Raw genomic sequence first — 114,584 nt, forward strand, 5'->3', positions numbered from 1 at the left:
CTCGCCCCGGCCTACAGGAAACGCCTCAGCGATTTACAGCCGGACCGAGGCATCGCTGAAAGCCCTCAGTTATTCTGAGGCAACGTTATCGCTTTTGCTTTCAAATTGCAGGGGATCCCTCAGCCCACAGGGAGAGGGAACTGTCCCGAGCTCGCCCACGGGGGAGAGGGAATAAGGATTACGGTTGCAGGGCGTTTCCGACGCGTTTGTCCTTCAGGAACACCACCATCAGACCTACCCACAGCACGCCGTTTGCGAGATTGAACAGGCTGAAGAGCCCGTTTCCGCCAAACGCATAAGCATGCTTGCTCACCTCAATTCCGACGGTGAAAATCAGCATTTGCAGCATCCCCATCGCGGCAGAGACCGTGCCTTTACTCATTTCACTGGCGAACAGCGTCAGGCGTACCAGACCGGCATTCGCCACGCCGATACCAAACGCGTAAATGCTCAGCCCCGCCGTCATCCACAGGTACGCATGAGACGAGGCTACGGTCGCCACCGCCGCGATAATCAGCCCTGCCGCTATGGGCCAACCGCCCATAATAATCAGCGAACGCACGGTACGGCGTGACGTCAGACGCGCCAGCACCAGGTTACCGATAATCAGCGCGCCAAAAATCGGCACCTGTAACAGGCCATACTCATAGCTGCTAAGCTGTTCGCCGCTGATGATAATGACCGGCGACTGGGCAATCCACGCCAGCAGCGGCAGGCTGACAAAGCCCGTCGCCAGTGCGCCCGCGACGAAACGGCCATTTTGCAGCACCGCCTTATAGTCACGCCCCAGCTCTTTAAGCGAGAGCTTTTCGCCCAGGCGGGTGGCGGTCTCCGGCATCGCACGGTGCAGACCAAAGAAAGAGATGGCCGCAAGCGCGGCAAAGAGCACGAACATCCCTTCCCACGGCGCGACGTGGACCCATGCGGCTCCCACCAGCGGCCCCAGAAGCGGTGCAATCAGCGCCACGTTCGCCATCAGCGCGGTAATTTTGATACATACCGCCTCCTCAAACGACTCCTGAATAGCGGCGTAGCCCACGGCACCAATAAAGCACAGGCTCACGCCCTGAAGAAAACGCAGCAACGTAAACTGCTCAATGTTCTGCGCCAGCAGCGTGGCGAGACAGGTGACGATAAACCATACCACGCCCGTCAGCATCACCGGGCGGCGGCCAATACGATCCGACAGCGGCCCTAAAAGCCACTGTAAAAACATGCCGCCCGCGAGATAGGCGGTCATCGATGTAGGTACCCACTCAATACCTGCGTTGTACTGCTCAACCACAGCCAGCATGCCTGGCTGGATCATGTCGTTGCCGATGTAGGTAGAGAATTCGTAAAGCACCAGACACAGAGGAAAAAGTAACGCCTGACGACCCAGACGATTACCGGAAGAAGAACGGTTTATCATGCAATCTCTTTAATATGAAAAAATCGCGATGAGTGTAATGAATTGCCGCTGTCTGAGATAGCAAATTAACGTGAAAAAACAGAAATAACGCACTTATCGTTGTTGTTTAAGGTTTCCTTAAGTTGCCCTCCTTATGATAGTGCTATTTCACGTTATTGACCGAAACTATGACACACGCCGTCAGCCCTTCAGAATTATCTAAGTTACCGACAAATAAGACAAAACGCCTTTACCGTTTGCCTGCCCGCTTTTATGGTTATCAGCTTTTCGTGCTGATCGTCCTTGCGCTGCTTTTTACCTGGCTTTCGCGCGATGAATCGCTTGACCGATGGATCACCGGCTTCTGGTATGACGCGGCGACGCATCATTTCCCGCTACAGCAAAATCCGCTGCTGGATCTGCTCAACCATCGGCTGGCGAAATATGTGGCCATTGCCCTGGCCGTCATCGCGCTGGTTTACGGGACTTACAGACGCAATGCCCGGCTGGTGACAGCCGCGCTTCTGATGGGTCTGGGCGCGCTCGTTGTAGGAGCCCTGAAAAGCATGAGCCACCACAGCTGTCCGTGGGATCTGGTGGAGTATGGCGGCAAAGCCGTCTCGTATCCCCTGTTCAGCGCGATTCCGGCAGACAGCGGACCGGGACGCTGCTTTCCCGGCGGCCACGCCTCAAGCGGGTTTATGGTGATGGGGCTGTTTTTTGCCTTCTGGCGTGAACGTCCACGCCTGGCCTGGACCTTTGTCGCGTTGGGCGTTGTTATGGGGCTGCTGATGGGATTCGGGCAGGTCATGCGCGGCGCGCATTTTTTCTCTCACAACCTGTGGGCCGGGTGGTGGGTCTGGTTTTCCCAGGTGCTGGTTTACGGGCTGGTTTCCGCCTGGTTTGCTAAAGAGTAACGAGATTATGTTAGAAAATCTGAACTACGAACTGTTTTACCTGCTCAACGCCACGCCGTCGTCACCGGAATGGATGATCGATCTCGCCACCTTCATTGCGAAAGATGTGATCAGCATTGTACCGGCGCTGGCGGTGATCCTCTGGTTATGGGGACCTCGTACACAGGTCACCGCCCAGCGCCATCTGGTGATCAAAATGGCGATGGCGATCGGCGTCAGCGTGCTGGCAAGCTACGTGCTGGGCCACGCCTTCCCACACGATCGTCCGTTTGTCGATCGCGTCGGCTACAACTTCCTGCACCATGCGCCGGACGACTCGTTCCCGAGCGATCACGGCACGGTGATCTTCACCTTTGCGCTGGCCTTCCTGTTCTGGCATCGCCTGTGGTCCGGCGTAGTGCTGATGGGCGTGGCGGTCGCCATCGCCTGGTCCCGCGTCTACCTGGGCGTGCACTGGCCGCTGGATATGGTCGGCGGTTTCCTGGTGGGACTGATGGGCTGCGTCAGCGCAGCCATCCTGTGGAGCCTCTTTGGTCCGGCGCTTTATCGTGGATTATCACAGGCCTATCGCGTTCTGTTTGCCCTTCCGATCCGCAAAGGCTGGATACGTGACTAACCCCGGTCCGTCAGGTTACACTTGAGCCCCCGCCCTGCGGGGGCTCACTTTTTTAGCCCGAGGATCTATGGAAACACGTCGCGATGACCGCATTGCTCAGCTGCTCCAGGCGCTGAAGCGCAGCGATAAGCTGCATCTTAAGGAAGCCGCTACCCTGCTTGGCGTGTCTGAAATGACCATTCGTCGCGATCTGAACAGCGACAGCGCCCCCGTTGTGCTGCTTGGCGGGTATATTGTTCTGGAGCCGCGTAGCGCCAGCCATTATCTGTTAAGCGATCAAAAAACACGCCTGGTGGAGGAGAAGCGCAAAGCCGCGCGGCTCGCCGCCTCGCTGGTGCAGCCGCATCAAACGCTGTTTTTTGACTGCGGTACGACAACCCCGTGGATCATCGAGGCCATCGACAGCACCGTTCCGTTTACCGCCGTCTGTTATTCGCTAAACACCTTCCTTGCCTTGCAGGAGAAACCGGCGTGCCGGGTGATTTTGTGTGGCGGCGAATTTCATGCCAGCAACGCCATTTTCAAACCGCTGAATATTCAGGACACGCTGAGCAATGTATGCCCGGATATCGCCTTTTACTCTGCGGCGGGCGTGAATGTGAAACAGGGGGCAACCTGTTTTAATCTTGAAGAGTTACCGGTGAAACAGTGGGCGCTCAACGCCGCACAGCAGCATGTGCTGGTGGTTGATCACAGTAAATTTGGCAAGGTCCGTCCGGCAAGGATGGGTGAACTGTCGCGCTTTGACGCCATCGTCAGTGATTGCCGCCCGGATGACGAGCTGGTGGCATACGCGAAAGCGCAGCAGGTGAAGTTGATGTATTGAGGTTATGCCGGGTGGCGGCTTCGCCTTACCCGGCCTACAACGGCTCGAACGTAGGCCGGGTAAGCGCAGCGCCACCCGGCAAAAACTTAGCTGAACCAGCTGCCAAACCAGCCGTGGAATTTCATTAACACAAAGTCCCATATCCGGCTGAAGAAGCCGCCCTCTTCCACCGCTTCCATTACCACCAGCGGACGCTGCTCAATGGATTTGCCGTTAAGCTGGAAATCTATCGTCCCGACCACCTGGCCTTTTTTTAACGGCGCGGTCAGCTGTGGCTCGGTCAGGGTATAGCTGGCTTTCAGGTTTTTCAGCTGGCCGCGTGGAATGGTGACGGACCCCGCTTCACCTGCCCCCAGGTTTACTTCACTTTTATCACCAAACCAGACGCGCTGGCTGACGAAGGTGGCGTCCGGCTTAATCGGCGTGACGGTTTCAAAGAAGCGGAAACCCCAGGTCAGCAGTTTTTCTGACTCGTTAAAACGAATGCGGTCGGTTTTCGTGCCCAGCACCACCGAGATCAGGCGCATATCGCCCTGCGTCGCAGAAGCCACCAGGTTGTATCCGGCCCCGGCAGTTGTACCGGTTTTCATGCCGTCCACGTTAACGTTACTGCTCCAGAGCAGGCGGTTACGGTTAGGCTGGCGAATATTATTGAAGGTAAACTCTTTCTCTTTATGGATGGCGTACTCATCCGGAACGTCATGGATCAGCGCTTTGCCCAGCAGCGCCATATCGCGCGCGGTACTGAACTGACCCGGCGCATCCAGGCCGTGAACGGTTTTAAAGGTGGTATTGGTCAGACCCAGTTTTTTCGCGTAGCCATTCATCAGCCCAATAAACGAGTCCTGACTGCCCGCGACGTAATCGGCCAGCGCAATACAGGCATCATTTCCCGACTGAATAATGACCCCTTTATTCAGATCGGAAACGGAGACCTGATCACCGGGCTTCAGGAACATCACGGACGAGCCGCGCAGCGCCGGGTTACCGGTCGCCCAGGCATCTTTCCCGACGGTGACCATGTCATTCAGCTTGATCTTGCCTGCTTTTAACGCCTGGCCGACCACATAGCTGGTCATAATTTTCGTCAGGCTCGCCGGGTCGAGTTTTTCGTCGGCGTTACCTTCCGCCAGCACTTTCCCGCTGGCGTAATCCATCAGGATCCAGGCGCGCGCATCAACAGGCGGCGCTTCGGGCGCTGTCTGTTCCGCCGCATGAAGCGTTGGGGCAAAAAGGAAAAGCAGCGCCGAGCCTGCCGCCAGGCTGCGCAGAGAAGAAGTTTTTTGCGTCATAAATGCCACCCGAGTGTCCATTCTAAAAATCACGTCACAATCACCGTGTCGCAAGAAGCGATGAGTAATAGCGCACTACAGCCTTCAAAGAAACCTGTTCCAGGTAAAGTTTTTAAAGTTTATGCAATAACATTCAGATACGCTTTGATTGCGGCGTTTTTTTTAGCATCTGTTGCGTAATTGTTAGGTTTATCTCACCATGGCGAAAAGCTGACTCGGATTCACATCTCATCGGGAGTAAATATGATTACGCTGTGGGGCAGGAACAATTCGACTAACGTGAAGAAAGTGCTCTGGACGCTGGAGGAGCTGGATTTACCGTTCAACCAAATTATGGCTGGCATGGCGTTCGGGGTGAATAAAGACGCCGACTATCTGGCGATGAACCCAAACGGGCTGGTGCCGTTGCTGCGCGATGACGAGACAGACGCCACGCTGTGGGAGTCCAATACCATTGTGCGTTATCTCGCCGCGCAGTACGGCCAGGGTCGCCTGTGGGTTGAAAATCCGGCCCAGCGCGCGCAGGGCGAAAAATGGATGGACTGGGCAAACCAGACGCTTTCCCCAACGCACCGCGTGATCCTGATGGGGCTTATCCGTACGCCGGAAGCCGATCGTGATTATCCCGCCATTCATGCCGCCCAGGACGCGTGCGAGTCGCTGTTTGCGATGATGGACGACGAACTGGCGAAGCATACCTGGTTCTCCGGCGACACGTTCGGCGTGGGCGATATCGCCGTCGCCCCCTTCGTCTGGAACCTCACTAACATGGGTCTCAGCTGGACCCCGCGCCCTCACCTTGAGCGCTGGATCCAGCAGCTCAGCGAGCGCCCGGCGTATCGCAACGTGGTGATGATCCCGGTGACCTGATTACGACCCGGACGGGCTGACTTTCCAAAGCTGCCCGTCCGTCTCGTCGGTCAGCACGTACAGATAACCATCCGGCCCGACGCGCACATCGCGGATACGCTGATCTTTATCCCCAAGAATTCGCCCATCCTCCGTCACGGTATTACCCTTCACGCTCAGCACGATGACGTCTTTCTCCTTCAGCGCGCCGATAAACAGCTTGTTTTTCCACTGCGGGAAGACGTCGCTGTTGTAGAACGCCATGCCGCTGACGGCGGGCGACACTTTCCAGACAAACAGTGGTTTTTCGGTGCCTTCAACGTGCTCGCCTTTTGCTTCCGGGATTTTCAGGCCGCTGTAATTGATCCCGTGCGTCGCCAGGGGCCAGCCGTAGTTTTTGCCCTTCTCAGGAATGTTAACCTCATCCCCACCGCGTGGTCCGTGTTCGTTGAGCCACAGCGTGTCACTCCACGGGTTCATCGCCATTCCCTGCGGGTTGCGAATGCCATAGGACCAGATTTCCGGGCGCGCACCGGCGGTGTTCACAAACGGATTATCCGGTGGCACTTTTCCGTCCTCCGTCAGGCGCACCACCTTGCCCTGAAGCTTGTCCAGATCCTGCGCCGTCGGGCGCTGGTTGTTTTCACCCAGGCCAATAAAAAGATGGCCTTTGCCGTCGAACACCAGCCGTCCGCCAAAGTGGTTGCCGGTAGAGAGCTTCGGCATCTGTCGGAACACCACCTGGAAGCCCTCAATGCGCGACAGGTCATCGCTCAACCGCCCGTAGCCCACCGCGGTACCCGCTTTGCCATCATTACCTGCCTCGGCGAAGCTGAGCCAGACCCGCCGTGATTGTGCAAAATCCGGGGCCAGCGCGACGTCCAGCAGTCCGCCCTGGCCGCTCGCCCACACTTTCGGCACGCCGACAATCGGATCGGAGAGCCCTTTCCCTGCCTGCCAGTGCTTAAGCTGCCCGTCTTTGAGCGTGATGAGCAGCCCCTTGTTATCTGGCAGAAACGCCAGCGACCAGGGGTGATCCAGTTTTGTCTGTAGCACGTCGACCTTAACCGTCTCAGGCGCTGCAAGCAGTGAAAGCGGGAATAACAAGACTGGAAGGAAAATCAGCGAGGATCGAGGCATAACGCACTCCTTTATCGACATATGGCTTAAAGATTAGCCACTGTTCCCGGGTGCGTTACCACTTTTACAAAAGCTTAAACAGAAGGGGGAGTTGCCTCCCCCGGGTTCAGTGCCGGGCAAGCGTTTCCGGCTTGTTCAGACACATGATGCAAAGCGCGAGCGTGGTCAGGCAGTTTTCAAGCTTCTCCGCGTTAACGGCAATAAAATTCGGGCAGTCGTGACGTCCGTTCATCAAAGAGACCCCGGCGATGGAGAGCACCTCGGCGGCGCGGCGCAGCGCCACTAATTCGCTTTCAGCGTAGTGCGCTTTCAGGATGGGTGCTTTTTCACGCATGAAATTGCAAAGTTCAAAGAAGTTATCACGCAGATTTTCGCTTTCGCTGACTGACATATACCCTTTCGCCTTGCGGAGTTGCAGATATGCAGCCAGGTCGATTCGGGCGTTGATCAGCTTGTTAAGCAGATCGCGTTTCAGTCTGTCAACGGACATGCTATTTCCTCCCCTGTCAGCCATGTTACCTCATTAAGAATAAGGTCATTTTTTGTACAATGTAATGCCTGGGATCAATAAACGATAACTGATTAACATTCTTTACAATGTTACAACGATTGCCGGCCTCAACTGCGCCATCAAGAGTGTATAAATCCCCTGCGATACGCTGTAAAATCCCGCCCTGATAACTCCATAATTGATGAATTTTTAACCTATGAGCAATGTTACGCACCCGCCGAAAATCGGCTTTGTCTCCCTGGGCTGCCCGAAGAACCTGGTGGACTCCGAACGCATCCTGACTGAACTTCGCACTGAAGGCTATGACGTGGTGCCAAGCTACGACAACGCCGACATGGTGATCGTCAACACCTGCGGGTTCATCGACAGCGCGGTCCAGGAGTCACTGGAAGCTATTGGTGAAGCCCTGACGGAAAACGGCAAAGTGATTGTCACCGGCTGCCTGGGCGCGAAGGTGGATCAGATCCGCGAAGTTCACCCGAAAGTGCTGGAGATCACCGGCCCGCACAGCTACGAGCAGGTGCTGGAACATGTTCATCACTACGTCCCCAAACCAAAGCACAACCCGTTCCTGAGCCTGGTGCCGGAACAGGGCGTGAAGCTGACGCCGCGCCACTACGCCTACCTGAAAATTTCCGAAGGCTGCAACCATCGCTGCACCTTCTGCATCATCCCGTCGATGCGTGGCGATCTGGTGAGCCGTCCGATTGGCGAGGTGCTGGCAGAAGCCAAACGCCTGGCCGACGCGGGCGTGAAGGAGCTGCTGGTCATCTCCCAGGACACCTCCGCCTACGGCGTGGACGTTAAACACCGTTCCGGTTTCCACAACGGCGAGCCAGTGAAAACCAGCATGGTCGGCCTGTGCGAGCAGCTGGCTAAGCTCGGGATCTGGACGCGCCTGCACTACGTCTATCCTTACCCGCACGTTGACGATGTGATCCCGCTGATGGCGGAAGGCAAAATCCTGCCGTATCTGGATATCCCGCTACAGCATGCCAGCCCGCGCATTCTGAAGCTGATGAAACGTCCTGGCTCCGTTGACCGCCAGCTGGCGCGCATCAAGCAGTGGCGTGAGATCTGCCCGGATCTTACCCTGCGCTCCACCTTTATTGTCGGCTTCCCGGGTGAAACCGAAGAAGATTTCCAGATGCTGCTCGACTTCCTGAAAGAGGCGCGTCTGGATCGCGTCGGCTGCTTCAAGTACAGCCCGGTTGAAGGCGCAACGGCCAACGAGCTGGCGGACCAGGTACCGGAAGAGGTAAAAGAGGAGCGCTGGAACCGCTTTATGCAGCTGCAACAGCAGATCTCTGCTGAACGCTTGCAGGAGAAAGTGGGCCGCGAAATTCTGGTGATTATCGACGAAGTGGACGAAGAAGGCGCGATTGGCCGCAGCATGGCGGATGCGCCTGAAATCGACGGCGCGGTGTACCTGAACGGCGAAACCAACGTCAAGCCGGGCGATATTATTCGCGTGAAGGTCGAAAACGCCGACGAGTATGATTTATGGGGCAGCCGGGTTTAATCTCCCCACGCCTCTGTTCCAGGCCGGGTAAGGCGTCGCCGCCACCCGGCACATTCCACAGCACTACCCTTTTATCCGCGGATCCAGCGCGTCGCGCAGCCCATCCCCCAGTAAATTAAACGCCAGCACGGTCAGGAAAATCGCCAGGCTCGGGAAGATCGCCACGTGTGGCGCAATCACCATATCCGCCCGCGCCTCGTTCAGCATCGCGCCCCACTCCGGCGTCGGCGGCTGTGCGCCTAACCCCAGAAACGACAGGCTGGCCGCCGAGATAATCGACACGCCTATGCGCATGGTGAAATAGACCACGATAGACGAGACCGTTCCCGGCAGAATATGGCTGAACAGGATGGTGGCATCGCTGGCTCCCATGCTGCGCGCCGACTCGATAAAGGTCTGCTGCTTCAGCACCAGCGTGTTGCCACGTACCAGACGCGCGAAAGCGGGAATCGAGAATACCGCCACGGCGATGATGACGTTCGCCATGCCGCTGCCCATCACCGCCACCACGGCAATCGCCAGCAGAATACCGGGAAAGGCAAACAGCACATCGCAGATACGCATGATGATGCGGTCCCACCAGCCTTCGTAGTACCCGGCCACCAGCCCCAACACGGTGCCAATTGCTGCGCCCATCAGCACCGCAAAGACCCCGGCCGCCAGCGAGATCTGCGCCCCTACCAGCACGCGGCTGAAAATATCGCGCCCGAGCGAGTCCACGCCAAACCAGTGCATCATCGACGGTCCATCGTTCAGCCGGTCGTAATCGAAGTAGTTTTCCGCATCAAACGGGGCTAACCAGGGGGCGATAATCGCCACCAGGATCAGCAGTAACACAAACAACCCGGCGACCATAGCGACGGGCTGACGACGGAATCGACGCCAGAACTCAATCCACGGGGTGCGAATATGGTCCGGCCTGATCCCCGGCATAGCGTTTAAAATGGCCTGGCGACGCCAGTTCAGTAATCGCATCTTACTTATACCTGATGGCCGGGTTAATGGCGGCGTACAGCACATCCACCACTAAGTTGATAAGAATAAACTCCAGCGAGAAAAGCAGGACTTCAGCCTGAATGACCGGATAGTCACGCATATCGACCGAGTCGACCAGCAGGCGCCCCAGCCCCGGCCAGTTAAAGACCTTCTCAACCACAATAGAGCCGCCCAGCAGGAAGCCGAACTGTAGCCCCATCATCGTGACCACCGGTATCATCGCATTACGAAAACCATGCTTCAGAATGACCCATTTCTCACTCACCCCTTTTGCCCGCGCGGTGCGAATGTAATCTTCGCTCAGCACGTCGACAAACGAGGCGCGGGTAAACCGAGCCATCACCGCCGCAACGGCCGCGCCAAGCGTCATAGAGGGAAGAATGTAGTGCTTCCAGGTGTCGGCCCCGACGGTCGGCAACCAGCCCAGCTCAACGGAGAAAATCTGCATCAGTAGCATGCCCAGCGCAAACGCCGGGAAAGAGATGCCGGTGACCGCCAGCGCCATACCGAGCTTATCCGGCCAGCGGTTGCGCCAGACGGCGGCGACAATCCCCGCTCCCAGGCCAAACACTACCGCCCAGCTCATACTGGCAATCGTTAACCAGAAGGTAGGCATAAAGCGGCTGGCAATCTCCTCCGACACCGGACGACGCGACACCATTGAGATGCCGAAATCGCCCTGAAGGACATTGCCAATGTAACGCAGAAATTGCCTGTACAGCGGCTGGTCAAGACCGAGCTGTTTACGCACCAGTTCAATAACCGTCGCATCCGCTTCCGGTCCGGCAATCAAACGCGCTGGATCGCCGGGCAGCATATGGACAAACAAAAACACCAGCACGGCCACAATCAGCAGCGTCGGGATAAGCCCCAGCAGGCGTTTACACACATAATTCAGCATGAGTTTTATTTTAAATCCGCGTCATCAAAGCTAAAGCCCGTATCCGGCATGATGTAAAAACCGGTCAGCGCTTTGTTGTGGGCTGAGACCAGTTTTTCCACCACCAGCGGCACCCACGGCGACTCTTTCCAGATAATGTCCTGCGCCTCTTTGTACAGGCGCGCTTTCTCTTCCGGTTTGGTGGTTTTCAGGGCATCGGCCAGATCTTTATCCACCTGCGGATTACTGTAGAACGCGGTATTGAACAGCGTTGGCGGCCAGTTCTGGGAAGCGAACAGCGGCGACAGGGACCAGTCCGCTTCGCCGGTTGAAGCCGTCCAGCCGGTGTAGAACATCCGCACGCCGCTCTCTTTCTGCCCTTTGCCTTCTACTTCCGCCGCTCGCTGTCCGGCATCCATCGCCGTGACCCTGGCTTTAATGCCCACCTGCGCCAGCTGCTGCTGGGTAAATTGCAGCACCTTCTGCGCGGTACTGTGGTTATGAGACGACCACAGCGTGGTGCTAAAGCCGTTCGGATAGCCCGCCTCTTTCAGCAGCTCCCGCGCTTTCGCCGGATCGTACGGCCATGGCTGGTAGCTCTGCGCATACTCGATGGCTGGCGGCATCACGCCCGTCGCGGGAGTGGCGTAACCGGCAAAGGCCACCTTCACCAGCGCCTGACGGTTAATGGCGTAGTTGATGGCTTCGCGCACCTTCGGGTTATCGAACGGTTTCTGCGTGACGTTCATGCTGATGTAGCGCTGCATAATCGACGGGCTGGCCACCAGCTCCAGCTTGCTGTTTTTCGCCAGCAGCGCCGCCTGTTCGTAAGGGATCGGGAAGGCAAACTGCGCTTCGCCGGTTTGCAACATCGCGGCACGGGTATTGTTGTCCACGACCGGACGCCAGGTGATTGTATCCAGCTTCGGCAGCCCCTGCTGCCAGTATCCGGCGAATTTTTTCACCTTCACATAATCGGTCTGGTTCCAGGTAAGCAGTTCGTACGGTCCGGTCCCCACCGGGTGGAAGCCAATCTCTTTGCCGTATTTTTTCAGGGCAGCGGGTGAAATCATCGCCGTCGCGGGATGCGCCAGGATATTGATAAACGCCGAGAACGGCTCTTTCAGGACGATCTTCACCGTCGCCGGGTCAACCACCTCGGTGCTGGCGATATTTTTATACAGGTTGTAGCGCTTAAGACCGTTCTCCGGATTGCTGGCACGGTCCAGGTTGATCTTAACCGCCTCGGCGTTGAAGTCGGTGCCGTCCTGGAACTTCACGCCGGTACGGAGCTTAACGGTATAGACCAGCCCATCGTCCGACACGGTATAGCCTTCCGCCAGCACGTTTTTCAGCTTCATCTCGCGGTCCAGGCCGAACAGCCCCTGGTAGAAAGATTTTGCCACCGCCTGAGAAAGGGTGTCGTTAGCATCATACGGATCCAGCGTCGTGAAGTTAGACCCCACAGCCACCACCACATCTTTCGCCGCGAACGCGGGGGCGGCGGCCAGCGCAGCCGTCACGCTCGCGGCAAGCAGCCATTGACGAGCAACAAAAGGAACCATTGTGTTCTCCTGCCTGTTGTAAGTTATAACCGCGAGAATGCATTGCCCTGACGCGGTGGTGCGACAAAATGACCGGGACCCACCTCACGCAGCGCCACGCGCTCAAGGGTTTCGCCCCGTTTACGAATATTGCTCGGCATTTCGTCCTGCAACAGCACGCGCTGGGCGTGACGATGCTCAGGATCGGCAACCGGTACGGCGGCCATCAGCTTGCGGGTGTACGGGTGCTGCGGGTTTTCAAACACCGCCCGACGGGGGCCGATTTCAACTATTTGCCCCATGTACATCACCGCCACGCGATGGCTGATCCGCTCCACCACCGCCATATCGTGGGAGATAAACAGAAACGCAATGCCTAAATCCCGCTGTAAATCGAGCAGGAGATTGATGATTTGCGCGCGGATGGAGACATCCAGCGCTGACACGGACTCATCCGCAATAACCACCTTCGGATTCAGGGCTAATGCCCGGGCTATGCAGATACGCTGTCGCTGACCGCCAGAAAATTCGTGCGGATAACGCCAGGCATGCTCCGGCTTCAGGCCCACGCGCTCCAGCAGCCACGCGACGCGGCGCTGCGCGGCTTCACCGTCGAGCAGGTTATGCACCCGCAGCGGCTCCATAATCGAGTACCCCACCGTATGGCGCGGATCGAGCGACGCATAAGGATCCTGGAATATAAACTGAATATCCCGGCGCACCGCCTGCAATTTACTATTAGGTAGCGTGTCGATGCGCTCACCGTTGAAGGTGATGCTCCCCTCCTGCGACGCCACCAGCCTGAGCAGCGCCCGTCCGGTGGTGGATTTACCGCAGCCGGACTCCCCCACCAGCGCCAGCGTTTCGCCCGGCCAGAGATCAAAACTGACGTTTTCAACCGCATGCACTTCGCGCTTCACGCGATTGAGGATCCCGCTACGCAGCGGGAAACGGGTCACCAGGTCACGCACTTCGAGGATTGGCCTGCCGGGAACCACCGTATCCTGCTCGGTTTCGTCTTCCTGCTTGCCCTGTTCGGTCTGTGAGATCAGCGGAAAACGGCGCGGAAAATCACTGCCATTCATGGCCCCCAGACGCGGGACCGCCGCCAGCAGCGCTTTGGTATAAGAATGCACCGGCGCATGAAAGACCTGCTCCACCGTGCCGGTTTCCACGGCATTGCCCTGATGCATAACCAGCACCCGATCGGCAATGTCCGCCACCACCCCCATATCGTGGGTGATGAAAATCACCCCCATCTCCATCTCCTGCTGCAACACCTTAATCAGTTGCAGGATCTGGGCCTGAATAGTGACATCCAGCGCCGTGGTGGGTTCGTCCGCAATGAGTACCGCCGGACGGCACGACAGCGCCATCGCAATCATCACCCGCTGGCGCATGCCGCCGGAAAGCTGATGCGGGTAGCGGGACAAAATCGCGTGCGCCTCAGGGATACGCACCAGCTCCAGCATCCGTTTTGCTTCGTTGAGCGCCTCATCACCGCTCAGTCCCTGATGCAGGCGGATAGATTCGGCAATCTGCTCGCCCACCGGGAAAACCGGGTTCAGGGAGGTCATCGGCTCCTGAAAAATCATCGCAATATCTGCCCCGCGCACACCCTGCATCCGGGACGCGCTCAGCTCGTTGAGATCGATAACCTGACGGTTGCGACGGAGCAACAGCATCCGCTCGCTGGTGACCTGCCCGCCCGTCTGCTCAAGCAGACGCATCAGCGCCAGCGCGGTAACGGATTTACCGGAACCTGATTCGCCAACAATCGCCAGCGTCTCGCCGCGTCTGAGCGAAAACGATAAATTCTGTACTGCGGGGATGAACTGCCGCTCTTCCTGAAACGCAATATTCAGTTGGTGGACAGCCAGCACTTCGCAGTTGTCCAGCTCTTCACGGTGCGGCACGCAATGCCCCCTTATTCACGATAAATGCCTGTGCTGGGCGCATCGCCGGCATACCCCCACGCCCGGTACATCCCTTCACTGTTAAACGGCAGAGCCACGTTGCCCTCCCGATCCACCGCAATTAAGCCGCCAATCCCGCCCAGCGCCGGCAGTTTCTCCATCACTACCCGCTCGCAGGCTTCACTCAGGCTTAATCCGCCGTAATCCATTAGTGCGGTAATGTCATAGGCCGCCAGCGCGCGGATAAACACTTCGCCGGTGCCGGTGCATGACACCGCCGCGGTGGCGTTATTGGCGTAACACCCGGCCCCCGGCAGCGGGCTGTCGCCGACGCGACCGGGAAGTTTGTTAGTCATGCCGCCTGTCGACGTCGCGGCGGCGAGGTTACCGGCTTTATCCAGCGCCACCGCGCCTACCGTGCCCATTTTGCTGCGTTCATCGAGCGGCGCGGTATGGTCCAGCTGCGTCATCCCCGCTGTACGGGCCTCCAGCAGTTGCCGGTAACGCTCCTCGGTGGAAAAAAGCTCGGGCGAGACCGTGTCCATACCGTGCTCGACGGCAAATTTTTCCGCCCCCGCCCCGGCCAGCAGCACATGCGGGCTTTGTTCCATCACCAGACGCGCGGCCAGCACCGGATTACGCAGACGGCTGACGCCCGCTACCGCGCCCGCTTTCAGGGTGACGCCGTCCATCACGCAGGCATCCAGCTCGTGCGTTTCATCGCGCGTAAAGACCGAGCCAATACCGGCATTAAACAGCGGACACTCCTCCAGCAGGCGCACCGCTTCGGTCACCACGTCCAGCGCGCTGTCGCCCGCTTCCAGCATCCGCTGGCCTGTTTCCACAATGGCGTTCAGCGCATCAATATAACGCTTCTCCTGCTCGGGACTGAGCTGTGCACGGGTGATTGCCCCGGCACCGCCATGAATTGCGATAACCGCTTTACTCATTTCGCATCACCCATCAGCCTGGCTGGCTGCTTTTTCTATAAATATCATTATCGTCGACGAATCTTCAGATGATTTTTGAATATAGAAAGACGCAACTGTGATGTAAAGCGTACACCCATCGGGTCATACAGTTAGCCGCACTTTTCTGCCATAATGAGCGCTTTCGTTGTTACTCCGCAGGAGCCCACCATGGATTTTACCGCCGGACTGATGCCGCTTGAGACGGCACTCTCGCAGATGCTTGATCGTATTACTCCCCTGCACGACGTTGAGACGCTGCCGCTTGTGCGCTGTTTTGGCCGTATTGCCGCGCGCGATATCGTCTCGCCGCTGAACGTGCCGGGGTTCGATAACGCGGCGATGGACGGCTATGCCGTACGTCTGGCGGATCTGCAAACGGGTCAGCCGCTGCCGGTGGCAGGGAAAGCGTTTGCCGGGCAGCCGTTCAACGGTGAGTGGCCAGCGGGCACCTGCGTGCGCATTATGACCGGCGCGCCGGTGCCAACGGGCTGTGAAGCCGTGGTGATGCAGGAAGAGACCGAACAAACGGACGACGGCGTGCGTTTTACCGCCAGCGTCAAAGCGGGACAGAATATCCGCCATATCGGGGAAGACATTACCCTGGGCGCAACGGTCTTTGCCGCCGGGCAAAAACTGACGGTCGCCGAACTGCCGGTGCTGGCATCGCTTGGCATCGCGGAGATTGACGTGGTCCGCAAAGTGCGCGTAGCGGTGTTCTCCACGGGAGACGAGCTACAGCTTCCGGGTCAGCCGCTGAACGAGGGGCAGATTTACGACACCAACCGTCTGGCGGTGCACCTGATGCTTGAGCAGCTGGGCTGCGAGGTGATTAACCTCGGTATCATTCCTGACGATCCGCAAAAACTGCGCGCGGCGTTTATCGACGCTGACGCCTCTGCCGACGTGGTGATCAGCTCCGGCGGCGTTTCGGTTGGCGAAGCGGATTACACCAAAACCTTGCTTGAAGAGCTGGGTGAAATCGCCTTCTGGAAGCTGGCGATTAAGCCGGGCAAACCGTTCGCGTTTGGTAAACTTCCGCACAGCTGGTTCTGTGGCCTGCCGGGTAACCCGGTCTCTGCCGCGCTGACCTTCTACCAGCTGGTGATCCCGCTGCTGGCGAAGCTTTCAGGCAACAATGCCAGCCCGCTGCCGGAACGTCTGCGCGTGTGGGCGGCAACGCGCCTCAAAAAATCACCGGGCCGTCTCGATTTCCAGCGCGGCATTCTGGCGCGCAACGCCGACGGCGAGCTGGAGGTGAGCACCACCGGGCATCAGGGTTCGCACATCTTTAGCTCCTTCAGCCAGGGTAACTGCTTTATCGTGCTGGAGCGCGATCGCGGCCACGTTGAGGCGGGCGAATGGGTTGAAGTGGAACGCTTTAACCACCTGTTCGGAGGCTGACATGACGATGGAACTGAGCGACCCGGAGATGATGCGCTATAACCGCCAGATCGTGCTGCGCGGATTTGATTTCGAGGGTCAGGAGGCGCTCAAGGCGGCCAGCGTGCTGGTTGTGGGTCTTGGCGGGCTGGGCTGCGCGGCAGCGCAATACCTGGCTGCGGCGGGCGTCGGCAGCATGACGCTGCTGGATTTCGACACCGTGTCGGTGTCCAACCTGCAACGCCAGACGCTGCACAGCGACGCGACGGTCGGTCAGCCTAAAGTGGAATCAGCACGCACGGCGCTGGCGCGCATTAACCCCAACGTTCAGTTCACCCTGATTGACGCGATGCTGGATGACGACGCGCTGTTTGCGCAGATTGCACGGCATGACCTGGTGCTGGACTGCACCGATAACGTCGCCATTCGCAACCAGCTCAATGCGGGTTGCTTTGCCCATAAAACGCCGCTGATTTCCGGCGCTGCCATCCGCATGGAGGGGCAAATCACCGTATTCACCTACGCTGAAGGAGAGCCCTGCTACCGCTGCCTGAGCCGTCTGTTTGGCGAGAATGCGCTGACCTGCGTCGAGGCGGGCGTAATGGCGCCGCTGGTTGGCGTTATCGGTTCCTTGCAGGCCATGGAGGCGATCAAAGTGCTGGCGCACTATGGCACGCCCGCCGCGGGTAAAATCGTGATGTATGACGCGATGACCTGCCAGTTTCGCGAGATGAAGCTAATGCGTAATCCCGGGTGTGAGGTGTGCGAAGGTTAAAGCAAACGGCAACCTTCAGGTTGCCGTTTTAGTGTTTGCTCCCTCTCCCTGTGGGAGAGGGTTGGGGTGAGGGCATCAGGCCACACCCATCAAATAGACGTCCGCCCAAACGCCCCCTGCCAGTCCTGCTCAAACTTCACAATTGCCGCATCCACCGCCGGAGAGGTAATAAACTGCTGCGCCACGTCCAGCGGCAGCGTGATGGACTCGCACCCTGCCAGCAGGCAGTCCAGCGCCTGGCGCGGGGTTTTAAAGCTCGCCGCCAGCACTTTTGACTGCGGCGCGTGCAGGGTCAGCAACTGTTGCAGCTCAATTACGGTCTGAATCCCGTCCCCGCCCTGCGCGTCCACGCGGTTAACGTAAGGGGCCACATACTCCGCCCCCGCCAGCGCGGACAACATCCCCTGCGCGGCACCGTAGACCGCCGTGCCCAGGGTCGGGATCCCTTCCGCCTTCAGCATCTTGATCGCCGCCAGCCCTTCTGCGGTCACCGGCACTTTCACCACCAGATCGTTAATGATGGCGCGCAGCTTACGCGCGTCTTCCACCATCCCCTCGGCGGTCTTCGCCATCACCTGAGCGAACAGCTGGCCCTTGCCGCCCAGCGCGTCGTGCAGCGCGGGCAGCAGCTCTTCCAGGGGGGTTTTACCCGCCGCCACAATGCTTGGGTTAGTGGTCACGCCCGCCAGCGGGAAGATACGTGCCAGCTTTTTGACTGCCGCAACGTCAGATGTGTCGAGATAAAGTTCCATGATGTCACCCTCAAATTTAGCCTGCACTTACCCTATCACAGCAAAACCTGCTCAGGAATTGACCCATATCAAGCTAACTTTCATTCGAAAGTAATTTAATCTTCATGTGTAATACGAGGGCAAAAAAATGATCTTCAATATACAGCGTTACTCCACCCACGACGGCCCAGGTATTCGAACCGTGGTATTCCTGAAAGGCTGCTCGCTGGGCTGTCGCTGGTGTCAGAACCCGGAAAGCCGCTCCCGCAGCCGGGACGTGCTGTTTGATGCGCGTCTGTGCCTGGACGGCTGCGACCTGTGCCAGCAGGCGGCACCGGGCTGCATCGAACGCGCGCTGAATGGCCTGGTCATCCACCGCGAAAAGCTGAGTGAAGAGACGCTTGATGCCCTCACCGACTGCTGCCCGACGCAGGCGCTGACCGTTTGCGGCGAAGAACAGCAGGTCGAAGAGATCATGGCGACCGTATTGCGCGATAAACCCTTCTACGACCGCAGCGGCGGCGGGATCACCCTTTCCGGCGGCGAGCCGTTTATGAATCCTGACCTGGCGCACGCCCTGTTTAAAGCCAGCCATGAACAAGGCATTCATACCGCCGTTGAAACCTGCCTTCACGTGCCCTGGCACTATATCGAGCCGTCATTACCGTACGTCGATCTGTTCCTCGCCGACCTGAAGCATGTCGACGGAGATGTTTTCAAGCAGTGGACGGACGGTTCGGCTAAGCGCATCCTGGACAACCTGAAACGCCTGGCCGCCGCCGGGAAAACGATCACCATCCGCGTGCCGCTGATCCAGGGCTTTAACGCCGATGAAGCGTCCGTTACCGCCATTACCAATTTCGCCGCCGATGAACTCGGCGTCGATGATATTCATTTTCTGCCGTATCACACGCTGGGCATGAACAAATACACCCTGCTCGGCCAACCCTACTCTGCCCCTGACAAACCGCTGGATAACCCTGCCCTGCTGGACTTCGCGCAGCAGTACGCCTGCCAGAAAGGGTTAACCGCGACCTTACGAGGATAAACTTATGACCACCCTGAATCTCAACACCCTCAGCGAGCGCATTAAGGCGCACAAAACGGCCCTGGTGCATATCGTGAAGCCGCCGGTCTGTACCGAGCGCGCCCAGCATTACACCGAAATGTACCAGCAGCACATGGACAAGCCGATCCCGGTGCGCCGCGCCCTGGCGCTGGCGCATCACCTGGCCAAGCGTACCATCTGGATCAAGCACGACGAGCTGATCATCGGGAACCAGGCCAGCGAAGTGCGCGCCGCGCCGATCTTCCCGGAATATACCGTCTCCTGGATTGAGAAAGAGATTGACGACCTGGCGGACCGTCCGGGCGCGGGCTTTGCGGTGAGCGAAGAGAACAAGCGCGTGCTGCATGAGATCTGCCCATGGTGGCGCGGCCAGACGGTGCAGGATCGCTGCTACGGCATGTTCACCGACGAGCAGAAAGGCCTGCTGGAAACCGGCATCATCAAAGCCGAAGGCAACATGACCTCCGGCGACGCGCACCTGGCGGTGAACTTCCCGCTGGTGCTGGAGAAAGGGCTGGACGGCCTGCGCGCCAAAGTGGCCGAGCGCCGCTCACGCATCAACCTGACGGTGCTGGAAGACCTGCACGGCGATCAGTTCCTGAAAGCCATTGATATCGTGCTGGAAGCCGTCAGCCTGCACATCAAACGCTTCGCCGATCTGGCGCGCGAGATGGCCTCCAGCGAAACCCGCGAAAGCCGCCGCGACGAGCTGCTGGCGATGGCAGAAAACTGCGACGTGATTGCTCACGAGCCGCCAAAAACCTTCTGGCAGGCGCTACAGCTGTGCTACTTCATTCAGCTAATCCTGCAAATTGAGTCCAACGGTCACTCCGTCTCCTTTGCCCGTATGGACCAGTACCTTTACCCGTACTATCGCCGCGACGTGGAGCTGGACCAGAGCCTGGACCGCGAGCACGCCATCGAGCTGCTGCACAGCTGCTGGCTGAAGCTGCTGGAGGTGAACAAAATCCGCTCCGGCTCGCACTCCAAAGCCTCGGCGGGCAGCCCGCTGTATCAGAACGTCACCATCGGCGGCCAGAAGCTGGTCAACGGCGAGCCAATGGACGCGGTCAACCCGCTCTCCTACGCGATCCTCGAATCCTGCGGCCGCCTGCGCTCCACCCAGCCAAACCTGAGCGTGCGCTATCACGCGGGCATGAGCAACGACTTCCTCGACGCCTGCGTGCAGGTGATCCGCTGCGGTTTCGGCATGCCGGCGTTCAACAACGACGAAATCGTCATTCCGGAATTCATCAAGCTCGGCGTTGAACGCGACGATGCCTACGACTACGCGGCCATTGGCTGTATCGAAACCGCGGTGGGCGGCAAATGGGGCTACCGCTGCACCGGCATGAGCTTTATCAACTTCGCCCGCGTGATGCTGGCCGCGCTGGAAGGCGGCCGCGACGCCACCAGCGGCAAGGTGTTCCTGCCGCAGGAGAAAGCCCTCTCTGCCGGTAACTTCGATAACTTCGAGGAGGTGATGGCGGCGTGGGACACCCAGATCCGCTACTACACCCGCAAATCCATCGAAATTGAATACGTGGTGGACACTATGCTGGAACAGAACGTCCACGATATTCTCTGCTCGGCGCTGGTGGACGACTGCATCGAGCGCGCGAAAAGCATCAAGCAGGGCGGCGCGAAGTATGACTGGGTTTCCGGCCTACAGGTCGGTATCGCCAATCTCGGCAACAGCCTGGCGGCGGTGAAGAAGCTGGTGTTTGACCAGGGTGTTATCGGCCAGCAGCAGCTGGCGGCGGCGCTGGCGGATGACTTCGAGGGGCTAACCCACGAGCAGCTGCGCCAGCGCCTGATCAACGGCGCGCCGAAGTACGGCAACGACGACGACAGCGTGGATATGCTGCTGACCCGCGCCTATCAGACCTACATTGAAGAGCTGAAGCAGTACCATAACCCGCGCTACGGCCGCGGCCCGATTGGCGGTAACTATTACGCGGGTACTTCTTCTATCTCCGCGAACGTGCCGTTTGGCGCGGCGACGATGGCGACACCGGACGGACGTAAGGCGCATACCCCGCTGGCGGAAGGGGCCAGCCCGGCTTCCGGTACCGACCACCTCGGCCCGACGGCGGTGATTGGCTCGGTGGGCAAACTGCCGACGGAAGCGATTCTCGGCGGCGTGCTGCTGAACCAGAAGCTGAACCCGTCAACGCTGGAAAACGACAGCGATCGCCAGAAGCTGATGGTGCTGCTGCGCACCTTCTTCGAGGTGCATAAGGGCTGGCATATCCAGTACAACATCGTCTCGCGCGAAACGCTGCTGGAGGCGAAGAAACACCCGGATCAGTATCGTGACCTGGTGGTGCGCGTGGCGGGCTACTCGGCGTTCTTCACCGCCCTGTCGCCGGATGCGCAGGACGATATTATCGCTCGTACTGAGCATACGCTGTAATAGTGTATCCCCTCTCCCTTGAGGGAGAGGGAGAAAACACTAAAAACGGCAACCTCGGTTGCCGTTTTGCTTTTACTTTCGAATGAAATTAAATTTGTGCTCCCCGTCACCTTGTTATTAGAATGTTTCAAAACGCAGTGACCCAGGAGCATAGTATGACCGTAAAAGTTATCGTCACCGATATGGACGGAACTTTCCTTGATGATGCCAAGCAGTACGATCGTGACCGCTTCCAGGCACAGTTTAAACAGCTTAAAGCCCGCAACATTGAATTTGTTGTCGCCAGCGGCAACCAGTATTACCAGCTCATCTCGTTTTTCCCGGAACTGAAGGATCAAATCTCCTTCGTGGCGGAAAACGGCGCACTGGTCTTCGATCACGGCGAACAGATTTTCCACGGCGAACTGACCCGCCATGAGTCGCAGATCGTGATTGGCGAACTGCTGAAAGACAAAGGGCTGAACTTCGTGGCCTGCGGGCTGGAGAGCGCCTACGTCAGCGACCAGGCCCCTGACGCGTTCGTGGCGCTGATGTCAAAGCACTATCACCGCTTAAAGCGCATCAGCGATTACCGCGAAATTGACGACGTGCTGTTTAAGTTCTCCCTGAACCTGCCGGACAGCGATATTCCTAATCTGGTGGATAAACTCCACGTCTCCCTGGACGGCATCATGAAGCCGGTCACCAGCGGCTTTGGCTTTGTCGATTTAATTATCCCCGGCCTGCACAAAGCCAACGGCATCAGCCGCCTGCTGAAGCGCTGGAAAATCTCTCCGCAAGAGTGCGTGGCCATTGGCGACAGCGGCAACGATGCCGAGATGCTGAAGCTGGTGAAATATTCCTTTGCGATGGGCAACGCGGCGGAAAGCATCAAAGAAATCAGCCGCTACAGCACTGACGACAACAACCATCAGGGCGCGCTGAACGTCATTCAGGCCGTGCTCGACAACCACTCTCCTTTCGACGTCTGATCCTTTCCTCGCCGGAGTCCTGCTCCGGCACCCTCACTCATTTTCCCGTCCTGTGGCGCAGGTCAAGTTTTTAAACTTGCATTAACTTATTTTTAACTTAAAGTATCGCTTGTAGATATTTTTACTTTCGAATGAAAGATGCGAGGCAGTTATGACCTTTACCAGTGAAACCTTGCCGGCGGATCACAAAGCGGCAATCCGTCAGTTGAAACGTGAGTTACGCGCGCAGATCGGCGACGTGCAGGCGGTGTTCGACAAGCTCAGCGACAGCATTGCCACCCGCGTGGCGGAAATTAACGCCCTCAAAAATAAAGGTGAATCCGTCTGGCCGGTAATTCCGTTTAACGATGTGAAAAACGGCACGATTACCGACGCGCAGCGCGAGGCCGTTAAGCGCCGCGGCTGCGCGGTGATTAAAGGTCACTTCCCGCGCGAGCAGGCGCTGGCGTGGGATCAGTCGATGCTCGACTACCTCGAGCTGAACAAGTTTGACGAGGTGTACAAAGGGCCAGGCGATAACTTCTTCGGCACCCTGACCGCCTCCCGTCCGGAGATTTACCCGATCTACTGGTCGCAGGCGCAAATGCAGGCGCGCCAGAGCGAAGAAATGGCGCAGGTGCAGTCGTTCCTGAACCGCTTATGGACGTTCGAGAGCAACGGCAAGCAGTGGTTCGACCCGGACGTGAGCGTGATTTACCCGGATCGTATCCGCCGCCGTCCGCCGGGAACCACCTCGAAGGGACTCGGCGCGCATACCGACTCCGGCGCGCTGGAGCGCTGGCTGCTGCCCGCTTATCAGCAGGTCTTTGCCCGCGTGTTTGACGGCAACGTTGAGAAATACGATCCGTGGAACGCCGCGCATCGTACCGAAGTGGAAGAGTATACCGTCGATAACACCACCAAATGCTCGGTGTTCCGCACCTTCCAGGGCTGGACGGCGCTATCGGACATGATCCCCGGCCAGGGGCTGCTGCACGTGGTGCCGATCCCGGAAGCAATGGCCTATATTCTGCTGCGTCCGCTGCTGGACGACGTGCCGGAGGACGAGCTGTGCGGCGTGGCGCCGGGGCGCGTGCTGCCGGTTTCCGAGAAGTGGCACCCGCTGCTTATCGAGGCGCTGACCAGCATTCCGGCGCTGGAGGCGGGTGATTCGGTGTGGTGGCACTGCGATGTGATCCACTCCGTCGCGCCGGTGGATAATCAGCAGGGCTGGGGCAACGTGATGTATATCCCCGCCGCACCGATGTGCGAGAAGAACCTCGCCTATGCGAAGAAGGTCAAGGAAGCGCTGGAGACCGGCGCGTCGCCGGGAGACTTTCCGCGCGAGGATTATGAAAAAACCTGGCAGGACCGCTTTACCGTGAACGATCTCAACATCCACGGCAAACGCGCGCTGGGCATGGTCTAGCTGTCATACAGCCCTTCCCGCTCCACGGCGGTGCGTCGTTTCCCCTGACGTATCCGCCGTACCGACTCCCGCACGGTCAGCGTGCCGTTCAGCAGCAATGTGCCTACCGGCGCGTCCAGGCGCATGAGCCGCTGCTGGAGCATGTGTACCGCTTCCGTTCCCAGCTCATCGCGGGGAACATGCACGGCTGTTAATGGAACATCCTGAATCGCCGCCAGGTTAAAGCCGTCGATGCTCATCACCGAGACGTCCTGCGGCACGCGCAGGCCGTGGTTTTTTAAGGCGCTGATGGTGCCCGCCGCCATAAAGTCGCCGCCAACCAGGAATGCCGTCGGCAGGTCTTTTCCCTGCTGCTGATTTAGCCAATCGCTCACCAGCTGCTCCGTCTCTCTGGCGCTGAAGCTTGGCACCACCAGCAGATCGCGCTTGTCGTTGAACGCCAGGTTGTGGGACTGCCACGCGTCGCGGATCCCCGACAGGCGCAGCTCCATGGTGTAGCGACGCAGGCACAGCACGTTCATCACCTCGCGGTGCCCCATCTCGAACAGGTACTCCGCCGCCCGCTCGCCGATGGCGCGGTGATCCGGCGCAACGGCAGGCAGACGCATGTGCCGGTCGCGGCAGTTAATCAGCATGCAGGGTTTGCCCACGTCCACCGCCAGATCGTGGATATGCGGATCGTCAATACCAAGAAGAATGGCCGCCTGCGTGTCCGGCTCGTTCATCCGCGCCAGAAACAGCTGGGCGTCGCTGTCGTTCTCCTCCAGCGCGCAGTAGCGCAACCGGACCTCGTGGGAGGCAAGTGCTTTGCTCACGCTCTGGATCACGCGGTAGTAAAAGATGTCGGACCGCTCGTCGAAAGCGCGCTGCGGGGCAAAAACCACCAGGCTGTTAAGCAGCAGACGCCCTGCCGCCATGCCGTCCATTACCCCCAGCTCGCGCGCGCACGCCAGCACCTTTGCACGCGCTTTTTCGCTGGTATTCGCTTTCCCCGCCAGCACCCGCGAAACGGTGCTGATGGAGAGCTGCGTACGGGCCGCGATTTCGGTGATTTTTAGCCTTTTGTCCATTTTGTGATCTGGCTCCATTTGCGAAATGAAAAAATTTTCATAGCGTGTGTGTCAGGCAATAACTGACGTGAATGCCATCATGCCAGAGTGTTTTCGTCGGTTATGAGAAATTTTGCACAAAATCCACTTTTGCCCACTCATTTTCTTCCTTAAGGTGAACTTGTCACACAGCTTCCATACTAGTTGTATAGCAACTTAAGCATTATAAGCGGATTGAAATCAAAGGCATAACAATCTGTGTGACACCTGAACCTCCGTCCCCTTACCGTCCGTCTTGTGGAGAGTAAAATGAGTCAGGACATCAATAACACCATTGCGACAAGCAAAACCCGTCGCGTCATCAAGAACCTGCGCTGGTACGTGCTGGTGCTATTCTTGCTGGGCGTCACCGTTAACTACATCACCCGAAATTCCTTAGGTATTCTCGCTCCGGAACTGAAAGAGAGCCTCGGGATCACCACCGAGCAATACTCCTGGATCGTCGGCGCGTTCCAGATCGCCTATACCATTTTCCAGCCCCTGTGCGGCTGGCTGATTGACGTCATTGGCCTGAAGATTGGCTTTATGGTCTGCGCCGGGATCTGGGCGCTGATGTGTATTTTCCACGCGGGTGCCGGAAGCTGGCTGCACCTGGCCATACTGCGCTTCTTTATGGGGGCTTCAGAGGCCGCTGCCACCCCGGCGAACGCCAAAACCATCGGCGAATGGTTCCCGAAATCAGAGCGTCCCGTTGCTGCTGGCTGGGCAGGCGTGGGCTTCTCCATCGGCGCGATGCTGGCTCCGCCTATCATCTACTTTGCTCACGCCTCGTTCGGCTGGCAGGGGGCGTTTATGTTTACCGGCGTGCTGGCGCTGCTGTGGGTGATCCTCTGGTGGGCGTTCTACCACAACCCCGAGCAGCACCCGAACCTGAGCAAGGACGAGCTGGCGTTTATCAAGCAGGATAACGAACCAGCGCCGGTCAAATTGCCCTTCCTGACCGCGCTGAAAACCGTTTCAAAAAACAAACGTTTCTACGGTATCGCCATTCCGGCCTTTATGGCAGAACCCGCCTGGGCGGTGCTGAGCTTCTGGGTGCCGCTGTACCTCGCCAAAGAGCACGGCATGGATTTGAAACAGATCGCGATGTTCGCCTGGCTGCCGTTCCTCGCCGCCGACCTCGGCAGCGTGGCGAGCGGCTACCTGACGCGTCTGTATACCCGCCTGTTCGGCTGCTCCCGCGTGAACTCGGTGGTGGCCAGCTCCGTCACAGGCGCGTTTCTGATGATTTCACTGGCGGTCGTCGCCGTAACCCGCGACCCGTATATCACCATCGTGCTGATCTCCATCGGCGGCTTCGGGCACCAGATTATCTCCTGCATGCTGAGCGCGCTGGTGGTGGAGTCCTTCGATAAGGGCCAAATGGCGACCGTCAACGGCATGCGCGGCTCGGCGGCGTGGATCGCCAGCTTCCTGTTCTCGCTGTTAATCGGGGTGACCGCCGACAAAATCGGCTTCAACCCGCTCTTTATCGCCATGGGGTTCTTTGACCTGATTGGCGCTCTCTTCCTGGTAGCATTTATTGCTGAACGTCGCGCCAAGCGCGCCTGATTGTGGATGTATTGCATATGAAAACCCTGAAAAACTGGACCCTGGATACGCAGTCGGCAAACCATCTGGAACTGCTGGTCGATAGCCAGCACCGCCTGTGCCTGTATGTGCTGGAAGAGAACCTGTTCCGCGTGCTGATCAAGCGCAAGGGCGAGCTGGCGCTGGACCGCACCTGGAGCATCGCACCGGAAAAAGACGTGCCGTGGGAAGGTCGCCGTCGTGACGATATCAGCGGCTTCTCCTGCCCCGCCTGGACGCTGACGCAGCAGGACGATACGTTAACCGTGGCAACCGAGCAGCTGCGCGTCACCGTCCACCAGCCGCTGTGGCTGGAGTGGCACTACCGCAATGACGCGGGCGAGTGGCAGCCGCTGGTCAATGACCGCCCGACCAGCGCCTACCTGCTGAACGCCCACGGTGACGGCGTGGCGCACTATCTCAGCCGCCGTAAGGATGAACGTTTTTACGGTCTGGGTGAGAAAGCGGGCGATTTACAGCGCAACGGCAAACGCTACGAGATGCGTAACCTGGACGCGATGGGCTATAACGCGGCCAGCACCGATCCGCTGTACAAGCACATCCCGTTCACCCTCACCCGTCGCGACGACGTGAGCTACGGTCTGTTCTACGATAACCTGAGCAGCTGCTGGCTGGATCTGGGTAACGAGATCGACAACTATCACACCGCCTACCGCCGCTGGCAGGCGGAAGCGGGCGATATCGATTACTACATCTTTACCGGCAAGCGCGTGCTGGACGTCACTAAAGCCTTTGTTCGCCTGACCGGAAAAACGCTGTTCGGACCGAAATGGAGCCTGGGCTACAGCGGCTCAACCATGCACTACACCGACGCGCCGGACGCGCAGAATCAGCTGATGAACTTTATTCGCCTGTGCGAAGAGCATGCCATTCCGTGCGACTCGTTCCAGCTCTCCTCCGGCTATACCTCGATTAACGGCAAGCGCTACGTCTTTAACTGGAACTACGACAAAGTGCCGCAGCCGAAGGTGATGAGCCAGGCGTTCCACGACGCGGGGCTGCGGCTTGCGGCCAACATCAAGCCTTGTCTGTTGCAGGATCATCCCCGCTACAGCGAAGTGGCGGAACGCGGCCTGTTCATTCGCGATTCAGAAACCGATGCGCCTGAACGTTCCAGCTTCTGGGATGACGAAGGATCGCACCTCGACTTCACCAACCCGCAGACGGTGCAGTGGTGGCAGAACGGCGTGACCACGCAGCTGCTGGAGATGGGCATCGACTCCACCTGGAACGACAACAACGAGTATGAAGTGTGGGACGGGGAAGCGCGCTGCTATGGCTTCGGCAAGGAGATAGCCATCAAGCATATTCGCCCGGTGATGCCGCTGCTGCTGATGCGCGCCTCGCTGGAAGCGCAGCAGCGCTTTGCGCCGGAAAAGCGTCCGTATCTGATCTCCCGCTCCGGCTGCGCCGGGATGCAGCGCTACGTCCAGACCTGGAGCGGCGACAACCGCACCAACTGGGACACCCTGCGCTATAACATCCGCATGGGGCTGGGCATGAGCCTGTCCGGGCTGTTCAACGTCGGGCACGACGTCGGCGGTTTCTCCGGCGACAAGCCGGACGCCGAGCTGTTCGTGCGCTGGGTGCAGAACGGCGTGATGCACCCGCGCTTTACCATTCACTCGTGGAACGATGACCACACGGTGAACGAGCCGTGGATGTATCCGGGCGTCACGCCTGCCATCCGCGGCGCGATTGAGCTGCGCTACCGCCTGCTGCCGTATCTTTACACCCTGCTCTGGCAGGCGCACGCCGACGACGAACCGATGCTGCGCCCGACCTTCCTCGACCACGAGCACGATGCGCAAACCTTCAAAGAGTGCGACGACTTCCTGCTGGGCCGCGACCTGCTGGTCGCCAGCGTCGTCGAAGCCGGGCAGCGCGAGCGCCGCGTCTGGCTGCCGGATAACGAAACCGGCTGGTACGATTTTTACACCCACGCGTGGTATGCGGGCGGGCAAGCGATCGTCCTTGATGCGCCGCTGGAAAAACTGCCGCTGCTGGTGCGCGCCGGGGCCGGTCTGCCGCTCAGCGAGCGCATCCGTCACGTGAGCGCCGATAAAGACGATACCCGTGAGCTGAAGCTGTTCCCGGTGAAAGGCGTCGGCACAACCTCGGGGCTGCTGTTTGAAGACGACGGTGAAAGCTGGGGCTACCTGAACGGCAATGCGCTGTGGGTGGAATGGGAAATGGTGTGTGATGGCGCAAGTATCAACCTGAAGGTGAACGCTCGCGGCGACTATCGTCCGGCATGGAAGGCGCTGAAGGTATCATTACCGGCGGAGGAAAAACGTACGCTGCGGGTGAATGGAGTTGAAGGGGGCGAGTGGGTGGTGTAGTGCGGCCTGTAGCCCTCACCCTAACCCTCTCCCACAGGGAGAGGGGATAAAATGTAGGCCGGGTAAGGCGAAGCCGCCACCCGGCTATTTTTTAACTCTCGATACCTTTACTGCGCAGGTAATCTTCGTAGTTACCGGTGAAGTCCACCACGCGCTCTGGCGTAATTTCGATCACGCGGGTCGCCAGCGAGCTGACGAACTCACGGTCGTGAGAGACGAAGATCAGGGTGCCCTGATACATCTCCAGCGCCATGTTCAGGGATTCGATCGATTCCATATCCAGGTGGTTAGTCGGTTCGTCCATCACCAGAATATTCGGTTTTTCCATCATCAGCTTGCCGAACAACATACGGCCCTTTTCACCACCGGAGAGCACTTTGGCGGGCTTTTTGATGTCGTCCTGGCTGAACAGCAGACGCCCCAGAATGCTGCGTACCGCCTGCTCATCGTCGCCTTCCTGCTTCCACTGGCTCATCCAGTCGAAGACAGTCAGATCGTTTTCGAATTCATATTCATGGTCCTGCGCGTAGTAACCAATCTGCGCGTTTTCAGACCATTTCACGGTTCCGTTGTCCGGTTGCAGTTCACCCACCAGGGTTTTCAGCATAGTGGATTTACCCACGCCGTTGGCGCCGAGGATGGCAATCTTCTCGCCCACTTCCAGCAGCAGGTTGAAGTTTTTGAACAGCGGGCCTTCATCGAAGCCTTTGGTGAGAGCTTCCACTTCCAGCGCGTTACGGAACAGCTTCTTGTCCTGCTCGAAGCGGATGAACGGGTTCTGACGGCTGGAGGCTTTAACCTCTTCCAGCTTGATTTTGTCGATCTGACGCGCACGCGAGGTCGCCTGACGCGACTTAGAGGCGTTGGCGCTGAAGCGGCTGACGAAGGATTGCAGGTCCGCAATCTGCGCTTTCTTCTTGGCGTTGTCGGCCAGCAGACGTTCACGTGCCTGGGTTGCCGCAGTCATGTACTCATCGTAGTTGCCCGGATAAACGCGCAGCTCGCCGTAGTCCAGATCCGCCATGTGGGTACACACCATGTTCAGGAAATGACGGTCGTGCGAAATGATGATCATGGTGCTGTCGCGATCGTTCAGCGTCTGCTCCAGCCAGCGGATGGTGTCGATGTCCAGGTTGTTCGTTGGTTCGTCGAGCAGCAGGATGTCCGGGTTAGAGAACAGCGCCTGCGCCAGCAGCACACGTAGCTTCCAGCCTGGCGCAACTTCGCTCATCGGACCATAATGCTGTTCAACAGGAATGCCGACGCCCAGCAGCAGTTCGCCCGCACGCGCTTCCGCAGAGTAGCCGTCCATTTCGCCGTATTGCGTTTCCAGGTCGGCCACTTTGTAACCGTCTTCTTCGCTCATCTCAGCGAGACCGTATATACGATCGCGCTCCTGCTTCACTTCCCACAGCTCCGCATGCCCCATGATCACGGTGTCGAGCACGGTGAACTCTTCGAAGGCGAACTGATCCTGACGCAGCTTACCGATGCGCTCGTTAGGGTCGAGCGACACGTTACCGAGCGTTGGCTCCAGGTCACCGCCGAGGATCTTCATAAAGGTGGATTTTCCGCTACCGTTGGCACCAATCAGGCCGTAACGGTTGCCGCCGCCAAATTTGACGGAAATATTTTCGAACAGCGGCTTACTGCCAAACTGCATAGTGACGTTGCTGGTAACTAACACGGAGAGATTCCTGCGAAAAGTGTGATAAACGCGGCATTATGCCACAATTCCGAATTGAGATCCCGTGTTGCAGTAATCCACTAAACTTTAACAAAATCGAAAAAAATGTGATTTCGTACACATCTGAATTCCCAGTTAACGGGAATGCACATATAATGCGCTCCCATTACTGATTCAGACTTATCAACTCATCGCCAGAATGGCTTAGATACCTCGCATAACATGAACATGAAATTAACAACGCTTTTTGCGGCGGCGTTAGCCGTAGTAGGTTTTTGTAAGACCGCGTCTGCGGTGACGTATCCCCTGCCGACAGACGGAAGCCGTCTGGTGGGTGAAAACCAGGTGGTGACGGTGCCGGAAGGTAACACTCAGCCGCTGGAATACTTCGCGGCGCAGTATCAGCTCGGCCTGTCTAACATGCTGGAAGCGAACCCGGGCGTTGACCCGTATCTGCCGAAAGCGGGTACCGTACTCAACATTCCACAGCAGCTGATCCTGCCGGATACCGTGCACGAAGGTATCGTAATTAACAGCGCCGAAATGCGTCTGTATTACTACCCGAAAGGCACCAACACCGTGATCGTTCTGCCTATCGGTATCGGTCAGCTGGGTAAAGACACCCCGCTGAACTGGACCACCAAAGTGGAGCGTAAGAAAGCGGGCCCAACCTGGACGCCGACCGCCAAAATGCACGCTGAGTACATTGCTGCCGGTGAACCGCTGCCAGCCGTTGTGCCTGCCGGCCCGGATAACCCGATGGGTCTGTACGCGCTGTACATTGGTCGTCTGTATGCCATCCACGGTACAAACGCCAACTTCGGTATCGGCCTGCGCGTAAGCCACGGCTGCGTGCGTCTGCGTAATGAAGACATCAAATTCCTGTTCGATAACGTGCCGGTTGGTACGCGCGTGCAGTTCATTAACGAACCGGTGAAAGCGACGTCAGAGCCGGACGGCAGCCGTTACATTGAAGTGCATAACCCGCTGTCCACCAGCGAAGATCAGATCAACAACAACGAAATCGTACCGATTAAGCTGACCAGCGCGGTGCAATCCGTTACCTCTCAGGCGGATGTTGACACGACCATCGTTGACCAGGCGATTCAGAACCGTTCCGGTATGCCGGTGCGTTTAAACTAATCGTGATAATTAAAAAAGCGGACCTTGAAGTCCGCTTTTTTTTATCCGTTATTCACGATAACGATACCGCCATGGTCATAGCGATAGTGACAATGGGCGTACTCCAGCGGCGTACCATCTTCCAGATAGATCACCTGCTCTACCTCCAGCACCGGGTCGGTTGGCTCGCAGACAAGGTGCTGCATATCCAGCGCACTGGGCTTCAGCGCCCGCACCACCCGATACGATCCCATGATCTTCAGCCCCAGCGTCTCCTGCACATACCGGAATACCGAACTTTCAAGATGGGTTTTGTTCAGACCGGGGACCAGATTGAGCGGCATTACCGTGGCGTCCAGAGACATCGGCTCACCGTTTAGTAAACGCAGACGGATAAAGTCATAGATCGGCGTATCCGGATTTATCATCAGCGATGCCTGCTCTTTCTCGTTCGGGAAGCGCAGTTCGAAGTGCACCACCTGGCTCGTCACCGTGCCTAAATGTTCCCAGGTTTTGGTCGCCCCGAAGTAGTCGCTGCCGGAGAGATCCCACTGGGAAAGCTGGAGGAAATTTTTGCGGATGAACGTGCCCTGCCCCTGTCGGGTATAGACCAGCCCTTCAACGATCAGCTGGCGCATCGCCTGCTGAATGGTCATCCGGCTGGTGCTGAACTCCGCCGCCAGCGCGAACTGGTCCGGCAGCGGTTCATTGGCGGCGTACTGCTGGGTAATAATGCGTTTCTTAATTTCCCGCGCTATGGTGATGTACTTCGCCGCCATCTTCCTTCCTTTCAGTTAGTTTTCTATCCCGCTGTTTTTCAAGGCCACTCGCTCGGCCACCTTTAGGAAAGGCAGGTAGAAGAATACACCAAATACGATGATTGCCAACTGCACCACCACCGCCCGCCAGTCCCCCGCCGTCGCCAGCCAGGCGCTAAGGATCGGCGGGGTCGTCCACGGGATCATCACCACGCAGCGCGACATGAACCCCAGCGTGGTACAGAGCCACGCAAAGTAAATCCCGATAGCAGGCAGCAGCACAAACGGGATCATCAGCGGTAGGTTAAAGACTATCGGCAGGCCGAAAATCACCGGCTCGTTGATGTTAAACAGACCCGGCGCCAGCGACAGACGCGCCACCTGCTTCGCTGATTTCTGTCTTGAGAAGATGAAGATAGCGATCAGCAATGAGATTGTGCTGCCCGTCCCGCCCACCATGCCAAAGGTCGGCACAAAGATGTTGTTGATGATGTGCGGGATCGGCTGGCCGTTGGCGAAGGCCAGCATATTCTCATTGGTATTGATCAGCAGGAACGGCTCCAGCACCACGCTGTTGACCACCGACTGATGAATACCGAGCGTGAACAGGAAGTTACCGAAGCTGTAGATGAAAATCGTCCCGGGCAGACTGGTGTTGATCAACCGCAGCGGCTGCTGAATAAATGTCGTAATGAGATGGATCAGATCCGTGTGCAGCACGTTCGCCAGTATGGCCGCCAGCACCGCAAACAGGGAGAGCGTGAGGATCGTCGGGATCAGCGCGGTAAAGGATTTGCTCACCGCTGGCGGTACGTTCTCCCCGAGCGAAATGTGCAGCGCCTTCAGCCGTGAAATGGCGATAAACAGCTCGGTTGAGAGCAGCCCAATCAGCACCCCGGCGAAAATCCCGGTGGAGCCAATATTGGCGAACGTCAGAACCTGGGTGACGTTCACCGTGGCGTCGCTGCCGACGGGGGTAATCTGTAAGCGCATCGGCATCATGATAATGAAACTGCTGACGGCGATAACCACTGCCGAGACCGGATTGTCGAAATCTTTGTTGCGCGCCAGCGACCAGGCGATCATCGGGGCCAGCAGCAGCGCGGCGATGTTCAGCGTGCCGTTGATAATCGCCTCGCCCCACACCTTAAACTGCGTAAGCGTGTCGCCCGCAAAAATCCACGGGAACACCACGTTATTCACCAGCACCGCCAGACCGGCAAGGATGAAAATCGGCATTACCGTGGCGAAGGCATCGCGAAGGGAGCGAAGATGCACCTGGTTTGCCAGGCGCGCCGAGAACTCTACAAATTTATCGACAAAAGACTGCATGTGCGGTGTTATTTTTGTTTCAGACATAGCGGAGTGTTCCCATTAATCAGTCACAAAAACGGCCCGGCAGCGTACGGCTTACATCTCGCGTCCGTTAGTATGGATAACCTGTTTTAACCACGCGTAGCTCTTCTTCGGCACGCGCTTCAGGTCTTTCAGGTCGTGATTTTCACGGTTGACGTAGACCACGCCGTAGCGCTTGCGCATGTCACCCTGCGAGCTGAGAATGTCAATCAACCCCCAGCCGAGATAGCCCATCACCTCTGCCCCATCCTCGAATATTGCCGCTTTCATCGCCTCGATGTGCGCCCGGTGGTAGTCGATGCGGTAGGTGTCCTCAACCGGATCCACGCCATCCCAGGACTCAATCACCCCAATACCGTTCTCAATCGGGAATACCGGCATCCGCCAGTCGTTGGCGTAGCGGGTGATGATGGTGCGAAAGCCCAGCGGATCGATCTGCCAGTTCCACTCGGTGGCCTTCAGGTACGGATTGTTTTTCTCGCCGTGCAGCAGGTAATAGTTAACCGGCGTGCCTTCCGGGATGGCATCGCTGTCCAGCGTTTTGCTGGCGTAGTAGCTGAAGGCCATAAAGTCGTTCTTCGTGCGCGCAAACAGCGCGAGATCGTCTGCGCGGTAGATATCGCCGAAGCCCTCCTGCTCCACGACCGCCATTACCGCCGGGCTGTAGCCCTGGCCCGCGAAGACGCGCAGCAGGTTCTGGTTGAGGAATTCGTCGTACTGCTGGGCGCAGAAGATATCGCGCGGTTTGCAGGTGGCCGGATAAATCAGCTGGTGCGCCAGCATGCCGCCCATCAGCTTGCCCGGCTTAGTCTGGTGCAGGTATTCGGTCAGAGTCATGTGCGCCACCATCGCATGGTGCTGAAGCTCATACAGCTCGCGCAGGGTTTGCTCACCTTTCATGTAACCGGAAATGCGAAAAGCTTCCGGCATATGGAAAATGTTCTGCTCGTTGAAGGTCAGCCAGTACTTCACCCGGTCAGCGAAGCAGTCGATCATCTTTTTGCCGTAGCGGATAAAGGCGTCCACCACGCGGCGATCGTTGAAGCCGTTGTACTCCTGCGCCAGCGCCAGCGGCATATCGAAGTGGTAGAGACAGACCATCGGCTCGATACCGCGGGCGAGCAAATCGTCAATAAAGCGGTCGTAAAAGGCGATGCCCTCGTCGTTGAACTCGCCGTCACCCTGCGGGCAGATGCGGCTCCAGGAGATCTGGAAGCGGTAGCAGTTCATGCCCAGATCCTGCATCAGGTCGAAATCTTCCCGGTAGCGGTGGTAGGAGTCGGTCGCCACTTTCCAGTCAGAGATGTTTTCACCGGCTTCCCGAATGTCATACACCGACATCCCCTTCCCGCCCTCATTCCAGGCCCCTTCCGTCTGCATGCTGGATACCGAGTTGCCCCATAAAAAGTTGGCTGGCAGTGATTTGTTCATGGTTGCTCCCTTTATGCCTAGTCATTTAAATTTCATGACTAGTCATATAGGCGAAAATGAAATGTCGATCAAAGGTGTGGATCGTTTTTTGTGAGGTTGATGGAAATAAAAAGCCCCGGCAGTTGCCGAGGCTAAGTTCCTGTTTAACGTTTAAAGCCCGCTTTCGGCTGCAACTTTTGCCTGGGCAATTGCTCCGGCATTGAATATGGGATGCTCATAGTTGTCGGTGACATCACGAACCCTGTATATCTTCCATGCGCCAGCCTCACGACGAACGAATACCTGCAACTCTACTTTTCCGCCGTTTTCTCTCCCGATCCAGACTGGCATAACCTCACCTCCCATAAACGATTTGGCTGGCCCGACATTTAACGCCGACACCCAGGCGGGATCATAGTCCTGCGCATAAGCGAAGTAATCAGATCCAAGCAGGTCTTGTTCGGGTATCGACTCTATATCATCCAGTCTCTTAATCGTGTCAGCAGAGACATATACGCGCAGATCAGACGGCGAATATTCATTGTCGCTACTTGTAAGTGACATCAGATACGTGGCGTAAAAAGAATGTACTCGCGTCGGCGCGCTCTGTTCCGGCTTAACTGAGCAAGCTGAGAGCAAGCATACGCCTAACACTATTGCGGCTCGCATCAATTCATCCTGTATATTTTGAAAGTCGGTTGAGCTGCGCGATACCCTGGACCAGGGTACATGCTGCGCTGTCGGAAATCGGAGATCCATTGTGTCCCATCATACATTGTCATATGCCCACTGGAGTTTCCTCCCGGATAAGGTTGGATCACTGCGACATCACCGCTCAATAATGTTGAACCCGGCGGGACTTCACGAAATCCCGCCCGCAATAATGATGGCCCATAATCTTTTGCGTTTAGCGTTCTCTCCAGACGAATGCCGCCTGCCGCTATAGCCTCTCTGGTAAAAGTCGCACATTCGTTATGCGAACGACCAAGAGCGTGTGACCGGAGGTGTGAAATAGCAACATCTTTATTCCAACTCATTCTTAGTTCCCTTAAGTAAGTAAGTAAGTAAGTAAGAACGGAATTATTGTGCCAGTCATTAACCTGATGTTGGCTAAATAATGCTTAAATTTGTCCGGTCAAAATATTTATTTCGCGCCCAATAAAAAGGCCGGATTCGCTGCGCGGATCCGGCCAGAGTCATCGCTGTTAACAGATTATCCGCGCGGGGCGTCGCCAAAGACGCTGTAGTCTGGCAGCCGCACCTGTTGATACGGCTCCCAACCGCCGCCGAGGGCTTTGTAGAGCGCCACCAGATCAAGCGCGCTCTGCACCTGCGCCTGCGCCCGCTGCTGTTCGGCCTGAGCGAGCTGACGCTGGGCGTCCAGCACGTCAATAAAGCTGGCGATCCCCTGCCGGTAGCTGTCGCTGGCGAGATCAAAGGCGTTTTGCAGCGCGTCGATGGTTTTCGCCAGGCCCGCTTCACGCTGCTGGTCGGTGCGATAGCTCACCAGCGCGTTTTCAACGTCGCCGAGCGCCGTCAGCACCGTCTGACGATAGTCCAGCACCGCCGCCCCCTGCTGCGCGCGCGCCACCTTAACGCTGGAGACCAGCCGACCGCCCTGGAAAATCGGTATGGAAACCTGCGGGCCAAAGCTGTAGAAGTGGCTGCTCCAGTCGGTTAGCCAGTTGGATTCGCTGTTGCGCAAGCCAAACTGCCCGGAGAGGGTAAAGCTCGGGAACAGCTCTGCCACCGAGACGCCAATCTGCGCCGTGGCGGCATGGAGATTCGCCTCCGCTTCGCGCACGTCCGGGCGACGGCGCGCCAGGGTGGACGGAATACCGGTCTGCACAATATCCGGCAGGGCAGGCATCGACTGCACGGATTGCAGTTCGGCATCCAGCGCCCCCGGCGGTTTGCCAAGGAGGATCGCCAGCCCGTTCATCGCCTGGCGTTCCTGCGCCTGATACTGCGGCAGCTGCGCTTCAAGGTTGCCCAGCTGCGCCCGGGCGTTCTCCACGTCCATCTGCGGCGACAGCCCGCCCCGCTGGCGGCTTTCGGTCAGATCCAGCGTCTGCTGTGCGCTTTCAATTTGCGTATTAAGCGTGGCAATGATGCTCTGCGCCCCACGCAGCTGTAGCCACGCCCGCGCCACTTCGGCTTCCAGCGAGACCAGCACATCGTTACGCTGCTCGATCGCTGCCCGCTGCTGCGCCTCGGCCGCTTCTACCTGACGGCGCACCTTGCCCCACAGGTCGATTTCCCACTGGGCGTCGAAGCTGCCCTGATAGAGGTTAATCGGCTGCGTCAGCGGGCCTAACGCGCCCCGCAGTTCAGGATCGACATTATTCAACTGGTCGTACACACCGTGGGATTTTAGCTCCCCTTCCAGCCCAAGCTGCTGGCGCGTCGCCTGCACATTGCCATTCACCGACGGGAAAAACGCCCCGCCGGCCTGGTTAATCTGTTCGCGCGCCCCGGCAATGCGTAATACGGTTTGCTGTAGCGTCAGATTTCCGGCGATGGCGCGTTCAATCAGGCTGTCGAGCTGCGGCGAGCCGAAGGTTTTCCACCAGCGCGGGTTAGTGGCGGCGGAGGAAGTTTGCGATTTCACCGCGCTGTCGCCCTTATCGTTCCAGTGCGTGGTGGCGAGCGGTGCAGGCTGTTGGTAGTCCGGCCCGACGGCGCAACCCACCAGCAGCATCATTATCATCAGGGGGTGTAAACGTCTGTGTATCATCAGTGTGCTCCTGCACTCCCCTCGCTCTTAACCGGCGAGAGCAACAAACAAAACGGAATCAGTAATAAGGCCACCGCGCTCAGAATGGTGAAGACGTCAATGTAGGCCAGAAAGCGCGACTGCTCGATCATCGTCTGGTACATCCGTCCGGTGGCAATGCCGGTCGGATCGCCCACCTGAGTGGTGAAGTTCTGGATCGCCTGGGCGCTTTCGCGAATCGCCAGCTGGAATTGCTCGTTAAACGGCGAAGCGTGGTAAGCCAGATGCGCGCTGTGCGCCTGCGAGCGCTCGGTGATCGCCGCCGTCGAGAGCGAAATCCCAATCGAGCCGGCCACGTTGCGGAACATGGTAAACAGCGCCGCCGCGTCGGCGTTAAGCCGCCTCGGGATCGAGATAAAAGCAATTGTGGTGAGGGGCACAAACAGGAACCCCAGTCCAATCGACTGAGCGCTGCGGAACAGCACCAGCGTTTCGAAATCGATATCCGGCGTCAGCGTGCGGGACCAGAAGAACGACACCGCCAGGCAGGTAAAGCCGAAGGCGATGATCCAGCGCGTCTGCACCACCGGCATTAGCTTCAGCACCAGCGGGATGGTCAGCACAATCAGCACCGCGCCGGGCGAGAGCACCAGCCCGGACCAGGTGGCGGTATAGCCCAAATCCTGCTGCGCCAGCTGAGGAATAACCACCGAACTGCCGTACAGGATCATCGCCATCCCCGCCATCAGCAGGCTGGAGATCGCAAAGTTGCGATCCTTCATGCAATGCAGATCCACCACCGGCTTTCTGGCATACATCAGCCAGTAGATGGCGCCGATAATACCGACCAGCGTCAGTACCGCGAAGGTGCGGATAAAGTTCGAATAGAACCAGTCATCATCTTCGCCCCGGTCGAGCATCACCTGCAAACAGCCAAGACCGAGGGCGATCAGGCCGATCCCAGTCCAGTCGACGGTGAGCTTCTCTTCCGACTTTTTCTCCCACGGCGGATCTTCCAGCAGCTGATAGATGGCCAGCACCGTCACAATCCCTACCGGGATATTGATAAAGAACACCCAGCGCCAGGAGTAGTTATCGGTGATCCAGCCCCCCAGCGTGGGGCCGAGTACCGGCGCGACGATAATGGCAATGGATGAAAGGCCAAAGGCTTTGCCCCTGTCCTCCGGCTTAAAGTAGTCGAGTAGCACCGACTGCTGGGTAGGCTGCAACCCGCCGCCAAAGAACCCCTGCATCACGCGGAACAGGATGATTTGCCATAGCTCGGTGGCGATGCCGCACAGGAACGAGCAGATGGTGAACATCACAATGCAGATCAGGAAGAACTGTTTGCGGCCAAACAGGCGGCTGAGAAAGGCCGAAATCGGCAGCACGATGCCGTTCGCCACCAGGTAGCTGGTGAGCACCCAGGTGGATTCGTCATAGCTGGCCGAGAGCGACCCCGCGACGTGGGGCAGCGCCACGTTGACGATGGTGGTGTCCAGAATTTCCATAAACACCGCCAGGGTGACCACAATCGCCACCGCCCACGGGTTACTGGCGGGCTTCCAGTTATCGTGGCTGTGATCCGTCATTCCACGGTGACCTTCGGTTCAACCGACAGCCCCAGCGGCAGCGGCTTGTTCGGATCCAGCCCTTTGTCAATCACGATTTTCACCGGTACGCGCTGAACGATCTTCACAAAGTTACCGGTGGCGTTTTCCGACGGGAAGGCGGAGAAGCGCGAGCCGCTGCCCTGCTGGATGCTGTCGATATGGCCTTCCAGCTCCATATCCGGCCAGGCATCGACGGACACGGTCACTTTGTCGCCCGGCTTCATGCGCTCAAGCTGCGACTCCTTGAAATTCGCCACCACCCACACGTTCGGGGAAACCAGCGAGAACAGCGCCGTGCCGGCCTGCACCAGCGTACCGGGCTGGACGTTGCGTTTAGTGACGAAACCGTCGAACGGGGCGCGGACTTCGGTATAAGAGAGGTTCAGGTTGGCGGTTTCCAGCTGCGCTCTGGCCTGATCGACCTGGCGTTCGCGGGCTTCGACGTTGGTCTCCTGCTGGCGGATTTGCAGCTGGACCTGCTCCGCCACCTCCAGCTGCGCCTGGGCGCTGGCCAGCCCCGCCTGCGCACTGCGCAGCTGAGCGTTCGCGGCATCGATACTTTGTTGCGTGGTCGCGCGCGGGTCAACGCCGCGCTGACGGCGGTACTCCGCCTGCGCGTTGGCCATATCCGCCTGGGCTTTAAGTACCTGGGCTTTGGCTTCATCACGCTGGGCGGGATATTGCACCTTCGAGAGCGCCAGCTGCGCCTGGGCCTGATGCAACTGCGCAACCGCCAGCCCAAGCTGGGCCTGAGCCTGATCGCGCTGAGCGGTGGTATCACGCGGATCGATCACCACCAGCACATCCCCTTTTTTCACGCGCTGGTTATCCCGTACGCGAAGTTCTGTGACGTAGCCTGCCGTTTTTGGGGCAATGGTCACTACGTCGCCATCGGTGAAGGCGTCGTCGGTGGTCTCTTCGTTACGGGTTAAAAACCACCAGACCAGCGCCACAATCACCATCACGATGACCACGATACCAAGGATAATTAACGGTTTTTTCCCCGGGCGCTTGCGCTCGTTATTGTTTTGATCCTGCTCGTCAGCAGGTGGGTTTTGATCTTCTGCCATAGTTCAGCAACGGTCCTGTCAGTGAGCGGCATCACACTATGCCGTTCACTAAAGCTAGGACGTTGCTATACATTTGCCAGGAAAAACTGACAAATTGCGCACTATATGAGAAGGAATAGTCCGAAACCGACCGCCGCTGACCAGAGCAGCATCGGGATTGACCATAAATGGAAGCGCCACCAGATGCGGCGATCGTTGGCCATCCGCAGGGCGATGAGGTTAGCCAGCGAGCCGGGCAGCAGCCCAAAGCCGCCGACGTTGACCGCCCACGCCAGCAGTACCGTAGGGGGAACATAGTTAAGCAGCAAAATGGTGGACGGCACGTTACTGATCACCTGCGAGAGACCAATCGCCGTCAGCCATAATCCCGGCTGCGACAGACCGCTGACGCTATGGAGAACGTTCTGCAATACCGGGAGCTGGATCAGCAGATGGACGTCAATAAACATCGCCATAAACACCAGCAGCAGCGTCCAGTCAACGCTCACCAGCACCCGCCGGGCGAGGAACAGGAAGCCGCACGCCACCAGCAGCGCGCCAGCCAGCGCCTGGTTTAACTCCAGCGCGATAAGAAAAACGATATACAGCCCCAGGCAGCTCCAGACGAGACGCGGCTGCCACTGGGGGCCGGTTGTACCGCTGTGGTACTGCAACGATTTATTCGGGAAAGCAAACCAGCCCACCGCCAGCAGCGACGCCACGATCGCCAGCGCCAGCGGCGCCATCTGCCCGGTAAATGCGGTAAACGACAGGCCGGAGCGTCCCCACAGCAGAATGTTCTGCGGGTTACCGATCGGCGTGAGCAGCGAGCCCGCATTGACGGCCAGCGCTTCAAAGATAATCAGACGGGTAACCGGTATTTCGCACAGTTTACGCAGCGTGAGCGTAAGCGGCACCACGATAAACAACGCCACGTCATTAGTGAGAAACGTCGACAGCAGCGCCGCCGAAAAGACCATGAACAGGGCCAGCTTGCGCTCGGTGGCGAAGCGGCGCACCATTTTGCGCCCCAGCACGTCAAAATAGCCGCTCAGCTCCACGCCTTTGGTGAGCATCATCAAACCGCTCAGGGTAATAATGGTGCGCCAGTCTATGGCCGCCGGCCAGGTGTGCGGCGTGAAGGGCACAAAGACGCTGAGCCCAACGCCAGTGATAAGTAAAAGATGGAAAAAGCGATCGCGTTTCAGGGCCTGCAAGCCGGGGATGTTCATTCAGCGGAGGGACCGTATTTGAGCGTAAATTCGCGGAACTTCACCAGCGTCTCTTCGCTGACGTGGTGTTCCATACCTTCGGCATCCCGACGGGCAATTTCCGGGCTGACGCCCAGCACCAGTAAAAAATTCTCGACGATCTGATGGCGCTCGCGGCTCTCCTGCGCCAGTTTTTCGCCTTCAGCGGTGAGAAACACCCCGCGCCAGGGGATCATCTCGATCAGCCCGACCGACGCCAGACGTTTTAACATTTTGGCAACGGTTGGCTGCGACACCCCAAGGCGTGCGGCCATATCCACCTGGCGCGCTTCTCCAACCTCACGAATCAGATCAGAGATCAGTTCGACATAATCATCAATCAGCTCCCGGCGATGCGCCTCGCGCACCTGGCGGAAGCCTTCCACATGCTCTTCAACGTTCACCAGTTGCGTCGTTTTTTTTGTTGTTGGCTTACCTGCGCGACGGTTCATTGTGCTTCCTCAATGGGGTTGACGCTTCCAGCGCCCTGTAACGGAGCGCACATTGTAAACCATAGCTCTACAAGCACAAAAAATTAACGAATTAGCCATAGCTATACAATATAGCCTGTGCTATATCTGTATGTAATGCAGTCACCCTTCACGGATCGAAGGGATCATGAATCAGGAGGTCTTATGAACGAATTCAAGAGGTGTATGAACGTGTTTACCCACTCTCCTTTTAAAGTGCGCCTGATGCTGTTGAACATGCTGTGCGATATGTTTAACGCCAAACCCCAGCAGGACGACAACTCTTCCCACTAAGCGGCGTCGCGGTACGCCGCTTCATTTTCCTGTCACACTTTCGCGGTAAGCTGGCCTGTTCCCGATTATTTTTGCGTATTTGCAGCCCCCTTCGCAAAACATCTGTTTAGCAACTGTTGACCTTAATTCACGCTCGCACTATCTTCTTGCAGCCCTGCACAATTTGCGGCTCGCTGAAGCGGACCTCTCATTCCCTTTCCACGCACTGTCCGGCAGGCTTTGACCCTTGACGCCAGGGTGAGCACATGGCGTTTTCGTGATAGTGATCTATGAACGTAACCCTGATTGATACACTTGTTACCCGCAGCCGGGGCTTAAGCCCGTGGACGGGATTCTATTTTTTGCAATCGCTGTTGATTAACTTTGCTCTTGGCTACCCCTTTAGCCTGCTTTATGCCGTCGGGTTCACCTGTATTCTTCACCTTCTCTGGCGAAGCGCACCGCGCATGCAGAAGGTGCTTATCGGGATTTGTTCTCTGGTTGCTGCCGCCTATTTCCCGTTTGGCCAGGCCTATGGCGCGCCAAACTTTAATACCCTGCTGGCGCTCCACTCCACCAATATGGAAGAGTCCACAGAGATCCTGACGATCTTTCCGTGGTACAACTACGTGGTTGGCCTTTTCATTTTTGCCCTCGGCGTGATTGCGGTTCGCCGTAAGCCCGTCGGGAAAAAAGCATGGGGTAAAATTGAAAGCCTGTGCCTGGCCTTTAGCGTGGTGACGTTTTTTGTTGCGCCGGTACAAAATCTGGCCTGGGGCGGCGTGTTTAAGCTTAAAGATACCGGCTATCCGGTGTTTCGCTTCGTCAAAGACGTGGTGGTGAATAACGAGGAAGTGCTCGACGAGCAGGCACGTATGGCCGAGCTTTCCACCATGAAAGACACCTGGAACGTGCTGGCGGTGAAACCAAAGTATCACACCTACGTGGTGGTGATCGGAGAAAGCGCGCGTCGCGATGCGCTCGGCGCGTTTGGCGGTCACTGGGATAACACGCCGTTTGCCAGCGTCGTTAACGGTACGCTGTTTACCGACTACGTGGCGGCCAGCGGCTCGACGCAGAAATCACTCGGTCTGACGCTCAACCGCGTGGTGGATGGAAAACCGCAGTTTCAGGATAATTTTGTCACCCTGGCCAACCGGGCAGGTTTTCAGACATGGTGGTTCTCTAATCAGGGACAGATCGGCGAATATGATACCGCCATCGCCAGCATCGCGAAGCGTGCCGACGAGGTACAGTTCCTGAAAAGCGGTGATTTCGAAGCCGATAAAAACACAAAAGATGAAGCGTTGCTAAAAATGACGGCGCAGGTCTTTGCTACTCAGCGCACCCAGCCGCAGCTGATTGTCCTGCACCTGATGGGGTCACACCCGCAGGCATGCGATCGTACCGGGGGAAAATATGCGGAGTTTGTGCAATCCAAAGAGACGTCCTGCTACCTCTACACCATGACGCAAACCGACGATCTCCTCAGCAAGCTGTACGGGCAGTTGCGCAACAGCGGCGACAGCTTCTCGATGGTCTATTTCTCTGACCATGGTCTGGCGTTTAAGGAGCGCGGTAAAGAGGTGCAGTATCTGGCCCACGATGACAAGTTCCAGCAGAACTTCCAGGTACCGTTTATGGTGCTGTCGAGTGATGACAAAACGCATCGCATTATAAAAGCGCGCCGTTCCGCGAACGATTTCCTGAAATTCTTCTCACAGTGGACGGGGATTAAGGCGAAAGAGATAAAAAATGATTACCCGTTTATCTCCGGGAAGAAGGGCCCGCCAGTTTACATTACCAACTTTAAGTTACAGAAAGTCGACTATAACCATCTTGGGACGGATATTTTCGATATTAAGAGTAAGTAATTTCTGCCGTTTCGTGCGGGCTAATGCCCTCACCCTGGCCCTCTCCCACGGGGAGAGGGTACAAACAAAAAAATCCGCCTCAAAGGGCGGATTTTTTACTGGCTCACCGAAGTGATTAGAAGCGGTAACCTACGCCCGCGATCCAGGTGCCAACGTCAACGTTGCGGATACGGCTCTGCTCATAGGAGAAGTCCAGAGCAACGTTTTCGATTGGGTTGAACTGCATACCTGCGCCATAGGAGAAACCATAGTCGCTGTTGCTTGCAGTACGGTTCAGACCCTGGTTTTCGGTCTGCTGGAATTTACCGTAGCCAACACCTACAACACCGTAGATGCTTGCCCAGTCATTCAGGCGGTAAGCAGGACCCGCGGTGATGCCGTAGTACTGACCTTTATTGTAAGAGCCATTTTCAGTACGATCTTTCTCGGTGTAAGTGAAAGAACCGATCACACCCAGCGGGTTGTTGTCTTGCTCGTAACGGTACTTCAGGTTGAAACCGTTGGTTTTGTTCATCACGCCCTGCATATCGCTCTGAGCGTAACCACCAGTTACAGTAGAAGTTGCCGCTACAGCGGTACCTGCGGAAACAGCCAGAACAGCTGCCAGTGCTGAAAGACATGCAATTTTTTTCATAACCACCTCAAATGTGCTTCAAGTAAGTCCGTAAGTTTTAAATATATCAAAAAAATCTGTGAAACTCTTTGTCATTCACGATGTCTAATGCGACCTTTCCTGTAACAGAACATTTCCAGCACCAGCTATCTTGTTAAAATAACTCCAGATTTTCACCTTCAAACGCTAATAGTGCGCGTCATCGCCAGAAAGTTCATCCAGATTATTCCTAATCTTTCAGGCGATAAAAGCATCAACCTTTCCTCATTTTACGGATTTTCCCTGGATTTTTTTCAACAGTAGCTCAACCGTCGCAGCTTATTTCCATTACACTGCGACTTTTACCTCTTTTGACAAAAATTGACAGGAGAAAGGATGCCAGGTTTACCCCGTAAATCGTCGGTCTGGATGCCGGTGGCAGTCATACTTATCGCGATGATGTCCATACAAAGCGGCGCGTCGCTGGCAAAATCGCTGTTTCCGCTGGTTGGTGCGCCCGGCGTCACGGCGCTGCGTATCGCATTAGGCACCCTGATCCTCGTGGTTATCTTTAAACCCTGGCGGCTACGGTTTAAAAAGGAGCAGCGACTACCACTGCTTTTTTATGGGCTGGCACTGGGAGGGATGAACTACATGTTCTATCTCTCTATTCAGACTATCCCGCTGGGGATCGCGGTCGCGCTTGAATTTACCGGCCCGCTGGCGGTTGCCCTCTTCTCTTCTCGTCGTCCGGTAGATTTTATCTGGGTCATACTGGCCGTGCTGGGGCTATGGTTCCTGCTGCCGCTCGGGCAAAGCGTTTCACAAATCGATTTGACAGGGGCAGCTCTGGCGCTGGGCGCGGGGGCATGCTGGGCGGTGTATATTCTCACTGGCCAGCGTGCGGGCGAAGAGCACGGCCCCGCGACGGTCGCCTTAGGCTCACTAATTGCCGCCGTAATCTTTGTCCCAATCGGAATGGCACAAGCGACAGACTCAATATGGCAGTGGTCAATCCTGCCGGTTGGTCTGGCGGTTGCCATTCTCTCTACGGCCCTGCCCTACTCTCTGGAGATGATCGCCCTGACGCGCCTGCCCACGCGCATTTTTGGTACGCTCATGAGCATGGAGCCCGCGCTGGCCGCCATCTCAGGAATGATTTTCCTCGGTGAAACCCTGACCCTGGTACAAACGCTGGCGCTCTGTTCCATTATCGCGGCGTCAATGGGCTCCACCCTGACCATGCGCCCGGAACCTAAAGTGCAAAAAATCGATCTCAACTAGGCCTTAAATTCTGCATGGCTAACCCGCCATGCAGAATATACGCCTCGTCAGTACTTCAAATAATTTCTTACAAACTATCTTGTATTGCCAAAATATTTCACCTGCCCGGCTTCCCGAAGAATGAATTAAGATTGATCTGTATCAACTTTAATAAACTACTTATTTTTCAATCAGTTGATAATACAATCTTACTTTCACTATTAAACCAATAGGCAGAGCCAAACCGCAGAGAAAAAATCCGGTGCTATACTTAGTCCCGTAATTACCTGGGACACAAACATCAAGAGGATATGAGATTATGAGTACCGCTAAACTGGTGAAAACGAAAGCGTCTAATCTGCTTTATACCCGTAACGATGTATCGGATAGCGATAAAAAAGCGACCATTGAGCTGCTGAATCGCCAGGTGGTCCAGTTCATCGATCTTTCGCTGATCACCAAACAGGCTCACTGGAATATGCGCGGTGCAAACTTTATTGCCGTTCATGAAATGCTGGATGGCTTCCGCACAGCACTGGTGACTCACCTGGATACCATGGCCGAACGTGCCGTACAGCTGGGTGGCGTGGCACTGGGTACCACACAGGTGATCAACAGCAAAACGCCATTGAAAAGCTATCCGCTGGATATCCATACCGTTCAGGATCACCTGAAAGAGCTGGCGGACCGCTACGCGATTGTGGCGAATGATGTTCGTAAAGCGATTGGCGAAGCCAAAGATGAAGATACTGCTGATATCTTCACTGCCGCATCACGCGACCTGGATCAGTTCCTGTGGTTCATTGAGTCCAACATCGAATAATCCCTGCGGATTTTCCGAATAACCCTCGCCCCTGGCGGGGGTTTTGCACATTTATGGTGCGCACTTTTGCCCGCAACGGCCGCAAAAGTGAATAAAATGTAATAATCACCTCACACAACCGTTAACGGAAGATTGTTTTTTCGTCAGATTCTGCGCTAAATATCCCCCTGTCAGAAGACCTTAACGAAGCGCACCAAAACGGTGCTCCATTCTGGTGCAACCTGGCAGGATTGCCACGCTTTTCGTGCAATGCGTGACATCATCCCCTTTGCAAAACAACAGCTTGTAAAACTGGCATGATTTTTTCATTGTGCCTGAGGTTCTCGCAGGGGATCGCCCCGTGGATATAAAAGGAAATGCTATGAAGTCTGTATTAAAAGTTTCACTGGCTGCACTTACCCTGGCGTTTGCGGTGTCCTCGCAGGCTGCCGACAAACTGGTTGTGGCGACGGACACGGCGTTCGTACCGTTTGAATTTAAACAGGGTGATAAATACGTTGGTTTTGACGTGGATCTGTGGGCCGCTGTCGCAAAAGAACTCAAACTGGATTACACCCTGAAGCCAATGGACTTCAGCGGCATTATCCCGGCACTGCAAACCAAAAACGTTGACCTGGCGCTGGCAGGCATCACCATTACCGAAGAGCGTAAAAAGGCCATCGATTTCTCTGACGGCTACTACAAAAGCGGCCTGCTGGTGATGGTGAAAGCGGATAACAACGATGTGAAAAGCGTGAAAGATCTCGACGGTAAAGTGGTCGCCGTGAAGAGCGGCACTGGCTCAGTTGATTACGCGAAAGCCAACATCAAAACCAAAGACCTGCGTCAGTTCCCGAACATCGACAACGCTTACATGGAACTGGGCACCAACCGCGCGGATGCGGTGCTGCACGATACGCCTAACATCCTTTACTTCATCAAAACTGCCGGTAACGGCAAGTTCAAAGCGGTAGGTGATTCTCTGGAAGCTCAGCAGTACGGTATTGCATTCCCGAAAGGCAGCGACGACCTGCGTAATAAAGTGAACGGCGCGCTGAAAACCCTGAAAGAGAACGGCACCTATAACGAAATCTACAAAAAATGGTTCGGTACCGAGCCTAAATAATTTCACCTGACTTCAGGTTTGTAACGCCCGGTGGCGCTTACGCTTACCGGGCCTACGTTTTTCGTTTTTCACCACGGTATACAGGAATACATCATGCAGTTTGACTGGAGCGCCATCTGGCCTGCCATTCCACTCTTGCTTGAAGGCGCTAAAATGACCCTGTGGATTTCGGTCCTCGGTCTGGTTGGCGGGTTGATTATCGGTCTTGTCGCCGGTTTCGCCCGCACCTACGGTGGCTGGATTGCAAATCACATCGCACTGGTTTTCATCGAAGTGATCCGCGGCACACCCATTGTGGTGCAGGTCATGTTCATCTACTTCGCCCTGCCGATGGCCTTCACCGACCTGCGCATCGACCCGTTCAGCGCCGCCGTTGTCACCATCATGATCAACTCCGGCGCCTACATTGCGGAAATTACCCGCGGTGCGGTGCTGTCGATTCATAAAGGATTCAGTGAAGCTGGCCTGGCGTTAGGTCTTTCCCGTCGCGAAACCATCCGTCACGTGATCCTGCCGCTGGCGCTGCGCCGCATGCTGCCGCCGCTGGGTAACCAGTGGATCATCAGCATCAAAGACACCTCGCTGTTTATTGTTATCGGCGTGGCCGAGCTGACCCGTCAGGGCCAGGAGATCATCGCGGGTAACTTCCGCGCCCTGGAAATCTGGAGTGCGGTCGCCGTTGTCTACCTGATTATCACGCTTGTCCTGAGCTTTGTTCTGCGTCGTCTTGAAAGAAGGATGAAAATCCTGTGATTGAATTTAAAAACGTTTCCAAGCACTTTGGCCCAACCCAGGTGTTGCACAATATCGATTTGAACATCAGGCAGGGCGAAGTGGTGGTGATCATCGGGCCGTCCGGTTCCGGTAAATCCACCCTGCTGCGCTGCATTAACAAGCTTGAGGAGATCACCAGCGGCGATTTGATCGTCGATGGTCTGAAGGTTAACGATCCGAAAGTGGACGAGCGCCTGATCCGCCAGGAAGCGGGCATGGTGTTCCAGCAGTTCTACCTGTTCCCGCACCTCACGGCGCTGGAAAACGTGATGTTTGGTCCTCTGCGCGTGCGCGGGGCCAGCAAAGCGGCAGCGGAAGCGCTGGCAAAAGATCTGCTGGCGAAGGTTGGTCTGGCGGAGCGTGCCCACCACTATCCTTCCGAGCTGTCCGGCGGCCAGCAGCAGCGCGTGGCCATTGCCCGTGCGCTGGCGGTGAAGCCAAAGATGATGCTGTTCGATGAGCCAACGTCGGCACTCGACCCGGAGCTGCGTCACGAAGTGCTGAAAGTTATGCAGGATCTGGCGGAAGAAGGCATGACGATGGTCATCGTTACCCACGAAATCGGCTTTGCCGAAAAAGTAGCGTCCCGTCTGATCTTCATTGATAAGGGCCGCATCGCGGAAGACGGTAATCCGCAGACGCTGATTGCGAACCCACCAAGCCAGCGCCTTCAGGAGTTCCTGCAACACGTCTCCTGATAACCACACACAGAGCCGGGCATGCCCGGCTTTTTTATGCCGGATTGTTCCCAAAAACTCCCCTCCGCTCCGCGCGCTCTATACTTATCATTTTGCACGATATTTTTGTCGGAGGACGCCGTGCCGTGGATCCTGTTGCTACTGTTTAGCCTGTTTAGCGCGCCATCACTTGCTGTAACCCTTCCCGGCGTCACCACCGGAGCCACCGCCACCCAGCAAAATGCGCCGCCAGAGCCAGACGCTGAAAAGAAAAAAGCCGCTTACGGCGCGCTTGCCGACGTGCTTGAGAACGACACGTCCCGGCAGGAGCTGATCGATCAGCTGAGGAAGGTGGCCGCCACGCCGCCTCAGGATCCGGTTCCTGCTATTGCGCCGCCGGAAGCCGAAGAAGAAAAAACGGTGCTGGAAAACGTCACCGACATCAGTCGCCGCTACGGGGAAGCCCTGTCGTCGCGTTTTGCCCAGCTCTATCGCAACCTGGTTGGCACCTCACATAAGCCTTTTAATCCTCACACCTTTTCCGCCGCCGCCACCCAGTTTGCTATTCTGGCTGGTGCCGTCTTCATTTTTTACTGGCTGTTGCGCCTGTCTGTCTGGCCGCTTTACCGGAAAATGGGACAGTGGGGACGCAAAAAGAATCAGCATAAAAGCAGCTGGCTGCATCTTCCGGCAATGATTACCGGGGCGTTTGTCATCGATTTGCTGCTGCTGGCCCTGACGCTTTTTGTCGGTCAGCTGCTGGCTGACCGCCTTAATACCGGAAACAAAACCATCGCGTTTCAGCAGGGACTGTTCCTCAATGCGTTTGCCCTGATTGAGTTCTTTAAAGCCCTCCTGCGGTTGATCTTCTGCCCACGCGTGCCTGACCTTCGCCCCTTCGCCATTTCGGATCAGAGCGCCAAATACTGGGCGGTGCGGCTTAGCGTGCTGAGCGGGTTGATTGGTTATGGCTTGTTGGTTGCCGTGCCGATTATTTCCAACCAGGTTAACGTGCAGTTCGGGGCGCTGGCGAACGTGCTGATCATGCTGTGCATTACCGTCTGGGCGCTGTACCTCATCTTCCACAATAAAAAAGCGATCACCGACAGCCTGCTGCACCTGGCCGATCGCTCCCTCTCCTTTTTCAGCCTCTTTATTCGCGCCTTTGCGCTGGTGTGGCACTGGCTGGCCAGCGCCTATTTTATTGTGCTCTGTTTCTTCTCCCTGTTCGACCCGGGCAATAGCCTGAAATTTATGATGGGGGCGACGTTCAAAAGCCTGGCCATTATCGGCATCGCGGCATTTGTCTCGGGGCTGCTGTCGCGCTGGATCTCGAAAACCATCACCCTGTCGCCGCAGGTACAGCGTAATTACCCGGAACTGCAAAAACGGGTGAACAGCTGGATGTCGGTATCCCTCAAGGTGGCGCGCATTCTCACCGTCTGCGTGGCGATCATGCTGCTCCTTAACGCGTGGAGCCTGTTTGATTTCTGGAACTGGCTGCATAACGGCGCAGGTGAAAAAACGGTCGACATTCTGATTCGCATCGCGCTGATTTTGTTCTTCTCTGCCGTCGGCTGGACGCTGCTGGCGAGCCTCATCGAGAACCGTCTGGTGTCGGATATTCACGGCAGGCCCCTGCCCAGCGCGCGGGCCCGCACATTGCTGACGCTGTTCCGCAACGCGCTGGCGGTCATCATCAGTACCATCACCATCATGATTGTGCTGTCAGAAATCGGCGTGAATATCGCCCCGCTGCTGGCGGGTGCCGGTGCGCTGGGGCTGGCGATCTCCTTCGGTTCTCAGACGCTGGTGAAGGATATTATCACCGGCATTTTTATCCAGTTTGAGAACGGGATGAATACCGGGGATCTGGTGACCATCGGTCCGCTCACCGGCACGGTCGAGAGGATGTCCATTCGCTCCGTCGGCGTGCGTCAGGATACCGGCGCGTACCACATTATTCCGTGGTCATCGATCACCACCTTTGCCAACTTTGTGCGCGGCATTGGTTCGGTGGTGGCGAATTATGATGTCGATCGTCACGAAGATGCAGATAAGGCGAAGCAGGCGCTGCGGGATGCGGTGAACGAACTGATGGAGATGGAGGATATTCGCGGGCTGGTGATTGGTGAACCATCGTTCGCGGGCATCGTCGGGCTGACGAACACTGCCTTTACCCTGCGCGTGTCGTTCACCACCCAGCCGCTGAAGCAGTGGACGGTGCGCTTCGCCCTCGACAGCATAGTGAAAAAACACTTCGATCTGGCGAACGTGAGAGCGCCGGTGCAGACGTATCAGGTATTGTCGCCGCCCGCTTCGCCGCTCCCTCCGCAGGAGCCGACGCTGTAAACGAGCCGGGTGGCGGCTTCGCCTTACCCGGCCAGAGAAACGATTATTTGCGGCGTTTGTTATCGTCCATAAAGGACCAGGCAATAAAGCGGCTCTGCTTCTGGCCCTGCGCCATCTCTTTTTTAACCACTTTCACCGCGCCGACGTCGGTCAGCGCGCGGTAAAGCGGCGGCAGGTTATCGCCACGGGAGACCAGCGTGGTAAACCATTTCACCTGACGACCGAAGCCCTTACTCTCGGCAATCATGCGCAGAATAAATGCCACTTCCCCGCCCTCGCACCACAGCTCCTGCTGCTGGCCGCCAAAGTTCAGCGCGCCATCTTCAGCCTGGCCCAGGTTACGCCGCTTGCGTTCACTTCCCGCACGAGCAGAGGCGGCGGAGTCGTGGAATGGCGGGTTGCACAGGGTGGCATCATATTGTTCGTTCTTATGAATAATGCCGTTGAAAATAGCAGCGGCATCCTTCTGACGACGCAGACGAACGGCCCGGCTTAACCCCGGGTTAGCGTTGATAATGGCCTGCGCGCTGGCGAAGGCCTCAGCACCGATCTCGCTGCCGGTAAACCGCCACTGATATTCATGTGCGCCTATCAGGGGGTAGATCAGGTTCGCGCCCGTACCGATATCAAGCACGGTGGCCTGTTTTGGCACCACGCCGCCATTGTCATCCGCCAGCAGATCGGCAAGATGATGGACGTAATCCGCACGTCCTGGCACCGGTGGGCAGAGAAAGCCATCCGGGATGTCCCAGTGCGCAACGCCATAAAAATGGGCCAGCAGCGCTTTGTTCAGCGTCTTAACCGCCAGCGGATCGGCAAAGTTTACCGACGGTTCACCGGCTGGTGTCTGAACAATAAAATCCTGCAATTCGGGGCAGCTCAGGCACAGGGCTTTCATGTCGTAGCGGCTACGGTGGCGGTTACGCGGGTGCAATCCCGGCTTTTGGGAAGTCATGGCATTCTCCTTTAAACAGCCGCGTAAGATACCCTGTGACGGCGCGGGGGTAAATAACTGTCTGAGACGCACAAAAAAACGACAAAAATCAGCGACCTGTATGTCTATGATCTGTCAACAAATTGTCAGAATTTATCGTTCAAAAAATAAGCAGATCATCATCAAATTTTTGCGCTAAATCACACGCGTCAGGCTTCTAAACTTAAGAGGAATCACCTGTTGTTTCCCCTGAGGATGTGATTATGAAAAAATATCTGACCTTTATTATTGCGGGTGCGCTGGCAGGCGCATCGTTCTCAGCCTGGTCCGTTCAACCTCTGACAGACAGCAACGATACCAGCCAGCTACGTGCGGCGGGGACGGTCTCTGTCAGCCGGGCAAGCAACCTTGATGACCTTCAGAACAAGCTGGCCGAAAAAGCGCGTCAGGAAGGGGCTAAAGGCTTCGTGGTGAACGCTGCCGGTGGCGATAACCATATGTACGGCACCGCGACCATCTATAAATAATCGATTTCCTTCCCACACTGCATCTGCCAGGCAGATGCAGTTCTCATTCCCTTCCTTCGCCTTGACTGTGCGTTTTTTAACCCCATATTAAGATGAATGGCTTAAACAGATCAGGAGAACATGATGGCTTCCGGCTGGGCGAATGACGACGCCGTTAACGAACAGATCAACAGTACTATTGAAGATGCGGTCGCGCGTGCTCGCGGTGAAATTCCACGCGGCGAAAGTTTGACGGAATGCGAAGAGTGCGGAGATCCGATTCCTGAGGCACGGCGTAAAGCCATTCCTGGCGTACGGCTATGTATTGCCTGTCAGCAGGAGAAAGATTCGAAAAATACGACACATTCAGGATATAATCGCAGAGGATCGAAAGACAGCCAGTTACGTTGACTTTCCTTTACCGAAGTTAACCGCGCCAGCCGTTTACTTTATGCTCACGACTTTTAGCGATACGCGTAGCAAATCGTGCCCTTCCGATGGCTTCTGTAAAGCGCATCCACAAGAAGTGTCAATTCCGCTTCTGAATTTATTAATAATCAATAAGTTATTTGTCATTCAATTTTTTTGAGCAACCACGTCAATTCTCTTCGATTTTATCTTCCGCTAAAAACCGTGATACTTATCACATCGACGGAACATCGTCCCTTTAACAGAATAACCTGCGAGAATTCACCTATGAAAACCATCAAATATGCTGTTGCCGCTGTTGCCCTGTCCGCTCTCTCTTTCGGCGCTTTCGCCGTAGAGCCAGTCTCCTCTACTCAGGCACAGGATCTGAACAAAATCGGGGTGGTGAGTGCTGAAGGCGCGACCACGCTGGACGGTCTGGAAGCCAAACTGGCGGAAAAAGCAGCCGCTGCCGGCGCAAGTGGATACACCATCACGTCCACTAACGGTAATAACAAACTGAGCGGTACTGCGGTTATCTACAAGTAATCGAACGAATTATGCTCCACCCTCACCATACCCTCTGGTGAGATGCTCCAACCCTCATTGACCCTGTTGTTGTTACCCTTGTTTGCCCGTCCGCCACTGGACGGGCTTTTTTTTGCTTAAAACGACTGTGCCACGCGCTGCAATCCGGCTTCCACGGATGCCACTTCCCCTGCCGCCAGCAGGCAGCAGGCCATTTGCAGCTTGATCGACTGAGGAACCGGCACCTTTCCGGCCAGACACTGTACGATCCAGTGCGCGGTGACCTGCGGATCTTTTGACTCGGGCAAGATCACATCGCAGTTCTCTTCCCCACGTTCCAGTACGACCCGCGTCCCGGCAGGCTCAATCAGCATCAGCTGTGGACAACGCTGCGGGTTGGCATAAACCTCCCCTTCCGTCCCGTGCATCAGCAGCGCCCGCCCGCCGATTTCGGCAAAAAATTGTCCGACCCGCGTCACGTACTCCGGATGGGAGACGCTGGAAAGACGTAGCGCGGCGTCTTCGGCAAACGGCGTCGCCAGCTTCGCCAGGGTGTGGGCGCTGTTACGTACTCCCATTCGCCATCGCATGTCCAGCTGCTTTTCCAGCGGCGGGCAGAGCGCGCGCACGGGAATATAGACCGGCTGGTTCCCCTCCAGTTTGGCCTGCGCCTGGCCAGCATGGAGAGTAGGTTCGATGCCTAATAATTCCAGAATGGTTTCTGTCAGCACGCGCGTTGGATCTTCGCTCACGCCATGCACCACCACCGGGAAACCGAGTTTCTGCAACAGAATAGCCAGCAGCGGCGTGAGGTTTGCCTGCTTACGCGCGCCATTGTAGGTCGGGATCACTATCGGCATCGGCTTCGTGACGGGCGGGGTTAAACGCATCGTCTGCGACTGCATGGCCTCATAAAAACCCCGCATCTCCGCCTCACCTTCCCCTTTGATGCGCAGCGCAATCAGAATGCCGCCCATTTCCAGCTCCGGCACGTCGCCATTCAGCATATGCGTGTACAACGCACGGGCCGTGTCCTGGTCCAGATCGCGAGCATGGTTTTTCCCACGCCCTACCTCTTTGATAATTTTGCGGTAATCCACGACATTTCTCCTGACAGCATCATCTTGTTAACAATATAGCCCGATGGACACGCACCCGATAGTGTTTTGTGATCATTATCAACCTGCTGTTTTCAGATAAAAAAATAAACTCAAGCATTATTTGCAATATTTGTGATTGGGACAAAAGATTCGTCTCTGTCCTTTTTTTGATTAAATAAACATCGAAAAGTCATTAAAGGTCAACGGTGAAAACGTCCAGGCAACGTTTTTGCCAGAAACACATCGGGATTTACTATGAACAAGGTTGCATTAGGGTTGTTTATCGCCGCAACGGTGGGATGTTCTGCATCTGCATTTGCGGCAACCAACGGTGAAGGGCAGATTAATTTCACCGGAGAAATTATCGATTCTGCTTGCCAGGTCGTGAATGGATTAAGTAATCCATTAGATGTTCAGTTGGGAAAAGTATCTAAAACGGTATTTACCGGCGCAGGCTCTACCAGCACATTAACGAAGTTTGATATTAAGTTAACCAATTGTCCGGAAACCGTAACCTCGGCAGCGATTAACTTCGGTGGTACCCCGGATGCGGATAATAATGCCGCGCTGGCGTTAACGCCCGATACCGATGCGGCTACCGGTGTGGCTATTCAGCTGGTTGACACGTCCGGGCAGCCTGTCAGCCTGTATACCCCTTCGAAGCAATATCCTTTAGCCTCCGGCACGGCGGTTAACGATCTGGAGTTCGGGGCGCGTTATATTCAAACCCAGGCGGCAGTCACCGCAGGCCCTGCTAACTCTGTATCAACCTTCACCGTTATTTATAACTGATCTTATCAATCCTGAGATATTAATGCTTTTGCGAGCATTAATATCTCATCTTTTTATTGAGAAATCTTTATGCGCCACGGTTATTTACTGAGCATTCTTTTACTGGTAGCAGCCTCGGCACAGGCGGGGGTCGTGATTAATGGCACCCGGCTGGTCTATCAGGGAGATAAAAAGGAATCATCTCTCGGTCTTTCAAACCCGGATACCACGGATTATCTGGTGCAGTCCTGGGTCGATTCTGGCGGTAAAAACCAGGCCAAAGCCCCGTTCCTGATCACCCCGCCGCTTTTTCGACTGGATGCGAAAGAGGATAACGTCCTGCGCGTAGTCCGTACGGGAGGAAATTTACCGGAAGACAGGGAATCTCTGTACTGGCTGAATATTAAAGCGATCCCGTCCTCGAAGCATGTCGAAGGGGTAAATACGCTGCAAATTGCCATTAATACCCGCATTAAATTGCTCTATCGCCCGTCAGCGGTAAAAGGCAGACCAGAAGATGTGGCCGATAAACTTGAATGGCATCGCGAAGGGAATGATTTAGTGGTGAATAATCCCACACCTTTCTTTATGAATTTTCAGACCGTCACCCTGAATGGACAGAAAGTCAAAAAAGCCACCTGGGCTGTGCCGAAAACTGAAACGCATTTTGCTTTACCTGGCAACGTCGGAGGTTCTACCGTCGCGTATTCCATTATTACCGATTACGGCAGCATCAGTCAGACATGGTCTAAACCCGTTCATTAATCGTATTACCCGGTAATAAAATCATCATGTACAGCCATAAAAAGCCGTTCACCTGCCGATTTTCGTCATTGCTGATGGCTATTTGTTGCCTGGCAATGGCGATCTTTGCGCAGCAGGTTTTGGCTGATGATTATTTTAACCCTGCCCTGCTGGACATTGATAACCCGCAGCAGGGAAAGACCGATCTGTCTGTCTATGAAAAAGGTCCCGGCCAGGCACCAGGTAAATATCAGGTCGCGATCTTTATCAATAACAATAAAATTGATACCCGCGACGTGACCTTCAACTTAGTTAAAGATCCACAGGGCACCAGCACGCTCCAGCCTTGTTTTACACTGGACGAATTAAAGAGCCTCGGGATCAAAACGCAAAAATATCCGCAGCTGAGAGCAGAAGGTCAGTGCGCCGATCTACACGCCATCCCTTCGGCATCCGCGACCTTTCGCGTGCGCATTCAGCAGCTGCTGCTGAGCATTCCGCAAAAGGCGCTCGGTCAGGTACCTCGCGGTTACATCGACCCGAAAGAGTTTGACGAAGGGATCAACGCGGGCCTGCTTAATTACAGCGTCAACGCCAGCCAGAGCCATGCGCGCCAGCAGGGTGAAGAGAATAGCAGCAGCCAGTACGTTAACCTGCGTCCCGGCTTCAACATCGGGGCATGGCGCGTTCGTAACTACTCCACCTGGAATCGCAGCACCACGGGTCATGAGGAGGAACAGAAATTCACCTCCGTTTATACCTATGCGCAACGCGATATTGTGGCGATGAAAAGTGACGTGACGGTGGGCCAAAGCACCTCACCTTCCGACGTTTTTGACAGCGTCCCCTATACCGGCGTGGAGCTAAAATCCGACAGCGACATGCTGCCGGACAGCGAGAAAGGCTATGCCCCTATTATTCGCGGCAGCGCCCACAGCAATGCGCTGGTGATGGTCCGCCAGAACGGGTACGTAATTTATCAGAATACGGTCGCGCCGGGTGCGTTCGAGATTAACGACCTCTACCCCACCGGCAGCAGCGGCGACCTCCAGGTCACGGTGAAAGAAACAGACGGCAGCGAAAGCCACTTCGTGGTGCCGTTTGCCTCCGTGCCGGTATTGCAGCGTGAAAAAAACCTGCGCTACAGCGTAACCGCCGGGCGTTATCGCTCTTATGACAAAGACGTTGAAAAGACCCCGTTTGCCCAGGGAAGCGCCATCTACGGTTTACCCTTCGGCTTCACGGTCTACGGCGGCGTGCAGCAGAGTAACCATTATCAGTCACAGGCGATTGGCGCCGGGAAAAACATGGGCGATCTGGGGGCGTTCTCCATTGACGTAACCCGCGCCAGAGCTCTGTTGAAAAAACAGCAGTCCAGCAAGGGCCAGTCATGGCGCATCCGTTACAGCAAAGATTTCGCCGGTTCGGGCACCAACTTTACCCTTGCGGGCTATCGCTATAACAGCAAAGGGTTTTACACCCTGGACAACACCATGGAGTCATATACCCGCTCCGACAACTGGTCTGCACCGCAGCAGCGCCGCGCCCGAACCGAAGCCACCATCGACCAGACGCTGCCGGAAGGCTGGGGATCCGTCACCATGAGCATGGTGAAAGAGACGTACTGGAGTCAGAGCCAGAACATGACCTCGATGAGCGTCAGCTACAACAATAGCTGGCACGGGGTGAGCTACAGCCTCAGCTACAGCATGAACAAAAACACCCAGGACAGCGATGAAGACGGTAACGAGGTGACAAACGACAACCAGTTCTCGCTGAGCGTCTCGGTGCCGCTGGACCGCTGGATGCATAACACCTGGGCCACCTACAACCTGAACAACACCAAAGACGGCACGACGCAGAACATCGGCCTGAACGGCACGGCGCTGAAAGAGGACAACCTGAACTGGAACATCCAGGAAGGGCTGAGCAGCACCGGCAGCGGTAACTCCACCAGCATCAACGCCGATTACAAAGCGACCTATGGCGAAGTGAGCGCAGGCGTCAGTCAGGATAAGTATCAGCAGACCCTGAACGTCGGTTTGCAGGGCGGCGTGGTTGCCCATGCGAACGGAATAACCCTGAGCCAGCCGCTCGGTGACACCATCGCGCTGGTGAAAGCGCCGGGCACGCACGGAACCCATATCACGAACCAGACGGGCGTCGAGACCGACTTCCGCGGCTACACCGTCGTGCCGTTTGTTACCGCGTATCGCCGCAACACCATCGCGCTGGATACCGAAACGCTACCGGACAACGCCGACGTCACCCACGCGGCGCAGATCGTGACGCCAACCCGCGGGGCCGTGGTGCGCGCCAGCTTTAACACCCGCGTGGGTAACCGCGTCCTGATGATGCTTACGCAAAAGGGTAAACCGCTGCCCTTCGGCGCAACGGTCACCACCGAAGATAAGGACAGCGAATTTATTGTCGGGAATGACGGCCAGACCTACCTCTCTGGTCTGCCGCAGCAAGGGCATCTCTACGTTTCCTGGGGACAGGGGGCGAACGAGCACTGCGTCGCTGACTATGCGCTAACGGATGAGAAAGAGCAAACCAGCATCATTAACGCTGCCGCGCAGTGTCACTGATCCACCGTTCAGGCTAACGATTATGCAAATGATTAAACAGTGCTTTTTCTTACTGGTTCTGGGAACCGCCGCGTTATTTATGCCGCATGCGAAGGCGACCTGCACCACGCCGGATCTGCCCAAAATGATTAACATGGCCTCCATTTCTGTCCCGACGACGCTGGCGGTTGGTGCAACCATTCCGGGTACAGAGTAGAGCGTTCATGTTGCCGGGCACTGCGATCAGAGTATCGACAGCGGACTGGAAATTGTCTCGTGTTACTACGGTACCGGAGCGGAAATTCCGGGGCTGAAGGGAGTATACGAATCCGGCGTACCGGGTGTCGGGGTCGCATTGATGAACGATCAAGGTCAGCGAATCAGCGGAGCAGGCGGAGTACAGTGCGATTCACGCGGAACGCCTGTTGGCTATGTTTCTGGCGATGGCACACAGTCGTTTAACTTTGACGTCACGCTTGAACTGGTCAAAACAAGCGACGCCGTGACCTCCGGCACGCTGGTGCAGTCTCAGACCGAATTCGGCATTGGCGTTTTCGGTCACGAAGGGATCGGCAGCCCTAACCATATTGCGTATGCAGGTAACGTCATTTTGCATCAGGTCACCTGCTCTGTTTCGCCAAAAAATCTCACCGTTAATTTGGGTGATTTTCCCGTCAGTGATTTTATGAGCGTGGGTTTTTTATCCAGCCCCGCTCAAACGTTTAATATCACCGTTAACTGTGACACAACCGTTCAGCCTGAGCTAAAAATCACCAGTGCTAACGGCTACGAGACGGCATTCGAGGGGGTGATCAAACTGACGAAGCAGACAGGCATGGCAACGGGCGTCGGGGTGAGAATGCTGTTTGATGACCGCATTGCGACCTTTGATACCTACGTCAACACTCAAAGCCAGGCCGTTGCCAATGAAACGCTGGAGATCCCCTTTCAGGTTCGCTACGAGCAGATCAACGATGTGGTGACGCCCGGCCCCGCCAACACCGTAGCAACCATCACTCTCGCCTATAAGTGACCAACATGAAAAAGACAATCGCGTTTCTGACGATGGGCTTACTGGCCCAGGCCCACGCAGACGATATTCAGATCCAGATGACGGGAAATATTTACGCCAATACCTGCATCATTGACAGCGCCAGCCGCAACCTGACGGTGGACTTAGGCCAGACGGTGTCGGGCAGTTTTAAAGACGTGGGGGATACCGGCGAGTGGAAAGACTTTTCCCTGTCAGTATCGCACTGTCCTGCCACGCTGGCGCTTGCCACGGCCTTTTTCTATGGCCAGGCAGACAGCGTGCATCCGACCAAATTTGCCAATATCGGCAGCGCAAAGGGGCTGGCGCTGGAGCTGGCAGACCGGCAGGACAAAATACTGATTGCCCCGCAGGCCGCCTTTAACGCCGCCATCAATCCGAGCGACCACACGGCAACCTTTCCCCTGTCCGCGCGCTACTACGCCACCTCAATGCCCGTCACTGCCGGGACGTTCAGCAGCGTGATTCAGGTGACATTCACTTACCAGTAGGACCGCGCCTCTTTGCACGGATGCTTTTTGTACGCCCGGCAGAGGGTTTTGCCGGGCGTTTTTTTACCTCCGGCACTTCTGGCTGCTCAATCGGGAAGATCGGCAGCGCATTCAGCAGCCGTTGGCCGTAGTTTTTGGTGAGCAGTCGTTTGTCATAAATCACCACCTCGCCCCAGCAGCCGTGGCTACGGATCAAGCGCCCGACCTGCTGAATAAGGTTAAACGACGCCGCAGGCAGGCTTTGCACTTCAAACGGATAACGGTTCAGGCTTTTCAGCCATTCGCCTTCGGTGATCACCACCGGGCTGTCGATGGGCGGGAAGGCAATTTTATGGATATGCACCTGCGTCAGGTAGTCACCTTTCAAATCAAGCCCTTCCGCAAAGGACTGTAACCCCACCAGCACGCTGCGCTCGCCGTTATCAATGCGTTTACGGTGGGTTTCCACCAGCCGATAACGCGGCTGATCGCCCTGCACCAGCAGGAGCAAGCGCAGATCGGTGACGTGCTCCAGGAAGCGTTGCATCGCGCGGCCGCTGGCAAACAGCACCAGCATACCGGGGTATTTTTTACTCTCAACCTGCTCGCGGAAGTAGGCCGCCATTTCCGCAATATGCTGCTCTTCGTTATCGATAAGCGGCTCATAGTTCATGCGCGGGATCACCAGCTTGCCCTGCTCACAGTGGTTGAACGGCGAGTCCAGGGCCACAAAACGGTCCCCCGCTTTCTCTTTCAGGCCGCTCATTTCCTGCAACCTTGAGAAGCTGTTCAGTGAACGCAGGGTCGCCGATGTCACTACCACGTGCGGCACGCTGCGCCAGATCAGCTTTTCCAGCTGATCGGCCACGCGGATGCCCACGCAGTGGAAGAAAAGATGTACCTGCCCGTCTCGCACTTCGCGGGTGGCCCACTTTGTCACCGGCGCGCCGGACGCCTGCGCCATTGAGGCCAGCCGCCAGAGTTTGCTCTGCGCCTCAAACATGCCCAACGCACGGTTCATTTGCAGCAGAATGCGGTGCAAACGCACCACGTCATGGGTACCGGTTTTCTCGCTGAGATCATTTAAGAACATCTCCGCCAGCCCGCGCAGCTTTTCAAGGTGCTTCGCCAGCTGCTGACAAATTTCCATCACTTCCTGCGGCAACTCCCCCATCGCAAAGCGGTGTTCCGCCTCCTGGGTGGCGGGGAGATACAGGTTAAGAATGTTATTCAGCGAGGCGATGAGGCCGTACACCTCTTCACAGTGCTCGCTCAACCGCTCCGGAACTGCCAGCGGCGGCGTGGTTTTCGGGCGGAACTGCTCCATGCAAGTTGCCACCAGCTTACAGAACAGATCCAGTTGCAGGCGAAACCACGGGGCGGTAATTTCCGCGCTCATCTCCAGCGCATCCCGCGCCACGTCGGGCAGATGATGACCTTCATCGAGCACCAGCAGCAGGTTTTTGGGCTCCGGCAGGACCGCTTCACTCTCCAGTGCGGCCATCACCAGCGCATGGTTGGCGACAACCACCTCCGCTTCCTGAATCTCACGCCGGGCAACAAAGAAAGGGCATTCGCGGTAGTAGTGACAGTTGCGGTTCAGGCAGCTCGCTTTATCGGTGCTGAGCCTGCGCCACAGGTCGTCGCCGATCGCCTGGCTGGTGTGATCCCGCAGGCCGTCCCACCTGTAGCTGTCGAGATCGGCCTTCAGCTTTGCGCACTGCTCCTGCTCCGCCTTGTTATTTGGCGTCAGCTCGTCATCAAGAAACGCGAGCAGATCCTGCTGGGCGGGTTCACTGCTGGCCAGCGCCGCCAGATTGCGCGGGCAGACGTAGCGCCCGCGACCAAAGGCGGCGGTGAAGCGTAAATCGGGGATAATTTTGCGCAGCAGCGGCAAATCTTTGCTGAAGATCTGATCCTGCAAGGCCACGTTGGCGGTGCTGACCACCAGCGTTTTGTCCTCCTCCCGCGCGATGGCGATGCCGGGAATGAGATACGACAGGGTTTTCCCGACGCCGGTCGGGGCTTCAATCGCCAGATGTCGCCCGTCGTCCCCGGCGAGCGTTTTTGCCACGTCGGCAATCATCTGCCGCTGCGGCGCTCGGGGGATAAAATCGGGGATCTGCTGCTGTAGCGCCTTATACCAGGCGCCTATTTGCGCTTTCAGCGCAGCGGTTAAAGCCATCGGTAAACCTGAAATACTGTATAAACAGCCACTATTGTGGCACTTTCTCTCCGCTGCCGCAAAAAGAAAAGCCCGGCTTTACGACCGGGCTTCCAGATTACTGCGGGTTAGCAGGTTTACGCGGGCGGCGTCGGCGCTGCCCCTCGCCTGCCGGTTTCCCTTCGCCGCTACGCCACGGGTTTTCACCGGCTGGTTTGCTGTCGTTATTACGACGCGGCGGTTTGCCCGAAGATTTCGGCGCGCCACCTTCTGAACGACGCGGCTGCTGACCGCGACCACCGCCGCCCTGACCGCGTCCGCCACCCTGACGACCGTTCTGAATTGGCTCGGCTTTGATCGACGGGTCCACTTCATAGCCCGGGGTTTCAATGCGCGGGATCTCTTTCTTCAGCAGGCGTTCAATGTCGCGTAGAAGCTTGTGTTCATCCACGCAAACCAGAGAGAGCGCTTCCCCGGTTGCCGCCGCACGGCCGGTACGGCCGATACGGTGAACGTAATCTTCCGGCACGTTTGGCAGCTCGTAGTTCACCACGTGCGGCAGCTCTTCGATATCCAGACCGCGTGCGGCGATGTCGGTCGCCACCAGCACGCGAATGTCGCCAGATTTAAAGTCCGCCAGCGCGCGGGTACGCGCGCCCTGGCTCTTGTTGCCGTGGATCGCCGCGCTGCGGATGCCGTCTTTATTCAGCTGTTCCGCCAGGTGGTTGGCGCCGTGCTTGGTGCGGGTAAAGACCAGCACCTGCTGCCAGTTGCCCTGGCCGATCATTTGGGAGAGCAGTTCCCGCTTGCGCTTCTTATCCACAAAGTGAACGTGCTGCGTCACCTGCTCGGAGGCGGTGTTGCGGCGCGCGACTTCCACTTCCAGCGGGTTATGCAGCAGCTTTTCCGCCAGCGCCTTGATCTCGTCGGAGAAGGTCGCGGAGAAGAGCAGGTTCTGACGACGCGTCGGCAGCTTCGCCAGCACGCGACGAATGTCGTGGATGAAGCCCATGTCCAGCATACGGTCGGCTTCGTCCAGCACCAGGATTTCGATGTTATCGAGCTTCACCGCGTTCTGGTGTTCCAGATCCAGCAGACGTCCCGGTGTTGCCACCAGCACGTCCACGCCGCCGCGCAGCTTCATCATCTGCGGGTTAATGCTTACCCCGCCGAAAACTACCAGCGAACGAATGTTGAGGTAGCGGCTGTATTCACGCACGTTCTCGCCAATCTGGGCCGCCAGCTCGCGGGTTGGGGTGAGGATCAGCGCACGCACCGGACGACGGCCTTTGGCGTGCGGCTGGTTTTTTACCAACAGCTCCAGCAGCGGCAGGGTAAAGCCCGCGGTCTTACCGGTACCGGTCTGCGCGCTTGCCATCAGGTCACGGCCCTGCAAAACGGCCGGAATGGCCTGCTGCTGGATAGGGGTTGGCTCAACGTAGCCCTGCTCTGCGATGGCGCGCAGAATTTCCGGGTTCAGACCAAGGGAATCAAAAGACATAAAAACTCCGAACCGCCCCGACCATCACAGGTGTAGTTTTCAGGGAGATATAACGAATAGAAGGACAAAAACCACAATGTCGCGAAGGTGCGGAGTGTAGCAGCTTTTGTGACGTGGCGCATAAAATATCCCCGGCGATGACTCGACGTTTGCGCAAATCAGGCATAATCTTAATCAATCGATTGATTAATTTTTAATGCTGCTATGAATACAACCCCAACGACAACCAAAGGCGAACAGGCGAAAAGTCAGCTTATCGCCGCCGCGCTGGCGCAGTTTGGCGAGTATGGTCTGCATGCCACCACGCGGGATATCGCCGCTCAGGCCGGGCAGAATATTGCGGCCATCACCTACTATTTTGGCTCAAAAGAGGATTTATACCTCGCCTGCGCCCAGTGGATCGCGGATTTTATCGGCACCAGCTTTCGCCCGCACGTGGAAGAAGCCACCGCGCTGTTCAGCCAGCCAGAGCCTGACCGGGCTGCCATCCGCCAGCTGATCCTTAACGCCTGTCACAACATGATCCGCCTGCTGACGCACGACGATACGCTGAACCTGAGCAAATTTATCTCCCGCGAGCAGCTCTCCCCCACTGCCGCGTACCAGCTGGTGCACGATCAGGTGATCGCCCCGATGCACAGCCATCTGACCCGGCTGATCGCCGCCTATACCGGACGGGACGCGAGCGATACCGACACCATTTTGCATACCCACGCCCTGCTGGGCGAAGTGCTCGCCTTCCGTCTGGGGCGTGAGACCATCCTGTTACGTACGGGCTGGACACAATTCGATGAGGATAAAGCCGCGCAAATTAGCCAGGTCATTACCTGTCACGTTGATCTGCTCCTGCAAGGCTTAACGCAAAGGAGCCAGAAGTCATGAAAAAACCTGTCGCCATCATTCTGGTGGTTGTTGTCTTGCTTGCCGCGGGAACAGGCGGCTGGCTGTGGTATCAGAGCCAGCAGGATCGTGGCCTGACGCTGTATGGCAACGTGGATATCCGCACCGTCAACATGAGCTTCCGCGTTGGCGGACGGCTGGCCTCGCTGAACGTTGACGAAGGCGATGCCATCAAAGCCGGGCAGACACTGGGGATGCTGGACAAAGCCCCGTTTGAGAACGCGCTGATGCAGGCAAAAGCAGGCGTCTCCGTCGCACAGGCGCAATACGACCTGATGCTGGCGGGCTATCGTGACGAAGAGATCTCCCAGGCGGCCGCTGCCGTTAAGCAGGCAAAAGCCGCCTATGACTATGCGCAGAATTTTTATAACCGTCAGCAAGGCTTATGGAAAAGCCGTACTATTTCCGCCAACGACCTGGAAAATGCGCGCTCATCCCGCGACCAGGCACAGGCGACGCTGAAATCTGCCCAGGATAAGCTAAGCCAGTACCGCACCGGTAACCGTGCGCAGGACATTGCCCAGGCGAAGGCCAGCCTTGAGCAGGCGCAGGCGCAGTTAGCCCAGGCGGAGCTGGATCTGCACGACACCACGTTAATCGCCCCGTCTGACGGCACGCTGATGACCCGCGCCGTGGAGCCGGGCAGCATGCTCAGCGCGGGCAGCACCGTGTTAACGCTCTCCTTAACCCGTCCGGTGTGGGTGCGCGCTTACATTGATGAGCCGAATCTTGGCCAGATGCAGCCGGGCCGCGAACTGCTGCTCTATACCGACGGTCGCCCGGACAAGCCGTATCACGGCAAAGTGGGCTTCGTCTCCCCTACCGCCGAGTTCACGCCAAAAACCGTTGAAACCCCGGACCTGCGTACCGACCTGGTGTATCGCCTGCGCATCATCGTCACCGATGCGGACGACGCGCTGCGTCAGGGCATGCCTGTTACCGTGACCTTAAACGACGGGGAACGACATGAATGACGCGGTTATCCAGCTCAACAATCTGGTCAAACGCTTCCCGGGAATGGCTAAACCGGCGGTCGCACCGCTGAATTGTACGATTCAGAAAGGCTATGTGACCGGGCTGGTGGGGCCGGACGGCGCGGGTAAAACCACGCTGATGCGGATGCTGGCGGGATTGCTGAAGCCGGATGAAGGCAGTGCCAGCGTGCTTGGCCTCGATCCGATCAAAGACGACGCGGCGCTCCACGGCATACTCGGCTATATGCCGCAGAAGTTTGGTCTGTACGAAGACCTGACGGTGATGGAAAACCTCAACCTGTACGCCGACCTGCGCAGCGTCACCGGCGAAACCCGGGAGAAAACCTTCGCCCGCCTGCTGGAATTTACCTCGCTCGGCCCGTTCACCGACCGGCTGGCGGGCAAGCTCTCCGGCGGGATGAAGCAGAAACTGGGGCTGGCCTGCACGCTGGTGGGCGAACCGAAGGTGCTGTTGCTGGATGAACCCGGCGTCGGCGTGGACCCGATTTCCCGCCGTGAACTGTGGCAGATGGTGCACGAGCTGGCGGGTGACGGCATGCTGATCCTCTGGAGTACCTCATACCTTGATGAAGCAGAACAGTGCCGCGACGTGCTGCTGATGAATGAAGGCGAACTGCTCTATCAGGGCGAACCCACCGAGCTGACGCAAACCATGGCCGGGCGAAGTTTTCTGCTGCACAGCGCGCAGGAATCCAACCGCACGCTGCTGCAACAGGTGCTGAAGCTGCCCCAGGTGAGCGACGGGATGATTCAGGGCCGTTCGGTGCGCGTGATCCTCAAAAAAGAGGCCACCGCCGACGATATCCGGCGTGCGCAGGGGATGCCTGAGATCGACATGACAGAGACCGCGCCGCGCTTTGAAGATGCGTTTATCGATCTGCTGGGCGGGGCGGGAACCTCAGAATCACCGCTTGGCGCCATTCTGCACACGGTGGAAGGTACGCCGGGCGAAACGGTCATAGAAGCGAAATCGCTCACCAAAAAATTCGGCGACTTCGCCGCCACCGATAACGTCAATTTTGCCGTGAAGCGCGGCGAGATATTTGGCCTGCTCGGGCCGAACGGCGCAGGGAAATCCACCACCTTTAAAATGATGTGCGGCCTGCTGGTACCAACCTCCGGCAAAGCGCTGGTGCTGAACATGGATCTCAAAGTCAGCTCCGGCAAGGCGCGCCAGCACCTGGGCTATATGGCGCAGAAGTTTTCGCTCTACGGCAACCTGACGGTGGAGCAAAATCTGCGATTTTTCTCCGGCGTCTACGGCCTGCGGGGACGGGCACAGAATGAGAAGATCGGCCGCATGTGCGACGCCTTCGGCCTGACCGATATCGCCTCACACGCTACCGACGCTCTGCCGCTTGGCTTCAAACAGCGGCTGGCGCTGGCCTGCTCGTTGATGCACGAGCCGGATATCCTGTTTCTTGATGAACCGACTTCAGGCGTGGATCCCCTCACCCGCCGTGAATTCTGGTTGCATATCAATAGCATGGTGGAAAAAGGCGTGACCGTGATGGTCACCACCCACTTTATGGACGAGGCGGAGTATTGCGACCGTATCGGGCTGGTCTATCGCGGCAAGCTGATTGCCCACGGCACGCCGGATGACCTGAAAGCGCAGGCCGCCGACGACGCGCAGCCAGACCCGACCATGGAGCAGGCGTTTATCACCCTCATTCACGACTGGGATAAGGAGAATACTCATGCGCAGTAACGCCCTCTCCTGGCGCCGGGTGCGCGCCCTGTGCGTTAAAGAAACGCGTCAGATCGTGCGCGATCCCAGCAGCTGGCTGATTGCGGTGGTGATCCCCCTGCTGCTGCTGTTTATTTTCGGCTACGGGATTAACCTCGATTCCAGCAAGCTGCGGGTCGGGATTTTGCTGGAGCAGCAGAGCGAAGAGGCGCTGGACTTCACCCACGCCATGACCGGCTCGCCCTACATCGATGCCACCATCAGCGACAACCGGCAGGAACTGATCCAGAAAATGCAGGCCGGAAAAATTCGCGGTCTGATCGTCATTCCGGTCGATTTTGCCGCTAACATGGCACGCCCGGGCGCCGATGCGCCAATTCAGGTGATCACCGACGGCAGCGAGCCGAACACCGCGAACTTTGTGCAGGGTTACGCGGAGGGGATCTGGCAGCTGTGGCAGATGCAGCGCGCCGAAGACCGGGGGGAGGAGTTTGAACCGCTGATTGACGTGCAGACACGCTACTGGTTTAACCCCGCCGCCATCAGCCAGCACTTTATTATTCCGGGCGCGGTAACGATTATTATGACGGTGATCGGCGCGATTCTGACCTCGCTGGTGATCGCCCGCGAGTGGGAGCGCGGCACCATGGAGGCGCAGCTCTCGACCGAAGTGACGCGCGTCGAGCTGCTGCTGTGCAAGCTTATTCCCTACTACTTCCTCGGCATGCTGGCGATGCTGCTCTGCATGCTGGTGTCCGTCTTTATCCTCGGCGTGCCGTACCGCGGCTCGCTGGTGGTGCTGTTCTTTATCACAAGCCTGTTTTTACTCAGCACGCTGGGGATGGGGCTGCTCATCTCCACCATCACCCGCAACCAGTTTAACGCCGCGCAGGTGGCGCTGAACGCCGCTTTCCTGCCGTCAATAATGCTCTCAGGGTTTATCTTCCAGATAGACAGTATGCCTGCCGTCATCCGCGCCGTGACCTACATTATCCCGGCGCGCTACTTCGTGAGCACGCTGCAAAGCCTGTTCCTGGCGGGGAATATTCCGGTAGTGCTGATTATCAACACGCTGTTTTTAATGGCGTCGGCGGTGATGTTTATCGGGTTGACGTGGATGAAAACCAAACGGCGGTTAGATTAAGGAGCGCGCATGTTTCACCGTTTATGGACACTGATCCGCAAAGAGCTGCAATCCCTGCTGCGCGAGCCGCAGACCCGCGCCATTCTGGTGCTGCCGGTGCTGCTTCAGGTTGTACTGTTTCCGTTTGCCGCCACGCTGGAGGTCACCAACGCCACCATCGCCATTTACAACGAAGACAATGGCAAGCATTCCGTCGAGCTGACGCAGCGTTTCGCCCGCGCCAAAGCCTTTACCCATGTCCTGCTGCTGCAAAGCCCGCAGGCGATCCAGCCCACCATCGACACGCAGAAAGCATTATTGCTGGTGCGCTTCCCGGCGGATTTCTCCCGCAATCTGGATACCTTCCAGACCGCGCCGATGCAGCTGATCCTCGACGGGCGTAACTCCAACAGCGCCCAGATCGCGGCCAACTACCTCCAGCAGGTGGTGAAGGATTACCAGCAGGAGCTGATGGCGGGCAAACCCAAACCCAACAACAGCGAGCTGGTGGTGCGCAACTGGTACAACCCGAATCTGGACTACAAGTGGTTTGTGGTGCCGTCGCTGATCGCCATGATCACCACCATTGGCGTGATGATTGTCACCTCGCTGTCCGTGGCACGCGAACGTGAGCAAGGTACGCTGGATCAGCTGCTGGTCTCGCCGCTCGCCACCTGGCAGATATTTGTCGGCAAGGCGGTGCCGGCACTGATTGTCGCGACGTTCCAGGCCACCATCGTGCTGGGGGTGGGAATATGGGCGTACCAGATCCCGTTTGCCGGATCGCTGGCGCTGTTTTACTTCACGATGGTGATTTACGGCCTGTCGCTGGTGGGGTTTGGGCTGCTGATTTCCGCGCTATGCTCAACGCAGCAGCAGGCGTTTATTGGGGTGTTTGTCTTTATGATGCCGGCGATTTTGCTTTCTGGATACGTTTCGCCAGTGGAGAACATGCCGGTGTGGTTACAGGATTTGACGTGGATAAACCCGATTCGTCACTTCACGGATATCACCAAGCAAATCTATCTGAAGGATGCGAGTCTGGATATTGTGTGGGGAAGTTTGTGGCCGCTACTGGTCATCGCGGCCACTACGGGCTCAGTGGCCTATGCGATGTTTAGACGAAACATCGCGTAGCTTTTTCTCTTTGGTGAGCAACGACACCACCGCGGGTCCTGCGAGGATAGCCAGACCCGCCAGGGCCAGCAGCAGGTTGTTTTGCAGCACGCGTGACAACAGCCACAGGACGATCATTGCCGCACCAAAATACCAGGTGGTGGTGAGCTCTTCGAGCACATCTCCCACTTCACGCCAGCGCGCGTCGTGGTGACGCTGTAAAAACAGCATCGACAGCACGGTCACGCCGTAAACCACGCATAACCCTAAGCCAACACGCACCAGCGTGCCGCTCATCCAGCCCATCACCAGTACGGCCACGACCAGTAAATGCAACATTATCTGCCAGCAACTCAAACCGGTTGCGACACGAACGCGTTGTTGCCACTTCATGGCTTCTCTCCTGAAGGATTTTTCTCTGCTAATTCAGACTACCGCACTTTACGGAAAATTCCGTAACGCCGCATCTTTTTGTGACGCCTACTACACTTTATTTTCATCGGGATAGTCACCCAGGAAGGTGTTTATGAGCAAAAAAACGCAGCATTTCTCGCTTAAGGTGCTGACGATAAACATTCATAAGGGCTTCACAGCATTTAACCGCCGCTTCATTTTACCGGAGCTGCGCGACGCGGTGCGCACCGTCAGCGCCGATATTGTCTGCCTCCAGGAGGTCATGGGCGCGCATGAAGTGCACCCGATGCATTTCGAAAACTGGCCCGACACGCCCCACTACGAGTTTCTGGCGGATACCATGTGGAGCGATTACGCCTACGGGCGCAATGCGGTCTACCCGGAGGGGCATCACGGTAACGCGGTGCTGTCGCGTTTTCCTATCGAGCATTATGAGAACCGGGACGTCTCCGTTGGCGAGAGTGAAAAACGCGGGCTGTTATACTGTCGTATCACCCCCCCAGAGCTCGATTTTCCCATTCATGTAGGCTGTGTTCATCTTGGCCTGCGTGAAGCCCACCGTCAGGCCCAGCTACAGATGCTGGCAGACTGGACAAATGCGCTGCCGGAGGGCGAGCCCGTGGTGGTGGCCGGTGATTTCAACGACTGGCGACAGCGTGCCAACCATCCGCTGAAGGTGAATGCGGGGCTGGAGGAGATTTTTACCCGCGCACGCGGTCGTCCCGCGCGAACGTTTCCGGTGCGCTTCCCCCTGCTGCGCCTTGACCGCATCTACGTAAAAAATGCCCACGCCAGTAGCCCGACGGCGCTGGCCTTGCTCAACTGGCGACATCTCTCCGACCATGCCCCACTCAGCGCGGAGATCCACTTATGAAATGCACATGGCAGGAAGGTAACCGTATTACGCTGCTGGAAAATGGCGATAACTATTATCCGGCGGTTTTTGAGGCGATTAGCCACGCACAGCAGAAAGTCTTTCTGGAAACGTTTATCTGGTTTGAAGATGACGTGGGCAGGCAGTTGCATAGCGCACTGCTGCATGCCGCTCGTCGCGGTATAAAAATCGAGGTCCTGCTCGACGGATATGGTTCGCCGGATCTCAGCGACGAATTTGTTAACGAGCTCACCGCCGCAGGGGTGGTGTTCCGCTATTACGATCCCGGCCCGCGTCTGTTCGGCATGCGCACCAACCTGTTCCGCCGTATGCACCGCAAAATTGTGGTGGTGGATGAAACGGTGGCCTTCGTGGGCGGCATTAACTACTCCGCCGAGCATATGTCGGATTACGGTCCCGAAGCGAAACAGGACTACGCGATCCGTATCGAAGGGCCGGTAGTGCAGGACATCCAGCTGTTCGTGCTGGAAAACTTACCCGGCAAGGAGGCCGTCCGCCGCTGGTGGCGACGCCGTCACCGCCCGGAGGAGAACCGCAAGCCCGGCGAGGCGCAGGCCCTGTTCGTCTGGCGTGATAACGAGGAGCATCGGGACGATATCGAGCGTCATTACCTGAAGATGCTGGCGAACGCGAAGCGCGAGGTGATTATCGCCAACGCCTATTTCTTCCCCGGTTACCGGATTTTGCATGCCATGCGCAACGCGGCCCGACGCGGCGTGAGCGTGAAGCTTATCGTGCAGGGTGAGCCCGATATGCCGATTGTGAAGGTGGGCGCGCGTCTGCTCTATCGCTATCTGGTCAAAAGCGGCGTGCAGATCTATGAATATCGCCGCCGCCCGCTGCACGGCAAAGTCGCCGTGATGGATGACCACTGGGCGACCGTCGGCTCCAGCAACCTTGATCCGCTGAGCTTATCGCTGAATCTGGAAGCGAACCTCATCATCCACGATCGCCAGTTTAATCACACCCTGCGCGATAACCTTCAGGGTCTTATTAATAAAGACTGCGTGCGTGTGGATGAGTCCATGGTGCCGAAACGGAGCTGGTGGAACGTGGGCATCGGCGTGGTGGTGTTCCACTTCCTGCGCCACTTCCCGGCCATGGTGGGCTGGCTGCCCGCGCATACGCCGAAACTGGCGCTGGTGGATCCGCCTGTGCAACCCGAAATGGAAACCCAGGACCGCGTAGAGGCGGAAGATGGAGGGAAAACCTGATGTCGAAATCTCATCCTCGCTGGCGGCTGGCGAAAAAAATCCTGACCTGGCTGTTCTTTATTGCCGTCGCGGTCCTGCTGGTGGTGTATGCCCAGAAGGTGGACTGGGAAGAGGTGTGGAAAGTTATTCGCAACTACAACCGGACAGTCCTGCTGGGTGCCGTTGGGCTGGTGATTGTGAGCTACCTGATGTACGGCTGCTATGACCTGCTGGGACGCGCCTACTGCGGGCATAAGCTTGCCAAACGGCAGGTTATGCTGGTGTCATTCATCTGCTACGCCTTTAACCTGACGCTGAGCACCTGGGTGGGCGGGATTGGTATGCGCTATCGCCTGTACTCCCGCCTTGGCTTACCGGGCGGCACCATTACGCGTATTTTCTCCTTAAGCATCACCACCAACTGGCTGGGGTATATTCTGCTGGGCGGGGTGATTTTCACCATCGGCGTGGTGCAGCTGCCTGCGCACTGGTACATCGATGAGGCCACTCTGCGCATTCTGGGCATCGTACTGCTGCTGATCATCGCGGCCTACCTGTGGGCCTGCGCCTTTGCCAAACGTCGTCACATGACCATTAAAGGCCAGAAGCTGGTGCTGCCGTCATGGAAGTTTGCCGTCCTGCAAATGGTGGTTTCCAGCGCCAACTGGATGGCGATGGGGGCTATTATCTGGCTGTTAATTGGCGAAGATGTGAATTACTTCTTCGTGCTGGGCGTGTTGCTGGTAAGCAGTATTGCCGGGGTGATTGTGCATATTCCGGCGGGTATTGGCGTACTGGAAGCGGTGTTTATCGCGCTGCTTGCGGGGGAGCATGTGTCTCACGGGACGATTATCGCCGCCCTGCTCGCGTACCGCATGATCTACTACTTCCTGCCGCTGGCGCTGGCAACGGTCTGTTATCTGGTGCTGGAGAGTCGGGCGAAGAAGCTGCGCGCGAAGAACGAGAAGGCGATGGCAAAATAAAAGCAAAACGGCAACTTCGTTGCCGTTTTTAGGGGTTGTTCCCTCTCCCTGTGGGAGAGGGTCAGGGTGAGGGCATCAGACAGCGCCACCCTCACTAACGACGGTTGCCGAAGATACGCAGCAGCATCAGGAACAGGTTGATGAAGTCCAGATAAAGCGTCAACGCGCCCAGAATCGAGTATTTGCGCAGGTTTGAACTGTCACGAACATCAATTTGTTCACCGATGTTTTTCAGCTTCTGGGTGTCGTAGGCGGTTAAGCCCACGAAGATCACCACCCCGATATAGGTCACCGCCCACATCAGCGCGTCACTTTTCAGCCACAGGTTCACCAGCGACGCCAGCACAATCCCAATCAGCCCCATAAACAGCATGTTGCCGAAGCCGCTCAGGTCACGTTTGGTGGTGTAACCGTACAGGCTCATCACACCGAACATCCCGCCGGTCACCACAAAGGTGCTGGCGATGGAGGAGTAGGTGTAAACGATGAAAATACTGGAAAGCGTCAGCCCGGTCAGCGCCGAATAGAGCATAAACAGCGTGGTCGCCATACCCGAGCTGAGCTTGTGCACCAGCCCGGAGAGCACAAATACCAGCGCCAGTTGCGCAATAATCAGCCCAAAGAAGGTGATTTTGCTGGAGAAGATAAACATCATCAGTTCAGGCGTGTTTGCCGCATACCACGCGATAAACGCGGTAAGCAGCAGGCCAACCGTCATCCAGCCATATACCTGAGCCATGTAGGTTTGCAGCCCGCTACGGGTCTGCTGAACTATCGAATCGGAACGCGGAAATCGGTCCATGATTCACTCCTGATTAAGTAAACACACACGTTAAGACTAACACATCCACGTAAACCTGTTACCAACGGCTGGCGGCATGCTTATCGCTGTCGCGTGATTCCACCCAGCGCTCACCTTCCGGCGTCGCTTCACGTTTCCAGAACGGCGCTTTGGTTTTAAGATAATCCATGATGAACTCCCCCGCCGCAAACGCACTCCCGCGATGGGCGCTGGTGACGCCGACAAACACAATCTCTTCGCCGGGCCACATTTCGCCGATGCGATGGATAACCGTAACGCGTCCCAGCGGCCAGCGGCCTCGCGCCTCTTCGACAATGGCCGCCAGTGATTTTTCGGTCATCCCCGGATAGTGCTCCAGCGTCAGCGCTTTTACGCTGTCGCCGAGGTTGTGGTTACGCACTTTTCCGGTAAACGTCACGACCGCGCCGTCTTCATCGCGCTCTGCCAGCCAGCTGTATTCGGTACCGACGCTAAAGCGCTCAGGGCCGACCAGAATTCGGGTTTCCGTCATCTTAACCCCCTGTGACCGGCGGGAAGAAGGCCACTTCGTCCCCATCGGCCAGCGGGTGGGTCAACTCCACCAGCGTCTGATTCACGGCGGCCAGCAGTTTGCCTTCATCCAGCGCCAGCGCCCAACGGTCGCCTTGCGCCGCCAGATGCGCGCGCAGGGCGGCGACGTTTTCGAAAGAGCCGTCCAGCGTCAGGCTGTCGGTATTGACCAGCTCACGGACCTGGGCAAAAAAAAGCACCTTAATCATGGCTTTCTACCTTAAAATCGCCGGATTTGCCGCCGCTTTTTGCCAACAGACGCACCGGGCCAATCACCATATCTTTCTGCACCGCTTTACACATGTCGTAGATGGTCAGCGCCGCCACGGAGGCCGCCGTCAACGCCTCCATCTCCACGCCGGTTTTCCCGGTTAAGCGGCACAAGGACTCGATACGCACGCGATTATGCGCCGGCTGCGCCTGCAAATTTACCTCCACTTTGCTGAGCATCAGCGGGTGGCAGAGCGGGATGAGGTCCCAGGTACGTTTAGCGGCCTGAATACCAGCGATACGGGCGGTGGCAAACACATCACCCTTGTGATGGCTGCCGTCGATAATCATCGCCAGCGTCTCCGGCAGCATGGTGATGAACGCTTCAGCACGCGCCTCGCGCACCGTTTCGGCTTTGGCGGAGACATCCACCATATGCGCTTCGCCAGCGGCGTTTATGTGGGTCAGTTGTGACATAGCTTATTTCTTTAAATGGGGATGGAAATTACACGGACGGGTACGAGCATCCAGCTGCGGGGCAATAATGTTTTCCCACGCGGTGCGGCAGGCTTTGGTCGACCCCGGCATGGCGAAGATCAGCGTCTTGTTCGCCACCCCCGCGACAGCACGGGACTGAAGCGTAGAGGTACCAATCTCTTCAAACGAGAGCATGCGGAACACTTCGCCGAAGCCTTCCACTTCGCGATCGAACAGCGGGAGCAGCGCTTCCGGCGCCTGGTCGCCTGCGGTAAAGCCGGTGCCGCCAGTGATCAGCACCACCTGGACGTCATCGTTCGCAATCCACTGTGAGACCTGAGCGCGAATGGCGTAACGGTTTTCTTTGACGATCGCTTTATCAACAATCTGGTGTCCGGCTTCGTGTGCCGCCTCGCGCAGCCAGTGGCCGGAGGTATCATCCTCTTCACCACGACGTTCGGAAACGGTAAGAATAGCAATGCGTGTCGGGATAAATTCCGCGCTTACTTGACTCATCTTCTGGTTCCTTCTAAAGCCTGATTACCCGCCGATATAGGACAGGTTCTGAGTAATGCCGGTGTTGCCCTGATGCAGGAAATGGGTCTGCTTTTTGTGCGTCAGCGCCTCGGAAATGCGTGCTTCAAGCGCGTCCTGTTGAGCGTCATCTTCCAGCAAATCGCGCAGATCGACGCCGCCATCCCCGAACAGGCAAAGATGGAGCTTGCCAACGGAGGAGACACGCAGGCGGTTGCAGCTGGCACAGAAGTCTTTTTCATAGGGCATGATCAGGCCGATTTCGCCTTCATAATCCGGATGACAAAAAACCTGCGCCGGGCCATCGCTGCGCTGGCGGATCTGGTGGATCCAGCCGCGTTTCAGCAGTTCATCGCGCAACACCATGCCGGAAATATGGTGACGGCGGAACAGCTCGCTGCCCTCGCCCGTTTCCATCAGCTCGATAAAACGCAGTTGAATGGGACGGGATTTAATCCACGCCAGGAAGGTGTCCAACTGATGGTGGTTTACGTCGCGCATCAGCACCGTGTTGACTTTGACTTTTTCGAACCCGGCGGTAAACGCCGCATCGATGCCGTCCATCACCTGGCGGAACTTGTCCTGACCGGTAATGGCGTGAAACTGCCGGGCATCAAGGCTGTCCACGCTGACGTTGATCGCCGTCAGCCCCGCATCGCGCCAGTACGCCACGTCACGCGCCATGCGGTAACCGTTGGTGGTCACCGCGATCTGGCGGATACGTTCGTTTTCACGCACGGCGGCAATAATGTCAGGGAAATCACGACGCAGGGAGGGCTCTCCCCCGGTAAGACGCACTTTTTCCGTGCCGAGTTCCGAGAACGCACGCGTAACGCGGCGTACTTCATCCACGGAGAGAAAGCCATTATTGGTGACGCTGCCCGGCTTGTAGCCATCGGGCAGGCAGTAGGTGCAACGGAAGTTGCACACATCGGTAATCGACAGACGCAAGTAGTAAAACTTACGCGCGAAAGCATCAGTAAGTTGTGAAGCCATGTACACCTTTCCAGATCGGGAGGCACAGTCATTTCTTTCTGTACCCTGGTGGCAAATCCGCCACGGCCAGGGCGCCATATCTCTCGACACAGGCGCCAGGGCTAGAGTGTATGTTTTCAGTTTTGAAAACGTGGTTATGGCGATAGTAGCGTGGAAATCGCCACTTCGCCATTGTCGCTTTTCGCTATATAAATTTATACATAACGATGTTATCGTGCATTTTCACTACAGAATACGCAAAAACAGCGCTTTCGCATTGATATACGTCATTATGGATTGTGAGAGGCATCGTCTTTTAGGAGTAGTTGCGTTACTGTGACGCAAGCTTAACAGGATAAGGAATAGGTATGCGCAATCGCACTTTTGCGGATCTGGACCGCGTGGTCGCTCTTGGCGGAGGTCACGGGCTGGGACGGGTTATGTCGTCGTTATCGTCACTGGGCTCGCGCCTGACGGGCATCGTGACAACAACGGACAACGGCGGCTCAACCGGGCGGATCCGACGTGCTGAAGGCGGGATAGCCTGGGGCGACATGCGCAACTGCCTCAACCAGCTCATCACTGAGCCAAGCGTGGCCTCGGCGATGTTTGAGTACCGTTTTGGCGGGAATGGCGAACTTTCAGGCCATAACCTTGGAAATCTGATGTTAAAGGCGCTGGATCACCTGAGCGTGCGCCCTCTGGAAGCGATCAATTTAATTCGTAACCTGCTAAAAGTGGATGCGTTCCTGATCCCAATGTCCGAACAGCCGGTAGATTTGATGGCGATCGATGCTGACGATCACGAAGTGTATGGTGAAGTGAATATCGACCAGCTTCTTCTGCCGCCAAAAGAGCTGATGACCTACCCCAGCGTACCCGCAACGCGTGAAGCGGTAGAAGCGATTGGCGAGGCCGATCTGATCCTGATTGGGCCGGGAAGTTTTTACACCAGCCTGATGCCGATCCTGCTGGTGAAAGAGCTGGCGCAGGCGCTGCGCAGAACGCCTGCGCCCATGGTCTATATCGGTAATTTAGGCCGCGAACTCAGCCCGGCGGCGGCAAGCCTGTCGCTGGCGGATAAGCTGGACCTGATGGAACAGTACGTTGGTAAGAAAATTATCGATGGTGTCGTGGTCGGACCGAAAGTGGATGTATCAGGGATTGGCGATCGCGTGGTGGTACAGGAGCCGCTGGAAGCCAGCGATATTAAATATCGCCACGACCGCCATCTTCTACGCGAGGCGCTGGAGAAGGCGATTCAGGCATTAGGTTAGGTTCGTTTTGTGCGGCCTGATGCCCTCACCCCGGCCCTCTCCCACAGGGAGAGGGAGAAAACGCCACCGGGCAAAAAATTCACGATGCCGCAATAAACAGATCCCGCAGCTGATGCAGCTGATCGCGGATTTGCGCAGCCTCTTCGAACTCCAGGTTCTGCGCATGCTGCATCATCTGCCCTTCCAGCTCGTGGATCTTCTGCTGCAACGCTTTCGGCGTCAGCGCGACGGTATCCTCTTCCACCACTGAACGGGCCTTGCCGCGGCCTTTCGCTTTAGTCTTCGCAATGTTCTGACCCAGCGCCAGGATATCCACCACCTTCTTGTTCAACCCCTGCGGCGTGATGCCGTGCTCTTCGTTATAGCGCTGCTGCTTCTCGCGACGACGTTCCGTTTCGCCAATCGCTTTGGCCATCGACGGGGTGATTTTATCCCCGTACAGGATCGCCTTCCCGTTGACGTTACGCGCGGCGCGGCCAATGGTCTGGATCAGCGAGCGCTCGGAACGCAGGAAGCCCTCTTTGTCCGCGTCCAGAATCGCCACCAGCGACACCTCAGGCATATCCAGCCCTTCTCGCAGAAGGTTAATCCCTACCAGCACGTCGAACTCGCCCAGACGCAGATCGCGGATGATCTCCATACGCTCCACGGTATCGATATCCGAGTGCAGATACCGCACCTTCTCACCGTGTTCTTCCAGATACTCCGTCAAATCTTCCGCCATACGTTTGGTGAGCGTGGTAACCAGCACGCGCTCGTTGATGGCGGAACGGGCACGTATTTCCGAGAGCAGATCGTCCACCTGCGTCGCCACCGGACGCACCTCGATAATCGGATCCAGCAGCCCGGTCGGACGCACCACCTGGTCCACCACGTCATCACCGGATTTTTCCAGCTCGTAGTTGCCCGGCGTCGCCGATACGTAGATGGTCTGCGGAGCAAGCGCCTCAAATTCTTCAAACTTCATCGGACGGTTGTCCAGCGCTGACGGCAGTCGGAACCCGTACTCCACCAGCGTCTCTTTACGCGCGCGGTCACCGCGGTACATCCCGCCTATCTGGGGGATCGTAACGTGGGATTCGTCGATCACCAGCAGGCCGTCCGCCGGAAGGTAGTCAAACAGCGTCGGCGGCGCTTCGCCCGGCCCGCGCCCGGAGAGGTAGCGCGAGTAGTTTTCGATGCCGGAGCAGTAGCCCAGCTCGTTCATCATCTCCAGATCGAACTGGGTACGCTGGCTCAGGCGTTGCTCTTCCAGCAGCTTATTGTTCGCCAGCAGCACCTTGCGGCGGTCCGCCAGCTCAATTTTGATCTCTTCCATCGCCTGCACGATACGCTCGCGTGGCGTCACGTAGTGCGTTTTCGGGTAGATGGTGAAGCGCTGGATCACCGACTCGACGTGACCGGTCAACGGATCGAACAGCGACAGGCGTTCAACCTCTTCGTCGAACAGCTCCACGCGCAGCGCCATGTCGTCCGATTCCGCCGGGAAGATATCAATCACCTCGCCGCGCACGCGGAAGGTCCCGCGCTGGAACGCCTGATCGTTACGGGTGTACTGCAACTCCGCCAGACGGCGCAAAATCGCCCGCTGATCGATGATCATCCCCTGCGTCAGGTGCAGCATCATCTTGAGATAAAGATCCGGATCGCCCAGGCCGTAGATCGCCGACACCGAGGCCACCACCACCACATCACGACGCTCCAGCAGCGCCTTGGTCGCCGACAAACGCATCTGCTCGATATGTTCGTTCACCGAGGCATCTTTCTCGATAAACGTGTCGGAGCTGGGAACGTAGGCTTCCGGCTGGTAGTAGTCGTAGTAGGAGACGAAATACTCCACCGCGTTTTCCGGGAAGAACTCTTTCATCTCACCATACAGCTGCGCCGCCAGCGTTTTGTTCGGCGCGAGGACCATCGTCGGACGCTGGAGATCGGCAATGACGTTGGCAATGGTGAAGGTTTTGCCCGAACCGGTAACCCCCAGCAGAGTCTGGTGCGCCAGCCCGTCCTCCAGCCCCTCTTCCAGGCGACGAATAGCCTCGGGCTGATCCCCGGAAGGACGGAAAGCAGAATTCAGTTTAAACGGTTTACTCATGGGCGACGACCTGATGACAGAATAAGCGGCAGGTGAGTAATTTTACTCGTTGTGGCCAGGATTGCCAGTAAAAAACACTGGATGAAAAACCAGTAGCGTGTCAGGATATTTAGCGTAGCGCAGAGAGGATTAGTGCGTTCGCGAGCCAAATTTCGACTGTGACAAAATAAAACACCAGCCTCAGGGGGTTATCCCCAGAACTATTACTTTTTTAACATTTGTCAAGGGCGGTTATGAAAGTTTTATGGCAACAGGTGTCGCTGGCGTTGAGGGAATTGCTTTTATCTAATTCGTTAAAAAATAAAGACTAATTTATTAAGCCGCGTTTCCCATCAATTTGGTCGTAACCCGCGTATTCTCTCGCTTATCGCGTGTTTTCTAACTCTAATGCACAAGGTTATCCACAGGAATAGTGGATAACTGCCTCCAGCCCGTACAGCATGCACTTCAGCAAATTCCCGGTTTTTCCCACGAAGCGGCAGTAAAAAATTTTTATCACTCTTTTTTGCCTGGAAAACGTTCATTTTTTCATAAGCAACTGGCGAGATCTTAATCACAATTCTGTCATTTCTCCTGCACCACGATTCGACATACGCGGCACCGGGAATGTGCATTTCGTATAAACGTACTGCTTTTGATAGTGAGTTATTCCTAAAAATGGCCTTTTTTTAATCATTATGAAGTTCCTGGCAGGCGTTTTGCAGACATCACTCTGTGCATCACCCCCACACATTTTTAAGGAGAGAAAGATGTTGAGTCTGCGTGCTGTAAATCAGTTTTACGGAAGCCAACATACGCTATGGAACGTGAATATCGATTTCCCGCAAGGCATCTGTACGGGCATTGTTGGCCTGCCTGGCATGGGTAAATCCACGCTCATGAACTGCATTACCGGAAAGGTGCCCGTTGAGAGCGGCACCATCATCTGGCATGAGGCTGGCGCGCCGCCGCGTAATTTGCTCAGCCCTGCGTCAGCATTCACGGCGCCGCCGACGATAGGCTACGTCCCGCAGGATCGGCGGATATTTTCCCAGCTGACCGTCGATGAAAATCTGCATATCGCTATGCGGGCGACAGGGAAACCTGACCCGACATCAAAAAGTGACGTGTATGCCCTGTTTCCGGAGCTCTATCCGCTGCGACAGAGCCGTGCCTCTTCGCTGTCCCCTGACGACCAGTATCAGCTGGCCCTCGCCAGTGCGCTGGTTAATCGCCCGCGCGTGTTGATTCTGGATGAGCCCATGCATGGCGCAGGGCACGGTTTCGCGCGCAGGCTGGGGCAGCTGCTGGTGCGGCTGAATCGGGAGCTGGGAATGACGGTGCTGTTAGCTGAGCAACAGCTGTCGTTTATCCGCCGGGTAGCGGATCGTTTCTGCATGCTCTATCGCGGGCGTAACGTGGCACAGGGCCACGTTAACGAGCTGGATGACGACCTTATTGCGCACTGGATGGCGCGGGACATAAGGCGCTAAGGTCAAGATAGCGTCCGGTTTCCGCCTGCTCTGCGCCGTCGGCAAGCCACGGGATCTCGCCGAGAAACGGCGCAGGCAGCCCCCGCTTCAGCGTCGCCAGATACTCAGCATGACGTTTACCCGGCGCAACCACGTCATTGGCAATCCACCCTGCCAGACGCAACCCGGCCTGCTGCACGGCCTGAGCGGTCAGCATGGCGTGATTGATACAGCCAAGCTTCACGCCGACCACCAGAATGACAGGAAGCTGCTCGGCCTGCACCCAGTCAGCAAATGTCTGCTCGTCGGACAGCGGGGTAAACCAGCCGCCAGCCCCCTCCACCAGCACCCAGTCGGCCTGCGTTTCCAGGTCGCGTAACCCGGAAGAGAGCACCGAAAAATCAATCGGACGATCTTCATCGGCGCTGACGATGTGCGGCGAGGTGGGTTCAGCAAAGGTATAGGGGTTCACCGCAGAATAGGCCAGCGCAAGGCTGCTATTACGCTGTAGCGCCAGCGCATCGGTATTGCGTAAGCCTTCCGGCGTCATCTCGCTGCCGGAGGCTACGGGCTTATACCCGGCAGTTGTTTTCCCCAGCAGACGCGCCGCCTGCAACAGCGCGGCGCTGGCAACCGTTTTACCGACTTCAGTGTCCGTGCCGGTAACAAAATAACGTTCAGTCACGTTCAATAATCCCATGAAAAAGATGATAAGAGAGCGGGAACCGGCCCCGCTCCTGCGGCCAGGCCAGCTCGAGACGCTGGAGTTGTCCGCGGGTAAGGGGTTTCTTCTCCCGTCCGGCGTGCAGGTGCGTCGCGCCTATGCCCTTAAGCGATCGCATGGCGCTTAACGCATCGCTAAATTCGAGGGTGACGGTCTGGACCACGCTGCGATAGCGCCAGCCTGCCAGCGCCTGAGTGACCTGTTCGTGCGAGAGAAACCGGTTGGCATGAGGCTGTGCATCCACTGCCCTCCACGCCTGATTCAGCTCCGGCAACGAACTTTCCAGCAGGGTGGTAAAGGCCACCGCTCCGCCGGGCCGCGCCACGCGGTATAACTCGCGTAGGGCCTGCGGCAGGCTGGCGCACCACTGCACCGCCAGATGGCTCCAGACGAGGTCAAACAGCGCATCCTCCAGCGGGATGGCCTCGATATCGGCCACCAGATAACGGTCTGCTGACAGCTGCTGGCGGGCTTCATCCAGCATCTGCGCGGATAAATCCAGCGCCGTGACGTGGCTACCTGTTGCGCGCCAGTAACGGCTATTGCCGCCTGGCCCGCAGCCTGCGTCGAGCACCTGCGCAAAACGCCCGTCACCGAGCGCGGCCAGCAGCCCGCGGGCGCTCAGGCGTTGCAGCTCATCGTGCTGTGAATAGCTTTGCGCTGCCCGGCCAAACGCGGCGGCAACGGCCTGTTTATTGACGAGAGACATACAGTGCCTCCAGAAGCGTATCGATATCCTGCGGCTCATGCTCTGCCGTGAGCGTCAGACGCAAGCGCGCGGTGCCTGGTGGCACGGTGGGTGGGCGGATCGCCGTGACCCACTGCCCGCGTTCTCGTAGCGCCTGTGCCACCATCAGCGCCCGATGGTTTTCACCCACAATTACGGGCTGAATGGCGCTGTGCGAGTCGGTAAGCCGGTAAGACAGCTCGCTTATCCCCCGGCGAAAACGCTGAATATGGTCGGCCAGGCGCGCCCGGCGTTCAGCGCCGTCTTCGCCGCGGATCACCGCAAGCGACGCAGAGAGCGCCACGGCCTGCGCCGGGGGCATGCTGGTGCTGTAGATCAGGTGACGGGCGAACTGCACCAGGTAATCGGCCACCGGCTCGCTGCACAACACCGCGGCGCCGCTGACGCCGAAGCCTTTGCCGAAGGTGACCACCAGCAGTTCCGGCCTGACGCGTTGCTGGTGCGCGCTTCCGCGCCCCTCCTCGCCGGTGACGCCAATGCCGTGGGCATCGTCGACCAGCAGCCAGGCGTTCTGCTGTTTTGCGACGTCATGCAAGGTGGCAAGGGGCGCGCTGTCGCCGTCCATGCTGAATACCCCTTCCGTCACCGCCAGCTGAAGCCCAGAACAGGGTTTACCCAGCAGAACGTTCAGCTGAGAGGCATTGTTATGGGCAAAACGCCGCAGCTGCGCCGGGCTGAGACTGGCCGCTTCAAGCAGAGACGCGTGGCTCAGGCGGTCCGCGACGATGCGGTCATCTTTGCCCATCAGGGCGGCAATCACCGCCTGATTCGCGGCAAAACCGGAGATAAACAGCAGCGCCCGCGGGTAGCCCAGCCAGTCGGCCAGCTCTTCCTCCAGCGCCTGATGCGCCGTGGTGTAGCCGCTGACGTGCCCGGAGCCGCCGCTGCCCACGCCGTAACGATCCGCGCCCTGCTGCCAGGCGCGAACGATCTGCGGGTGCTGGCTCAGTCCCAGATAATCGTTGCTGGAGAAATTACAGAACCGCTCTCCTTCCCGGGTGAGAAAACGGCCTGCACCGTTTTCCACTACCCTGCGCACCCGAAACGCATCCGCCGCCCGCCGCTCGTCGAGCGCGGTCCTGATACGTGCCTGCCAGGTCATACGGCTGCCGCGTTGTAGAACTGGTCGGTGTCGGCGTTAAAAATCTGCTGCTCCAGCTGCTGCTGTTGCTCGTTATCCCCCACCTGTACCCCGGTCTGGTGTGGGTTCAGCCCCAGCTTGCGGAACAGCTGGACATCTTTGTCCTCTTCCGGGTTTGGCGTGGTCAGCAGTTTGCAGCCGTAGAAGATGGAGTTGGCCCCGGCCATGAAGCACATCGCCTGGGTCTGCTCGCTCATCTGCTCACGACCGGCAGAGAGGCGAACGTAAGAGGTCGGCATCATGATGCGCGCCACCGCGATGGTGCGGATGAAATCGAAGGCATCCACGTCCTCGTTATCCGCCAGCGGCGTGCCTTTTACCTTCACCAGCATGTTGATGGGCACGCTTTCCGGCGGGGTCGGCAGGTTTGCCAGCTGTAACAGCAGGCCGGCACGATCTTTTACCGTCTCGCCCAGTCCCACGATCCCGCCGGAACAGACCTTGATCCCCGCATCACGCACTTTATCCAGCGTGTCCAGACGCTCCTGATAGGTACGCGTGGTGATGATGTTGCCGTAGAACTCCGGCGAGGTATCAAGGTTGTGGTTGTAGTAATCCAGCCCCGCCGCCGAGAGACGCTGCGCCTGCTCTTCGTTCAGCGTACCCAGGGTCATGCAGGCTTCAAGCCCCATCTCCTTCACCCCCTTCACCATCTGCTCCAGATAGGGCATGTCGCGGTCATGCGGATTTTTCCACGCCGCGCCCATGCAGAAGCGGGTCGAGCCAGCGTTTTTGGCCTTGCGCGCGGAGTCGAGCACTTGCTCGACTTCCATCAGGCGCTCGGATTCGAGACCGGTTTTATAGCGCGCGCTTTGCGGGCAATATTTGCAGTCTTCCGGGCAAGCCCCGGTTTTGATCGACAGCAGCGTGCTGACCTGAACATGACGCGGATCAAAGTGCTGGCGGTGCACCTGTTGCGCCTCAAACATCAGCTCCAGGAAAGGTTTATTGAATAATTCAGTGACTTGCGACATCGTCCAGCGTGCGTGGTGAGCCATCGGGCTTCTCCAAAGGGTTTTGTTAATTGTCGGTTCGGTTTATACTTGTAAACCTAAAACTTTTCAAAATGGTTTACAAGTCGATTATGACCCAGGACGATCTCGCCTTCGACAAGCAGCATATCTGGCACCCTTACACCTCCACGACCCGCCCCCTTCCCGTCTATCCGGTAGCCTCTGCCCACGGCTGCGAGCTGCATCTCGCCAGCGGCGAGCGGCTTGTTGACGGGATGTCCTCCTGGTGGGCGGCGATCCATGGCTACAACCACCCGCGTCTGAACGCGGCGATGAAAGCGCAGATTGACCAGATGTCACACGTGATGTTTGGCGGGATCACGCACCAGCCCGCGGTGGATTTATGCCGTCGCCTGGTAGCGATGACGCCTGAATCGCTGGAGTGTGTTTTCCTGGCCGACTCCGGCTCGGTGGCCGTGGAAGTAGCGATGAAAATGGCGTTGCAGTACTGGCATGCGAAGGGCGAAACGCGCCAGCGGTTCCTCACCTTCCGCAACGGCTATCACGGCGACACCTTCGGGGCGATGTCGGTGTGCGATCCGGACAACTCCATGCACAGCCTGTGGAAAGGCTACCTGCCGGAAAACCTGTTTGCGCCAGCCCCGCAGAGCCGCTTCGACGGCGAATGGGACGAGATGGACATGGTGGGCTTCGCGCGGCTGATGGCGGCCCATCGCCACGAGATTGCCGCCGTTATTCTCGAACCGATTGTGCAGGGCGCGGGCGGAATGCGGATCTATCACCCCGAGTGGCTGAAGCGCATTCGGAAGATGTGCGACCGCGAAGGAATTTTGCTGATTGCCGATGAGATCGCCACCGGCTTTGGCCGTACCGGGAAGCTGTTTGCCTGCGAGCATGCGGGGATCGCGCCGGATATTCTGTGCCTGGGGAAAGCGCTCACCGGCGGCACCATGACGCTCTCCGCCACGCTTACCACGCGCCAGGTTGCCGACACCATCAGCGACGGCGACGCGGGCTGCTTTATGCACGGCCCGACGTTTATGGGCAACCCGCTGGCCTGCGCCGTGGCAAGCGAAAGCCTCGCCATTCTGGAGAGCGGCGCGTGGCAGACGCAGGTGGCGGCGATTGAGGCGCAGCTGAAGCAGCAGTTAAGCGCGGCGGCGGAAGCGGAATACGTCGCGGACGTCCGCGTACTGGGCGCCATCGGGGTAATCGAGACAACGCATCCGGTGAACATGGCCGCGTTGCAGCGCTTCTTCGTTGCCCAGGGCGTGTGGGTGCGACCTTTCGGTAAGCTGATTTACCTCATGCCGCCGTACAGCATTTCTGCGGATCAGCTCCGCAAGCTGACCGGGGCAGTGGTTGAAGCCGTTAACACTTCAGCGCATTTCGCGATTTAACCCCATGCGTTACACTTTCTGAATAAGTGAGTAACGAGGGAAATCGGATGAAAATCATCAGTAAAGATTTGCGCGACGGCGAAAAGCTGCCGGAACGTCACGTGTTTAACGGGATGGGTTATCAGGGGGATAATATCTCTCCCCATCTGGCGTGGGACGATGTACCAGCGGGAACCAAAAGTTTTGTTGTGACCTGCTACGATCCGGATGCGCCAACCGGGTCGGGCTGGTGGCACTGGATCGTGGCAAACCTGCCCGCCGACACGCGCGTATTACCGCAGGGCTCCGGTTCCGATCTGGTTGCTCTGCCTGACGGTGCGATTCAGACGCGCACTGACTTTGGCAAAGCGGGCTACGGCGGCGCGGCGCCGCCAAAAGGGGAAACGCACCGCTATATCTTCACCGTGCACGCGCTGGATGTGGACAAGATTGAGGTCGACGAAGGGGCGAGCGGCGCGATGGTAGGCTTTAACGTGCATTTCCATTCGCTGGGTAGCGCGTCGATTACGGCGATGTATTCGTAATCGTGCGGGCTGATGCCCTCACCCCGGCCCTCTCTCCCACAGGGAGAGGGTTAGGGTGAGGGTAAAAATCACAGCACGGAAGGCAATAACCCCACCAGCCGCCCTTCTTCCAGAAGCTGCATCGCCTTATCAATATCCGGCGCAAAGAAGCGGTCGTCATCGTAGTGCGTAACGTGCTCGCGCAGCGTATGACGCGCCTGCTCCAGCAGCGGGCTGGATGTTAGCCCTTCGCGCAAATCAATACCCTGACACGCCGCCAGCCACTCCACCGCCAGCACGCCGCGGGTGTTAGAGGCCATCTCCCACAGACGACGCCCGGCAGCCGGGGCCATCGACACGTGATCTTCCTGGTTGGCTGAGGTTGGCAGGCTGTCCACGCTGTGCGGGTGCGACAGCGCCTTGTTCTCGCTTGCCAGCGCTGCGGCCGTCACCTGAGCGATCATAAAGCCCGAGTTGACTCCGCCGTTACGCACCAGGAATGGTGGCAGCTGGGACATGTGCTTATCCATCATCAGCGCGATTCGACGCTCAGACAGCGCCCCGATTTCGGCAATCGCCAGCGCGATATTATCTGCCGCCATCGCCACCGGCTCGGCGTGGAAGTTGCCGCCAGAAACCACCTCGTTTTCCTGGGCAAACACCAGCGGGTTATCGGACACCGCATTGGCTTCCACCAGCAGCACTTCTGCCGCCTGGCGCAGCTGCGTCAGGCATGCGCCCATCACCTGCGGCTGGCAGCGCAGGGAATACGGATCCTGCACCTTCTCGCAGTTGTGATGCGAATCGGCAATGTCGCTGGTATCAGTAAGTACGTGGCGGTACATGGCAGCGGCATCAATCTGACCGCGCTGGCCGCGCACCTCGTGGATGCGGGCATCGAACGGACGACGCGAGCCGAGCACCGCCTCAGTGGTCAGTGCACCGCACACCACCGCCGAGGCGAACAGATCTTCCGCTTCAAACAGACCGCGCAGCGCGAAAGCGGTCGAGGCCTGCGTGCCGTTGAGCAGCGCCAGCCCCTCTTTTGCCGCGAGGGTAATCGGCGTTAAACCGGCTTTTTTCAGCGCCTCTTTCGCAGACAGCCACTCGCCCTGCCAGCGCGCCTGGCCTTCACCCAGCAGGAGCAGTGACATATGCGCCAGCGGCGCCAGATCGCCGGAGGCGCCGACGGAGCCCTTCGCCGGGATCCACGGATAAACTTCCGCATTGACCAGCGCCATCAGCGCCTGGATCACGTTCAGACGAATGCCGGAAAACCCACGTGCCAGACTGTTGATTTTCAACACCATCATCAGGCGGACGATCTCATCGTCCAGCGGCTGGCCAACCCCCGCCGCGTGCGACAGCACCAGCGAACGCTGTAAATTCTCCAGATCGTGCGTGGCGATGCGGGTCTGCGCCAGCAGGCCAAACCCGGTGTTGATGCCATAGGCGGTGCGCCCCTCCGCCACAATCGCCTCCACGCAGGCCACGCTGTCGTTAATGGCACGGTGGGCGCTTTCATCAAGGGAGAGTGTCACCGGCTGACGCCAGACGTGACGCAGCTGTTGGAGCGTCAGCGAGCCGGGAGTAAGTGTTAACGCGTTCATGCAGGCTTTCCTTGTGTGGCGGGGATCATCGGCAGGTTCAGCCCCTGCTCTTTGGCACAATCAATGGCAATCTCGTAACCCGCATCCGCGTGACGCATCACGCCGGTTGCCGGGTCGTTGTGTAGCACGCGAGCGATACGCGCGGCCGCGTCATCAGTTCCGTCACAGACGATGACCATCCCGGAATGCTGGGAGAAGCCCATCCCGACGCCGCCGCCGTGGTGCAGCGACACCCAGGTCGCGCCGCTGGCGGTGTTCAGCAGAGCATTCAGCAGCGGCCAGTCGGAGACCGCATCCGAGCCGTCGCGCATGGCTTCGGTTTCACGGTTCGGACTGGCGACGGAGCCGGAGTCCAGGTGGTCGCGGCCAATGACGATCGGCGCGGAGACTTCGCCGCTGCGCACCATTTCGTTAAAGGCGAGGCCGAGTTTTTGCCGCCACTCCAGCCCTACCCAGCAGATACGCGCCGGTAAGCCCTGGAAATTAATGCGCTCGCGCGCCATATCCAGCCAGCGATGCAGGTGTTCGTCGTCGGCGACAATTTCTTTCACTCTGGCGTCGGTTTTGTAGATATCCTCCGGGTCGCCGGACAGGGCAACCCAGCGGAACGGCCCGATGCCGCGGCAGAACAGCGGACGAATATAGGCGGGCACGAAGCCGGGGAAGTCAAAGGCGTTATTCACACCCATCTCTTTCGCCATCTGGCGGATGTTATTCCCGTAATCAAAGGTCGGAATACCCATCTTACTGAAGGCCAGCATCGCGGAGACATGTTCCGCCATAGCGCGTTTGGCCGCCAGTACCGTGCCCTCAGGATCGGTTTCCGCTTTTTGCTGGTAGTCTTCCCACGTCCAGCCTTTTGGCAGATAGCCGTGGAGCGGATCGTGAGCGCTGGTCTGGTCGGTGACCAGATCCGGACGCACGCCGCGCGCCACCAGTTCCGGCAGAATATCCGCCGCGTTGCCGCACAAGGCAACCGACACGGCTTTGCCTTCAGCGGTGTACTTTTTGATGCGCGCCAGCGCGTCATCGAGGTTGTCGGCCTGTTCATCGACATAGCGGGTACGCAGACGGAAATCGATGCGGCTCTGCTGGCACTCAATGTTCAGGGAGCACGCGCCCGCCAGCGTCGCGGCCAGCGGCTGCGCGCCGCCCATGCCGCCCAGTCCAGCGGTGAGCACCCAGCGGCCTTTCAGTGATCCGTTATAGTGCTGACGGCCCGCTTCCACGAAGGTTTCATACGTGCCCTGCACAATCCCCTGGCTGCCGATGTAGATCCAGCTACCCGCGGTCATCTGGCCGTACATGGCCAGCCCTTTTGCGTCCAGCTCGTTGAAGTGTTCCCACGTCGCCCAGTGCGGCACCAGGTTGGAGTTGGCAATCAGCACGCGGGGCGCATTTTTATGGGTTTTGAATACGCCCACCGGTTTGCCGGATTGCACCAGCAGCGTTTCGTCGTTTTCGAGATTCGTCAAAGACTCGACAATCGCGTCATAGCACGCCCAGTTGCGCGCGGCGCGGCCAATGCCGCCGTAGACCACCAGCTCGTGGGGATTTTCTGCTACCTCAGGATCAAGGTTGTTCATCAACATGCGCAGCGGTGCTTCGGTGAGCCAGCTTTTTGCGGTGAGCGTGGTGCCGCGCGCGGCGCGGACATCCTGCTTGCGGTATTTATCTGACGACATTGTGTGTTCCTCATAAGGGACAGATGATGCATTTAGATATACTTGTATAGACAAGCACACACAAGGTCGGATTTAACAAAAAAGATACAATTTTGCTATATTGCGTTAGCGATCACGCTTATAAAACTTATGACATAAAGTGGCCCTGCAACCGGTAGCGATTTCCCGGGAACAGCAGCTTCGCATGCGACACAATTTGCGAGGACGACCAGGTACGACGGCGGATCAGCAGGCAGGGATCGTGCTCTTTAATACGCAACAGCTCGCATTCCTGCGGCGTGGCGCGCACGGCTTCCACGATATGCTCCCCTTCCGTCAGCGGGGCGACGAGCGAGAGATACGCATGCGGTGTGGTTTGGGTGTAATCCTGATTCAGATAGTCCGGTATCCGCTCCGCGTTGACGCAGCGATCTTCAATCTGGACCGGAATGTCGTTCTCATAGTGCACCATCACCGAATGGAAAATCCGGGTGCCCTCGGTAACGTTCAGCTCGATGGCCTGTTCGGCGCTGGCCTGCGTCTCTTCAAGCACCAGCACCTCGCAGTGGTGCTGATGGTTGCGGGCGGCAATTTCATCGGCAATGCTGCGGATTTCAAACAGCGCCGACTGTCCTTTTGGCTCCGCCACAAATGTCCCGACCCCTTGCAGGCGCACCAGCAACCCTTCATCGGTCAGTTCACGCAGTGCGCGGTTGATGGTCATTCGGCTAAAGCCAAACTGCGCCACCAGCTCGGCCTCGGACGGAATGCGGTCGTGCGGGCGCCAGACGCCGGCGGCGATTTTTTCGCTGATCGCCTGCTTCACCTTTTCGTAAAAAGGCGCGGGAGGACTCGGCTGCGGCAGGGGCGAGCGTGAAAACATCATGACTCCTTGAATGTTGTTATGCCCACCAGTGAGCAATTTGCCAGGCCAGTCGGGCGGCAAGCTTCGCCCCCTGACCGTCCCGATCGTAGTGCGGATTAAATTCCACCAGATCCGCCGCCTGTAGTTTACCGCTTCGGCAGATACGCTCAATCACCGGGAACAGATCCAGCGCCGGGATCCCCAACGCCGCAGGGGCGGACACGGCGGGCATTTCTGCGGCAGTCAGCACATCGAGGTCAACGGTGAGATAAACCCGGTCTGCCTGCGTAAGCACGCTATCCAGCGCGGATAGCGCATCCCGGCGAAAATCGAGATCTTCAACCAGCGTCACGTTCAACCGCTCAGCTTCCTCCCACAGCGCCTGAGTATTCGCCGCACGGCTTACCCCCAGGCAGGCGTAGTGAAACACCCGAGACTGAGACGCGCAGTAGTGCGCCAGCTGGCGGAACGGCGTGCCGGACGTTGCCCGTTCAGCCTTGCGTAAATCGAGGTGCGCATCCAGGTTGATCACCGCAATGCGATCGTTCGGAAAGGCGTCCAGCACGCCGCGCCCGTGCGCCCAGGCGGTTTCATGTCCACCGCCGAAAACCAGAGTACGCATCCCGGATTGCTGGCACGCGGTTATGGCCTCGCTCAGCGCCTGCTGTGCCGCCTCCAGCGCGTGGCCTTCAACATAAACAGAACCCATATCCACGAGGCGCGCATGCCCCTGATGGCTCGCCATATTCGCCAGCGCGCCGCGCAACACATCGGGCGCTTGTGCAGCACCGGGCCTGCCCTGGTTACGCTTAACCCCTTCATCACATTCAAAGCCCAGCAGGGCAATGCCTGACGGCACGGGAGAAAAGTGTTCGCGCTGCTGTATGGTCTGGAAGAGACGTTTCGCGGTGCTGGACTCGGCGCTGTCGTCACGCCCCTGCCAGACCTGCGGGGAGACGGGATGCCACAGTTTCATGCTACCTGCCCCCGAAACACGCGTTGATACAAAGGATTCCGCCCCGGCTCGTAAACCATCTCAACCGGATGATTCGCCTCCCAGACGACGAAATCAGCCACATAACCGGGCTTTAACTGCCCGTGCGTCGCAGCACGTCCTAGCGCCTGCGCCGCATGCCGCGTCACGCCAGCCCAGGCCTCTTCCGGCGTGAAGCCAAACTGGACGCAGGCCATGTTCATTGCCAGATGCAGGCTGGCAAACGGACTGGTGCCCGGGTTGTAGTCGGTAGCCACCGCCATCGGCACACCCTGCTCTCTGAGCTGCGCCACCGGTGGACGCTGGCGCTCCTGAAGAAAATAGAACGCGCCGGGGAGCAATACCGCCACCGTGCCGCTTTGCGCCATCGCCTGAATACCTGCATCATCGAGATACTCAATATGATCGGCCGACAGCCCTTTATACTGGCTGACCAGCGCCGCGCCGCCAAGATTCGACAGTTGTTCTACATGCCCTTTTACCGGGATCCCGAGCGCGGCGGCGGCCCTGAACAGGCGCTCGGTTTGCGCCGGGGTAAAGCCGACGTTTTCACAAAACACGTCCACCGCTTCAAATAACTCTTTTTGCCACAGCGTGGGCATGATCTGCTCACAGACCAGTGCCAGATAGGCATCCGGATCCTGTCGGTACTCGGCAGGAACGGCGTGCGCGGCCAGCAGCGTCGGGCTGATATCGACCAGATTATTCAGGCTGAGCTGGCGGGCAACCAGCAGCATTTTCTCTTCGGCTTCGGCATTCAGACCGTATCCTGATTTGATTTCAACGGTCGTTACGCCTTCATTCATCAGCCGCTGGAGTCGCTGCTGCGCCACCGTCAGGAGCGTTTCCGGCGAACTGTTGCGGGTGGCCGTGACCGTGGCGTTAATTCCGCCGCCCTGCGCGCTAATGGTCTGATATGACACGCCGTTAAGCCGTTGCTCCCATTCCGCTGCACGATCGCCGCCGAACACCAGATGGGTGTGGCAATCGATCAGGCCGGGAGTAACCAGACGCCCGTCGAGATCGACACACTGACGATGCCCGGAGGGGATCTCGGATTCAGGAATAATGGCCAGAATCGTCTGGCCGCGCACAACGAGGGCATGTTGTTCTCTCAGGCCGTAGGGTTCCGCCTCGCCTGTCGCCAGGGTTGCCAGTCGCGCATTTCGCCATATAACATCATCGGGATTAAGCTGCTGCATGTGCCTTCCACTTGTCATGGGTTGTATAGACATTTATTTTCATCTGCCGCCTGCTGTCAACCGCATTGGGGGAAAATGTTATTTATTTGTGATGACTTTCCCGTCGCCTGCGGGCAAAAATGCAACTTTTCCGGTTTTTATCTTCCCGTTTCGCTCAACTTAGTATAAAAAAGCAGGCTATTTCGTCTATCCAGATAAGACTTGCATACCCAGGAGCATTACCTTGAATATTTCCAGGATTTCCCGTCTGGCGTTGGCACTCGCCTTTGGCGTGACTTTATCCGCTTGCAGTTCAACACCACCGGATCAGCAACCTTCTGAGCAGGTTGCTCCGGGCACCGCTTCCCGTCCGATCCTGTCAGCGGCTGAAGCGAAGAACTTCACCCGTGCGCACTATTTCTCGGCGATGGATCCCAATGCAGCCCCGTGGACGCCTTCTTCTATTAACCTGCCGAAACAGCCAGACTTCGTTGTCGGCCCAGCCGGGGCGCAGGGCGTTACACACACCTCTATTCAGGCAGCCGTTGATGCCGCAATCACCAAACACAGCGCATCTCGTCAGTACATTGCCATCCTGCCGGGTGAATACGAAGGAACCGTTTATGTTCCGGCAGCACCGGGAAGCATTACGCTTTACGGCCTGGGCGAAAAAGCGGTCGACGTAAAAATTGGCCTGGCGATTGATTCAGAGATCGACAGCACCACCTGGCGCCATCTGGTGAACCCGGCCGGTAAATACATGCCAGGTAAACCGGCGTGGTATATGTTTGATAACTGCCAGCGCAAGCGTGCCGCCACCATTGGCGTGATGTGTTCGGCGGTATTCTGGTCACAAAACAATGGCCTGCAATTGCAAAACCTGACCATTCAGAACACCCTGGGCGACAGCGTTGACGCAGGTAATCATCAGGCCGTGGCGCTGCGTAGCGATGGCGACAAGGTACAGATTAACAACGTCAATATCCTGGGCCGCCAGAACACCTTCTTCGTGACCAACAGCGGCGTGCAGAATACCCTTCAGAACAACCGTCTGACGCGTACTCTGGTCACCAACAGCTACATTGAAGGCGACGTGGATATGGTCTCTGGCCGCGGCGCGGTGGTATTTGATAACACCGACTTCCGCGTGGTGAATTCACGTACGCAGCAGGAAGGTTACGTCTTTGCACCGGCCACGCAGTCTAACCTGTTCTATGGCTTCCTGGCCGTGAATAGCCGCTTTACTGCTGCTGGCGATGGCGTGGCGCAGCTTGGTCGCTCTCTGGACGTGGACTCCGCCACTAACGGCCAGGTCGTGATCCGCGACAGCGTGATTAACGAAGGCTTTAACATGGCGAAACCGTGGGCGGATGCGGCGATCTCGAAACGTCCTTTCTCCGGCAACACCGGCACGGTGGATGATAAAGACAACGTGCAGCGTAACCTGAACGACGCTAACTTCAACCGCATGTGGGAATACAACAACCGCGGTCTGGGTAGCAAAGTGGTTGCTGAGCCGAAGCAGTAAAATGCCTGCTGCCGGGTGGCGGCTGCGCCTTACCCGGCCTGCCACATGCATTAACCGCGCATAAAAAACCTCGCATTTGCGAGGTTTTTTTTCGTCTACGGATCAATGAGCGTTAATCACAACCCACATCGGCCCTTGTCCGACCGCATAGCGTCCTTTCTCTTCCAGTAGACCCTGCAAGCCCTGGATTTCATAGAGCGCAATGTGGTGGGATTTCTGCCCCGCCGCAATCAGGTATTTGCCGCTGTGGTCGACATTAAAGCCGCGCGGCTGGGTTTCAGTTGGCTGGAAGCCTTCAACTGCCAGAACGCTGCCGTCTTCAGAGACGCTGAAGACGGTGATCAGACTGGAGGTACGGTCACAGGCATACAGGTGACGGCCATCCGGCGTGATGTGAATGTCTGCCGCCCAGCGTGTGTCAGAGAAATCAGATGGCATCATGTCCAGCGTCTGTACGCACTCGATCTGCCCGTTAGGATCGTTCAGCTCCCACACGTCTACCGAGCTGTTCAGCTCGTTAACGACATAGGCATACTGCTGATTCGGATGGAAGACCATGTGGCGCGGGCCTGCGCCTTCCACGGTGGTGACTTCCGCCGGGCTCTGCGCGACCAGATGGCCGTCATCGCTCAGGGTAAACAGGCAGATGCGGTCCTGCTTAAGCGCTGGCACCCACAGCGTGCGGTTATCCGGCGAAATGTTGGCTGAGTGGCAACCTTCGAGCCCTTCTACCACGTCGACGGTTTTAACGGGAATACCGTCTTCCAGGCGGGTGACGCTCACGCAGCCTGCATTGTAGGAGCCGCTGAAGATAAAGTTGCCTTTATGGTCAGTGGAAATATGGGTCGGGCTGCCCGGCAGCGGGGCTTCTGCGGTATAGGTCAGCGCGCCGTCATCCGGGGAGATGCGGTATGCCAGTACGCGGAATTCGGGGCGTACGCCGACATAAAGAAAACGTTTATCCGGGCTGACGACCATCGGCTGCACCTGGCCTGGCACATCAACAACCTGAACCAGCGTAAGCGAACCTTCTGTATTCAAACGCCAGACATGGATCTGCTGACTTTCAGGACTGGCGGTATAAACGGTTTGTTTCATGAATACTCCTGATTATTTTTAACGGTGAATGCTGAATTGTAGTCCGGGATTTTGCAGGGTTCCGCTCTCGGTGTACCATCCCGACAGACCTTAAATTCAACATTAACCCGGAACAAAAAATGACCTCGCGAGTGATTGCCCTGGATTTAGACGGAACACTGCTTACCCCTCAGAAAACCCTGCTCCCCTCTTCTCTTGAGGCCCTCAAACGAGCCCAGGAAGCGGGGTATCAACTTCTCATCGTAACGGGTCGACATCACGTAGCCATTCATCCTTTTTATCAGGCACTGGGCTTAGATACACCTGCAATTTGTTGTAATGGCACCTATTTGTATGATTATCAGGCAAAAAAGGTTTTAGCCTCCGATCCGCTTCCCGTAACGCAGGCGCTGCAATTGATTGATTTACTGGATGAGCACGCCATTCACGGCCTGATGTATGTGGATAACGCCATGGTGTATGAACGCCCTACCGGCCATGTGATCCGCACCAGCAACTGGGCTCTGTCTTTGCCGGAAGCGCAGCGTCCGGTGTTCACTCAGGTTTCCTCCCTGCGCCAGGCGGCGGAAGACGTCGAAGCAATCTGGAAATTTGCCCTGACCGATGAAGACACCGCCAAACTGAATACCTTCGCAAAACATGTCGAGCATACGCTGGGTCTGGAATGTGAATGGTCCTGGCACGATCAGGTGGATATCGCCCGCAAAGGCAACAGCAAAGGAAGGCGTCTGACTCAGTTCGTTGAATCGCAGGGCGGATCAATGCAGGACGTAATTGCCTTCGGCGATAACTATAACGACATCAGCATGCTGGAAGCGTCCGGAACGGGCGTGGCGATGGGTAATGCCGATGACGCGGTGAAAGCGCGCGCTGACGTGGTGATTGGCGATAACACCACCGACAGCATCGCGCAGTATATCTATACCCACCTGCTGTGATCAGGCGGTTATGGAAACGCTCTTGATTTGCGCGTAAAGCCACAGGCCAGGCTTGATACCCAGCTCATCCCTGGCCCACGGGCTGATGCGCGCCCACAGCGTTCTGCTGCCTACTTCCAGCTGCACTTCCACCTGGCCGTTATCATCAAAACACTGCGCCACTTTTGCGCGCAAAATATTGCGGATACTGGTTTGCAGCGGCGGTTGCAGCACCAGGGAGACATCCGACGCCTGAATGCGGATCCGTAACGTGGACTGAATTGGCGTATCGATTTTATTCACCCACAAATGCTGATCGCCCAGCGCCAGCGCGGTCATCGCGTAGTGCGGATGGTGCTCCAGCACGCTCACCTTCAGAATGCTGCTCTGCTGCTCCTTTGGCAGCCATGGATGCATAACGCTGCTGCCCCACACCTCCTCCAGATTGCCGAATGCCTTCACCCTGCCCGCTTCGAGCACCAGCACTTTGTCGGCCAGATGTAAAATCTCATCCAGCGAATGGCTGACGTAGAGCATTGGCACATTGATTTCCCGCGCCAGACGTTGCAGATACGGCAGCAGCTCGCGCTTGCGCGGAATATCCAGCGAGGCCAGCGGCTCATCCAGCAGCAGCAGTTCCGGCGCGGTTAACAGGGCGCGGCCAATCGCCACACGCTGTTTTTCACCACCCGACAGCGACGACGGCAGACGATCCAGCAGCGGTTCGATGCCCAGCAGCGCCACCAGCTTATTGAACTGTCCGGCCATGCTTTTTGCCATGCCGTAACGCAGGTTCCCGCGAACGCTGTAGTGCGGAAACAGGCGCGCATCCTGAAACACATAGCCGATACGGCGTTTGTCCGGTGACAGGCAGACCTTCTTCTCCGCGTCATTTAAGACGCGGTTATTTAGCACAATACGGCCAGACTGGGGACGCGTCAGGCCGCTAATCGCATTAATCAGCGACGTTTTCCCCGCCCCGGACACGCCAAGAATGGCGGTGATACCGCTGGCAGGCAGCGTTTCGTTCAGCGTCAGGGTGTGACTGCCCAGGGTTTGCGTAAAGTTGAGTTCCAGCATCACGGTTTCCCCATCCGTTCACGGCTGAGGCGCGCCAGCCATTCAGACACCAGCAGCGAGACCAGGGCGAGTACAATCGAAATAATACACAGCCGGGCCGCCGCACCTTCGCCGCCCGGGGTCTGAATCAGGGTATACATGGCCGACGGGATGGTCCGCGTCTCGCCGGGAATGTTGGACACAAAGGTGATGGTCGCGCCAAACTCACCCAACGAACGGGCGAAGGCTAACACCGTACCGACGATAATGCCCGGTAACGTAAGCGGAAGCGTAATGGTCAGGAATACCCGCCAGCGGCCTGCGCCCAGCGTGCGGGCGGCCTGTTCTAACCGTATATCCACCCCTTCCAGCGCCAGGCGGATAGCGCGCACCATCAGCGGGAAAGACATTACTGCCGCGGCCAGAACCGCGCCGCGCCAGCTGAAAGCAAAGGTCAGGCCAAACCAGTCGTACAGCCACTCGCCAATAACGCCGCGTCGCCCCATGGAGATCAGCAGCAGATAGCCGACCACCACAGGCGGCAAGACGAGCGGAAGATGAAGAACACTGTCGAGCAGGGCTTTGCCTGGAAACTTCACGCGAACCAGTAACCAGGCAAAGAACACCCCAAAGGGCAAACTCAGCGCAACCGCCAGGGAAGAGACTTTCAGGCTCAGCAGCACGGCCTGCCATTCAGGTTCGGTCAATATCATTCGTGAGTCGTAAATCCGTAACGTTTAAAGATAGCGGACGCTTCAGGCCCCTTCAGGTAGTCAACGAAGGCCGTCACGCTCGCATTTTTATGTCCATCAACTATCGCAACAGGATATTCCACTTTCTTATGCGAGTCTTCCGGGAAGGTGCCCACCACCTTCACACCTTTACTGGCGACGGCATCGGAGCCGTAAACGATCCCGAGTGGCGCTTCGTTACGCTCCACCAGCGCCAGCGCGCCACGCACATCTTCTGCGGGAGCCAGCTTCGGCGATAAGGTTTCCCATGCGCCAAGTTTTTGCAGCGCTTCTTTCGCATAAATCCCGGCAGGAACATGCTCCGGATCGCCCACCGCCAGACGACCACCGTTGAGCAGACGGGTCCAGTCCGTCTGTTTGTTGATGGCGATGTCGCCCTGCTTGCTGTTTGCGGGTGCAACCACCACCAGGCTATTTCCCAGCAGCGTTTCGCGGGTAGCCGTATCAACAGATTTTTTCTCCACCGCGTAATCCATCCATTTCTGATCGGCAGAGATGAACAGATCCGCGGGCGCCCCCGCTTCAATCTGGCGGGCCAGTGTGGACGAGGAGGCAAACGACGAGACCACCTCGACGTTTTTCTCTTTTTTGTATACCGCAGCAATATCCTGCATCGCGTTAGTCAGCGACGCCGCCGCAAAGACCGTGATTTTTCCTTCATCCGCCAGCGCGTGGCCGGTGAGTGAGAGAGTCAGCGTTGCCCCTGCGAAAAGGCGTACCCATGAACGTGCCATTTGAAGCTCCTGTGCGTATCGTTATATACAAACAAATATAACGATATATCGCAGGCGTTCCTAGCGCTAAATCGTACCCATTAATGCGTAAACTCAAGGAACGTTGTAAAAGATATCGGCGGGAGAGGAATAAACTTGAGAGCAAAACGCCCGGGCTGGCCGGGCGTTTTGGAGGAAATCATTGCTGCTTTTTAGGCTGGTCACGACGATGACCAATGTTCGAAAAGACGTTGAACACTTCACCCAGGCCGTAGATGGCACCGAGGATGATAGCCATCACTACTGGCACCATGATTACCGCGAATACCAGACTTTTCAACAACTCTAACATGGTTTTCTCCAGATCTTGTGAACGGCTTATTCTACCCTGAAAAGTAAGAAAAACATCCCCTTTTGTGCGGTGCGCTTTCCGCCCCCGGGCATTTGGGTCACAATAGCCTTTTTGCCGGGACACTGTTATGCAGGCCGAAATTCTCCTCACCCTACGACTTCAGCAGAAGCTTTTCGCCGATCCGCGACGTATCGCCCTGTTAAAACAAATAGAACAAACTGGCTCGATTAGCCAGGGAGCAAAAAACGCCGGCATCAGCTATAAAAGCGCCTGGGATGCGATTAACGACATGAACACCCTGAGTGAACACACGCTGGTTGAGCGCGCCACCGGCGGGAAAGGCGGCGGCGGCGCCGTGTTGACGCGTTACGGGCAACGTCTGATCCAGCTCTACGATTTACTGGCGCAGATCCAGCAAAAAGCATTTGATGTGCTGAGCGATGACGACAACCTGCCGCTGGACAGCCTGCTGGGCGCCATCTCCCGTTTCTCTTTGCAGACCAGCGCCCGTAACCAGTGGTTTGGTACGGTGACGGGGCGCGATCATTCGCAGGTGCAGGAGCATATTGAGATCCTGCTCGCGGACGGCACGACGCGCCTGAAAGCCGCCATCACCGCGCAAAGTGGTCAACGCCTTGGGCTGAACGAAGGTCAGGAGGTGCTGGTATTACTCAAAGCGCCCTGGATCGGCATCGCGCTGAACCCTGAGCAGGCCGCAGAGGCCGACAACCAGCTGCGGGGACGCATCAGCCACATCGAGCGCGGCGCAGAACAGTGTGAAGTGCTGATGACCCTGCCGGATGGACAGTCGCTCTGCGCCACCGTTCCGGTGAACGACGCGACCGAATTAGACGAAGGTGCTGTGGTGACCGCATATTTCAATGCAGACAGGGTAATTATCGCCACATTGTGCTAAGCACATTGACAACCCTGCTTACACTGAGTATCCCTGACATCTGTTGCTGCAAAAAATGGGATAACACATGTCATCATTGCATATTTCGCAAGGCACGTTTCGTCTTAGCGATACCCGTACCTTATCGCTGCCAGAGTTAACCCTTCGCGCCGGAGAAAGCTGGGCGTTTGTGGGCTCTAATGGCAGCGGAAAATCCGCGCTGGCCCGCGCTTTGGCTGGCGAAATAACCCAACTGAAGGGTGAACGTCGGTGCACCTTTACCCGGCTGACGCGCCTTTCCTTCGAACAGCTGCAAAAGCTGGTCAGCGATGAGTGGCAGCGTAACAATACCGATTTGCTCAGCCCCGGCGAAGAAGATACCGGCCGCACGACGGCGGAAATTATCCAGGATGAGATAAAAGATCCTGCCCGCTGTCAGCAGCTGGCGGAGCAATTTGGCATTACCGCCCTGCTTAACCGCCGTTTCAAATATCTTTCTACCGGTGAGACGCGCAAAACGCTGCTGTGTCAGGCGCTGATGAGCGAGCCGGAACTCTTGATCCTGGATGAACCGTTTGACGGACTGGATGTACAGTCCCGCGCGCAGCTGGCAGCGTTGCTGGCGTCGCTTAACCAGCAGGGATACACCCTTGTACTGGTCCTGAACCGCTTTGATGAGATCCCGGATTTCGTACATTATGCAGGCGTGCTGGCGGACTGTAGCCTGACCGAAACCGGCGAGAAAGCCGTACTGCTTCGGCAGGCGCTGATTGCGCAGCTGGCCCACAGCGAGAAACTGGACGGTATTGCCCTGCCGGAGCCGGATGCGCCTTCGGCGCGCCACGGGCTGGATCCTGACCAGCCGCGCATTGTGCTGCGCGATGGGGTGGTTGCTTACGACGATCGCCCTATTCTTAATCACCTCAGCTGGACGGTTAATCCTGGTGAGCACTGGCAGATCGTCGGCCCCAACGGGGCGGGTAAATCCACGCTGCTGAGCCTGATCACCGGGGATCACCCGCAGGGATACAGCAACGATCTCACCCTGTTCGGCCGTCGCCGCGGCAGCGGGGAAACCATCTGGGATATCAAAAAGCACATCGGCTATGTCAGCAGCAGCCTGCATCTGGACTACCGGGTGAGCACCACGGTGCGAAACGTGATCCTCTCTGGCTTCTTCGACTCCATTGGTATTTATCAGGCGGTATCCGACAAGCAGCACAAGCTGGCGCAGCAGTGGCTGGATATTCTGGGTATGGATAACCGGGTCGCCGATGCACCCTTCCACAGCCTGTCGTGGGGGCAGCAGCGGCTGGCATTGATAGTCCGCGCGCTGGTTAAGCACCCTACGCTGCTGATTCTGGATGAACCGTTGCAGGGGCTGGATCCGCTCAACCGTCAGCTGATCCGCCGCTTTGTGGATGTCCTGATTAGCGAAGGTGAAACCCAGCTGCTGTTTGTGTCCCACCATGCTGAGGATGCCCCGTCCTGCATCACCCATCGGCTGGAATTTGTGCCTGACGGCGAGCAATACCGCTACCTGCTGAGCAAAATCGATTAACGCTCGGAGGGCGCTGCCCTCCGCTTTTCAGACAACCTGCAACAATACATCTCTATCTCTTTGATCTACAATGCACTCAGTCTGAGAAAAAGCGCGTGTGAAAACCAGTGTAAACGATACCACTATTTTATCCCATGTCACACTTTTCGCGTCTCTGATATGCTATGGTTAATTCATACCATAAGCCTAATGGAGCGAAATATGCGAGTTCTGGTAACAGGTGGTAGCGGTTACATAGGAAGTCATACCTGTGTGCAACTGCTGCAAAGTGGCCACGATGTCGTCATTCTTGATAACCTGTGCAACAGTAAGCGCAGCGTGCTGCCGGTCATTGAACGCCTTTCGGGTAAACAGCCGACTTTCGTGGAAGGCGATATCCGCAATGAAGCATTGATGACTGAAATCCTTCACGATCACGCGATTGAAACCGTTATCCACTTCGCGGGCCTGAAAGCGGTTGGCGAATCGGTGGCAAAACCGCTTGAATACTATGACAACAACGTCAACGGTACCCTGCGTCTGATCTCCGCCATGCGTGCGGCCAACGTTAAAAACTTTATCTTCAGCTCTTCCGCAACCGTCTACGGCGATCAGCCAAAAATTCCTTACGTTGAAAGCTTCCCGACCGGTACGCCGCAAAGCCCGTATGGCAAAAGCAAGCTGATGGTAGAGCAGATCCTGACCGACCTGCAAAAAGCCCAGCCTGAGTGGAGCATCGCGTTGCTGCGCTACTTCAACCCGGTCGGCGCACATCCTTCAGGTGATATGGGCGAAGATCCGCAGGGCATTCCTAACAACCTGATGCCGTATATCGCGCAGGTTGCCGTAGGGCGTCGCGATTCCCTGGCGATTTTTGGTAACGATTATCCCACCGAAGATGGCACCGGCGTGCGCGATTACATTCACGTCATGGATCTGGCCGACGGCCACGTGGCGGCGATGCAGCAACTGGCGGACAAACCGGGCGTGCATATTTACAACCTCGGCGCCGGGATTGGCAGCAGCGTGCTGGATGTGGTGAATGCTTTCAGTAAAGCCTGCGGCAAGCCGGTGAAGTATCACTTCGCTCCCCGCCGTGATGGCGACCTCCCGGCTTACTGGGCCGATGCCACCAAAGCGGATAAAGAGCTCAACTGGCGTGTCACCCGCACGCTCGATGAAATGGCACAGGATACCTGGCACTGGCAATCACGCCATCCGCAGGGCTATCCGGACTAAGGATTTGTCATGACGCAATTCAATCCCGTCGATCACCCGCATCGTCGTTTTAACCCGCTCAGCGGGCAATGGATTTTAGTTTCACCGCATCGCGCCAAGCGCCCCTGGCAGGGGGCGCAAGAGACGCCTGCCAAACAGACGCTGCCGCAGCATGATCCGGACTGTTTCCTCTGCCCGGGCAATACCCGCGTGACGGGCGATAAAAACCCGGACTACAAAGGCACCTTCGTGTTTACTAACGACTTTGCCGCGCTGATGACCGATACGCCGGACGCGCCGGAAAGCCATGACCCGCTGATGCGCTGCGAAAGCGCCCGCGGCACCAGCCGCGTGATCTGCTTCTCGCCCGATCACAGCAAAACGTTGCCGGAGCTGAGCGTGGATGCCCTGAAAGAGGTGGTCAGCACCTGGCAGGTGCAAACCGCGGAGCTGGGCCAGAGCTATCCGTGGGTGCAGGTGTTTGAAAATAAAGGCGCGGCGATGGGCTGCTCCAACCCACATCCGCACGGTCAGATCTGGGCGAACAGCTTCCTGCCGAACGAAGCCGAGCGTGAGGACCGACTGCAAAAAGCGTATTTCACCCAGAACGGTTCGCCTATGCTGGTGGATTACACCCAGCGTGAGCTGGCGGATGGCAGCCGTACCGTGGTGGAAACCGAACACTGGCTTGCGGTAGTCCCTTACTGGGCGGCGTGGCCATTTGAGACGCTGCTGCTGCCGAAAGCCCATGTTCAGCGCATTACCGAACTCAGCGACGCCCAGCGTGACGACCTGGCGCTGGCGCTGAAAAAACTGACCAGCCGCTACGACAACCTCTTCCAGTGCTCCTTCCCCTACTCCATGGGCTGGCACGGCGCGCCGTTTAACGGCGAAGAGAATCAACACTGGCAGTTACATGCACACTTCTACCCGCCGCTGCTGCGCTCAGCAACGGTACGTAAATTCATGGTGGGCTATGAAATGCTGGCGGAAACCCAGCGCGACCTGACGGCGGAACAGGCGGCAGAACGTCTGCGTGCCGTTAGCGACGTCCATTACCGCGAATCAGGAGTCTAAAAATGAGTCTGAAAGATAAAACACAATCCCTGTTTGCTGAAAAATTTGGCTACCCTGCCACCCATGTTATCCAGGCGCCAGGCCGCGTTAATCTGATCGGCGAGCACACCGACTATAACGACGGTTTTGTCCTGCCGTGTGCCATCGACTACCAGACGGTGATCAGCTGTGCGAAACGCGACGATCGTCATGTGCGAGTAATCGCCGCGGATTACGGCAACGAAATTGACGAATTTTCCCTCGATGCGCCGATCGTGACCCACGACAGCCAGCAGTGGTCGAACTATGTTCGCGGCGTGGTGAAGCACCTGCAAAAGCGTAACAAGAATTTCGGCGGGGCCGATCTGGTGATCAGCGGCAACGTGCCGCAGGGGGCGGGATTAAGCTCTTCCGCATCTCTGGAAGTGGCGGTCGGCACCGTGTTCCAGCAGCTTTATCATCTGCCGCTGGACGGGGCGCAGATCGCCCTGAACGGTCAGGAAGCGGAAAACCAGTTCGTGGGCTGCAACTGCGGCATTATGGATCAGCTGATTTCCGCGCTGGGCAAGAAAGAACACGCTTTGCTGATTGACTGTCGCTCCCTCGGGACCAAAGCGGTTCCGCTGCCTAAAGGTGCGGCTGTGGTGATCATCAACAGCAACTTCAAACGCACCCTGGTGGGCAGCGAGTACAACACCCGTCGCGAACAGTGCGAAACCGGCGCGCGCTTCTTCCAGCAGCCAGCCCTGCGTGATGTCTCACTTGATGAATTTAACAAGGTCGCCCACGAGCTGGACCCGGTTGTCACGAAGCGCGTGCGCCATATACTGACCGAAAATGCCCGTACCGTAGAAGCCGCCTCCGCGCTGGCGAAAGGTGACCTGAAACGGATGGGCGAGCTGATGGCCGAATCGCATGCCTCCATGCGTGACGATTTCGAAATCACCGTGCCGCAAATCGACACCCTGGTTGAAATTGTGAAAGCCACGATTGGCGACAAAGGCGGCGTGCGTATGACCGGCGGCGGATTTGGCGGGTGCGTCGTCGCCCTCGTGCCGGAAGAGCTGGTCCCTGCCGTCCAGGACGCCGTGGCTAAGCAGTACGAAGCCAAAACGGGCATCAAAGAAACTTTCTACGTCTGTAAAGCATCACAAGGAGCCGGACAGTGCTAAACGAAATACCTACACTCGCACCGGATGGTCTGCCGTATCGCCTGTTAACCCTGCGCAACAGCGCCGGGATGGTGGTTACGCTGATGGACTGGGGCGCAACGTTACTTTCTGCCCGCGTACCGATGCCTGACGGCAGCGTGCGCGAAACCCTGCTCGGCTGCGCATCGCCGGAGCAGTATATCGAGCAGACCGCTTTTCTGGGCGCATCCATAGGCCGCTACGCTAACCGCATCGCCAGAAGCCGGTTTACGCTGGACGGCGTAACGTATTCCCTGCTTGCCAGCCAGGGCGAAAATCAGCTGCACGGCGGCCCGGAAGGGTTTGATAAACGTCGCTGGAAGATTGTGCAGCAAAATGACGGTGAGGTCTGGTTCTCTCTGGACTCCCTCGATGGAGACCAGGGTTTCCCGGGCAATCTCACCGCAACGGCGCGCTTCACCCTGACCGAAGATAATCGCATCGCCATTGAGTACCGCGCGACCGTCGATAAGCCGTGCCCGGTCAACCTGACTAACCACGCCTATTTCAACCTTGACGGTAATCAGACCGATGTCCGCAGCCACAAACTCCAGATCCTGTCGGACGAGTATCTGCCGGTCGATGAGATGGGTATCCCTTATCAGGGGCTGAAACCGGTAAGCGGTAATAGCTTTGATTTTCGTCAGCCGAAAACCATCGCCCAGGATTTCCTGAGTGATGACGATCAGCGCAAGGTGAAAGGCTACGACCACGCGTTCCTGTTGCAGGCGAAAGGCGATCTTTCTCAACCTGCCGCACAGGTCTGGTCTGCTGATGAGAAGTTACAGATGACGGTCTACACCACCGCCCCCGCCCTACAGTTCTATTCCGGTAACTATCTGGAGGGTACCACGGCGCGCGAACATGACGCCTACGGCGCCTGGCAAGGCCTGGCGCTGGAGAGCGAGTTCCTGCCAGACAGTCCTAACCATCCTGAATGGCCGCAGCCGGACTGCGTGCTACGTCCGGGTGAAGAGTACGTAAGCGTCACCGAGTATCATTTCATTCCGCGCGCTTAATGTCCGGCGGCGCACGGGCCTACAAATGTAGGCCTGATAAGCGAAGCGCCATCCGGCAAAAAAGCCTGGCCCTCACCGCGAGGGCTTTTTTATCTCCGCCTTGCTGAAAATAGCGGCGATCGCAGACAAAATCATAACCCTGGATTCACATGCATCTTACACTCTCGAACTATTTTCGCTATGGTTAGGGTTAAGCGTTGCTGCTGGCACAGTCACGGCAATATAATGAGAATTGTTATCATTCAAAATGCTTGAGGAGTAAGAAATGGCTAATACTAAGCTTGTCCTGGTGCGCCACGGCGAAAGCCAGTGGAACAACGAAAACCGCTTCACCGGTTGGTATGACGTTGATCTGTCCGAGAAAGGCGTGAGCGAAGCAAAAGCGGCAGGTAAACTGCTGAAAGAAGAAGGCTTCACCTTTGACTTTGCTTACACCTCTGTGCTGAAACGTGCCATCCATACCCTGTGGAACATTCTGGACGAGCTGGATCAGGCCTGGCTGCCGGTTGAGAAATCCTGGAAACTGAACGAGCGTCACTACGGTGCGCTGCAAGGTCTGAACAAAGCGGAAACCGCAGAAAAATACGGTGACGAGCAGGTTAAGCAGTGGCGTCGTGGTTTTGCGGTTACGCCTCCAGAGCTGAGCAAAGATGACGAGCGCTACCCGGGCCACGATCCGCGTTACGCGAAGCTGACTGAGGCTGAACTGCCGCAGACCGAAAGCCTGGCGCTGACCATCGACCGCGTTGTGCCTTACTGGAACGAAACCATTCTGCCACGCCTGAAAAGCGGCGAGCGCGTCATTATCGCTGCTCACGGTAACTCCCTGCGTGCGCTGGTGAAATACCTGGACAACATGGGTGAAGATGAAATCCTCGAGCTGAACATCCCTACCGGCGTGCCGCTGGTGTACGAGTTCGACGAAAACTTCAAGCCAGTTAAACATTACTACCTGGGTAACGCCGACGAAATCGCTGCAAAAGCGGCAGCCGTGGCGAACCAGGGTAAAGCGAAGTAATATTTGCCGGACATAAAAAAAGCGTGGAGAAATCCACGCTTTTTTGTTACCCGCAACAAACTTAGCCGCGACGCGCTTTTACCGCATCCGCCAACTGACGCAGGATCGCATCGGTATCGTCCCAGCCAATGCAGGCATCCGTCACGCTCTTACCGTAGACCAGCGGCTCGCTGCCCTCCAGGTTCTGGTTGCCTTCAACCAGATGGCTCTCAATCATCACCCCAATCACTGCGCGTTCACCGCTGGCGATTTGCTGACACACATCTGCGCCGACTTCCATCTGCTTTTTGAACTGTTTGCTGGAGTTGGCATGGCTGAAATCGATCATCACCTGCGGTGCCAGACCTGCTTTCTCCAGCCCTGCTTTTACCTCCGCTACGTGTTTAGCGCTATAGTTAGGCTCTTTACCGCCGCGCAGTATGATATGGCAATCGCCATTACCGCTGGTATTCACGATAGCCGAGTGGCCCCACTTGGTCACCGACAGGAAGCAGTGCGGCGCGCCCGCCGCATTAATGGCGTCAATGGCGACCTTGATGGTGCCATCAGTGCCATTTTTGAAACCCACCGGGCATGACAGGCCAGACGCCAGCTCGCGGTGAACCTGAGATTCAGTCGTACGCGCACCAATAGCGCCCCAGCTCATCAGGTCAGCCAGATACTGCGGGGTGATCATATCGAGGAATTCTCCGGCAGCAGGCAGCCCGCTGTCGTTGATCTCCAGCAGCAGCTTACGCGCAATGCGCAGGCCGTCGTTAATCTGGAAACTGTTGTCCATATGCGGATCGTTGATTAACCCTTTCCAACCTACGGTGGTACGCGGTTTTTCGAAATAAACGCGCATCACGATTTCCAGTTCGCCTTTCAGCTCTTCACGCAGGGCGAGCAGACGCGACGCATACTCTTTGGCCGCAGCAGGATCGTGAATGGAGCATGGCCCGATCACTACCAGAAGACGATCGTCGCTACCTTTCAGGATCTTGTGGATCGCCTTGCGGGCATGAGACACCGTGTTGGCGGCATTTTCGGTGGCGGGGAATTTTTCAAGGAGCGCTACGGGAGGTAATAACTCATTGATCTCTTTAATGCGTAAATCGTCGTTCTGATAATTCATCTTCTTTCCGGCTCTGCCATATCTTTAGTAATGAAAGCAATCCTTTCAATCTAACTTGTCGGACACGAAGTGTAAACGGGCTTTTACACTTCGCGCAGATAATTCCTGGAATTCGCCTAAAATACGCAACAAAATAGCGAAAAATGAGATCTGGCCTAAGCTTTTTACTTGTAACGACTGTTTTTAAATATTTATACGCGATTCCATCCTGACATAATTCAGGAGTCCGGAATCTTTCGCCACTGAACAAGATGCACTGTTGGAGAATGTTATCCAGCGTAACGATAAGAACAGGAGCACCATGATGAAAATGACGAAACTGACTACGCTTTTCCTGACGGCAACCCTTACCCTGGCAAGCGGTAGCGTACTGGCTGCTGATGCAGGCTCATCCGGCAGCAACGGCGACGCGAATGCCGCTGCCGAAGCAGGCCAGGTTGCGCCGGATGCAAAACAGAATATCGCGCCAAACAATGTTGATAACAGTAATATCAACACGGGCAATACCAATACTGGCGGGACGAACACAGGCACGATGAACCATGAGGGTATGACTACCGACGAGGTGCATAAAAACTCAGTCTGTAAAGACGGGAAATGCCCGGACCCGAATGACAAAGTGGGCAGCGATGCCAATACCAAAACGGACGGTACTACCCAGTAACCTTCCATAAGGTAAAACAGGGAGAGCGAATGCTCTCCTTTTTTATTTAAGCTCTTAAAAACGCTACACTAAAAATAATAATAAATCAGGAACGATACCATGGCGCACTCCCACTCCCATTCCCACTCCACTGGCGATGAAAATGCCAAACGGCTTTTGCTGGCTTTTGGCGTCACTGCCACCTTTATGATTATTGAGGTCACAGGCGGGCTGATATCCGGATCGCTGGCGCTGCTGGCCGATGCCGGGCATATGCTGACCGACGCTGCCGCGCTCCTGTTTGCTCTGCTGGCCGTGCAGTTTGCCCGTCGCCCTCCCAATACCCGCCACACCTTTGGCTGGCTCAGACTGACCACGCTTGCCGCCTTTGTGAATGCGATTGCCTTAGTGGTGATTACCATACTCATCGTATGGGAGGCTTTTCAGCGCTTTCGGCATCCCCAACCGGTAGCCGGGACAACAATGATGGTTATCGCCATTGCCGGGTTGGTCGCCAATATTCTGGCGTTCTGGATATTGCACCGCGGCAGCAGTGAAAAAAATCTGAACGTACGGGCCGCGGCGCTTCATGTGCTGGGCGATCTGCTGGGTTCCGTAGGGGCCATCGTAGCCGCGCTGATCATTATGGGTACGGGCTGGACCCCCATCGACCCGATTCTTTCCGTGCTGGTATCGTGCCTTGTATTACGCAGTGCCTGGCGGCTGTTGAAAGAGAGCGTCAATGAGCTGCTGGAAGGCGCTCCCACGTCGCTGGATATTGGCGAGCTAAAACGCAATCTGTGTCGTTCCATTCCTGAAGTCCGTAACGTTCACCACGTTCACGTCTGGCTGGTGGGTGAGAAACCGCTGATGACGCTGCACGTTCAGGTTATTCCGCCCCACGATCACGATGCGTTGCTTGAACGTATTCGGCATTTCCTCGAGCATCACTATGAGATTGCGCACTCCACTATCCAGATGGAGTACCAGCCTTGCAGCGGGCCAGACTGCCACCTTAACGAGGCGCAGTCCGGCCACTCACATGCACATCATCATTAACGGGAAAGCGCGCGAGAGCCACGCTCACGCGCGCTGTTAATCCACATGCGGCTGCCGTTGAGAGCAATGAAGGTCAGGAGCATATACTCCAGCGACATGGCATAAACACCCTGGCGGGCAAAAATCACCACGCTAATGACATTGATGACCACCCACAACAGCCAGTTCTCAACGTATTTACGGGTCATCAGGATCATTGCGGCAATTGACAACACCATCATGCAGGAATCCCAGAACGGGAAGGCATCCGGCTGAAGCTCAGGCATCGTCACGTTCAATCCCAGACCTGACATCACCGAGACCGCCACGCGCGTCAGGAAGGCAAATACCGGATCAATAAAGACGGTCATAAAGCCGATAGCCACCACGCAGGCCGCGAACCAGGCGATGGCTTTAGGCAACGGCAGCCAGCGGATTTGCAACTCCGCCTCCTGCTGGCTGTTTTGCCGAGACCAGGCGTACCAGCCATAGATATTGGCCGCGAAGAAGAACAGCTGTAGAAGCAGGCTGGCGTAGAGCTGGATCTGGAAGAAGATGATCGCAAACAGCGTGACGTTTATCAGCCCGAACGCATAGTTGCTGATCTTCTCAAGGCTGGCCAGCCAGATACAGAGTAAACCGGCCAGCGTACCCACCGCTTCAATCCACGACAGGTCATAGCCGCCCGCACCAATCGGGATATGAACCAGGATGTTCTGTGTGCTAAAAAAATCCATTTTTTCTCCGGGGCGTAATAAGTTAAGTACGTAGTGTAGCCGCAAAATCCAGCATACGGTTAAGTGGAATTAACGCGCCTTCACGCAGAGCGGCATCCACGTGGATCTCATGCGCTGCGCCACCGTTCTCAAGCGCCTCCGAAATCGCTTTGAGCCCATTCATCGCCATCCACGGGCAATGCGCGCAGCTTCGGCAGCTCGCCCCTTCTCCGGCGGTTGGCGCTTCAAGCAGCTCTTTTTCCGGCACGGCCTGTTGCATTTTGTAGAAGATACCGCGATCGGTCGCCACGATGAGCTGCTTGTGTGGCAGCGTTTTTGCCGCGTTAATTAACTGGCTGGTTGAGCCGACGGCGTCCGCCATGTCGACGATCGACTGCGGAGATTCCGGGTGCACCAGTATCGCGGCCTGCGGGTATAAGCCTTTCATCCGGGTCAGCGCCTGGGTCTTGAACTCATCGTGGACGATACAGGCCCCCTGCCAGCACAGCACATCCGCACCGGTCTGTTTTTGTACGTAGTTTCCCAGGTGACGATCGGGCGCCCAGATGATTTTCTCCCCCAGGCTGTCCAGATGTTCAATCAGCTCAACGGCGATACTGGACGTCACTACCCAGTCCGCCCGGGCTTTCACCGCCGCAGACGTGTTGGCATAGACCACCACGGTACGGTCAGGGTGGGCATCACAGAAGGCGGTGAACTCATCAATCGGGCAACCGAGGTCAAGGGAGCATTCGGCATTCAGCGTCGGCATCAGTATGGTTTTTTCCGGGCTGAGGATTTTTGCCGTTTCGCCCATGAAGCGCACACCTGCAACCAGCAGCGTGGAGGCAGGATGTTTAGCACCGAAACGCGCCATTTCCAGGGAATCTGAGATACAGCCGCCCGTCTCTTCCGCCAGCTGCTGAATTTCCGGGTCGGTGTAGTAATGCGCCACCATCACCGCATCACGCTCTTTAAGCAGGCGCTTGATTTTCTCTCGATAGAACTGTTTTTCATCCCGGCTTAGCGGAGCAGGCTTTGGCGGGAAGGGATAGATTGCGGTTTCGGGATCAAACATCACACTCATTATGGCTTCTCGTTTTACTGGCTTAACAATATTGCCTTTGTTTTGCATTAGATAACAAAAATGAGGCAATGGTGTTTTGTATACTAAACAAGATAGCGAATTTGAGGGGGAATGTCATCGGGAATTGATGCCGGTAGCATCTGTCGGGTGGCGGCTTCGCCTTACCCGACCTACAAGGCACTGGCGAACGACAGATAGCAAAAAGGCGCCTTTAGGGCGCCTTTTTACATTGGTGGGTCGTGCAGGATTCGAACCTGCGACCAATTGATTAAAAGTCAACTGCTCTACCAACTGAGCTAACGACCCCTTACGGGATGTACTTCAAATCTATTCAGGCTGGTGGGTCGTGCAGGATTCGAACCTGCGACCAATTGATTAAAAGTCAACTGCTCTACCAACTGAGCTAACGACCCATTCGGGTGTTGCCTGAATTATCACTCGGTACCAATAAAATTGGTGGGTCGTGCAGGATTCGAACCTGCGACCAATTGATTAAAAGTCAACTGCTCTACCAACTGAGCTAACGACCCGAGTGGTGGGTGATGACGGGCTCGAACCGCCGACCCCCTCCGTGTAAAGGAGATGCTCTACCAACTGAGCTAATCACCCACTCTGTGCTGCCGGAACTGCTTTAAGTGGTGGGTCGTGCAGGATTCGAACCTGCGACCAATTGATTAAAAGTCAACTGCTCTACCAACTGAGCTAACGACCCACTTTTGCGCTGCTTTCACGTTGTTTGATATCCCGTGGCAACGGCGGCATATATTACTGATTTAAGAATTCTGCGCAACAAAAATTTCGATGAAGATCACTTAACTGCTTAGGAATCATGCTGCACGACCAGAAATAACGCGATTTCTGGTCATGCGATAATCAACCCATCGAACTCAAACGTTTTTGTGCCTGTTTGGCGCCGTCTGTACCCGGGAATTTCGCAACCACCTGCTGATAAACCGCTTTGGCTTTTGCAGTGTCGCCTTTGTCCTGCATGATCACGCCGACTTTATACATCGCATCAGGCGCTTTTGGTGATTTCGGGTAATTTTTCACCACAGAGGCAAAATAAAACGCCGCAT

The 114,584-nt window shown here is 57.0% G+C and carries 105 protein-coding genes, 5 tRNA genes, 1 pseudogene and 1 riboswitch (1 of these 112 running past the window's edge); of the genes and pseudogenes, 53 read left to right on the top strand and 58 right to left on the bottom strand.

The genetic code is table 11. From position 1 onward, the window contains the following. Positions 1–178: 178 nt before the first annotated feature. On the bottom strand, positions 179–1,411 hold the full coding sequence (locus ACOTXD_RS05745) for an MFS transporter (RefSeq protein ID WP_022650680.1): 1,233 nt from the start codon (positions 1,409–1,411) through the stop codon (positions 179–181). A gap of 167 nt (positions 1,412–1,578) precedes the next feature. Between ACOTXD_RS05745 and ACOTXD_RS05750 the strand changes: the two genes are divergently transcribed. The 3 genes from ACOTXD_RS05750 (at position 1,579) to deoR (ending at position 3,749) form a co-directional block, all read left to right on the top strand. After that, on the top strand, positions 1,579–2,307 hold the full coding sequence (locus tag ACOTXD_RS05750) for a phosphatase PAP2 family protein (protein WP_032657833.1): 729 nt from the start codon (positions 1,579–1,581) through the stop codon (positions 2,305–2,307). A 7-nt stretch (positions 2,308–2,314) separates the two neighbouring features. Continuing rightward, a complete protein-coding gene (gene ybjG, locus ACOTXD_RS05755) occupies positions 2,315–2,923 on the top strand; it encodes an undecaprenyl-diphosphate phosphatase (protein ID WP_003858405.1) in 609 nt (202 codons plus the stop codon). Positions 2,924–2,990: 67 nt separating this feature from the next. Then, entirely contained in the window at positions 2,991–3,749 is a 759-nt protein-coding gene (deoR, locus tag ACOTXD_RS05760) for a DNA-binding transcriptional repressor DeoR (protein WP_022650678.1), read from the top strand. Positions 3,750–3,835: 86 nt separating this feature from the next. Here deoR and dacC read toward each other — a convergent pair whose 3' ends face one another. After that, positions 3,836–5,041 carry a serine-type D-Ala-D-Ala carboxypeptidase gene (gene dacC, locus ACOTXD_RS05765; protein WP_022650677.1) on the bottom strand — a complete coding sequence of 402 codons (1,206 nt, stop codon included), beginning with the start codon at positions 5,039–5,041 and terminating at the stop codon, positions 3,836–3,838. A gap of 243 nt (positions 5,042–5,284) precedes the next feature. Here dacC and ACOTXD_RS05770 point away from each other — a divergent pair, with 243 nt between their 5' ends. Further along, positions 5,285–5,911 carry a glutathione S-transferase family protein gene (locus ACOTXD_RS05770; protein WP_003858411.1) on the top strand — a complete coding sequence of 209 codons (627 nt, stop codon included), beginning with the start codon at positions 5,285–5,287 and terminating at the stop codon, positions 5,909–5,911. On the opposite strand, the gene ACOTXD_RS05775 is transcribed toward ACOTXD_RS05770, so the two are convergent. Both ACOTXD_RS05775 and bssR read right to left on the bottom strand, forming a co-directional pair. After that, on the bottom strand, positions 5,912–7,030 hold the full coding sequence (locus ACOTXD_RS05775; protein WP_045347492.1) for a PQQ-dependent sugar dehydrogenase: 1,119 nt from the start codon (positions 7,028–7,030) through the stop codon (positions 5,912–5,914). Between the two features lie 106 nt (positions 7,031–7,136). Beyond that, entirely contained in the window at positions 7,137–7,520 is a 384-nt protein-coding gene (gene bssR / locus ACOTXD_RS05780) for a biofilm formation regulator BssR (RefSeq protein ID WP_061856319.1), read from the bottom strand. Between the two features lie 217 nt (positions 7,521–7,737). Between bssR and rimO the strand changes: the two genes are divergently transcribed. Then, entirely contained in the window at positions 7,738–9,063 is a 1,326-nt protein-coding gene (gene rimO, locus ACOTXD_RS05785; RefSeq protein ID WP_022647549.1) for a 30S ribosomal protein S12 methylthiotransferase RimO, read from the top strand. Positions 9,064–9,126: 63 nt separating this feature from the next. On the opposite strand, the gene gsiD is transcribed toward rimO, so the two are convergent. Genes gsiD through iaaA form a run of 5 tightly spaced genes read right to left on the bottom strand, consistent with a single transcriptional unit; the run spans position 9,127 to position 15,349 of the window. Further along, complete coding sequence (gsiD, locus tag ACOTXD_RS05790; RefSeq protein WP_003858425.1) at positions 9,127–10,038, bottom strand: glutathione ABC transporter permease GsiD; 912 nt, start codon at positions 10,036–10,038, stop codon at positions 9,127–9,129. Position 10,039: 1 nt separating this feature from the next. Then, positions 10,040–10,960, bottom strand: a complete 921-nt coding sequence (gene gsiC / locus ACOTXD_RS05795; protein WP_006809475.1) for a glutathione ABC transporter permease GsiC — start codon at positions 10,958–10,960, stop codon at positions 10,040–10,042. A 5-nt stretch (positions 10,961–10,965) separates the two neighbouring features. Further along, a complete protein-coding gene (gsiB, locus tag ACOTXD_RS05800) occupies positions 10,966–12,504 on the bottom strand; it encodes a glutathione ABC transporter substrate-binding protein GsiB (protein ID WP_003858426.1) in 1,539 nt (512 codons plus the stop codon). A 23-nt stretch (positions 12,505–12,527) separates the two neighbouring features. Then, a complete protein-coding gene (gene gsiA, locus ACOTXD_RS05805) occupies positions 12,528–14,399 on the bottom strand; it encodes a glutathione ABC transporter ATP-binding protein GsiA (RefSeq protein WP_061856317.1) in 1,872 nt (623 codons plus the stop codon). Between the two features lie 11 nt (positions 14,400–14,410). After that, complete coding sequence (gene iaaA, locus ACOTXD_RS05810) at positions 14,411–15,349, bottom strand: beta-aspartyl-peptidase (protein WP_061856316.1); 939 nt, start codon at positions 15,347–15,349, stop codon at positions 14,411–14,413. Between the two features lie 189 nt (positions 15,350–15,538). Here iaaA and moeA point away from each other — a divergent pair, with 189 nt between their 5' ends. Together moeA and moeB are read left to right on the top strand one after the other, a co-directional pair. Further along, positions 15,539–16,771 carry a molybdopterin molybdotransferase MoeA gene (gene moeA, locus ACOTXD_RS05815; RefSeq protein WP_421766385.1) on the top strand — a complete coding sequence of 411 codons (1,233 nt, stop codon included), beginning with the start codon at positions 15,539–15,541 and terminating at the stop codon, positions 16,769–16,771. 1 nt (position 16,772) lies between these two features. Then, complete coding sequence (gene moeB, locus ACOTXD_RS05820) at positions 16,773–17,525, top strand: molybdopterin-synthase adenylyltransferase MoeB (RefSeq protein WP_022650669.1); 753 nt, start codon at positions 16,773–16,775, stop codon at positions 17,523–17,525. A gap of 89 nt (positions 17,526–17,614) precedes the next feature. Here the strand turns inward: moeB and fsa are convergent, their stop codons facing one another. After that, the gene (gene fsa / locus ACOTXD_RS05825; RefSeq protein WP_061856314.1) at positions 17,615–18,277 is read right to left on the bottom strand and encodes a fructose-6-phosphate aldolase; all 663 of its coding nucleotides are present in this window, start codon (positions 18,275–18,277) and stop codon (positions 17,615–17,617) included. 127 nt (positions 18,278–18,404) lie between these two features. Here fsa and ACOTXD_RS05830 point away from each other — a divergent pair, with 127 nt between their 5' ends. The 4 genes from ACOTXD_RS05830 (at position 18,405) to ACOTXD_RS05845 (ending at position 24,120) form a co-directional block, all read left to right on the top strand. Beyond that, the gene (locus tag ACOTXD_RS05830; RefSeq protein ID WP_061856313.1) at positions 18,405–19,304 is read left to right on the top strand and encodes a glycyl-radical enzyme activating protein; all 900 of its coding nucleotides are present in this window, start codon (positions 18,405–18,407) and stop codon (positions 19,302–19,304) included. 4 nt (positions 19,305–19,308) lie between these two features. Continuing rightward, entirely contained in the window at positions 19,309–21,741 is a 2,433-nt protein-coding gene (locus ACOTXD_RS05835) for a formate C-acetyltransferase/glycerol dehydratase family glycyl radical enzyme (RefSeq protein WP_126501148.1), read from the top strand. 155 nt (positions 21,742–21,896) lie between these two features. Beyond that, entirely contained in the window at positions 21,897–22,712 is an 816-nt protein-coding gene (locus ACOTXD_RS05840) for a Cof-type HAD-IIB family hydrolase (protein ID WP_045346766.1), read from the top strand. A gap of 151 nt (positions 22,713–22,863) precedes the next feature. After that, a complete protein-coding gene (locus ACOTXD_RS05845) occupies positions 22,864–24,120 on the top strand; it encodes a DUF1479 domain-containing protein (protein WP_061856310.1) in 1,257 nt (418 codons plus the stop codon). On the opposite strand, the gene ACOTXD_RS05850 is transcribed toward ACOTXD_RS05845, so the two are convergent. Continuing rightward, entirely contained in the window at positions 24,117–25,190 is a 1,074-nt protein-coding gene (locus tag ACOTXD_RS05850; protein ID WP_061856309.1) for a LacI family DNA-binding transcriptional regulator, read from the bottom strand. The two genes, ACOTXD_RS05845 and ACOTXD_RS05850, sit on opposite strands and share 4 nt — an antisense overlap. 288 nt (positions 25,191–25,478) lie before the next feature. Here ACOTXD_RS05850 and ACOTXD_RS05855 point away from each other — a divergent pair, with 288 nt between their 5' ends. Together ACOTXD_RS05855 and ACOTXD_RS05860 are read left to right on the top strand one after the other, a co-directional pair. Beyond that, positions 25,479–26,780: an MFS transporter gene (locus ACOTXD_RS05855; protein ID WP_045343614.1), complete on the top strand. Its 1,302-nt coding sequence runs from the start codon at positions 25,479–25,481 to the stop codon at positions 26,778–26,780. 17 nt (positions 26,781–26,797) lie between these two features. Next, positions 26,798–29,161 carry a TIM-barrel domain-containing protein gene (locus tag ACOTXD_RS05860; protein ID WP_061856308.1) on the top strand — a complete coding sequence of 788 codons (2,364 nt, stop codon included), beginning with the start codon at positions 26,798–26,800 and terminating at the stop codon, positions 29,159–29,161. Positions 29,162–29,252: 91 nt separating this feature from the next. Here ACOTXD_RS05860 and ACOTXD_RS05865 read toward each other — a convergent pair whose 3' ends face one another. Beyond that, positions 29,253–30,848: an ABC-F family ATPase gene (locus ACOTXD_RS05865; RefSeq protein ID WP_003858434.1), complete on the bottom strand. Its 1,596-nt coding sequence runs from the start codon at positions 30,846–30,848 to the stop codon at positions 29,253–29,255. A 222-nt stretch (positions 30,849–31,070) separates the two neighbouring features. Between ACOTXD_RS05865 and ldtB the strand changes: the two genes are divergently transcribed. Continuing rightward, on the top strand, positions 31,071–31,991 hold the full coding sequence (gene ldtB, locus ACOTXD_RS05870; RefSeq protein WP_003858435.1) for a L,D-transpeptidase: 921 nt from the start codon (positions 31,071–31,073) through the stop codon (positions 31,989–31,991). Between the two features lie 41 nt (positions 31,992–32,032). Here the strand turns inward: ldtB and ACOTXD_RS05875 are convergent, their stop codons facing one another. The 10 genes from ACOTXD_RS05875 to mntR form a co-directional block, all read right to left on the bottom strand. Further along, positions 32,033–32,749, bottom strand: coding sequence for a GntR family transcriptional regulator (locus ACOTXD_RS05875; protein WP_015571043.1), 717 nt, complete (start codon positions 32,747–32,749; stop codon positions 32,033–32,035). Between the two features lie 15 nt (positions 32,750–32,764). Beyond that, positions 32,765–34,087: a PTS sugar transporter subunit IIC gene (locus ACOTXD_RS05880; RefSeq protein ID WP_023324365.1), complete on the bottom strand. Its 1,323-nt coding sequence runs from the start codon at positions 34,085–34,087 to the stop codon at positions 32,765–32,767. Positions 34,088–34,138: 51 nt separating this feature from the next. Continuing rightward, positions 34,139–35,515 carry a glycoside hydrolase family 1 protein gene (locus ACOTXD_RS05885; RefSeq protein ID WP_022650662.1) on the bottom strand — a complete coding sequence of 459 codons (1,377 nt, stop codon included), beginning with the start codon at positions 35,513–35,515 and terminating at the stop codon, positions 34,139–34,141. A 150-nt stretch (positions 35,516–35,665) separates the two neighbouring features. Next, the gene (locus tag ACOTXD_RS05890) at positions 35,666–36,253 is read right to left on the bottom strand and encodes a YbjP/YqhG family protein (RefSeq protein ID WP_306768321.1); all 588 of its coding nucleotides are present in this window, start codon (positions 36,251–36,253) and stop codon (positions 35,666–35,668) included. Continuing rightward, positions 36,163–36,531 (bottom strand): NlpC/P60 family protein, encoded by a 369-nt coding sequence (locus tag ACOTXD_RS05895; RefSeq protein WP_071787975.1) that lies wholly within the window; start codon positions 36,529–36,531, stop codon positions 36,163–36,165. Before ACOTXD_RS05895 ends, ACOTXD_RS05890 begins: the two co-directional genes overlap by 91 nt. Before the next feature lie 176 nt (positions 36,532–36,707). After that, the gene (locus tag ACOTXD_RS05900) at positions 36,708–38,231 is read right to left on the bottom strand and encodes an efflux transporter outer membrane subunit (protein WP_061856307.1); all 1,524 of its coding nucleotides are present in this window, start codon (positions 38,229–38,231) and stop codon (positions 36,708–36,710) included. Beyond that, entirely contained in the window at positions 38,231–39,802 is a 1,572-nt protein-coding gene (locus ACOTXD_RS05905) for a DHA2 family efflux MFS transporter permease subunit (RefSeq protein WP_015571056.1), read from the bottom strand. The genes ACOTXD_RS05900 and ACOTXD_RS05905 overlap by 1 nt, the downstream gene beginning before the upstream one ends. Further along, positions 39,799–40,893, bottom strand: a complete 1,095-nt coding sequence (locus ACOTXD_RS05910; RefSeq protein ID WP_015571057.1) for an HlyD family secretion protein — start codon at positions 40,891–40,893, stop codon at positions 39,799–39,801. Before ACOTXD_RS05910 ends, ACOTXD_RS05905 begins: the two co-directional genes overlap by 4 nt. Before the next feature lie 101 nt (positions 40,894–40,994). Beyond that, positions 40,995–42,104 (bottom strand): anion transporter, encoded by a 1,110-nt coding sequence (locus tag ACOTXD_RS05915; protein WP_017384914.1) that lies wholly within the window; start codon positions 42,102–42,104, stop codon positions 40,995–40,997. After that, positions 42,101–42,574 carry a manganese-binding transcriptional regulator MntR gene (mntR, locus tag ACOTXD_RS05920; protein ID WP_022650657.1) on the bottom strand — a complete coding sequence of 158 codons (474 nt, stop codon included), beginning with the start codon at positions 42,572–42,574 and terminating at the stop codon, positions 42,101–42,103. The genes ACOTXD_RS05915 and mntR overlap by 4 nt, the downstream gene beginning before the upstream one ends. 183 nt (positions 42,575–42,757) lie before the next feature. Between mntR and mntS the strand changes: the two genes are divergently transcribed. Then, positions 42,758–42,886: a manganase accumulation protein MntS gene (mntS, locus tag ACOTXD_RS05925; protein WP_017384915.1), complete on the top strand. Its 129-nt coding sequence runs from the start codon at positions 42,758–42,760 to the stop codon at positions 42,884–42,886. A gap of 269 nt (positions 42,887–43,155) precedes the next feature. Then, a complete protein-coding gene (locus tag ACOTXD_RS05930; protein ID WP_061856306.1) occupies positions 43,156–44,739 on the top strand; it encodes a phosphoethanolamine transferase in 1,584 nt (527 codons plus the stop codon). A gap of 115 nt (positions 44,740–44,854) precedes the next feature. Here the strand turns inward: ACOTXD_RS05930 and ompX are convergent, their stop codons facing one another. Beyond that, positions 44,855–45,373 (bottom strand): outer membrane protein OmpX, encoded by a 519-nt coding sequence (gene ompX / locus ACOTXD_RS05935; RefSeq protein WP_003858450.1) that lies wholly within the window; start codon positions 45,371–45,373, stop codon positions 44,855–44,857. 354 nt (positions 45,374–45,727) lie between these two features. On the opposite strand from ompX, the gene rhtA reads away from it, so the two are divergent. The 6 genes from rhtA (at position 45,728) to ybiO (ending at position 52,325) form a co-directional block, all read left to right on the top strand. Beyond that, complete coding sequence (gene rhtA, locus ACOTXD_RS05940) at positions 45,728–46,615, top strand: threonine/homoserine exporter RhtA (RefSeq protein WP_022650655.1); 888 nt, start codon at positions 45,728–45,730, stop codon at positions 46,613–46,615. A gap of 298 nt (positions 46,616–46,913) precedes the next feature. After that, positions 46,914–47,417: a DNA starvation/stationary phase protection protein Dps gene (gene dps / locus ACOTXD_RS05945; RefSeq protein WP_000100801.1), complete on the top strand. Its 504-nt coding sequence runs from the start codon at positions 46,914–46,916 to the stop codon at positions 47,415–47,417. Between the two features lie 361 nt (positions 47,418–47,778). Next, on the top strand, positions 47,779–48,522 hold the full coding sequence (gene glnH / locus ACOTXD_RS05950; protein ID WP_003858455.1) for a glutamine ABC transporter substrate-binding protein GlnH: 744 nt from the start codon (positions 47,779–47,781) through the stop codon (positions 48,520–48,522). A gap of 93 nt (positions 48,523–48,615) precedes the next feature. After that, positions 48,616–49,275 carry a glutamine ABC transporter permease GlnP gene (gene glnP, locus ACOTXD_RS05955; protein ID WP_003858462.1) on the top strand — a complete coding sequence of 220 codons (660 nt, stop codon included), beginning with the start codon at positions 48,616–48,618 and terminating at the stop codon, positions 49,273–49,275. Beyond that, positions 49,272–49,994, top strand: a complete 723-nt coding sequence (glnQ, locus tag ACOTXD_RS05960) for a glutamine ABC transporter ATP-binding protein GlnQ (RefSeq protein ID WP_003858465.1) — start codon at positions 49,272–49,274, stop codon at positions 49,992–49,994. The genes glnP and glnQ overlap by 4 nt, the downstream gene beginning before the upstream one ends. Before the next feature lie 120 nt (positions 49,995–50,114). Next, entirely contained in the window at positions 50,115–52,325 is a 2,211-nt protein-coding gene (gene ybiO / locus ACOTXD_RS05965; RefSeq protein WP_061856305.1) for a mechanosensitive channel protein, read from the top strand. A gap of 43 nt (positions 52,326–52,368) precedes the next feature. Here ybiO and rlmF read toward each other — a convergent pair whose 3' ends face one another. After that, positions 52,369–53,280: a 23S rRNA (adenine(1618)-N(6))-methyltransferase RlmF gene (rlmF, locus tag ACOTXD_RS05970; RefSeq protein ID WP_061856304.1), complete on the bottom strand. Its 912-nt coding sequence runs from the start codon at positions 53,278–53,280 to the stop codon at positions 52,369–52,371. Positions 53,281–53,522: 242 nt separating this feature from the next. On the opposite strand from rlmF, the gene mcbA reads away from it, so the two are divergent. The 3 genes from mcbA (at position 53,523) to ybiJ (ending at position 54,722) form a co-directional block, all read left to right on the top strand. Next, positions 53,523–53,786 (top strand): DUF1471 family periplasmic protein McbA, encoded by a 264-nt coding sequence (gene mcbA, locus ACOTXD_RS05975; protein ID WP_023315679.1) that lies wholly within the window; start codon positions 53,523–53,525, stop codon positions 53,784–53,786. Positions 53,787–53,909: 123 nt separating this feature from the next. Next, on the top strand, positions 53,910–54,176 hold the full coding sequence (locus ACOTXD_RS05980; RefSeq protein ID WP_421766399.1) for a DksA/TraR family C4-type zinc finger protein: 267 nt from the start codon (positions 53,910–53,912) through the stop codon (positions 54,174–54,176). A 285-nt stretch (positions 54,177–54,461) separates the two neighbouring features. Then, positions 54,462–54,722 carry a DUF1471 family protein YbiJ gene (gene ybiJ, locus ACOTXD_RS05985; RefSeq protein ID WP_003858474.1) on the top strand — a complete coding sequence of 87 codons (261 nt, stop codon included), beginning with the start codon at positions 54,462–54,464 and terminating at the stop codon, positions 54,720–54,722. Between the two features lie 116 nt (positions 54,723–54,838). Here the strand turns inward: ybiJ and ybiB are convergent, their stop codons facing one another. Next, positions 54,839–55,801, bottom strand: a complete 963-nt coding sequence (gene ybiB / locus ACOTXD_RS05990; protein ID WP_023324357.1) for a DNA-binding protein YbiB — start codon at positions 55,799–55,801, stop codon at positions 54,839–54,841. 255 nt (positions 55,802–56,056) lie between these two features. Here ybiB and ACOTXD_RS05995 point away from each other — a divergent pair, with 255 nt between their 5' ends. From ACOTXD_RS05995 to ACOTXD_RS06015, 5 genes and pseudogenes are all read left to right on the top strand, one after another. Continuing rightward, entirely contained in the window at positions 56,057–56,593 is a 537-nt protein-coding gene (locus ACOTXD_RS05995; RefSeq protein WP_003858476.1) for a fimbrial protein, read from the top strand. A gap of 69 nt (positions 56,594–56,662) precedes the next feature. After that, positions 56,663–57,337 (top strand): fimbrial biogenesis chaperone, encoded by a 675-nt coding sequence (locus ACOTXD_RS06000; protein ID WP_023324355.1) that lies wholly within the window; start codon positions 56,663–56,665, stop codon positions 57,335–57,337. A gap of 26 nt (positions 57,338–57,363) precedes the next feature. Further along, the gene (locus ACOTXD_RS06005) at positions 57,364–59,907 is read left to right on the top strand and encodes a fimbria/pilus outer membrane usher protein (RefSeq protein ID WP_421766386.1); all 2,544 of its coding nucleotides are present in this window, start codon (positions 57,364–57,366) and stop codon (positions 59,905–59,907) included. Positions 59,908–59,929: 22 nt separating this feature from the next. Further along, a pseudogene (locus tag ACOTXD_RS06010) lies at positions 59,930–60,919 on the top strand (fimbrial protein). A gap of 5 nt (positions 60,920–60,924) precedes the next feature. Beyond that, positions 60,925–61,428 carry a fimbrial protein gene (locus tag ACOTXD_RS06015; protein ID WP_003858483.1) on the top strand — a complete coding sequence of 168 codons (504 nt, stop codon included), beginning with the start codon at positions 60,925–60,927 and terminating at the stop codon, positions 61,426–61,428. On the opposite strand, the gene dinG is transcribed toward ACOTXD_RS06015, so the two are convergent. Further along, entirely contained in the window at positions 61,415–63,592 is a 2,178-nt protein-coding gene (dinG, locus tag ACOTXD_RS06020; protein WP_023315673.1) for an ATP-dependent DNA helicase DinG, read from the bottom strand. The genes ACOTXD_RS06015 and dinG overlap by 14 nt on opposite strands. Before the next feature lie 97 nt (positions 63,593–63,689). Continuing rightward, a complete protein-coding gene (rhlE, locus tag ACOTXD_RS06025) occupies positions 63,690–65,072 on the bottom strand; it encodes an ATP-dependent RNA helicase RhlE (RefSeq protein WP_003858487.1) in 1,383 nt (460 codons plus the stop codon). Positions 65,073–65,276: 204 nt separating this feature from the next. Here rhlE and cecR point away from each other — a divergent pair, with 204 nt between their 5' ends. From cecR to ACOTXD_RS06050, 5 genes are read left to right on the top strand one after another with little or no spacing between them, the layout of a single operon-like run. Beyond that, a complete protein-coding gene (gene cecR, locus ACOTXD_RS06030; RefSeq protein WP_126501146.1) occupies positions 65,277–65,954 on the top strand; it encodes a transcriptional regulator CecR in 678 nt (225 codons plus the stop codon). Then, positions 65,951–66,946, top strand: a complete 996-nt coding sequence (gene hlyD / locus ACOTXD_RS06035) for a secretion protein HlyD (RefSeq protein ID WP_023315672.1) — start codon at positions 65,951–65,953, stop codon at positions 66,944–66,946. Before cecR ends, hlyD begins: the two co-directional genes overlap by 4 nt. Then, entirely contained in the window at positions 66,939–68,678 is a 1,740-nt protein-coding gene (locus ACOTXD_RS06040) for an ATP-binding cassette domain-containing protein (protein WP_061856300.1), read from the top strand. Before hlyD ends, ACOTXD_RS06040 begins: the two co-directional genes overlap by 8 nt. Beyond that, entirely contained in the window at positions 68,668–69,801 is a 1,134-nt protein-coding gene (locus tag ACOTXD_RS06045; protein ID WP_421766387.1) for an ABC transporter permease, read from the top strand. The genes ACOTXD_RS06040 and ACOTXD_RS06045 overlap by 11 nt, the downstream gene beginning before the upstream one ends. 9 nt (positions 69,802–69,810) lie before the next feature. Then, on the top strand, positions 69,811–70,917 hold the full coding sequence (locus ACOTXD_RS06050; protein ID WP_022647506.1) for an ABC transporter permease: 1,107 nt from the start codon (positions 69,811–69,813) through the stop codon (positions 70,915–70,917). On the opposite strand, the gene ACOTXD_RS06055 is transcribed toward ACOTXD_RS06050, so the two are convergent. Further along, complete coding sequence (locus ACOTXD_RS06055) at positions 70,879–71,289, bottom strand: YbhQ family protein (RefSeq protein ID WP_003858499.1); 411 nt, start codon at positions 71,287–71,289, stop codon at positions 70,879–70,881. The two genes, ACOTXD_RS06050 and ACOTXD_RS06055, sit on opposite strands and share 39 nt — an antisense overlap. A 133-nt stretch (positions 71,290–71,422) precedes the next feature. On the opposite strand from ACOTXD_RS06055, the gene ACOTXD_RS06060 reads away from it, so the two are divergent. Genes ACOTXD_RS06060 through ACOTXD_RS06070 form a run of 3 tightly spaced genes read left to right on the top strand, consistent with a single transcriptional unit; the run spans position 71,423 to position 74,381 of the window. Then, a complete protein-coding gene (locus tag ACOTXD_RS06060; RefSeq protein WP_023315668.1) occupies positions 71,423–72,184 on the top strand; it encodes an endonuclease/exonuclease/phosphatase family protein in 762 nt (253 codons plus the stop codon). Further along, positions 72,181–73,419: a cardiolipin synthase ClsB gene (gene clsB / locus ACOTXD_RS06065; RefSeq protein WP_003858503.1), complete on the top strand. Its 1,239-nt coding sequence runs from the start codon at positions 72,181–72,183 to the stop codon at positions 73,417–73,419. The genes ACOTXD_RS06060 and clsB overlap by 4 nt, the downstream gene beginning before the upstream one ends. Further along, the gene (locus ACOTXD_RS06070) at positions 73,419–74,381 is read left to right on the top strand and encodes a lysylphosphatidylglycerol synthase domain-containing protein (protein ID WP_003858505.1); all 963 of its coding nucleotides are present in this window, start codon (positions 73,419–73,421) and stop codon (positions 74,379–74,381) included. Before clsB ends, ACOTXD_RS06070 begins: the two co-directional genes overlap by 1 nt. A 94-nt stretch (positions 74,382–74,475) precedes the next feature. Here the strand turns inward: ACOTXD_RS06070 and ACOTXD_RS06075 are convergent, their stop codons facing one another. The 6 genes from ACOTXD_RS06075 to moaA form a co-directional block, all read right to left on the bottom strand. Next, the gene (locus tag ACOTXD_RS06075; protein WP_003858508.1) at positions 74,476–75,183 is read right to left on the bottom strand and encodes a Bax inhibitor-1/YccA family protein; all 708 of its coding nucleotides are present in this window, start codon (positions 75,181–75,183) and stop codon (positions 74,476–74,478) included. Positions 75,184–75,241: 58 nt separating this feature from the next. Continuing rightward, positions 75,242–75,694, bottom strand: coding sequence for a molybdopterin synthase catalytic subunit MoaE (gene moaE, locus ACOTXD_RS06080; protein ID WP_003858509.1), 453 nt, complete (start codon positions 75,692–75,694; stop codon positions 75,242–75,244). 1 nt (position 75,695) lies between these two features. Further along, on the bottom strand, positions 75,696–75,941 hold the full coding sequence (gene moaD, locus ACOTXD_RS06085) for a molybdopterin synthase sulfur carrier subunit (RefSeq protein ID WP_003858510.1): 246 nt from the start codon (positions 75,939–75,941) through the stop codon (positions 75,696–75,698). Continuing rightward, positions 75,934–76,419, bottom strand: coding sequence for a cyclic pyranopterin monophosphate synthase MoaC (moaC, locus tag ACOTXD_RS06090; RefSeq protein WP_003858511.1), 486 nt, complete (start codon positions 76,417–76,419; stop codon positions 75,934–75,936). Before moaC ends, moaD begins: the two co-directional genes overlap by 8 nt. A 3-nt stretch (positions 76,420–76,422) precedes the next feature. After that, positions 76,423–76,935 carry a molybdenum cofactor biosynthesis protein B gene (gene moaB / locus ACOTXD_RS06095; protein WP_003858514.1) on the bottom strand — a complete coding sequence of 171 codons (513 nt, stop codon included), beginning with the start codon at positions 76,933–76,935 and terminating at the stop codon, positions 76,423–76,425. Positions 76,936–76,959: 24 nt separating this feature from the next. Beyond that, positions 76,960–77,949 (bottom strand): GTP 3',8-cyclase MoaA, encoded by a 990-nt coding sequence (gene moaA / locus ACOTXD_RS06100; RefSeq protein ID WP_003858516.1) that lies wholly within the window; start codon positions 77,947–77,949, stop codon positions 76,960–76,962. Then, positions 77,937–78,070, bottom strand: a riboswitch (molybdenum cofactor riboswitch). Its footprint overlaps the gene before it by 13 nt. Before the next feature lie 226 nt (positions 78,071–78,296). On the opposite strand from moaA, the gene yvcK reads away from it, so the two are divergent. After that, on the top strand, positions 78,297–79,205 hold the full coding sequence (gene yvcK / locus ACOTXD_RS06105) for a uridine diphosphate-N-acetylglucosamine-binding protein YvcK (protein WP_023299636.1): 909 nt from the start codon (positions 78,297–78,299) through the stop codon (positions 79,203–79,205). Positions 79,206–79,284: 79 nt separating this feature from the next. On the opposite strand, the gene uvrB is transcribed toward yvcK, so the two are convergent. After that, positions 79,285–81,300 (bottom strand): excinuclease ABC subunit UvrB, encoded by a 2,016-nt coding sequence (uvrB, locus tag ACOTXD_RS06110; RefSeq protein ID WP_003858519.1) that lies wholly within the window; start codon positions 81,298–81,300, stop codon positions 79,285–79,287. Positions 81,301–82,049: 749 nt separating this feature from the next. On the opposite strand from uvrB, the gene ACOTXD_RS06115 reads away from it, so the two are divergent. Next, positions 82,050–82,772 (top strand): ABC transporter ATP-binding protein, encoded by a 723-nt coding sequence (locus ACOTXD_RS06115; protein ID WP_003858522.1) that lies wholly within the window; start codon positions 82,050–82,052, stop codon positions 82,770–82,772. On the opposite strand, the gene bioD is transcribed toward ACOTXD_RS06115, so the two are convergent. The 4 genes from bioD to bioB are packed head-to-tail and all read right to left on the bottom strand — an operon-like array spanning position 82,735 to position 86,362. Further along, positions 82,735–83,436 (bottom strand): dethiobiotin synthase, encoded by a 702-nt coding sequence (bioD, locus tag ACOTXD_RS06120; RefSeq protein WP_003858523.1) that lies wholly within the window; start codon positions 83,434–83,436, stop codon positions 82,735–82,737. The genes ACOTXD_RS06115 and bioD overlap by 38 nt on opposite strands. Next, positions 83,429–84,184, bottom strand: a complete 756-nt coding sequence (gene bioC / locus ACOTXD_RS06125) for a malonyl-ACP O-methyltransferase BioC (protein ID WP_045331609.1) — start codon at positions 84,182–84,184, stop codon at positions 83,429–83,431. Before bioC ends, bioD begins: the two co-directional genes overlap by 8 nt. Further along, positions 84,168–85,325 (bottom strand): 8-amino-7-oxononanoate synthase, encoded by a 1,158-nt coding sequence (gene bioF, locus ACOTXD_RS06130; protein WP_045331611.1) that lies wholly within the window; start codon positions 85,323–85,325, stop codon positions 84,168–84,170. The genes bioC and bioF overlap by 17 nt, the downstream gene beginning before the upstream one ends. Beyond that, entirely contained in the window at positions 85,322–86,362 is a 1,041-nt protein-coding gene (gene bioB, locus ACOTXD_RS06135; protein ID WP_003858529.1) for a biotin synthase BioB, read from the bottom strand. The genes bioF and bioB overlap by 4 nt, the downstream gene beginning before the upstream one ends. An 86-nt stretch (positions 86,363–86,448) precedes the next feature. On the opposite strand from bioB, the gene bioA reads away from it, so the two are divergent. Both bioA and ACOTXD_RS06145 read left to right on the top strand, forming a co-directional pair. After that, entirely contained in the window at positions 86,449–87,738 is a 1,290-nt protein-coding gene (bioA, locus tag ACOTXD_RS06140) for an adenosylmethionine--8-amino-7-oxononanoate transaminase (protein WP_003858530.1), read from the top strand. A 47-nt stretch (positions 87,739–87,785) separates the two neighbouring features. Beyond that, on the top strand, positions 87,786–88,262 hold the full coding sequence (locus ACOTXD_RS06145; RefSeq protein WP_003858531.1) for a kinase inhibitor: 477 nt from the start codon (positions 87,786–87,788) through the stop codon (positions 88,260–88,262). A gap of 68 nt (positions 88,263–88,330) precedes the next feature. On the opposite strand, the gene hutH is transcribed toward ACOTXD_RS06145, so the two are convergent. The 5 genes from hutH to hutI form a co-directional block, all read right to left on the bottom strand. Next, entirely contained in the window at positions 88,331–89,851 is a 1,521-nt protein-coding gene (gene hutH, locus ACOTXD_RS06150; protein WP_045897319.1) for a histidine ammonia-lyase, read from the bottom strand. Further along, positions 89,848–91,536: a urocanate hydratase gene (hutU, locus tag ACOTXD_RS06155; protein ID WP_126501145.1), complete on the bottom strand. Its 1,689-nt coding sequence runs from the start codon at positions 91,534–91,536 to the stop codon at positions 89,848–89,850. The genes hutH and hutU overlap by 4 nt, the downstream gene beginning before the upstream one ends. Positions 91,537–91,663: 127 nt before the next feature. Further along, a complete protein-coding gene (locus tag ACOTXD_RS06160) occupies positions 91,664–92,398 on the bottom strand; it encodes a histidine utilization repressor (RefSeq protein WP_003858534.1) in 735 nt (244 codons plus the stop codon). Positions 92,399–92,417: 19 nt separating this feature from the next. Continuing rightward, entirely contained in the window at positions 92,418–93,356 is a 939-nt protein-coding gene (gene hutG, locus ACOTXD_RS06165; RefSeq protein ID WP_421766388.1) for a formimidoylglutamase, read from the bottom strand. Next, positions 93,353–94,576 (bottom strand): imidazolonepropionase, encoded by a 1,224-nt coding sequence (gene hutI / locus ACOTXD_RS06170; protein ID WP_045346786.1) that lies wholly within the window; start codon positions 94,574–94,576, stop codon positions 93,353–93,355. Before hutI ends, hutG begins: the two co-directional genes overlap by 4 nt. A 223-nt stretch (positions 94,577–94,799) precedes the next feature. On the opposite strand from hutI, the gene ACOTXD_RS06175 reads away from it, so the two are divergent. Beyond that, a complete protein-coding gene (locus tag ACOTXD_RS06175) occupies positions 94,800–96,083 on the top strand; it encodes a putative acyl-CoA thioester hydrolase (RefSeq protein WP_003858537.1) in 1,284 nt (427 codons plus the stop codon). Positions 96,084–96,185: 102 nt separating this feature from the next. Here the strand turns inward: ACOTXD_RS06175 and pgl are convergent, their stop codons facing one another. After that, on the bottom strand, positions 96,186–97,181 hold the full coding sequence (pgl, locus tag ACOTXD_RS06180) for a 6-phosphogluconolactonase (protein WP_061856294.1): 996 nt from the start codon (positions 97,179–97,181) through the stop codon (positions 96,186–96,188). 119 nt (positions 97,182–97,300) lie between these two features. On the opposite strand from pgl, the gene ACOTXD_RS06185 reads away from it, so the two are divergent. After that, positions 97,301–98,119, top strand: coding sequence for a pyridoxal phosphatase (locus tag ACOTXD_RS06185; protein ID WP_003858539.1), 819 nt, complete (start codon positions 97,301–97,303; stop codon positions 98,117–98,119). Here ACOTXD_RS06185 and modC read toward each other — a convergent pair whose 3' ends face one another. The 4 genes from modC to ACOTXD_RS06205 form a co-directional block, all read right to left on the bottom strand. Beyond that, positions 98,120–99,178, bottom strand: coding sequence for a molybdenum ABC transporter ATP-binding protein ModC (gene modC, locus ACOTXD_RS06190; protein ID WP_421766389.1), 1,059 nt, complete (start codon positions 99,176–99,178; stop codon positions 98,120–98,122). Beyond that, entirely contained in the window at positions 99,178–99,870 is a 693-nt protein-coding gene (gene modB, locus ACOTXD_RS06195) for a molybdate ABC transporter permease subunit (RefSeq protein ID WP_061856293.1), read from the bottom strand. The genes modC and modB overlap by 1 nt, the downstream gene beginning before the upstream one ends. Then, complete coding sequence (modA, locus tag ACOTXD_RS06200; protein ID WP_022650631.1) at positions 99,867–100,643, bottom strand: molybdate ABC transporter substrate-binding protein; 777 nt, start codon at positions 100,641–100,643, stop codon at positions 99,867–99,869. Before modA ends, modB begins: the two co-directional genes overlap by 4 nt. 178 nt (positions 100,644–100,821) lie before the next feature. Beyond that, the gene (locus ACOTXD_RS06205) at positions 100,822–100,974 is read right to left on the bottom strand and encodes an AcrZ family multidrug efflux pump-associated protein (RefSeq protein WP_003858549.1); all 153 of its coding nucleotides are present in this window, start codon (positions 100,972–100,974) and stop codon (positions 100,822–100,824) included. 127 nt (positions 100,975–101,101) lie between these two features. Here ACOTXD_RS06205 and modE point away from each other — a divergent pair, with 127 nt between their 5' ends. From modE to gpmA, 7 genes are all read left to right on the top strand, one after another. Next, the gene (gene modE / locus ACOTXD_RS06210; protein WP_048210461.1) at positions 101,102–101,890 is read left to right on the top strand and encodes a molybdenum-dependent transcriptional regulator; all 789 of its coding nucleotides are present in this window, start codon (positions 101,102–101,104) and stop codon (positions 101,888–101,890) included. 67 nt (positions 101,891–101,957) lie between these two features. Continuing rightward, positions 101,958–103,430 carry a molybdate ABC transporter ATP-binding protein ModF gene (gene modF, locus ACOTXD_RS06215; RefSeq protein WP_022650629.1) on the top strand — a complete coding sequence of 491 codons (1,473 nt, stop codon included), beginning with the start codon at positions 101,958–101,960 and terminating at the stop codon, positions 103,428–103,430. A gap of 201 nt (positions 103,431–103,631) precedes the next feature. Beyond that, positions 103,632–104,648 carry a UDP-glucose 4-epimerase GalE gene (gene galE, locus ACOTXD_RS06220; RefSeq protein ID WP_003858554.1) on the top strand — a complete coding sequence of 339 codons (1,017 nt, stop codon included), beginning with the start codon at positions 103,632–103,634 and terminating at the stop codon, positions 104,646–104,648. Between the two features lie 9 nt (positions 104,649–104,657). Beyond that, positions 104,658–105,704, top strand: a complete 1,047-nt coding sequence (gene galT, locus ACOTXD_RS06225) for a galactose-1-phosphate uridylyltransferase (protein ID WP_022650627.1) — start codon at positions 104,658–104,660, stop codon at positions 105,702–105,704. 2 nt (positions 105,705–105,706) lie between these two features. Continuing rightward, positions 105,707–106,855, top strand: a complete 1,149-nt coding sequence (gene galK, locus ACOTXD_RS06230; protein WP_003858559.1) for a galactokinase — start codon at positions 105,707–105,709, stop codon at positions 106,853–106,855. Beyond that, positions 106,849–107,892, top strand: coding sequence for a galactose-1-epimerase (gene galM / locus ACOTXD_RS06235; protein WP_003858560.1), 1,044 nt, complete (start codon positions 106,849–106,851; stop codon positions 107,890–107,892). Before galK ends, galM begins: the two co-directional genes overlap by 7 nt. A gap of 265 nt (positions 107,893–108,157) precedes the next feature. Then, positions 108,158–108,910: a 2,3-diphosphoglycerate-dependent phosphoglycerate mutase gene (gene gpmA, locus ACOTXD_RS06240; protein WP_003858562.1), complete on the top strand. Its 753-nt coding sequence runs from the start codon at positions 108,158–108,160 to the stop codon at positions 108,908–108,910. Between the two features lie 61 nt (positions 108,911–108,971). Here gpmA and aroG read toward each other — a convergent pair whose 3' ends face one another. Further along, positions 108,972–110,024 (bottom strand): 3-deoxy-7-phosphoheptulonate synthase AroG, encoded by a 1,053-nt coding sequence (gene aroG, locus ACOTXD_RS06245; RefSeq protein WP_003858564.1) that lies wholly within the window; start codon positions 110,022–110,024, stop codon positions 108,972–108,974. Between the two features lie 304 nt (positions 110,025–110,328). Between aroG and ACOTXD_RS06250 the strand changes: the two genes are divergently transcribed. Then, positions 110,329–110,688 carry a protein YbgS gene (locus ACOTXD_RS06250; RefSeq protein WP_003858566.1) on the top strand — a complete coding sequence of 120 codons (360 nt, stop codon included), beginning with the start codon at positions 110,329–110,331 and terminating at the stop codon, positions 110,686–110,688. A gap of 99 nt (positions 110,689–110,787) precedes the next feature. Further along, positions 110,788–111,726 (top strand): CDF family zinc transporter ZitB, encoded by a 939-nt coding sequence (gene zitB, locus ACOTXD_RS06255; RefSeq protein ID WP_126501143.1) that lies wholly within the window; start codon positions 110,788–110,790, stop codon positions 111,724–111,726. Here zitB and pnuC read toward each other — a convergent pair. The 8 genes from pnuC to cpoB form a co-directional block, all read right to left on the bottom strand. Next, positions 111,723–112,442 (bottom strand): nicotinamide riboside transporter PnuC, encoded by a 720-nt coding sequence (gene pnuC / locus ACOTXD_RS06260; protein WP_022650623.1) that lies wholly within the window; start codon positions 112,440–112,442, stop codon positions 111,723–111,725. The genes zitB and pnuC overlap by 4 nt on opposite strands. Positions 112,443–112,464: 22 nt before the next feature. Then, positions 112,465–113,508 carry a quinolinate synthase NadA gene (gene nadA / locus ACOTXD_RS06265; protein WP_003858573.1) on the bottom strand — a complete coding sequence of 348 codons (1,044 nt, stop codon included), beginning with the start codon at positions 113,506–113,508 and terminating at the stop codon, positions 112,465–112,467. 230 nt (positions 113,509–113,738) lie between these two features. After that, positions 113,739–113,814, bottom strand: a tRNA-Lys gene (locus ACOTXD_RS06270). A 31-nt stretch (positions 113,815–113,845) separates the two neighbouring features. Beyond that, positions 113,846–113,921: transfer RNA gene (locus ACOTXD_RS06275), tRNA-Lys, on the bottom strand. A 41-nt stretch (positions 113,922–113,962) separates the two neighbouring features. Further along, positions 113,963–114,038 (bottom strand) — tRNA-Lys (locus ACOTXD_RS06280). Positions 114,039–114,041: 3 nt separating this feature from the next. Beyond that, positions 114,042–114,117 (bottom strand) — tRNA-Val (locus tag ACOTXD_RS06285). Between the two features lie 27 nt (positions 114,118–114,144). Continuing rightward, positions 114,145–114,220 (bottom strand) — tRNA-Lys (locus ACOTXD_RS06290). A 161-nt stretch (positions 114,221–114,381) separates the two neighbouring features. Beyond that, a protein-coding gene (gene cpoB, locus ACOTXD_RS06295) for a cell division protein CpoB (protein WP_003858574.1) crosses the window boundary here: on the bottom strand, positions 114,382–114,584 show its final stretch. Its footprint extends 586 nt past the window's final position; the window shows 203 of its 789 coding nt (coding positions 587–789); its start codon lies off the right edge, out of view; it ends in the stop codon at positions 114,382–114,384.

The organism is Enterobacter cloacae complex sp. CDL013, from assembly GCF_049238805.1.
GTDB classification, from domain to species: domain Bacteria; phylum Pseudomonadota; class Gammaproteobacteria; order Enterobacterales; family Enterobacteriaceae; genus Enterobacter; species Enterobacter hormaechei_C.

Bases quoted from the DNA above. Each gene is read 5' to 3' on its own strand.
- ACOTXD_RS05745 (WP_022650680.1), bottom strand. From the start codon at position 1,411: ATGATAAACCGTTCTTCTTCCGGTAATCGTCTGGGTCGTCAGGCGTTA.
- ACOTXD_RS05750 (WP_032657833.1), top strand. From the start codon at position 1,579: ATGACACACGCCGTCAGCCCTTCAGAATTATCTAAGTTACCGACAAAT.
- ybjG (WP_003858405.1), top strand. From the start codon at position 2,315: ATGTTAGAAAATCTGAACTACGAACTGTTTTACCTGCTCAACGCCACG.
- deoR (WP_022650678.1), top strand. From the start codon at position 2,991: ATGGAAACACGTCGCGATGACCGCATTGCTCAGCTGCTCCAGGCGCTG.
- dacC (WP_022650677.1), bottom strand. From the start codon at position 5,041: ATGACGCAAAAAACTTCTTCTCTGCGCAGCCTGGCGGCAGGCTCGGCG.
- ACOTXD_RS05770 (WP_003858411.1), top strand. From the start codon at position 5,285: ATGATTACGCTGTGGGGCAGGAACAATTCGACTAACGTGAAGAAAGTG.
- ACOTXD_RS05775 (WP_045347492.1), bottom strand. From the start codon at position 7,030: ATGCCTCGATCCTCGCTGATTTTCCTTCCAGTCTTGTTATTCCCGCTT.
- bssR (WP_061856319.1), bottom strand. From the start codon at position 7,520: ATGTCCGTTGACAGACTGAAACGCGATCTGCTTAACAAGCTGATCAAC.
- rimO (WP_022647549.1), top strand. From the start codon at position 7,738: ATGAGCAATGTTACGCACCCGCCGAAAATCGGCTTTGTCTCCCTGGGC.
- gsiD (WP_003858425.1), bottom strand. From the start codon at position 10,038: ATGCGATTACTGAACTGGCGTCGCCAGGCCATTTTAAACGCTATGCCG.
- gsiC (WP_006809475.1), bottom strand. From the start codon at position 10,960: ATGCTGAATTATGTGTGTAAACGCCTGCTGGGGCTTATCCCGACGCTG.
- gsiB (WP_003858426.1), bottom strand. From the start codon at position 12,504: ATGGTTCCTTTTGTTGCTCGTCAATGGCTGCTTGCCGCGAGCGTGACG.
- iaaA (WP_061856316.1), bottom strand. From the start codon at position 15,349: ATGAGTAAAGCGGTTATCGCAATTCATGGCGGTGCCGGGGCAATCACC.
- moeA (WP_421766385.1), top strand. From the start codon at position 15,539: ATGGATTTTACCGCCGGACTGATGCCGCTTGAGACGGCACTCTCGCAG.
- moeB (WP_022650669.1), top strand. From the start codon at position 16,773: ATGACGATGGAACTGAGCGACCCGGAGATGATGCGCTATAACCGCCAG.
- fsa (WP_061856314.1), bottom strand. From the start codon at position 18,277: ATGGAACTTTATCTCGACACATCTGACGTTGCGGCAGTCAAAAAGCTG.
- ACOTXD_RS05830 (WP_061856313.1), top strand. From the start codon at position 18,405: ATGATCTTCAATATACAGCGTTACTCCACCCACGACGGCCCAGGTATT.
- ACOTXD_RS05835 (WP_126501148.1), top strand. From the start codon at position 19,309: ATGACCACCCTGAATCTCAACACCCTCAGCGAGCGCATTAAGGCGCAC.
- ACOTXD_RS05840 (WP_045346766.1), top strand. From the start codon at position 21,897: ATGACCGTAAAAGTTATCGTCACCGATATGGACGGAACTTTCCTTGAT.
- ACOTXD_RS05845 (WP_061856310.1), top strand. From the start codon at position 22,864: ATGACCTTTACCAGTGAAACCTTGCCGGCGGATCACAAAGCGGCAATC.
- ACOTXD_RS05850 (WP_061856309.1), bottom strand. From the start codon at position 25,190: ATGGACAAAAGGCTAAAAATCACCGAAATCGCGGCCCGTACGCAGCTC.
- ACOTXD_RS05855 (WP_045343614.1), top strand. From the start codon at position 25,479: ATGAGTCAGGACATCAATAACACCATTGCGACAAGCAAAACCCGTCGC.
- ACOTXD_RS05860 (WP_061856308.1), top strand. From the start codon at position 26,798: ATGAAAACCCTGAAAAACTGGACCCTGGATACGCAGTCGGCAAACCAT.
- ldtB (WP_003858435.1), top strand. From the start codon at position 31,071: ATGAACATGAAATTAACAACGCTTTTTGCGGCGGCGTTAGCCGTAGTA.
- ACOTXD_RS05875 (WP_015571043.1), bottom strand. From the start codon at position 32,749: ATGGCGGCGAAGTACATCACCATAGCGCGGGAAATTAAGAAACGCATT.
- ACOTXD_RS05880 (WP_023324365.1), bottom strand. From the start codon at position 34,087: ATGTCTGAAACAAAAATAACACCGCACATGCAGTCTTTTGTCGATAAA.
- ACOTXD_RS05885 (WP_022650662.1), bottom strand. From the start codon at position 35,515: ATGAACAAATCACTGCCAGCCAACTTTTTATGGGGCAACTCGGTATCC.
- ACOTXD_RS05890 (WP_306768321.1), bottom strand. From the start codon at position 36,253: ATGGATCTCCGATTTCCGACAGCGCAGCATGTACCCTGGTCCAGGGTA.
- ACOTXD_RS05895 (WP_071787975.1), bottom strand. From the start codon at position 36,531: ATGAGTTGGAATAAAGATGTTGCTATTTCACACCTCCGGTCACACGCT.
- ACOTXD_RS05900 (WP_061856307.1), bottom strand. From the start codon at position 38,231: ATGATACACAGACGTTTACACCCCCTGATGATAATGATGCTGCTGGTG.
- ACOTXD_RS05905 (WP_015571056.1), bottom strand. From the start codon at position 39,802: ATGACGGATCACAGCCACGATAACTGGAAGCCCGCCAGTAACCCGTGG.
- ACOTXD_RS05910 (WP_015571057.1), bottom strand. From the start codon at position 40,893: ATGGCAGAAGATCAAAACCCACCTGCTGACGAGCAGGATCAAAACAAT.
- ACOTXD_RS05915 (WP_017384914.1), bottom strand. From the start codon at position 42,104: ATGAACATCCCCGGCTTGCAGGCCCTGAAACGCGATCGCTTTTTCCAT.
- mntR (WP_022650657.1), bottom strand. From the start codon at position 42,574: ATGAACCGTCGCGCAGGTAAGCCAACAACAAAAAAAACGACGCAACTG.
- mntS (WP_017384915.1), top strand. From the start codon at position 42,758: ATGAACGAATTCAAGAGGTGTATGAACGTGTTTACCCACTCTCCTTTT.
- ACOTXD_RS05930 (WP_061856306.1), top strand. From the start codon at position 43,156: ATGAACGTAACCCTGATTGATACACTTGTTACCCGCAGCCGGGGCTTA.
- ompX (WP_003858450.1), bottom strand. From the start codon at position 45,373: ATGAAAAAAATTGCATGTCTTTCAGCACTGGCAGCTGTTCTGGCTGTT.
- rhtA (WP_022650655.1), top strand. From the start codon at position 45,728: ATGCCAGGTTTACCCCGTAAATCGTCGGTCTGGATGCCGGTGGCAGTC.
- dps (WP_000100801.1), top strand. From the start codon at position 46,914: ATGAGTACCGCTAAACTGGTGAAAACGAAAGCGTCTAATCTGCTTTAT.
- glnH (WP_003858455.1), top strand. From the start codon at position 47,779: ATGAAGTCTGTATTAAAAGTTTCACTGGCTGCACTTACCCTGGCGTTT.
- glnP (WP_003858462.1), top strand. From the start codon at position 48,616: ATGCAGTTTGACTGGAGCGCCATCTGGCCTGCCATTCCACTCTTGCTT.
- rlmF (WP_061856304.1), bottom strand. From the start codon at position 53,280: ATGACTTCCCAAAAGCCGGGATTGCACCCGCGTAACCGCCACCGTAGC.
- mcbA (WP_023315679.1), top strand. From the start codon at position 53,523: ATGAAAAAATATCTGACCTTTATTATTGCGGGTGCGCTGGCAGGCGCA.
- ACOTXD_RS05980 (WP_421766399.1), top strand. From the start codon at position 53,910: ATGGCTTCCGGCTGGGCGAATGACGACGCCGTTAACGAACAGATCAAC.
- ybiJ (WP_003858474.1), top strand. From the start codon at position 54,462: ATGAAAACCATCAAATATGCTGTTGCCGCTGTTGCCCTGTCCGCTCTC.
- ACOTXD_RS05995 (WP_003858476.1), top strand. From the start codon at position 56,057: ATGAACAAGGTTGCATTAGGGTTGTTTATCGCCGCAACGGTGGGATGT.
- ACOTXD_RS06000 (WP_023324355.1), top strand. From the start codon at position 56,663: ATGCGCCACGGTTATTTACTGAGCATTCTTTTACTGGTAGCAGCCTCG.
- ACOTXD_RS06005 (WP_421766386.1), top strand. From the start codon at position 57,364: ATGTACAGCCATAAAAAGCCGTTCACCTGCCGATTTTCGTCATTGCTG.
- ACOTXD_RS06015 (WP_003858483.1), top strand. From the start codon at position 60,925: ATGAAAAAGACAATCGCGTTTCTGACGATGGGCTTACTGGCCCAGGCC.
- dinG (WP_023315673.1), bottom strand. From the start codon at position 63,592: ATGGCTTTAACCGCTGCGCTGAAAGCGCAAATAGGCGCCTGGTATAAG.
- rhlE (WP_003858487.1), bottom strand. From the start codon at position 65,072: ATGTCTTTTGATTCCCTTGGTCTGAACCCGGAAATTCTGCGCGCCATC.
- cecR (WP_126501146.1), top strand. From the start codon at position 65,277: ATGAATACAACCCCAACGACAACCAAAGGCGAACAGGCGAAAAGTCAG.
- hlyD (WP_023315672.1), top strand. From the start codon at position 65,951: ATGAAAAAACCTGTCGCCATCATTCTGGTGGTTGTTGTCTTGCTTGCC.
- ACOTXD_RS06040 (WP_061856300.1), top strand. From the start codon at position 66,939: ATGAATGACGCGGTTATCCAGCTCAACAATCTGGTCAAACGCTTCCCG.
- ACOTXD_RS06045 (WP_421766387.1), top strand. From the start codon at position 68,668: ATGCGCAGTAACGCCCTCTCCTGGCGCCGGGTGCGCGCCCTGTGCGTT.
- ACOTXD_RS06050 (WP_022647506.1), top strand. From the start codon at position 69,811: ATGTTTCACCGTTTATGGACACTGATCCGCAAAGAGCTGCAATCCCTG.
- ACOTXD_RS06055 (WP_003858499.1), bottom strand. From the start codon at position 71,289: ATGAAGTGGCAACAACGCGTTCGTGTCGCAACCGGTTTGAGTTGCTGG.
- ACOTXD_RS06060 (WP_023315668.1), top strand. From the start codon at position 71,423: ATGAGCAAAAAAACGCAGCATTTCTCGCTTAAGGTGCTGACGATAAAC.
- clsB (WP_003858503.1), top strand. From the start codon at position 72,181: ATGAAATGCACATGGCAGGAAGGTAACCGTATTACGCTGCTGGAAAAT.
- ACOTXD_RS06070 (WP_003858505.1), top strand. From the start codon at position 73,419: ATGTCGAAATCTCATCCTCGCTGGCGGCTGGCGAAAAAAATCCTGACC.
- ACOTXD_RS06075 (WP_003858508.1), bottom strand. From the start codon at position 75,183: ATGGACCGATTTCCGCGTTCCGATTCGATAGTTCAGCAGACCCGTAGC.
- moaE (WP_003858509.1), bottom strand. From the start codon at position 75,694: ATGACGGAAACCCGAATTCTGGTCGGCCCTGAGCGCTTTAGCGTCGGT.
- moaD (WP_003858510.1), bottom strand. From the start codon at position 75,941: ATGATTAAGGTGCTTTTTTTTGCCCAGGTCCGTGAGCTGGTCAATACC.
- moaC (WP_003858511.1), bottom strand. From the start codon at position 76,419: ATGTCACAACTGACCCACATAAACGCCGCTGGCGAAGCGCATATGGTG.
- moaB (WP_003858514.1), bottom strand. From the start codon at position 76,935: ATGAGTCAAGTAAGCGCGGAATTTATCCCGACACGCATTGCTATTCTT.
- moaA (WP_003858516.1), bottom strand. From the start codon at position 77,949: ATGGCTTCACAACTTACTGATGCTTTCGCGCGTAAGTTTTACTACTTG.
- yvcK (WP_023299636.1), top strand. From the start codon at position 78,297: ATGCGCAATCGCACTTTTGCGGATCTGGACCGCGTGGTCGCTCTTGGC.
- uvrB (WP_003858519.1), bottom strand. From the start codon at position 81,300: ATGAGTAAACCGTTTAAACTGAATTCTGCTTTCCGTCCTTCCGGGGAT.
- ACOTXD_RS06115 (WP_003858522.1), top strand. From the start codon at position 82,050: ATGTTGAGTCTGCGTGCTGTAAATCAGTTTTACGGAAGCCAACATACG.
- bioC (WP_045331609.1), bottom strand. From the start codon at position 84,184: ATGTCTCTCGTCAATAAACAGGCCGTTGCCGCCGCGTTTGGCCGGGCA.
- bioF (WP_045331611.1), bottom strand. From the start codon at position 85,325: ATGACCTGGCAGGCACGTATCAGGACCGCGCTCGACGAGCGGCGGGCG.
- bioB (WP_003858529.1), bottom strand. From the start codon at position 86,362: ATGGCTCACCACGCACGCTGGACGATGTCGCAAGTCACTGAATTATTC.
- bioA (WP_003858530.1), top strand. From the start codon at position 86,449: ATGACCCAGGACGATCTCGCCTTCGACAAGCAGCATATCTGGCACCCT.
- ACOTXD_RS06145 (WP_003858531.1), top strand. From the start codon at position 87,786: ATGAAAATCATCAGTAAAGATTTGCGCGACGGCGAAAAGCTGCCGGAA.
- hutH (WP_045897319.1), bottom strand. From the start codon at position 89,851: ATGAACGCGTTAACACTTACTCCCGGCTCGCTGACGCTCCAACAGCTG.
- hutU (WP_126501145.1), bottom strand. From the start codon at position 91,536: ATGTCGTCAGATAAATACCGCAAGCAGGATGTCCGCGCCGCGCGCGGC.
- ACOTXD_RS06160 (WP_003858534.1), bottom strand. From the start codon at position 92,398: ATGTTTTCACGCTCGCCCCTGCCGCAGCCGAGTCCTCCCGCGCCTTTT.
- hutG (WP_421766388.1), bottom strand. From the start codon at position 93,356: ATGAAACTGTGGCATCCCGTCTCCCCGCAGGTCTGGCAGGGGCGTGAC.
- hutI (WP_045346786.1), bottom strand. From the start codon at position 94,576: ATGCAGCAGCTTAATCCCGATGATGTTATATGGCGAAATGCGCGACTG.
- pgl (WP_061856294.1), bottom strand. From the start codon at position 97,181: ATGAAACAAACCGTTTATACCGCCAGTCCTGAAAGTCAGCAGATCCAT.
- ACOTXD_RS06185 (WP_003858539.1), top strand. From the start codon at position 97,301: ATGACCTCGCGAGTGATTGCCCTGGATTTAGACGGAACACTGCTTACC.
- modC (WP_421766389.1), bottom strand. From the start codon at position 99,178: ATGCTGGAACTCAACTTTACGCAAACCCTGGGCAGTCACACCCTGACG.
- modB (WP_061856293.1), bottom strand. From the start codon at position 99,870: ATGATATTGACCGAACCTGAATGGCAGGCCGTGCTGCTGAGCCTGAAA.
- modA (WP_022650631.1), bottom strand. From the start codon at position 100,643: ATGGCACGTTCATGGGTACGCCTTTTCGCAGGGGCAACGCTGACTCTC.
- ACOTXD_RS06205 (WP_003858549.1), bottom strand. From the start codon at position 100,974: ATGTTAGAGTTGTTGAAAAGTCTGGTATTCGCGGTAATCATGGTGCCA.
- modE (WP_048210461.1), top strand. From the start codon at position 101,102: ATGCAGGCCGAAATTCTCCTCACCCTACGACTTCAGCAGAAGCTTTTC.
- modF (WP_022650629.1), top strand. From the start codon at position 101,958: ATGTCATCATTGCATATTTCGCAAGGCACGTTTCGTCTTAGCGATACC.
- galE (WP_003858554.1), top strand. From the start codon at position 103,632: ATGCGAGTTCTGGTAACAGGTGGTAGCGGTTACATAGGAAGTCATACC.
- galT (WP_022650627.1), top strand. From the start codon at position 104,658: ATGACGCAATTCAATCCCGTCGATCACCCGCATCGTCGTTTTAACCCG.
- galK (WP_003858559.1), top strand. From the start codon at position 105,707: ATGAGTCTGAAAGATAAAACACAATCCCTGTTTGCTGAAAAATTTGGC.
- gpmA (WP_003858562.1), top strand. From the start codon at position 108,158: ATGGCTAATACTAAGCTTGTCCTGGTGCGCCACGGCGAAAGCCAGTGG.
- aroG (WP_003858564.1), bottom strand. From the start codon at position 110,024: ATGAATTATCAGAACGACGATTTACGCATTAAAGAGATCAATGAGTTA.
- ACOTXD_RS06250 (WP_003858566.1), top strand. From the start codon at position 110,329: ATGAAAATGACGAAACTGACTACGCTTTTCCTGACGGCAACCCTTACC.
- zitB (WP_126501143.1), top strand. From the start codon at position 110,788: ATGGCGCACTCCCACTCCCATTCCCACTCCACTGGCGATGAAAATGCC.
- pnuC (WP_022650623.1), bottom strand. From the start codon at position 112,442: ATGGATTTTTTTAGCACACAGAACATCCTGGTTCATATCCCGATTGGT.
- nadA (WP_003858573.1), bottom strand. From the start codon at position 113,508: ATGAGTGTGATGTTTGATCCCGAAACCGCAATCTATCCCTTCCCGCCA.